The sequence below is a fragment of the Streptomyces vulcanius genome, assembly GCF_042653945.1.
Lineage (GTDB): Bacteria > Actinomycetota > Actinomycetes > Streptomycetales > Streptomycetaceae > Streptomyces > Streptomyces mangrovi.
Genome location: NZ_JBHSFK010000003.1, coordinates 112,694 through 225,515, shown reverse-complemented (window position 1 = coordinate 225,515; position 112,822 = coordinate 112,694). Strand labels below are relative to the sequence as shown.

The 112,822-nt window shown below is 71.4% G+C and carries 103 protein-coding genes and 2 riboswitches (2 of these 105 cut by a window edge); of the genes, 37 read left to right on the top strand and 66 right to left on the bottom strand.

What is annotated here, in order from left to right:
- From ACFPIH_RS05765 to rsmH, 13 genes are all read right to left on the bottom strand, one after another.
- Positions 1-496: the 5' portion of a YggS family pyridoxal phosphate-dependent enzyme gene (locus ACFPIH_RS05765; protein WP_381175362.1), read on the bottom strand. The gene continues 239 nt to the left of window position 1, outside the view; only the first 496 of its 735 coding nucleotides appear in the window; the start codon lies at positions 494-496; its stop codon lies off the left edge, out of view.
- Between the two features lie 6 nt (positions 497-502).
- Complete coding sequence (pgeF, locus tag ACFPIH_RS05760) at positions 503-1,231, bottom strand: peptidoglycan editing factor PgeF (RefSeq protein ID WP_381175364.1); 729 nt, start codon at positions 1,229-1,231, stop codon at positions 503-505.
- Positions 1,228-2,421 carry a cell division protein FtsZ gene (gene ftsZ / locus ACFPIH_RS05755; RefSeq protein ID WP_381175366.1) on the bottom strand — a complete coding sequence of 398 codons (1,194 nt, stop codon included), beginning with the start codon at positions 2,419-2,421 and terminating at the stop codon, positions 1,228-1,230. The genes pgeF and ftsZ overlap by 4 nt, the downstream gene beginning before the upstream one ends.
- Before the next feature lie 277 nt (positions 2,422-2,698).
- The gene (locus ACFPIH_RS05750; RefSeq protein WP_381175368.1) at positions 2,699-3,493 is read right to left on the bottom strand and encodes a cell division protein FtsQ/DivIB; all 795 of its coding nucleotides are present in this window, start codon (positions 3,491-3,493) and stop codon (positions 2,699-2,701) included.
- Positions 3,494-3,529: 36 nt separating this feature from the next.
- Positions 3,530-4,627, bottom strand: coding sequence for an undecaprenyldiphospho-muramoylpentapeptide beta-N-acetylglucosaminyltransferase (gene murG / locus ACFPIH_RS05745; protein WP_381175370.1), 1,098 nt, complete (start codon positions 4,625-4,627; stop codon positions 3,530-3,532).
- 6 nt (positions 4,628-4,633) lie between these two features.
- Positions 4,634-5,995, bottom strand: a complete 1,362-nt coding sequence (ftsW, locus tag ACFPIH_RS05740; protein WP_381175372.1) for a putative lipid II flippase FtsW — start codon at positions 5,993-5,995, stop codon at positions 4,634-4,636.
- Between the two features lie 174 nt (positions 5,996-6,169).
- Positions 6,170-7,600, bottom strand: coding sequence for a UDP-N-acetylmuramoyl-L-alanine--D-glutamate ligase (murD, locus tag ACFPIH_RS05735; RefSeq protein WP_381175374.1), 1,431 nt, complete (start codon positions 7,598-7,600; stop codon positions 6,170-6,172).
- Entirely contained in the window at positions 7,582-8,655 is a 1,074-nt protein-coding gene (gene mraY / locus ACFPIH_RS05730; RefSeq protein ID WP_381175376.1) for a phospho-N-acetylmuramoyl-pentapeptide-transferase, read from the bottom strand. Before mraY ends, murD begins: the two co-directional genes overlap by 19 nt.
- Positions 8,652-10,058, bottom strand: a complete 1,407-nt coding sequence (locus tag ACFPIH_RS05725; protein WP_381175378.1) for a UDP-N-acetylmuramoyl-tripeptide--D-alanyl-D-alanine ligase — start codon at positions 10,056-10,058, stop codon at positions 8,652-8,654. Before ACFPIH_RS05725 ends, mraY begins: the two co-directional genes overlap by 4 nt.
- A 4-nt stretch (positions 10,059-10,062) precedes the next feature.
- A complete protein-coding gene (locus ACFPIH_RS05720; RefSeq protein WP_381175380.1) occupies positions 10,063-11,718 on the bottom strand; it encodes a UDP-N-acetylmuramoyl-L-alanyl-D-glutamate--2,6-diaminopimelate ligase in 1,656 nt (551 codons plus the stop codon).
- 31 nt (positions 11,719-11,749) lie between these two features.
- Positions 11,750-13,711 carry a peptidoglycan D,D-transpeptidase FtsI family protein gene (locus ACFPIH_RS05715; protein WP_381175382.1) on the bottom strand — a complete coding sequence of 654 codons (1,962 nt, stop codon included), beginning with the start codon at positions 13,709-13,711 and terminating at the stop codon, positions 11,750-11,752.
- Between the two features lie 5 nt (positions 13,712-13,716).
- Positions 13,717-14,271, bottom strand: coding sequence for a cell division protein FtsL (ftsL, locus tag ACFPIH_RS05710; protein WP_381175384.1), 555 nt, complete (start codon positions 14,269-14,271; stop codon positions 13,717-13,719).
- Between the two features lie 22 nt (positions 14,272-14,293).
- Positions 14,294-15,250 carry a 16S rRNA (cytosine(1402)-N(4))-methyltransferase RsmH gene (gene rsmH / locus ACFPIH_RS05705; protein ID WP_381175386.1) on the bottom strand — a complete coding sequence of 319 codons (957 nt, stop codon included), beginning with the start codon at positions 15,248-15,250 and terminating at the stop codon, positions 14,294-14,296.
- Positions 15,251-15,485: 235 nt separating this feature from the next.
- On the opposite strand from rsmH, the gene ACFPIH_RS05700 reads away from it, so the two are divergent.
- The 4 genes from ACFPIH_RS05700 to ACFPIH_RS05685 all read left to right on the top strand — a co-directional run bounded on the left by ACFPIH_RS05700 (position 15,486) and on the right by ACFPIH_RS05685 (position 21,287).
- Positions 15,486-16,094: a beta-class carbonic anhydrase gene (locus ACFPIH_RS05700; protein ID WP_381175388.1), complete on the top strand. Its 609-nt coding sequence runs from the start codon at positions 15,486-15,488 to the stop codon at positions 16,092-16,094.
- A 260-nt stretch (positions 16,095-16,354) separates the two neighbouring features.
- On the top strand, positions 16,355-17,392 hold the full coding sequence (locus tag ACFPIH_RS05695) for an AAA family ATPase (RefSeq protein WP_381175390.1): 1,038 nt from the start codon (positions 16,355-16,357) through the stop codon (positions 17,390-17,392).
- The gene (locus tag ACFPIH_RS05690) at positions 17,392-18,774 is read left to right on the top strand and encodes a DUF58 domain-containing protein (RefSeq protein WP_381175392.1); all 1,383 of its coding nucleotides are present in this window, start codon (positions 17,392-17,394) and stop codon (positions 18,772-18,774) included. The genes ACFPIH_RS05695 and ACFPIH_RS05690 overlap by 1 nt, the downstream gene beginning before the upstream one ends.
- Positions 18,771-21,287 (top strand): transglutaminase TgpA family protein, encoded by a 2,517-nt coding sequence (locus tag ACFPIH_RS05685; protein WP_381175394.1) that lies wholly within the window; start codon positions 18,771-18,773, stop codon positions 21,285-21,287. The genes ACFPIH_RS05690 and ACFPIH_RS05685 overlap by 4 nt, the downstream gene beginning before the upstream one ends.
- Positions 21,288-21,392: 105 nt before the next feature.
- Here ACFPIH_RS05685 and ACFPIH_RS05680 read toward each other — a convergent pair whose 3' ends face one another.
- The 3 genes from ACFPIH_RS05680 to ACFPIH_RS05670 form a co-directional block, all read right to left on the bottom strand.
- The gene (locus tag ACFPIH_RS05680; protein ID WP_381175396.1) at positions 21,393-21,785 is read right to left on the bottom strand and encodes a DUF3040 domain-containing protein; all 393 of its coding nucleotides are present in this window, start codon (positions 21,783-21,785) and stop codon (positions 21,393-21,395) included.
- A 276-nt stretch (positions 21,786-22,061) separates the two neighbouring features.
- Positions 22,062-22,889, bottom strand: a complete 828-nt coding sequence (locus tag ACFPIH_RS05675) for a methyltransferase (RefSeq protein WP_381175398.1) — start codon at positions 22,887-22,889, stop codon at positions 22,062-22,064.
- A gap of 170 nt (positions 22,890-23,059) precedes the next feature.
- Positions 23,060-23,629 (bottom strand): SAV_6107 family HEPN domain-containing protein, encoded by a 570-nt coding sequence (locus ACFPIH_RS05670; protein ID WP_381175400.1) that lies wholly within the window; start codon positions 23,627-23,629, stop codon positions 23,060-23,062.
- 298 nt (positions 23,630-23,927) lie between these two features.
- On the opposite strand from ACFPIH_RS05670, the gene ACFPIH_RS05665 reads away from it, so the two are divergent.
- The 3 genes from ACFPIH_RS05665 to ACFPIH_RS05655 all read left to right on the top strand — a co-directional run bounded on the left by ACFPIH_RS05665 (position 23,928) and on the right by ACFPIH_RS05655 (position 27,093).
- The gene (locus ACFPIH_RS05665) at positions 23,928-24,554 is read left to right on the top strand and encodes a TetR/AcrR family transcriptional regulator (RefSeq protein ID WP_381175402.1); all 627 of its coding nucleotides are present in this window, start codon (positions 23,928-23,930) and stop codon (positions 24,552-24,554) included.
- Positions 24,555-24,941: 387 nt separating this feature from the next.
- Positions 24,942-25,556: a DUF4126 domain-containing protein gene (locus ACFPIH_RS05660; RefSeq protein ID WP_381175404.1), complete on the top strand. Its 615-nt coding sequence runs from the start codon at positions 24,942-24,944 to the stop codon at positions 25,554-25,556.
- A 73-nt stretch (positions 25,557-25,629) separates the two neighbouring features.
- Positions 25,630-27,093, top strand: coding sequence for a phytoene desaturase family protein (locus ACFPIH_RS05655; RefSeq protein WP_381175406.1), 1,464 nt, complete (start codon positions 25,630-25,632; stop codon positions 27,091-27,093).
- Between the two features lie 55 nt (positions 27,094-27,148).
- Here ACFPIH_RS05655 and ACFPIH_RS05650 read toward each other — a convergent pair whose 3' ends face one another.
- From ACFPIH_RS05650 to ACFPIH_RS05625, 6 genes are all read right to left on the bottom strand, one after another.
- Positions 27,149-28,138 (bottom strand): SCO2102 family sporulation regulator, encoded by a 990-nt coding sequence (locus ACFPIH_RS05650; RefSeq protein WP_381175409.1) that lies wholly within the window; start codon positions 28,136-28,138, stop codon positions 27,149-27,151.
- Positions 28,139-28,194: 56 nt separating this feature from the next.
- Positions 28,195-29,118 carry a methylenetetrahydrofolate reductase [NAD(P)H] gene (metF, locus tag ACFPIH_RS05645; RefSeq protein WP_381175411.1) on the bottom strand — a complete coding sequence of 308 codons (924 nt, stop codon included), beginning with the start codon at positions 29,116-29,118 and terminating at the stop codon, positions 28,195-28,197.
- A gap of 121 nt (positions 29,119-29,239) precedes the next feature.
- Positions 29,240-29,887, bottom strand: a complete 648-nt coding sequence (gene thiE, locus ACFPIH_RS05640; protein WP_381175413.1) for a thiamine phosphate synthase — start codon at positions 29,885-29,887, stop codon at positions 29,240-29,242.
- Between the two features lie 119 nt (positions 29,888-30,006).
- Positions 30,007-30,372, bottom strand: a complete 366-nt coding sequence (locus ACFPIH_RS05635) for an Rv2175c family DNA-binding protein (protein ID WP_381175415.1) — start codon at positions 30,370-30,372, stop codon at positions 30,007-30,009.
- Between the two features lie 57 nt (positions 30,373-30,429).
- Positions 30,430-31,671 (bottom strand): NAD(P)/FAD-dependent oxidoreductase, encoded by a 1,242-nt coding sequence (locus ACFPIH_RS05630; protein WP_381175417.1) that lies wholly within the window; start codon positions 31,669-31,671, stop codon positions 30,430-30,432.
- A 47-nt stretch (positions 31,672-31,718) separates the two neighbouring features.
- A complete protein-coding gene (locus tag ACFPIH_RS05625) occupies positions 31,719-32,069 on the bottom strand; it encodes an avidin-fold protein (RefSeq protein WP_381175419.1) in 351 nt (116 codons plus the stop codon).
- A gap of 52 nt (positions 32,070-32,121) precedes the next feature.
- Positions 32,122-32,233, top strand: a riboswitch (TPP riboswitch).
- Between ACFPIH_RS05625 and thiO the strand changes: the two genes are divergently transcribed.
- From thiO to ACFPIH_RS05595, 6 genes are all read left to right on the top strand, one after another.
- Positions 32,231-33,397 (top strand): glycine oxidase ThiO, encoded by a 1,167-nt coding sequence (gene thiO, locus ACFPIH_RS05620; RefSeq protein WP_381175421.1) that lies wholly within the window; start codon positions 32,231-32,233, stop codon positions 33,395-33,397. It overlaps the preceding riboswitch by 3 nt.
- A 20-nt stretch (positions 33,398-33,417) precedes the next feature.
- Positions 33,418-33,618: a sulfur carrier protein ThiS gene (gene thiS / locus ACFPIH_RS05615; protein WP_381175573.1), complete on the top strand. Its 201-nt coding sequence runs from the start codon at positions 33,418-33,420 to the stop codon at positions 33,616-33,618.
- Positions 33,619-33,623: 5 nt separating this feature from the next.
- Positions 33,624-34,418 carry a thiazole synthase gene (locus ACFPIH_RS05610; protein WP_381175423.1) on the top strand — a complete coding sequence of 265 codons (795 nt, stop codon included), beginning with the start codon at positions 33,624-33,626 and terminating at the stop codon, positions 34,416-34,418.
- A gap of 213 nt (positions 34,419-34,631) precedes the next feature.
- Entirely contained in the window at positions 34,632-36,566 is a 1,935-nt protein-coding gene (gene pknB, locus ACFPIH_RS05605) for a Stk1 family PASTA domain-containing Ser/Thr kinase (protein ID WP_381175425.1), read from the top strand.
- 34 nt (positions 36,567-36,600) lie between these two features.
- Complete coding sequence (locus tag ACFPIH_RS05600; protein WP_381175427.1) at positions 36,601-37,518, top strand: deoxyribonuclease IV; 918 nt, start codon at positions 36,601-36,603, stop codon at positions 37,516-37,518.
- A gap of 28 nt (positions 37,519-37,546) precedes the next feature.
- Complete coding sequence (locus ACFPIH_RS05595; protein ID WP_381175429.1) at positions 37,547-38,008, top strand: DUF4396 domain-containing protein; 462 nt, start codon at positions 37,547-37,549, stop codon at positions 38,006-38,008.
- Between the two features lie 11 nt (positions 38,009-38,019).
- Here ACFPIH_RS05595 and ACFPIH_RS05590 read toward each other — a convergent pair whose 3' ends face one another.
- Positions 38,020-38,652 carry a sulfite oxidase-like oxidoreductase gene (locus ACFPIH_RS05590; RefSeq protein ID WP_381175431.1) on the bottom strand — a complete coding sequence of 211 codons (633 nt, stop codon included), beginning with the start codon at positions 38,650-38,652 and terminating at the stop codon, positions 38,020-38,022.
- Positions 38,653-38,839: 187 nt separating this feature from the next.
- Here ACFPIH_RS05590 and bfr point away from each other — a divergent pair, with 187 nt between their 5' ends.
- A complete protein-coding gene (bfr, locus tag ACFPIH_RS05585) occupies positions 38,840-39,319 on the top strand; it encodes a bacterioferritin (RefSeq protein ID WP_046590908.1) in 480 nt (159 codons plus the stop codon).
- A 9-nt stretch (positions 39,320-39,328) separates the two neighbouring features.
- Here bfr and ACFPIH_RS05580 read toward each other — a convergent pair whose 3' ends face one another.
- Positions 39,329-39,550: a (2Fe-2S)-binding protein gene (locus ACFPIH_RS05580; RefSeq protein WP_381175434.1), complete on the bottom strand. Its 222-nt coding sequence runs from the start codon at positions 39,548-39,550 to the stop codon at positions 39,329-39,331.
- A 142-nt stretch (positions 39,551-39,692) separates the two neighbouring features.
- Positions 39,693-41,045 carry a class II 3-deoxy-7-phosphoheptulonate synthase gene (locus ACFPIH_RS05575; protein ID WP_381175436.1) on the bottom strand — a complete coding sequence of 451 codons (1,353 nt, stop codon included), beginning with the start codon at positions 41,043-41,045 and terminating at the stop codon, positions 39,693-39,695.
- Positions 41,046-41,141: 96 nt separating this feature from the next.
- Here ACFPIH_RS05575 and ACFPIH_RS05570 point away from each other — a divergent pair, with 96 nt between their 5' ends.
- Together ACFPIH_RS05570 and ACFPIH_RS05565 are read left to right on the top strand one after the other, a co-directional pair.
- A complete protein-coding gene (locus tag ACFPIH_RS05570; protein ID WP_071528813.1) occupies positions 41,142-41,198 on the top strand; it encodes a trp operon leader peptide in 57 nt (18 codons plus the stop codon).
- Positions 41,199-41,310: 112 nt separating this feature from the next.
- Positions 41,311-43,176 carry an anthranilate synthase family protein gene (locus ACFPIH_RS05565; RefSeq protein WP_381175438.1) on the top strand — a complete coding sequence of 622 codons (1,866 nt, stop codon included), beginning with the start codon at positions 41,311-41,313 and terminating at the stop codon, positions 43,174-43,176.
- Here ACFPIH_RS05565 and ACFPIH_RS05560 read toward each other — a convergent pair.
- From ACFPIH_RS05560 to ACFPIH_RS05545, 4 genes are read right to left on the bottom strand one after another with little or no spacing between them, the layout of a single operon-like run.
- Positions 43,173-44,201, bottom strand: coding sequence for a 6-phosphofructokinase (locus ACFPIH_RS05560; protein WP_381175440.1), 1,029 nt, complete (start codon positions 44,199-44,201; stop codon positions 43,173-43,175). The genes ACFPIH_RS05565 and ACFPIH_RS05560 overlap by 4 nt on opposite strands.
- A gap of 53 nt (positions 44,202-44,254) precedes the next feature.
- The gene (locus ACFPIH_RS05555) at positions 44,255-44,917 is read right to left on the bottom strand and encodes a response regulator (protein WP_381175443.1); all 663 of its coding nucleotides are present in this window, start codon (positions 44,915-44,917) and stop codon (positions 44,255-44,257) included.
- Positions 44,914-46,134, bottom strand: a complete 1,221-nt coding sequence (gene macS, locus ACFPIH_RS05550; RefSeq protein ID WP_381175445.1) for a MacS family sensor histidine kinase — start codon at positions 46,132-46,134, stop codon at positions 44,914-44,916. Before macS ends, ACFPIH_RS05555 begins: the two co-directional genes overlap by 4 nt.
- 44 nt (positions 46,135-46,178) lie before the next feature.
- Positions 46,179-46,916, bottom strand: a complete 738-nt coding sequence (locus ACFPIH_RS05545) for a lysophospholipid acyltransferase family protein (RefSeq protein WP_381175447.1) — start codon at positions 46,914-46,916, stop codon at positions 46,179-46,181.
- A 193-nt stretch (positions 46,917-47,109) separates the two neighbouring features.
- Between ACFPIH_RS05545 and ACFPIH_RS05540 the strand changes: the two genes are divergently transcribed.
- The gene (locus tag ACFPIH_RS05540) at positions 47,110-47,889 is read left to right on the top strand and encodes an alpha/beta hydrolase (protein ID WP_381175449.1); all 780 of its coding nucleotides are present in this window, start codon (positions 47,110-47,112) and stop codon (positions 47,887-47,889) included.
- Complete coding sequence (locus ACFPIH_RS05535) at positions 47,882-48,550, top strand: hypothetical protein (protein WP_381175451.1); 669 nt, start codon at positions 47,882-47,884, stop codon at positions 48,548-48,550. The genes ACFPIH_RS05540 and ACFPIH_RS05535 overlap by 8 nt, the downstream gene beginning before the upstream one ends.
- On the opposite strand, the gene ACFPIH_RS05530 is transcribed toward ACFPIH_RS05535, so the two are convergent.
- From ACFPIH_RS05530 to ACFPIH_RS05505, 6 genes are all read right to left on the bottom strand, one after another.
- A complete protein-coding gene (locus ACFPIH_RS05530) occupies positions 48,547-49,302 on the bottom strand; it encodes an endonuclease/exonuclease/phosphatase family protein (RefSeq protein WP_381175453.1) in 756 nt (251 codons plus the stop codon). The two genes, ACFPIH_RS05535 and ACFPIH_RS05530, sit on opposite strands and share 4 nt — an antisense overlap.
- 124 nt (positions 49,303-49,426) lie before the next feature.
- Positions 49,427-50,380: an ROK family glucokinase gene (locus tag ACFPIH_RS05525; protein ID WP_381175455.1), complete on the bottom strand. Its 954-nt coding sequence runs from the start codon at positions 50,378-50,380 to the stop codon at positions 49,427-49,429.
- Between the two features lie 91 nt (positions 50,381-50,471).
- Positions 50,472-51,002, bottom strand: coding sequence for a DUF5304 domain-containing protein (locus ACFPIH_RS05520; RefSeq protein ID WP_381175457.1), 531 nt, complete (start codon positions 51,000-51,002; stop codon positions 50,472-50,474).
- A 78-nt stretch (positions 51,003-51,080) separates the two neighbouring features.
- A complete protein-coding gene (locus ACFPIH_RS05515) occupies positions 51,081-52,244 on the bottom strand; it encodes an ArsA family ATPase (RefSeq protein ID WP_381175459.1) in 1,164 nt (387 codons plus the stop codon).
- A 49-nt stretch (positions 52,245-52,293) separates the two neighbouring features.
- Positions 52,294-52,734 (bottom strand): SRPBCC family protein, encoded by a 441-nt coding sequence (locus tag ACFPIH_RS05510; RefSeq protein ID WP_381175461.1) that lies wholly within the window; start codon positions 52,732-52,734, stop codon positions 52,294-52,296.
- An 80-nt stretch (positions 52,735-52,814) separates the two neighbouring features.
- Entirely contained in the window at positions 52,815-53,570 is a 756-nt protein-coding gene (locus ACFPIH_RS05505; RefSeq protein WP_381175577.1) for a metallophosphoesterase family protein, read from the bottom strand.
- Between the two features lie 294 nt (positions 53,571-53,864).
- On the opposite strand from ACFPIH_RS05505, the gene ACFPIH_RS05500 reads away from it, so the two are divergent.
- Entirely contained in the window at positions 53,865-55,661 is a 1,797-nt protein-coding gene (locus ACFPIH_RS05500) for an AMP-dependent synthetase/ligase (RefSeq protein WP_381175463.1), read from the top strand.
- A 19-nt stretch (positions 55,662-55,680) separates the two neighbouring features.
- Here ACFPIH_RS05500 and ACFPIH_RS05495 read toward each other — a convergent pair whose 3' ends face one another.
- Together ACFPIH_RS05495 and ACFPIH_RS05490 are read right to left on the bottom strand one after the other, a co-directional pair.
- Complete coding sequence (locus ACFPIH_RS05495) at positions 55,681-57,297, bottom strand: GMC oxidoreductase (RefSeq protein WP_465270365.1); 1,617 nt, start codon at positions 57,295-57,297, stop codon at positions 55,681-55,683.
- 90 nt (positions 57,298-57,387) lie between these two features.
- Positions 57,388-58,530 (bottom strand): glycosyltransferase family 4 protein, encoded by a 1,143-nt coding sequence (locus ACFPIH_RS05490; RefSeq protein WP_381175467.1) that lies wholly within the window; start codon positions 58,528-58,530, stop codon positions 57,388-57,390.
- 77 nt (positions 58,531-58,607) lie between these two features.
- On the opposite strand from ACFPIH_RS05490, the gene ACFPIH_RS05485 reads away from it, so the two are divergent.
- Positions 58,608-59,849, top strand: coding sequence for a glycosyltransferase 87 family protein (locus ACFPIH_RS05485; protein ID WP_381175469.1), 1,242 nt, complete (start codon positions 58,608-58,610; stop codon positions 59,847-59,849).
- On the opposite strand, the gene ACFPIH_RS05480 is transcribed toward ACFPIH_RS05485, so the two are convergent.
- From ACFPIH_RS05480 to ACFPIH_RS05460, 5 genes are all read right to left on the bottom strand, one after another.
- On the bottom strand, positions 59,837-61,051 hold the full coding sequence (locus ACFPIH_RS05480) for a hypothetical protein (protein WP_381175471.1): 1,215 nt from the start codon (positions 61,049-61,051) through the stop codon (positions 59,837-59,839). The genes ACFPIH_RS05485 and ACFPIH_RS05480 overlap by 13 nt on opposite strands.
- A 50-nt stretch (positions 61,052-61,101) precedes the next feature.
- Positions 61,102-62,124: a C40 family peptidase gene (locus tag ACFPIH_RS05475; RefSeq protein WP_381175472.1), complete on the bottom strand. Its 1,023-nt coding sequence runs from the start codon at positions 62,122-62,124 to the stop codon at positions 61,102-61,104.
- Between the two features lie 222 nt (positions 62,125-62,346).
- Positions 62,347-63,387, bottom strand: a complete 1,041-nt coding sequence (locus tag ACFPIH_RS05470) for a C40 family peptidase (RefSeq protein WP_381175474.1) — start codon at positions 63,385-63,387, stop codon at positions 62,347-62,349.
- A gap of 224 nt (positions 63,388-63,611) precedes the next feature.
- Positions 63,612-64,955: an NYN domain-containing protein gene (locus ACFPIH_RS05465; protein WP_381175476.1), complete on the bottom strand. Its 1,344-nt coding sequence runs from the start codon at positions 64,953-64,955 to the stop codon at positions 63,612-63,614.
- 37 nt (positions 64,956-64,992) lie between these two features.
- Positions 64,993-65,232, bottom strand: a complete 240-nt coding sequence (locus ACFPIH_RS05460) for a hypothetical protein (protein WP_189702999.1) — start codon at positions 65,230-65,232, stop codon at positions 64,993-64,995.
- A gap of 193 nt (positions 65,233-65,425) precedes the next feature.
- Here ACFPIH_RS05460 and ACFPIH_RS05455 point away from each other — a divergent pair, with 193 nt between their 5' ends.
- Complete coding sequence (locus tag ACFPIH_RS05455; protein WP_381175479.1) at positions 65,426-66,130, top strand: rhomboid family intramembrane serine protease; 705 nt, start codon at positions 65,426-65,428, stop codon at positions 66,128-66,130.
- A complete protein-coding gene (locus ACFPIH_RS05450) occupies positions 66,127-66,408 on the top strand; it encodes an Lrp/AsnC family transcriptional regulator (protein WP_381175481.1) in 282 nt (93 codons plus the stop codon). Before ACFPIH_RS05455 ends, ACFPIH_RS05450 begins: the two co-directional genes overlap by 4 nt.
- On the opposite strand, the gene ACFPIH_RS05445 is transcribed toward ACFPIH_RS05450, so the two are convergent.
- The 7 genes from ACFPIH_RS05445 to ctaE form a co-directional block, all read right to left on the bottom strand.
- A complete protein-coding gene (locus ACFPIH_RS05445) occupies positions 66,405-68,555 on the bottom strand; it encodes a protein kinase domain-containing protein (protein WP_381175483.1) in 2,151 nt (716 codons plus the stop codon). The genes ACFPIH_RS05450 and ACFPIH_RS05445 overlap by 4 nt on opposite strands.
- A 68-nt stretch (positions 68,556-68,623) precedes the next feature.
- Positions 68,624-69,997, bottom strand: coding sequence for an aminotransferase class V-fold PLP-dependent enzyme (locus ACFPIH_RS05440; RefSeq protein ID WP_381175485.1), 1,374 nt, complete (start codon positions 69,995-69,997; stop codon positions 68,624-68,626).
- 127 nt (positions 69,998-70,124) lie between these two features.
- Positions 70,125-70,241: riboswitch (SAM riboswitch) on the bottom strand.
- 74 nt (positions 70,242-70,315) lie between these two features.
- Entirely contained in the window at positions 70,316-71,380 is a 1,065-nt protein-coding gene (trpD, locus tag ACFPIH_RS05435) for an anthranilate phosphoribosyltransferase (RefSeq protein ID WP_381175487.1), read from the bottom strand.
- A gap of 131 nt (positions 71,381-71,511) precedes the next feature.
- Positions 71,512-73,143 carry a cytochrome bc1 complex cytochrome b subunit gene (qcrB, locus tag ACFPIH_RS05430; RefSeq protein ID WP_381175490.1) on the bottom strand — a complete coding sequence of 544 codons (1,632 nt, stop codon included), beginning with the start codon at positions 73,141-73,143 and terminating at the stop codon, positions 71,512-71,514.
- A complete protein-coding gene (qcrA, locus tag ACFPIH_RS05425; protein ID WP_381175492.1) occupies positions 73,140-74,201 on the bottom strand; it encodes a cytochrome bc1 complex Rieske iron-sulfur subunit in 1,062 nt (353 codons plus the stop codon). The genes qcrB and qcrA overlap by 4 nt, the downstream gene beginning before the upstream one ends.
- Positions 74,198-75,010, bottom strand: coding sequence for a cytochrome bc1 complex diheme cytochrome c subunit (gene qcrC / locus ACFPIH_RS05420; RefSeq protein WP_381175494.1), 813 nt, complete (start codon positions 75,008-75,010; stop codon positions 74,198-74,200). The genes qcrA and qcrC overlap by 4 nt, the downstream gene beginning before the upstream one ends.
- Positions 75,011-75,108: 98 nt before the next feature.
- Positions 75,109-75,729 carry an aa3-type cytochrome oxidase subunit III gene (gene ctaE, locus ACFPIH_RS05415; RefSeq protein WP_381175497.1) on the bottom strand — a complete coding sequence of 207 codons (621 nt, stop codon included), beginning with the start codon at positions 75,727-75,729 and terminating at the stop codon, positions 75,109-75,111.
- A gap of 146 nt (positions 75,730-75,875) precedes the next feature.
- Between ctaE and ACFPIH_RS05410 the strand changes: the two genes are divergently transcribed.
- Positions 75,876-76,277: a response regulator gene (locus ACFPIH_RS05410; protein WP_381175499.1), complete on the top strand. Its 402-nt coding sequence runs from the start codon at positions 75,876-75,878 to the stop codon at positions 76,275-76,277.
- Positions 76,278-76,364: 87 nt separating this feature from the next.
- On the opposite strand, the gene ACFPIH_RS05405 is transcribed toward ACFPIH_RS05410, so the two are convergent.
- The 4 genes from ACFPIH_RS05405 to ctaC form a co-directional block, all read right to left on the bottom strand.
- Entirely contained in the window at positions 76,365-77,624 is a 1,260-nt protein-coding gene (locus ACFPIH_RS05405) for a L,D-transpeptidase (RefSeq protein ID WP_381175501.1), read from the bottom strand.
- A gap of 130 nt (positions 77,625-77,754) precedes the next feature.
- A complete protein-coding gene (locus ACFPIH_RS05400) occupies positions 77,755-78,153 on the bottom strand; it encodes a cytochrome c oxidase subunit 4 (protein WP_381175503.1) in 399 nt (132 codons plus the stop codon).
- The gene (gene ctaD / locus ACFPIH_RS05395; protein WP_381175505.1) at positions 78,150-79,886 is read right to left on the bottom strand and encodes an aa3-type cytochrome oxidase subunit I; all 1,737 of its coding nucleotides are present in this window, start codon (positions 79,884-79,886) and stop codon (positions 78,150-78,152) included. The genes ACFPIH_RS05400 and ctaD overlap by 4 nt, the downstream gene beginning before the upstream one ends.
- Positions 79,883-80,842, bottom strand: coding sequence for an aa3-type cytochrome oxidase subunit II (gene ctaC, locus ACFPIH_RS05390; protein WP_381175507.1), 960 nt, complete (start codon positions 80,840-80,842; stop codon positions 79,883-79,885). The genes ctaD and ctaC overlap by 4 nt, the downstream gene beginning before the upstream one ends.
- Before the next feature lie 286 nt (positions 80,843-81,128).
- On the opposite strand from ctaC, the gene ACFPIH_RS05385 reads away from it, so the two are divergent.
- Positions 81,129-82,481, top strand: a complete 1,353-nt coding sequence (locus ACFPIH_RS05385; RefSeq protein ID WP_381175509.1) for a cysteine desulfurase/sulfurtransferase TusA family protein — start codon at positions 81,129-81,131, stop codon at positions 82,479-82,481.
- Here ACFPIH_RS05385 and ACFPIH_RS05380 read toward each other — a convergent pair whose 3' ends face one another.
- Positions 82,482-83,456 carry a carbohydrate kinase family protein gene (locus ACFPIH_RS05380; protein ID WP_381175512.1) on the bottom strand — a complete coding sequence of 325 codons (975 nt, stop codon included), beginning with the start codon at positions 83,454-83,456 and terminating at the stop codon, positions 82,482-82,484.
- 130 nt (positions 83,457-83,586) lie between these two features.
- Here ACFPIH_RS05380 and ACFPIH_RS05375 point away from each other — a divergent pair, with 130 nt between their 5' ends.
- Both ACFPIH_RS05375 and ACFPIH_RS05370 read left to right on the top strand, forming a co-directional pair.
- Complete coding sequence (locus tag ACFPIH_RS05375) at positions 83,587-83,796, top strand: hypothetical protein (RefSeq protein WP_381175514.1); 210 nt, start codon at positions 83,587-83,589, stop codon at positions 83,794-83,796.
- A 179-nt stretch (positions 83,797-83,975) separates the two neighbouring features.
- Positions 83,976-85,751, top strand: coding sequence for a hypothetical protein (locus ACFPIH_RS05370; protein ID WP_381175516.1), 1,776 nt, complete (start codon positions 83,976-83,978; stop codon positions 85,749-85,751).
- A 69-nt stretch (positions 85,752-85,820) separates the two neighbouring features.
- Here ACFPIH_RS05370 and ACFPIH_RS05365 read toward each other — a convergent pair whose 3' ends face one another.
- A complete protein-coding gene (locus ACFPIH_RS05365; protein ID WP_030582488.1) occupies positions 85,821-86,177 on the bottom strand; it encodes an iron-sulfur cluster assembly accessory protein in 357 nt (118 codons plus the stop codon).
- A 254-nt stretch (positions 86,178-86,431) separates the two neighbouring features.
- Here ACFPIH_RS05365 and nadA point away from each other — a divergent pair, with 254 nt between their 5' ends.
- The gene (gene nadA / locus ACFPIH_RS05360; protein ID WP_381175519.1) at positions 86,432-87,616 is read left to right on the top strand and encodes a quinolinate synthase NadA; all 1,185 of its coding nucleotides are present in this window, start codon (positions 86,432-86,434) and stop codon (positions 87,614-87,616) included.
- 10 nt (positions 87,617-87,626) lie between these two features.
- Here the strand turns inward: nadA and ACFPIH_RS05355 are convergent, their stop codons facing one another.
- The 7 genes from ACFPIH_RS05355 to ACFPIH_RS05325 form a co-directional block, all read right to left on the bottom strand.
- Positions 87,627-89,822: a protein kinase domain-containing protein gene (locus ACFPIH_RS05355; RefSeq protein WP_381175521.1), complete on the bottom strand. Its 2,196-nt coding sequence runs from the start codon at positions 89,820-89,822 to the stop codon at positions 87,627-87,629.
- A gap of 82 nt (positions 89,823-89,904) precedes the next feature.
- Positions 89,905-92,115, bottom strand: coding sequence for a protein kinase domain-containing protein (locus ACFPIH_RS05350; protein WP_381175523.1), 2,211 nt, complete (start codon positions 92,113-92,115; stop codon positions 89,905-89,907).
- 108 nt (positions 92,116-92,223) lie between these two features.
- Complete coding sequence (locus ACFPIH_RS05345) at positions 92,224-95,328, bottom strand: efflux RND transporter permease subunit (RefSeq protein ID WP_381175524.1); 3,105 nt, start codon at positions 95,326-95,328, stop codon at positions 92,224-92,226.
- A 170-nt stretch (positions 95,329-95,498) separates the two neighbouring features.
- Entirely contained in the window at positions 95,499-96,182 is a 684-nt protein-coding gene (locus tag ACFPIH_RS05340; protein WP_381175525.1) for a response regulator, read from the bottom strand.
- Positions 96,179-97,408: a sensor histidine kinase gene (locus ACFPIH_RS05335; RefSeq protein ID WP_381175527.1), complete on the bottom strand. Its 1,230-nt coding sequence runs from the start codon at positions 97,406-97,408 to the stop codon at positions 96,179-96,181. Before ACFPIH_RS05335 ends, ACFPIH_RS05340 begins: the two co-directional genes overlap by 4 nt.
- 41 nt (positions 97,409-97,449) lie before the next feature.
- Positions 97,450-97,728: a PspA-associated protein PspAA gene (gene pspAA / locus ACFPIH_RS05330; protein WP_381175529.1), complete on the bottom strand. Its 279-nt coding sequence runs from the start codon at positions 97,726-97,728 to the stop codon at positions 97,450-97,452.
- Positions 97,729-97,749: 21 nt separating this feature from the next.
- Positions 97,750-98,553, bottom strand: coding sequence for a PspA/IM30 family protein (locus tag ACFPIH_RS05325; protein WP_381175531.1), 804 nt, complete (start codon positions 98,551-98,553; stop codon positions 97,750-97,752).
- A 309-nt stretch (positions 98,554-98,862) separates the two neighbouring features.
- Between ACFPIH_RS05325 and ACFPIH_RS05320 the strand changes: the two genes are divergently transcribed.
- Together ACFPIH_RS05320 and ACFPIH_RS05315 are read left to right on the top strand one after the other, a co-directional pair.
- Positions 98,863-99,459, top strand: coding sequence for a DUF3043 domain-containing protein (locus tag ACFPIH_RS05320; protein ID WP_381175533.1), 597 nt, complete (start codon positions 98,863-98,865; stop codon positions 99,457-99,459).
- Between the two features lie 83 nt (positions 99,460-99,542).
- The gene (locus ACFPIH_RS05315) at positions 99,543-100,259 is read left to right on the top strand and encodes a class I SAM-dependent methyltransferase (RefSeq protein ID WP_381175535.1); all 717 of its coding nucleotides are present in this window, start codon (positions 99,543-99,545) and stop codon (positions 100,257-100,259) included.
- Positions 100,260-100,338: 79 nt separating this feature from the next.
- Here ACFPIH_RS05315 and ACFPIH_RS05310 read toward each other — a convergent pair whose 3' ends face one another.
- Positions 100,339-100,551 (bottom strand): hypothetical protein, encoded by a 213-nt coding sequence (locus ACFPIH_RS05310; protein ID WP_381175537.1) that lies wholly within the window; start codon positions 100,549-100,551, stop codon positions 100,339-100,341.
- Positions 100,552-100,664: 113 nt separating this feature from the next.
- Between ACFPIH_RS05310 and ACFPIH_RS05305 the strand changes: the two genes are divergently transcribed.
- The gene (locus ACFPIH_RS05305; RefSeq protein WP_381175539.1) at positions 100,665-101,885 is read left to right on the top strand and encodes a bifunctional adenosylcobinamide kinase/adenosylcobinamide-phosphate guanylyltransferase; all 1,221 of its coding nucleotides are present in this window, start codon (positions 100,665-100,667) and stop codon (positions 101,883-101,885) included.
- Positions 101,886-101,969: 84 nt separating this feature from the next.
- On the opposite strand, the gene ACFPIH_RS05300 is transcribed toward ACFPIH_RS05305, so the two are convergent.
- Positions 101,970-102,875 carry a class I SAM-dependent methyltransferase gene (locus tag ACFPIH_RS05300; protein WP_381175541.1) on the bottom strand — a complete coding sequence of 302 codons (906 nt, stop codon included), beginning with the start codon at positions 102,873-102,875 and terminating at the stop codon, positions 101,970-101,972.
- A gap of 150 nt (positions 102,876-103,025) precedes the next feature.
- On the opposite strand from ACFPIH_RS05300, the gene cobT reads away from it, so the two are divergent.
- From cobT to ACFPIH_RS05285, 3 genes are all read left to right on the top strand, one after another.
- Positions 103,026-104,126, top strand: coding sequence for a nicotinate-nucleotide--dimethylbenzimidazole phosphoribosyltransferase (cobT, locus tag ACFPIH_RS05295; RefSeq protein WP_381175543.1), 1,101 nt, complete (start codon positions 103,026-103,028; stop codon positions 104,124-104,126).
- A gap of 75 nt (positions 104,127-104,201) precedes the next feature.
- Positions 104,202-105,908, top strand: coding sequence for a phosphatidylglycerol lysyltransferase domain-containing protein (locus ACFPIH_RS05290; RefSeq protein WP_381175545.1), 1,707 nt, complete (start codon positions 104,202-104,204; stop codon positions 105,906-105,908).
- Entirely contained in the window at positions 105,905-106,654 is a 750-nt protein-coding gene (locus tag ACFPIH_RS05285; RefSeq protein WP_381175547.1) for a hypothetical protein, read from the top strand. Before ACFPIH_RS05290 ends, ACFPIH_RS05285 begins: the two co-directional genes overlap by 4 nt.
- On the opposite strand, the gene ACFPIH_RS05280 is transcribed toward ACFPIH_RS05285, so the two are convergent.
- Positions 106,540-107,325: a hypothetical protein gene (locus ACFPIH_RS05280; RefSeq protein WP_381175549.1), complete on the bottom strand. Its 786-nt coding sequence runs from the start codon at positions 107,323-107,325 to the stop codon at positions 106,540-106,542. The two genes, ACFPIH_RS05285 and ACFPIH_RS05280, sit on opposite strands and share 115 nt — an antisense overlap.
- A 67-nt stretch (positions 107,326-107,392) precedes the next feature.
- Here ACFPIH_RS05280 and ACFPIH_RS05275 point away from each other — a divergent pair, with 67 nt between their 5' ends.
- Positions 107,393-108,178: an adenosylcobinamide-GDP ribazoletransferase gene (locus ACFPIH_RS05275; protein WP_381175551.1), complete on the top strand. Its 786-nt coding sequence runs from the start codon at positions 107,393-107,395 to the stop codon at positions 108,176-108,178.
- On the opposite strand, the gene ACFPIH_RS05270 is transcribed toward ACFPIH_RS05275, so the two are convergent.
- The gene (locus tag ACFPIH_RS05270) at positions 108,175-108,975 is read right to left on the bottom strand and encodes an endo alpha-1,4 polygalactosaminidase (RefSeq protein WP_381175553.1); all 801 of its coding nucleotides are present in this window, start codon (positions 108,973-108,975) and stop codon (positions 108,175-108,177) included. The genes ACFPIH_RS05275 and ACFPIH_RS05270 overlap by 4 nt on opposite strands.
- A 334-nt stretch (positions 108,976-109,309) precedes the next feature.
- On the opposite strand from ACFPIH_RS05270, the gene ACFPIH_RS05265 reads away from it, so the two are divergent.
- From ACFPIH_RS05265 to sucB, 3 genes are all read left to right on the top strand, one after another.
- Complete coding sequence (locus ACFPIH_RS05265) at positions 109,310-110,848, top strand: leucyl aminopeptidase (RefSeq protein ID WP_381175555.1); 1,539 nt, start codon at positions 109,310-109,312, stop codon at positions 110,846-110,848.
- 280 nt (positions 110,849-111,128) lie between these two features.
- Positions 111,129-112,517, top strand: a complete 1,389-nt coding sequence (lpdA, locus tag ACFPIH_RS05260; protein ID WP_381175557.1) for a dihydrolipoyl dehydrogenase — start codon at positions 111,129-111,131, stop codon at positions 112,515-112,517.
- Between the two features lie 69 nt (positions 112,518-112,586).
- Positions 112,587-112,822, top strand: the beginning of a protein-coding gene (gene sucB / locus ACFPIH_RS05255) for a 2-oxoglutarate dehydrogenase, E2 component, dihydrolipoamide succinyltransferase (RefSeq protein ID WP_385876277.1). 1,528 nt of this gene lie beyond the right edge of the window; 236 of the gene's 1,764 nt are visible here — the first part of the coding sequence; the start codon lies at positions 112,587-112,589; its stop codon lies off the right edge, out of view.

Sequence of the window (112,822 nt, the reverse complement as noted above, 5' to 3'; positions counted from 1 at the left end):
GGGAACCCGCGACCAGGCCGGCCAACTCTCCGATCCCGCCCGGGGCCACACCGCCCCGCTCGCCCCGGGCACCTCCTCCCGCCGAGGGCTCCCCGGCGTCGAGGGCGACCTGGATCAGACAGCCCACCTCGCGGCCGGCCCGCTCCGCCTCCTTCGACAGCGCCGTCACCAGCCGGGCCCGGTCGACGGACTGCACGAAGTCCGCGTAACCGACCACGGATCGGGTCTTGTTCGTCTGCAACTGGCCGACGAAGTGCCAGGAAAGTGGCAGATCCGAGCATGTCGCGGCCTTGGGCGCGGCGTCCTGGTCCTTGTTCTCGGCGACGTGGCGGACGCCGAGTTCCGCCAGGATCCGCACATCGCTCGCCGGATAGGTCTTGGTGACCACGATCAGGGTCACGTCCTCCCGCTCCCGGCCGGCGGCGGCGCACGCGCGGGCGATGCGTTCCTCCACCTTCGCGAGGTTCGCGGCGAGTTCGTCCTTACGGTCCGTCATGCCCGATCAGTCCAGCCAGACATATCCCGCGAGTCGCCCCGTGGAGCGGTCGCGGCGGTACGAGAAGTGGTCGGGCGACTCCCGCGTGCACACCGGCGACTGCTCCCGGTCGCGCACCCCGCGCCGGTCGAGCTGCGCGTGCACGCCGGCGGTCACATCGACCGCGGGAGTGCCCCAACTCGTCTCGGCGTGCGCCGTCGGCTCCACTCCCGCGACGTCGGCCCGCATCTCCTCCGGCACCTCGTAGCACCGGCCGCACACGGCGGGTCCGGTGCGGGCGACGATCCGGGCGGGATCGGCGCCCAGCGACTCCATCGCGTCGACCGCGGCGGGCACGATCCCCTTGACCATGCCGGGCCGTCCGGCATGGGCGGCGGCGACCACTCCGGCGACGGGGTCGGCGAGCAGCACCGGCACACAGTCGGCGGTCAGGACGGCCAGGGCGAGACCGCGGGCGGCGGTCACCAGTCCGTCGACCTCCGGCGTGAGCCGGGTGGTCCAGGGGCCGTCGACCTCGGCCACGTCGTTGCCGTGCACCTGGTTCATCCAGACGACCCGGCCGGGGTCGAGGCCGAGGGACTTGGCGGCCAGTTCGCGGTTGGTCCGTACGGCCTCGGCGTCGTCGCCGACCGCGCCGCCCAGGTTGAGCTCCTCATACGGAGCGGCGCTCACCCCGCCCCACCGGTCGGTGAAGGCGAAGTGCGCGCCGCTCACGCTTTCGCGCCGTCCTATCACTTGAGGAAGTCCGGCACGTCCAGTTCCTCGGCCGCGCTGTCCGAGTAGGTCCGCGACGGCGGCACCGGCGGGGAGACCGGGAGGTCGGCCACCGGCTCGGGCGCCGGCTCCGGCTCCTCCTTCGGCGTGACGCTGCCGAGCGAGCCGAACGAGGGGCGCTCGGGCTGCCGTACCGGAGTGGGCTCGTCGCGGCGGGCGGAGGCCGAGGACGCGCCGAGGACGTTGTCCCGGCGGGCCGGGGGCTGGCCCCCGTCGAAGCCGGCCGCGATGACGGTGACCCGGACCTCGTCGCCGAGCGCGTCGTCGATGACCGCGCCGAAGATGATGTTGGCCTCCGGGTGGGCGGCCTCGCTGACCAGCTGGGCGGCCTCGTTGATCTCGAACAGGCCGAGGTCGGAGCCGCCGGAGATGGAGAGCAGGACGCCCCGGGCGCCGTCGATGGAGGCCTCCAGGAGCGGCGAGGAGATCGCCATCTCGGCGGCGGCCACCGCGCGGTCGTCGCCGCGGGCCGAGCCGATGCCCATGAGCGCCGAACCGGCCTCGGACATGACCGACTTGACGTCGGCGAAGTCGAGGTTGATCAGGCCGGGGGTGGTGATGAGGTCGGTGATCCCCTGGACGCCGGAGAGCAGGACCTGGTCGGCCGACTTGAAGGCGTCGAGGACCGAGACCTGGCGGTCCGAGATGGAGAGCAGCCGGTCGTTGGGGATGACGATGAGGGTGTCGACCTCTTCGCGGAGTTCGGCGATGCCGTCCTCGGCCTGGTTGGCCCGGCGCCGTCCCTCGAAGGTGAACGGGCGGGTGACCACGCCGATGGTGAGGGCGCCGAGATTGCGCGCGATGTTGGCCACGACGGGCGCGCCGCCGGTGCCGGTGCCGCCGCCTTCACCGGCCGTCACGAAGACCATGTCGGCCCCCTTGAGGACCTCCTCGATCTCCTCGCGGTGGTCCTCGGCCGCCTTGCGGCCGACGGCCGGGTTGGCGCCTGCGCCGAGTCCACGGGTCAGTTCGCGGCCGACGTCGAGCTTGACGTCGGCGTCGCTCATCAACAGCGCCTGAGCGTCGGTGTTGATGGCGATGAACTCGACGCCCTTGAGACCGACCTCGATCATCCGGTTGATGGCATTGACACCACCGCCGCCGACACCGATGACTTTGATGACTGCGAGGTAGTTCTGCGGTGCTGCCACGTCGAAGGCCTCTCGCCTCGAGTTACGTGTCGTCGCCTCGCGGGTGACGCGATCCGACGACTGATGCCGAATGGGACGGTCCGTTTCGCCGACCCGAACCCTAACGCTGAAGTTTAGGGTTACCAGTGTGTCTGTTCCTTGGAGTCTTCTGAACAGGACACTAAGTCGACAAGTGGCGCCCGTTCAACGAACACGCCGAACCTCCCGTTTTTCTTTTCACCCTATGTGATCAGCCGTGTCGCTGCCCAACCAGGGTGCTGGCCTGCGCGTATGTGCGTCAACTCCCCGATGACGCAGGGGCGGTGGGGACGCTGACATCGAAGTGCCGTGCGGCTGCGGAGGCTTTCATGAGAGCGATGAGCGTACGGCCCTTCAGGGCGCCGCGTTCGGCACTCCCCCAGGCGATCGTGCGGCCGTCGGCCAGCTCCAGCGAGATGTCGTCATAGGAACGGACCTTGACGCTGCGTGTCTGTTTCGCGACGGCGGCCGGAATGTCCCCGGCCACCCGCACCGCCTCGCGCACCAGCCGGCCCTCGCCGAAACGCCGCAGGCTCGCGGCGCCCGAACCTGACGAAGAGACGGCCATTTCGAGGAAGGGCGCGTTCTTCGGCGCTTCGGAAACCGTGGCGAAACGGACGCCTTCATCGTCCACTTCGATGAACTTCGACCCTTTTCTCACGAGCAGAACGGGTTGCCGCTCGGTCACTTTCAGGCCGATTCCATGGGGCCAGGAACGGACGACGTCCACTTCGTCGATGCGCGGCAGTTTTTCGCGCAGACGCGTCTCGATCACATCGGTGTCCACGGAAATCAACGGCGATCCGACCGGTACGGCGGCGGCGTCGAGCACCTGCTGCGGCGTCAGCACCTGGGTGCCGGACACATTGACGCGTTCGACGCGCGTCCACTGCGAGCCGTACAACACCCAGACACCGCCCACACCGAGGAGGACGGCGAGCAGCACGAGAATGATGATCACACGAAGCCGGCGCGGGCCCAGTCTGCGGACGAGGGGCGGGCCGGACGAGTCCTGCTGGCGTGCACCGCGTTCGGCGGTGACGGATCCGGCCACGCTCCCTGCCCTTTCGCTCACATGGAAATGCGGTCCCTAACGATGCGCACGGCTGGCCGCGATCGCCTCGTACACCATGCCGACGAGCAGGTCGTCGGCGTCCCGGCGGCCGAACTCGCTGGCGGCGCGGGACATCTCGTACAGCCGGTGCGGGTCGGCGAGCACCGGCAGCACGTTCTCCCGGACCCACTCGGGGGTGAGTTCCGCGTCGTCGACGAGCAGTCCGCCGCCGGCCTTGACCACCGGCTGGGCGTTCAGCCGCTGTTCGCCGTTGCCGATGGGCAGCGGGACATAGGCGGCCGGGAGCCCGACGGCGGAGAGTTCGGCGACGGTCATCGCGCCCGCGCGGCAGAGCATCATGTCGGCCGCGGCGTACGCGAGGTCCATCCGGTCCACGTACGGTACCGGGATGTAGGGGGGCATTCCCGGCATCTGCTGGACATGCGGCAGTTCGTTCTTCGGGCCGACCGCGTGCAGGATCTGGATACCGGCCTGCTGGAGCCACGGCGCGACCTGCTGGACCACCTCGTTGAGGCGGCGAGCGCCCTGCGAGCCGCCGGAGACCAGCAGCGTCGGCAGGTTGGGGTCGAGGCCGAACATGTGCCGGGCCTCGGGGCGGGCGGCGGCGCGGTCCAGGGTGGCGATGGAGCGGCGCAGCGGGATGCCGATGTAGCGGGCGTCCCTGAGCTTGCTGTCGGGCGTGGAGACGGCGACCCGGGCGGCGTACCGGGAGCCGATCTTGTTGGCCAGGCCGGGGCGCGCGTTGGCCTCGTGGACGACGATCGGCACGCCGAGGCGCTTGGCGGCGAGATAGCCGGGCAGGGCGACGTAACCGCCGAAGCCGACGACGCAGTCCGCCTTGGTGCGTTCCAGGATCTGCTCGGCGGCCTTGATCGTGCCGCGCAGCCGGCCCGGGACGGTGATCAGCTCGGGGGTGGGCTTGCGCGGCAGCGGTACGGCCGGGATGAGCGCGAGATCGTAGCCCCGCTGCGGAACGAGTTGGGTCTCCAGTCCGCGCTCGGTGCCCAGGGCCGTGATCCCCACGGTGGGGTCCTGCCTGCGCAGGGCATCCGCGAGGGCGAGCGCGGGCTCGATGTGGCCGGCGGTCCCCCCACCAGCGAGTACGACATGCACCGAAATTCACCGCTCTCCGGACGGACGCGCCGCCGAGGCACGCCGTCGCATCGTGTTCCATCTCCGGGGACCCCGGTCGTTCACGGGTCCCCCGGTCCCCCGCTTTCTACCAAAACGGGGGTGCCGCATCGCAAGCATCGCCCGCGCAGCGGGCTCGTCGCGTGCGAAGGCGATCAGCAGCCCGATGGCGAACATGGTCGGCAACAGGGCGGATCCCCCGTAGGAGAACAGCGGGAGGGGGACGCCGGCGATCGGCAGCAGACCGAGCACCGCACCGATGTTGATCACCGCCTGAGCGGTGATCCAGGTGGTCACACCTCCCGCGGCATACCTCACGAAGGGGTCCTCCGTGCGTCCGGCCACGCGGATACCCGCATAGCCTAGAGCCGCGAAGAGGGCGAGGACCGACAGCGTCCCCGCGAGGCCCAGTTCCTCACCGGTGACGGCGAAGATGAAGTCGGTGTGGGCTTCGGGGAGTTGGCCCCATTTCTCCACACTTGCCCCGAGTCCGGAGCCGAAGATCCCGCCCGAGGCGAGGGCGTAGATCCCGTGCACGGCCTGCCAGCAGTCGGCGGCTCCGGACTTGGGTTCGGTCGCGCCGATACAGGCGAGCCGGGCCATGCGGTTGGGGCTGGTCTTGATGAGGATGAAGCCGATGGTGACCGCGATCGACAGCACGCCGACGAACAGCCGGGTGGGCGCCCCGGCCAGCCACAGCAGCCCGAACAGGATCGCGGTGAGGATGATCGCCGTCCCCATGTCGCCGCCGAGCATGATCAGGCCGAGCAGCATGAACGCGACCGGTACGAGCGGCACCAGCATGTGCTTCCACTGCGTGAGCAGCTTCTTGTCCTGTTTGCGCGCGAGCAGGTCGGCGCCCCACAGCACCAGGGCCAGCTTGCCGAACTCGCTGGGCTGGATCTGGAAGGAGCCGCCGAGCGAGATCCAGTTCTGGTTGCCGTTGACCGCCATCCCTATCCCGGGCACCTGCACCAGCACCATCAGGAAGACGGCTCCGGCGAGGATCGGGTAGGCCAGCGCCCGGTGCAGTTTGACCGGGATCCGGGAGGCGACCACCAGCAGCACGGAGCCGATGGAGGCGGCCAGGAACTGCTTGCGGAAGAAGAACGACCCCGGCAGCGACATCTGCAACGCGGTGATCTGCGAGGCCGAGTACACCATCACCAGACCGAGCACGGTGATCAGCAGACTCCCGCCGAGGATCACGTAGTACGCGGTCAGCGGCCGGTCCCAGGCCTTACGGGCGCGCGTGTAGAGCCGCAGGACGGGGTTGTCCCGCGGGGGTCGGGCGGCGGGTCTGCGGACGGCGCGCTGAACGGGCGGGCGTCCCGTACGGCTACTGGACACGTGACTGCAACCCCCCAGGGGCGCGGGGCGATGACATGTGCGGCTCCGCCGCGTGGGCGCGACCGGCCCCCACCGGCCCGCACCCGAGCGACATGGCGTCACACCACCGCCGACAAACACGAGTCACGCGTCCTCCAACAGTCCTGGAGCAACCGCCGCGGCCAAGACCCGCCGTCAGGCGAGTTCGCGCACCGCCTCGGCGAACGCGTCACCGCGCTGGTTGTAGTTGACGAACATGTCCATGGAGGCACAGGCCGGGGCGAGCAACACCGTGTCGCCTGCGACGGCGAGGCGCCGGGCCTCCTGGACAGCCGCGGGCATCGCCCCAGTGTCGGTCCGGTCGAGGTCGACGACGGGTACTTCCGGGGCGTGTCGCGCCAGCGCTTCCCGGATCAGTCCGCGGTCGGCGCCGATCAGGACGACTCCCCGAAGTCGCTTTGCCGACTTGGCGACCAGTTCGTCGAAGGTCGCGCCCTTGGCGAGCCCGCCGGCGATCCACACGATCGACCCGTAGGCCGCCAACGAGGCTTCCGCGGCGTGGGTGTTGGTGGCCTTGGAGTCGTCGATGTACGTCACGCCGTCCACGTCGGCCACGTGCGCGATGCGGTGGGCGTCCGGGGTGAAGGCCCGCAGGCCGTCCCGTACGGCCCTGGGAGGCACCCCGTAGGCCCGGGCGAGGGCCGCCGCGGCAAGGGCGTTGGCGATGTTGTGCGGGGCCGGCGGATCGACGTCCGAGACCTCGGCGAGTTCCTGGGCGTTCTGCTGCCGGTTCTCGACGAAGGCGCGGTCGACCAGGATGCCGTCCACGACGCCGAGTTGGGACGGCCCCGGGGCGCCGAGGGTGAAGCCGATGGCCCGGCAGCCCTCCTCGACGTCCGCCTCGCGCACCAGGTCCTCGGTGGCCTTGTCGGCGACGTTGTAGACGCAGGCGACCCGATTGCCCTCGTAGACACGCCCCTTGTCCCTGGCGTACGCCTCCATGGAGCCGTGCCAGTCGAGGTGGTCGGGGGCGAGGTTCAGCACCACCGCCGAATGCGCCCGCAGGGAGGGCGCCCAGTGCAGCTGGTAGCTCGACAGCTCCACGGCCAGGACGTCGTACGGCTCGTCGCCGAGGACCGCGTCAAGGAGCGAGACGCCGATGTTGCCGACGGCGGCCGTGCGCAGGCCGGCCGCCTCGAGGATGGACGCCAGCATCTGCGTGGTGGTCGTCTTGCCGTTGGTGCCGGTCACGCAGAGCCAGGGAGCCGCGTCGGGGCCGCGCAGGCGCCAGGCCAGTTCGACGTCCCCCCAGACGGGTACCCCGGCCGCGTCGGCCGCCGCGAAGAGCGGCTTGTCCGGCTTCCAGCCCGGTGCGGTGACGATCAGTTCGGTGCCTTCGGGCAGGGTCGCCCCGTCGCCGAGGCGCACGGTGACACCGAGCGCCTCCAGTCCGGCGGCCTGCTCACGCGCGCGTGCGTCGTCGCCGTCGTTGACGACGGTGACCCTCGCGCCGAGCCCGTGCAGCACCTTGGCCGCCGGGACGCCGGAGACGCCGAGTCCGGCGACGGTGACGTGCTTGCCCTCCCAGGAGGGCCCCTGCCAGTCGGTCACTTTTCTGCTGCCCATCCCGCGTAGAAGAGACCCAGTCCGACGATCACACAGATGCCCTGGATGATCCAGAAACGGACCACGATAAGAACTTCGGACCAGCCCTTGAGTTCGAAGTGGTGCTGGAGTGGCGCCATCCGGAACACGCGCTTCCCGGTGAGCCGGAACGAGCCGACCTGGATGACCACCGACATGGTGATGAGGACGAACAGACCGCCCATGATGGCGACCAGCAGCTCCGTGCGGGAGCAGATGGCGAGGCCCGTGAGGACACCGCCGAGCGCGAGGGACCCGGTGTCACCCATGAAGATCTTGGCCGGCGAGGTGTTCCACCACAGGAAGCCGAGACAGGCACCCATCAGCGCGGCGGAGATGACCGCTAGGTCCAGCGGATCGCGCACCTCGTAGCAGGCGTTGGGGTTGGTCAGGGTCTCGCCGTTGGCGCAGGACTCCTGGTACTGCCAGACACCGATGAACGTGTAGGCGCCGAAGACGAGGACCGAGGCACCGGTGGCGAGGCCGTCCAGACCGTCCGTCAGGTTCACGCCGTTCGACATCGCGAGGATCATGAACAGCGCCCAGACGACGAACAGCACCGGGCCGATCGTCCAGCCGAAGTCCGTGATGAACGACAGCTTCGTGGAGGCCGGGGTGTTGCCGCGGGAGTCCGAGAACTGCAGCGAGAGCACCGCGAAGGAGATGCCGACGATCAGCTGGCCGGCCATCTTCGCCTTGGCCCGCAGGCCCAGCGAACGCCGCTTGACGATCTTGATGTAGTCGTCCAGAAAGCCGACCAGGCCCATGCCGCACATCAGGCCCAGCACCAGCAGACCGGTGTAGGTCGGCGGCTTGCCCGTGATCACCTTGGACAGGAAGTACGCGACGACGGTCGCCAGGATGAAGGCGATACCGCCCATCGTGGGCGTACCGCGCTTACTCGCGTGCCCGCGCGGGCCGTCGTCGCGGATGTACTGGCCGTAGCCCTTGCGGGCGAGCAGTTTGATCAGCAACGGGGTGCCGACCAGCGTCAGGAAGAGGCCGATGACGCCCGAGAACAGGATCTGCTTCATCATCGGGCAGCGACCTCACCCTCGGCCCCGGTCGCGAGCAGCGCCTGGGCGACGCTCTCGAGACCGACCGATCGGGACGCCTTCACGAGTACGACGTCCCCCGGGCGCAGCTCGCTGCGCAACAGGTCGATCGCCGCCTGTGCGTCGGACACGTGCACCGACTCCTCACCCCACGAACCCTCGTTATATGCGCCCAGTTGCAGCCAGGCGGCCTCCAGGCCCCCGACCGCGACGAGCTTGCTGACGTTGAGCCGGACGGCGAGCCGTCCGACCGCGTCGTGCTCGGCGAGCGCCTCGTCCCCGAGCTCGGCCATCTTGCCGAGCACCGCCCAGGTCCGCCGCCCCTTGCCCATGGCCGCCAGCGCGCGGAGCGCGGCTCGCATGGACTCGGGGTTCGCGTTGTAGGCGTCGTTGACGATCGTCACGCCGTCCGGGCGCTCGGTGACCTCCATCCGCCAGCGGGAGAGGGAGCCCGCCTCGGAGAGCGCGGTGGCGATCTCGGTGACGGACATGCCCAGCTCATGGGCGACGGCGGCGGCGGCGAGCGCGTTCGACACGTGGTGCTCACCGTACAGGCGCATGGTCACGTCACTGCACCCGGAGGGTGTGTGAAGGCTGAACGAGGGCTGTCCGCTGTCCGTGAGTCGCACGTTCTCGGCCCGTACGTCCGCTTCGCCGGACTCTCCGAAAAGGACCACCTTCGCCTTCGTACGGGAGGCCATGGCCCGGACCAACGGGTCGTCGGCGTTGAGGATCGCCACGCCGTCCCCCGGCAGGCTCTCCACCAGCTCGCCCTTTGCCTGTGCGATCTGTTCACGGCCGCCGAACTCGCCGATGTGGGCGGTGCCGACGTTGAGGACGAGCCCGATTCTCGGGGGCGTCAGTTCGGTGAGGTAGCGGATGTGGCCGATGCCGCGGGCGCCCATCTCCAGCACGAGGAAGCGGGTCTCCTCGGTGGCGGACAGGGCGGTCAGCGGCAGCCCGATCTCGTTGTTGAGCGAGCCGGGCGTGAACACGGTCGGCGCCTTGCGCCGGAGCACCTGGGCGATCAGGTCCTTGGTGCTGGTCTTGCCGGCCGAGCCGGTGAGCGCGACGAGGGTCGTGCCGAGCTTCTGTACGACGTGCCGGGCGAGGGCGCCGAGGGCGGCCTGGACGTCGTCCACGACGATCGCGGGCACGCCGACGGGGCGCGAGGCCAGTACGGCCGCCGCCCCCGCCTCGACGACCGCCCGCGCGTAGTCGTGGCCGTCCACGCGTTCGCCGACGAAGGCGACGAAGAGGCTGCCGGGGCCCGCCTCGCGGGAGTCCCGGACGACCGGTCCGGTGACCTTCGCGGACGGATCCGGTATGTCGTACGTCTGCCCGCCGACGACTGCTGCGATCTCGGCGAGGGAGAGGGCGATCACAAGTTCATCCCTGGGTCTGCTGGATAGCTTCGCGTAGCACCTGGCGGTCGTCGAACGGACGGACCACCCCGGCGATGTCCTGGCCCTGCTCATGGCCCTTGCCCGCGACCAGCACGGTGTCCCCGGCGTGCGCGCGGCCCACGGCGGCGGCGATCGCGGCGGCCCGGTCCTCGAACAGCAGGACCTCGCCGCGCTCGTGGGCCGGCACGGACGCGGCGCCCTCCAGCATGGTCGCGAGGATCGCGAGGGGGTCCTCGGAGCGGGGGTTGTCGGAGGTCAGTACGGCGGTGTCGGCGAGCCGGGCCGCGGCGGCGCCCATCGGCGCCCGCTTGGTGCGGTCCCGGTCGCCGCCGCAGCCGAGCACGAGGTGCAGCCGGCCCTTGGTGACCTTGCGCAGCGCCCTGAGGACCGACTCGACGGCGTCCGTCTTGTGCGCGTAGTCGACGACCGCGAGATAGGGCTGCCCCGCGTCCACGCGCTCCAGCCGGCCCGGCACGCCGGGGACGGCGGCGACGCCGTCGGCGGCGGTCTGCGGGTCCAGGCCTGCGGAGGCGAGGGCGACGATCGCGGCGAGGGTGTTGGCCACGTTGAAGGAACCGGGCAGCGGGGACTTGGCGGCGACGCGCACGCCGTCCGGGCCGAGTACCGCGAACGTGGAGTCCATCGGGCCGATGTGGACGTCCGCCGCGCGCCAGTCGGCGTCCGGGTGGCCCTCGGCGGAGAACGTGACGACCGGGACGCCGGCCTCACGGACGAGCCGGCGGCCGTACTCGTCGTCGAAGTTGACCACGCCGAGTTTGCTGCGCTCCGGAGCGAACATCCGCGCCTTGGCCTGGAAGTAGTCCTCCATGCCGGAGTGGAACTCCATGTGTTCCGGGCTGAGGTTGTTGAAGACGGCGATGTCGAAGACACAGCCGTCGACCCGGCCGAGGACCAGCGCATGGCTGGAAACCTCCATCGCGACCGCCTCGACACCGCGCTCGCGCATGACGGCGAACAGGGCCTGGAGGTCGGTGGCTTCGGGCGTGGTGCGCTCGGACTTCATGCGCTCGTCGCCGATGCGCGTCTCGACGGTGCCGATCAGCCCGGTCGCCCTGACGGTCTTCAGGCCGCCCTCGATCAGGTAGGCGGTGGTGGTCTTGCCCGAGGTGCCGGTGATGCCGATCTGGAGCAGATCGCGGCCCGGGTGGCCGTAGATCGTGGCCGCCAGCTCGCCCATCCGCCCGCGCGGGTCGTCGACGACCAGGACCGGCAGGCCGGTCGCCGCGGCGCGTTCGGCGCCGGTCGGGTCGGTCAGTACGGCGGCCGCGCCGAGCCCCGCGGCCTGGGTGGCGAAGTCGGCGCCGTGCAGCCGGGCGCCGAGGAGGGCGACGTACAGGTCGCCGGGGCGGACGGCGCGCGAGTCGTGGGTGATGCCCTTGATCTCGACGGCGGCGTCCGGAGCGGCGGTACCCAGCCGGCCGGCGAGTTCCGCCAGGGGTGTGGCGGAGACCTGAACCGGTCGCGGCGGTCCCGGATAGGTCACGGAAGCGCCCTTCTGGATGGTTTGGGACTGATCGGCGTGTGGCACGGCGGTGAGCGTACCGGGCACACCCTCCTGCGGGCGAAGCGAGGAGGCGGGCGGCGTCTGGTTCCCGGGATCGGGAGTGATCATGGTCACGGACTGGATTCCTGGGTAGTTCAGGGCTGCGTCAGGGGGTGAAGGCGACCGGGAGGTTCGCGGGCTTCGCCCCGGTCGGCGGTACCTGGAGGGTCTTCAGGGCGAACTCCATGACCTGTTTGAAGATGGGACCGCAGATCTGGCCGCCGAAGTAGCTGCCCTTGGTGGCGTTCTGGATGGCGCAGTAGACGGTGACGCGGGGGTTGTCGGCGGGTGCGAAACCGGCGAACGACGAGGTGTAGCCCTTGTACTTGCCGGTGGCCGGATCCACCCGGTTGGCGGTACCGGTCTTGCCCGCGACGCGGTAGCCGGGGATGCGCGCCTTGGTGCCGGTGCCCTCCTCGTCGTCCACCACGGACTCCAGCATCCGGGCGAGCGTCTTCGCCGTCTTCTGACTGACCACCCTGGTCTTCTCGGGTGCGGGGGCCGGGGTGAACCGTCCGTCGGGGCCCTGGGTGCCGCGCACCAGGCTGGGTTCGACGCGTACGCCGCCGTTGGCGATCGTCGAGTAGACGGAGGCCGCCTGGAGGGCGTTCAGCGACACGCCCTGTCCGAAAGGGATCGTGTACTGCTGCGAGGTCGACCACTTGTCGGGGGCGGCGAGGATGCCCTTCGTCTCGCCGGGGAAGTCGATGCCGGTGTAGCTGCCGAGGCCGAACTTGCGCAGATACGAGTAGAGGACCTTGTTGGCCTCGGGCTGGGTCTTGCCGAGCTGGCCGGTGGCGAGGATCGTGCCGATGTTGCTGGACTTGGCGAGCACGCCGTTGAGCGTGAGGTTCCAGGTCGGGTGGTCGATGTCGTCCTTGAAGAGCCGGTCGCCGCGGTGCAGCCGGTTCGGTACGACGACGTGGGTGAGCGGGGTGGCGACGTTCTCCTCCAGGACGGCCGCCATCGACATGATCTTGGCGGTGGAGCCGGGCTCGTAGGCGTCCTGGACGGCCGCGTTGCCCAGGGCGTTCGGGTCCGCCTTGGTGAGGTCGTTGGGGTCGAAGCCGGGCGAGTTGGCCATGGCGAGGATCTCGCCGGTGCGGGTGTCCTGGACGACGACGTAGCCGCGGTCCGCCTTGGACTCCTTGACCTGCTCGGTGATGGCGTTCTGGGCGGCCCACTGGATGTCCCGGTCGATCGTCAGCTCCACGTCGGAGCCGGGCACGGCGGGGGTCTCGGTGGAGCCCGCGGTGGGCACCTGACGGCCGCCGGACTGGGCGTAGCGGATCTTGCCGTCCTCACCGGTCAGCAGCGTGTTCAGCTCCTGCTCGACGCCACCGCCGCCCTTGCCCTGGGAGTTGACCCAGCCCAGGACGGAGGCGGCGAGGTCGCCGTTGGGGTAGACGCGCTTGCTGCTGGGGACGGAGAAGAGGCCGGCGAGGACGTTGACCGTGGTGCCGTCCGCGCTCCCCTTGGCGGTGAGCGCGGCCTTCAGGTCCTTGATCTGCTTCCAGACCTGGGGGGTCTGCCGGCTCGCGAGCATGGTGTAGCGGGACTTCGGGTCCTTGGGCCGCAGCTTCCTGACGATCGTGGACTGGTCCTGGCCGAGGATCGGCGCGAGGAGCGCGGCGGCCTGCTCGGGCCCGTCGTCGATCTTCAGGGTCGCGCGGTTGAACATCGTGGGGTCGGCGGTGATGTCGTACGCGTCCTCGCTGGTGGCGAGGGCGATGCCGCTGCGGTCGGTGATCTCGCCGCGCTCGGCGGCCAGCACCTGGCCGACGTAACGGTTCTTGTCGGCCTTGGCGGCGTAGGTGCTCGCGTCGACGGCCTGGACCTGGAGGAGACGGACGACGAACGCGGCCATCACCAGGGTCAGCGCGAGGCCGACCATACGCAGCCGGGGGCGGGGGCTGCCGAGCCGGAGAGGAGCCGGGGCCGGGGGGCGCGGAGCGGCCGGACTGCGAGCCGGGCGGGCGCCGGGTCCCGGGCGCCGCCGGGCGGACGCAGGGTGGGCAGGCCGGGCGGGGCCGGGCACGCGCCGGCGGGGCGGTTCCCTGTCGGACACTTCCGTCACCTGCCGGGGGTCGTGGGCGGGGCTGCGGTCGGGGCGGGGGCGGGGCTCGGTGCCGGCGACGCGCCCGGAGGCGTCGGCGTGGGGGACGGCGTCGGCGACGCGATCGTCTGGGAGAGCGTGACCGCCTCGGGCGGCCGTACGACGGCGGCGGCCGGGGCGGACCGCAGGGCCGCGGCCGAGGGGACGCCCTTCACGGTGCCGTCGGGGTCCAGGAAGACGGGGTCGCCGCCGGGGACCATGCCGAGTTCGCGGGCGCGGCGCTGGAGGGCGTCCGGCGCGGAGTAGGAGTCGATGTCCCGCTGGAGCGCCTGTTCCTCGTCGGTGAGGCTCTTGGTGTCCCGCTGGAGGTCGCCCATCCGGAACGAGCCCTCGCTGAGCGCGGAGTTCAGCACGAGCAGCCCGATCAGACCGCCGCCGAGGAGCAGGACGACGAGGAGGACGAAGGGGGTGCGGGCCGCCCGGCGCGGACCCGCCGGGAAGAGCCGTGCGAGCCGGGCGGCCCTGCCCCTCAGCTCGGGCTTCCTGGTCGGTTCGGGTTTCACGCCCCTCATGCCCGCCCCTCGTTCACACGCCTCATTCGACCGCCTCCCTGATGCGCTCGGCTCCGCGCAGCCGCGCCGGGGCGGCGCGCCGGTTCTCGGCGACCTCTTCCTCGGAGGGAAGTTCGGCACCGCGGGTGAGCAGCTTGAGCCGGGGCTGGTAGCGCTCGGGGACCACGGGCAGCCCGGGGGGCGCGGTGTTGGCGGCGCCGGCCGCGAACACCTGCTTCACCAGACGGTCCTCGAGCGAGTGGTACGCCAGGACGGCGATCCGTCCGCCGACGTCGATTCGCTGCACCGCGGCCGGGATCGCCCGCTCCAGGACGGCGAGTTCGCCGTTGACCTCGATGCGCAGCGCCTGGAAGGTGCGCTTGGCCGGGTTGCCGCCGGTGCGCTTGGCGGCCTGTGGGAGCGCGTTCCGGATGAGCTCGACGAGCCGCGCGCTGTTGGTGAACGGCTCATTGTCGCGCTCGCGCACGATCGCCGAGACGATCCGCTTGGCCTGCTTCTCCTCGCCGTAGGCGCGCAGGATCCGCACCAGTTCGCCGGGCGGGTAGGTGTTGAGGACCTCGGCGGCGCCGATGCCGGCCGTCTGGTCCATCCGCATGTCGAGGGGAGCGTCCTGGGCGTAGGCGAAACCCCGGTCGGCCTCGTCGAGTTGCATGGAGGAGACGCCGAGGTCGAACAGGACGCCCCGCACGCGCGGGATGCCGAGCCGGTCGAGTACGTCGGGAAGCTCGTCGTAGACGGCGTGCACGAGGGTGGCCCGCTCGCCGAAGGGGGCGAGGCGCTCACCGGACAGGCGCAGCGCCTCCTTGTCGCGGTCGAGGGCGACGAGGCGGGCCTCGGGGAACCGGGTCAGCAGGGCCTCGCTGTGCCCTCCGAGGCCGAGCGTGCAGTCGACGACGACGGCTCCGGGCCGCTCCAGTGCGGGCGCCAACAGGTCCAGGCATCGCTGGAGCATCACCGGGACATGTCGACTCTGGCTCAAGGGGCCCTCTCAGATCCGGCGGGAGGTACGCACCACCGGTCCCCGCCCTCCGGTGAGGGGAAGGCCTGCCGGCGCGGGTTCGATTCCAGCAGGAAGAACGCTGTCAGCGCCGCCAAAGGAGCAGCCTCCCGCTTCGCGTCACTTTAGTCCACGGTGTCTCGCGGTCAATCAACCGGCCTGCGCGTCGCCCGGCGGGGTGGCTCAGCGGGGTGTCCTACCTCACAAGGCAGCCGTGATGACGCTCTTTTTCCCTTCTCACAGCAGGACCGCAGGCCCTGTGACCAGTACCGTCATGCTTATGACGACTTCCGCATCCGTACCCACCGAGTCCGAAGGCGCCATACCCGGCGGCACGGTGACCGACCGGCTCGTCGACGCGAACGAGCGGTACGCCGCTGCCTTCACCGACCCGGGCATGGACGCCCGGCCCGTCCTGCACGTGGCCGTCGTGGCCTGCATGGACGCCCGTATCGACCTGCACGCGGCGCTGGGCCTGGAGCTCGGCGACTGCCACACGATCCGCAACGCGGGCGGTGTGGTCACCGACGACGTGATCCGCTCGCTCACCATCAGCCAGCGCAAACTGGGTACCCGTAGCGTCGTACTGATCCATCACACGGGCTGCGGTCTGGAGGCGATCACCGAGGACTTCCGGACGGACCTGGAGATGGAGGTCGGCCAGCGTCCGGCCTGGGCGGTGGAGGCGTTCCGGGACGTCGACCAGGACGTTCGCCAGTCGATGCAGCGCGTACGGACCTCGCCGTTCCTGCTGTACACCGACGACGTGCGCGGTTTCGTGTTCGACGTGAAGACGGGTCTGCTGCGCGAGATCGACCCCTCGTAACCCTTCGCAGCCACCGTGGATCACTGTGAATCGCTGTCGATTCGCTGTTGATTTCAAAGGTTTCGAGCACGCAAAAGCCCATAGAACCGACATATCGCGGGCAGTTGTCCACAGGCGAGTGACACGAATCGGTAACGGCAGCAACAATGCGGTTGTGATGCCACGCCGAACATTTCACGGGTGGCGCACGTGATTCGGGGTGGGCCGGTCCGCGATACCGAGCGTCGGCCCGAAAGAATGTACGGGCCGAGGAGGGCCGGGTGACGACCTATGACGAGCGAGCGAGCCTCACGGATCTGACCGCCACTGCGGAGCGTGTCCGCAGTTCGGTGGAGGGAGTGATCGAGGGCAAGCCCGAGGTCGTACGGCTTTCTCTGACAGTGCTGCTCGCCGAGGGACATCTGCTGATCGAGGATGTCCCCGGCGTCGGCAAGACCATGCTGGCGAAGGCACTGGCGCGGTCCATCGACTGCTCGGTGCGCCGTATCCAGTTCACGCCCGATCTGCTGCCCTCGGACATCACCGGGGTGTCCATCTGGGACCAGCAGCGGCGGGACTTCGAGTTCAAGCCGGGCGCGATCTTCTCGCAGATCGTGATCGGCGACGAGATCAACCGCGCCTCGCCGAAGACGCAGTCGGCGCTCCTGGAGTCACTGGAGGAGCGCCAGGTCACCATCGACGGGCAGACCTACGAGCTGCCCACCCCGTTCATGGTGGTGGCCACGCAGAACCCGGTCGAGATGGAGGGCACCTATCCACTGCCGGAGGCCCAGCGCGACCGCTTCATGGCCCGCGTCTCGATCGGCTACCCGAGCGCCGAGGCCGAGCTGCGGATGCTCGACACCCACGGCGAGGTCAGCCCGCTGGACGACCTCCAGCCGGTGGCCCACGCGCACGAGATCGTGAAACTGATCGACGCCGTGCGCGGGGTCCATGTCGCCGAGTCCGTGCGGCGCTACGCGGTCGACCTGGTCTCCGCCACGCGCACCCACCCGGACCTCAGACTCGGTGCCTCCCCGCGCGCCACGCTGCACCTGCTGCGCGCGGCGAAGGCGACCGCCGCCCTGTCCGGCCGCGACTACGCGCTGCCCGACGACGTGCAGAACCTCGCCGTGGCCGTGCTGGCCCACCGCCTGCTGCCCACCGCGCAGGCCCAGCTGAACCGCCGTACGGCGGAGCAGGTCGTCGAGGAGATCCTGCAGCGCACCCCGGTGCCCGCGGGCCCCCAGCAGCACGCCTACGGCGGCCTGGACCACGGCGGCCAGGCATACGGCGGGTCCGCCGCGCGGAGGCTGTGATGACCACCGGGCAGCCGGACGGCGGCCCCGGCACGAGCGGCCGGGGCGGACAGGGCGGCGCGCGCACCGCCCTGTCCGGTCTGACCACCCGCGGCCGCTCCTTCCTGGCCGCCGGCATCGCCGCGGGCGTCTGCGCGTACGTCCTCGGCCAGCCCGACCTGCTCCAGGTCGGGCTGCTCCTTGCCGTGCTGCCGCTGATCTGCGCCGCCGTCGTCTACCGCACCCGCTACCGGGTGGCCGGCAGCCGGCGGCTCTCCCCCGCGCGCGTGCAGGCCGGCAGCGAGGCCCGCGTCCATCTGCGGATGGACAACGTCTCGCGGCTGCCCACCGGCCTGCTGATGCTCCAGGACCGGGTGCCGTACGTCCTCGGCCCGCGCCCCCGCTTCGTCCTCGACCGGGTCGAGGCGGGCGGCCGGCGCGAGGTCTCCTACCGGGTCCGCTCCGACCTGCGGGGCCGCTACCCGCTGGGCCCGCTCCAGCTGCGGCTCAGCGACCCGTTCGGCATGTGCGAACTGACCAGGTCCTTCTCGACGTTCGACACCCTGACGGTGGTCCCGCGTGTGGAGGTGCTGCCGGCGGTCCGGCTGACCGGTGAGGCCCGGGGCTACGGCGACGGACGGCAGCGCTCGGTGGCGCTGGCCGGCGAGGACGACGTGATCCCGCGCGGCTACCGCTACGGCGACGACCTGCGCCGGGTGCACTGGCGCTCCACGGCCCGCTACGGCGAGCTGATGGTGCGCCGCGAGGAGCAGCCGCAGCGCGCCCGCTGCACGGTACTGCTCGACACCCGTGGCGTGGCCTACGCGGGCGCGGGCCCCGACTCGGCCTTCGAGTGGGCGGTCTCCGGCGCCGCGTCGATGCTCGTGCACATGCTGGAGCGGGGCTTCACGGTGCGGCTGCTGACGGACACCGGGGCGGCGGTGCCCGGCGAGGGCGCCGACGGTTACGCCGGGTCCGGCCAGGAGTCGGCCGACGCGGCCGGGCTGATGATGGACACCCTCGCGGTGGTCGACCACTCCGAGGGCGCGGGCCTGTCCCGCGCGTACGACGTGCTGCGCGGCGGCCAGGAGGGGCTGCTGGTGGCCTTCCTCGGGGACGTCGACGAGGAGCAGGCGGCGGTGGCCGCGAAGATGCGCCAGCGCAGCGGGGGCGCGATCGCCTTCCTGCTGGACAGCGACACCTGGGGGCGGGAACCGAACGGCATGGCCGACCCGATGACGACGAGCGGACAGGAGGAGCGGCTGCGGCTGCTGCGCGAGGCGGGCTGGACGGCACTGAGCGTGCCGCGGGGCGCCTCGCTGGAGGAGCTGTGGCGGCAGGCCGACCGGGAGCGGACGGCCTTCGTGACGGCGGGCGGGCGCGGCGGGGAGGTGGGTTCATGAGCGGGCGGGCCCGGCTGACCCTGTGCTCGGCGGCGGCCACCCTGATGACCTCGCTGGCGCTGCTGCCGCTGGTGTCCCCGGCGACCTGGCTGCTCCAGGCGGCGCTCCTGCTGGCGATCCAGTCCGGGGTGGGCGCCGCCGCGCGGCGGGTACCGCTGGCCAGGCCTCTGACGATGGCCGCGCAGGCGCTGGTCACGCTGGTGCTGCTGACTCTGGTCTTCGCCCGGGAGCAGGCCCTGTTCGGGCTGGTCCCGGGGCCGCAGGCCTTCCAGCGCTTCGCCGACCTGCTCCAGGCGGGCACCGACGACGTGGGGCGGTACGCGATCCCGGCCCCGCTCTCCGACGGCATCCGGCTGATGGTGGTCGGCGGGGTGCTGGTGATCGGACTGGCCGTGGACACCCTCGCGGTGACCTTCCGCAACGCCGCCCCGGCGGGTCTGCCGCTGCTCGCGCTGTACTCGGTGGCCGCGGGACTGTCCGAGGGCGACTGGGACTTCATGTGGTTCCTGGTCGCCGCGGCCGGCTATCTGCTGCTGCTCCTCGCCGAGGGGCGGGAGCGGCTGTCCCAGTGGGGCCGGGTCTTCGCGGGCGCGCCACGCGCTCCGGGCGGACCGGCCGGTCCGGTGGCCCCGGTGCGCACCGGCCGCCGGATCGGCTTCGCCGCGCTGAGCATCGCGGTGATCGTGCCGTTCCTCGGGCTGACACCGTCGGTCAGGGGCGGGCTGCTGGACGGCACGGGCGCCGGGGTGGGCACCGGATCCGGCGGCGGGGGCACGATCTCCGCGGTCAACCCTCTGGTGTCGCTGCGCGACAGCCTCAACGTCAACGACGACCGCACGGTCCTGACGCTGAACACCAACGCCACCGACATCACGGACATGTATCTGCGGATCGTGTCCCTGGACGACTTCGACGGCACCACCTGGCGGCCGTCGAAGCGCCATATCGTCGCCCTGCCGGACGAGTTGCCCACGCCCACGGGCCTGAGCTCCGACGTCAAGCGCACGGAGATCACCACGCGGATCTCGGCCGCCAAGGACTACGGCCAGGACTGGCTGCCGATGCCGTACCCGCCGAGCGATGTGCGGATCTCGGGCAACTGGCGGTACGAGCCGGTCGGCATGACCCTGGTCGGCGACCACGGGGAGAACACCGGCGGCAAGACGTACCAGGTGAAGAGCCTCGACGTGGAGCCGACGGCGGAGCAGCTCGCCGACGCGCCCGCGGCGCCCGGCTCGATCATGAACGACTACACCGAGGTGCCGGACTCGCTGCCGAAGGTGGTGGCGCGGCAGGCCCGCGAGATCACCGCGGGCGCGACGAACGACTACGAGCGTGCGGTCGCGCTCCAGGACTACTTCGCGGTGACCGGCGGCTTCGAGTACGACACCGACGTCGAGGTCGGCACGGGACCGGACGCGATAGCCCGCTTCCTGCGGGACAAGCAGGGCTTCTGCGTCCACTTCTCGTTCGCGATGGCGGCGATGGCCCGCACGCTGGGCATCCCGGCCCGGGTGGCGGTGGGCTTCGCGCCCGGTTCCCCGCAGGCCGACGGCTCGGTGGCGGTCACGCTGAAGGACGCGCACGCCTGGCCCGAGCTGTACTTCGAGGGCGTGGGCTGGACCCGCTTCGAGCCGACGCCGACCCGTGGCACGACGCCCACGTACACGCTGCCGGACGTCCCGGGCGCGGCCACTCCCGACTCTCCGGAGGCCTCCCAGTCGGCGGACGCGGAGTCCTCGGCGGCGCCGTCGACGAGCGCAAGCTGCTCGTCGCAGGACAAGAAGCTCGAGGGCTGCGGAGCCGCGCTGCCGCTGGACCCGGCGGAGTCCGGCGGCCAGGGCACCCCGTGGTACCGGATCGTGGGCTGGGTGCTGTTGGGGGCGGCGGTGCTCGCGCTGCCGCTGGGGCCGATGCTGTGGCGGCTGCGACGGCGGTCGGTGCGGATGGCGTCGGCCCAGCACTCCGCACTGGCGGGTGCGCCGCCCGGCCCGCGCCCCGGTGGCACCACGGAGGGTCTGACGGAGCACGACGCCGCTCGCGCGGTGCTGCTGGACGTGCCGTCGCAGGAGGTCGGCGAGGCCGCCGTGGCACATGTGCTGGCGGTGTGGCGCGAGCTGGTCGACACGGCCTGGGACTTCGGCATCGAGCCGGACGACGCGCTGACCCCCCGGCGGGCGGCGGCGCGGATCGTCCTGATCGGGGAGCTGGACGAGACGGCGGGCCGGTCGGTGCACCGGGTGGCGGGCGCGGTGGAGCAGGTGCTGTTCGCTCCGCAGCCTCGGGCCGAGGCCGGCCTGGCCGAGGACGCGCGTGTGCTGCGCTCGGCACTGTGGGCGAGGGCGGGCTGGCCCGCGCGGATACGGGCGGTCGTGGCGCCGCGCTCGGCCATGCGCGCGGTCTGGGAGCTCTCCGAGCGCTGGACGGCCGTCAAGGCGTCCTGGGCGGCCCGCACGGCCCGGCTGACGGCACGGCTGCCCCGGCTGCCCCGGCCCGGCCGACAGAGCGGCTGAGGCCCTCACGGGCAGCCTCAGGGAAGACGGCGAGGGCATACGCGAGGGGGTGACCACCCGGTGGGTGGTCACCCCCTCGCGTATGCCCTCGCCGTCATGTCCGGCTCAGTGGCCGCCCTGCTCGTCGCGGCGGCGCTGCCAGCGCTGTTCGATCCTGTCCATCACCGAGCGCTTCTGCCGGGCCGGGCCGCGTGCCTGCGGGGCGCCCGCGGACTGTTCGCCCGGCTTGGGTGCCTTGCGCCAGCCGGTCACCGCGAGCACCGCGCAGCCCAGCATGACGAGGAAACCCACGACACTGAGCCAGACCTGCTTGGCGACCATTCCTGCCATGAGGAGCGCGATACCTACGAGGAAGCCTGCGACCGCCTGGTAGACCCGACGCCGGGTGTACGTACGCAGCCCGCTTCCCTCGAGCGCCGACGCGAACTTGGGATCTTCGGCGTACAGCGCTCGCTCCATTTGCTCGAGCATGCGCTGCTCGTGCTCCGAGAGCGGCACGGAGTCCTCCTCATCGTGCAGTCGCCGGGGCGACTCGGGGGGTCCCTTCAGGATAGGCAGGGAATCGCCCCCGTGAAACCCGCCCCTCTAGGCCAATTGGCCAACCGGAGCCCGTCATGGACGTCCCGGTCCGCTGAGGCTTCCATTCCCCATCGGCCGGCCCGTCATGCCGGGCGATCTCCCTCGATCATACGGCGGACAGCGCCCGAACGGGGGGCCTGTGGCGTACTCCATGTGCCGTCGAGCCCCTGATCAGCGGTGCGCCCCGGGAGCCGCTCAGGCCCCGCCGGTCACCGTTGACTCACCCAGCACATGAAGCTGGGTGGCCACGGAGTGGAACGCGGGGAGTTCGGCCGCCGCCTCCTCCAGCTTCAGCAGGGCCTCCAGGGCGCCGGGCTCGGTGTCCACGAGGACGCCCGGGACGAGGTCGGCGAAGACCCGTACGCCGTGCACGGCGCCGATCGTGAGGCCCGCGCCCTCGACGAGCGCGGTGAGCTGTTCGGCGGTGAAGCGGCGCGGTACCGGGTCGCCGTCGCCCCAGCGGCCGTCGGGGTCGGCGAGGGCCTGCCGGGCCTCGTTGAAGTGGCCGGCGAGGGCGCGCGCGAGGACGGCCCCGCCGAGCCCGGCGGCGAGGAGGCTGAGGACACCCTCCGGGCGCAGGGCGGCCACGGCGTTGCGGACGCCCTCGGCGGGGTCGTCGACGTACTCCAGGACGCCGTGGCACAGGACGGCGTCGTAGCCACCGCGCTCGACCACGTCGAAGAGGCCGTGGGCGTCGCCCTGGACGCCCCGGACCCGGTCGGCGACGCCGGCCTCGGCGGCGCGGCGCCCCAGCGCGAACAGCGCGTCGGGGCTGGGGTCGACGACGGTGACGCGGTGCCCGAGGCGGGCCACCGGCACCGCGAAGTTGCCGCTGCCGCCGCCGGTGTCGAGGACGTCAAGCGCCTCCCGTCCGGTGGCCTTGACCCGGCGTTCGAGGGCGTCCTTGAGGACCTCCCAGACCACGGCGGTACGGAGGGAGGCGCGGGGGCGGGAGGGGTCGGAGCGCAGCGACGTGGTGTGCGGGCGATGGGGGGAGACGGGCGGGCGCATCGATTCCGACACGGCAGTTGACTCCTCGGCGCGGCACCGCCTCTTGCGCGGCGGGGCGAACGGGCTGCCTCCCCGGGTCCCGTCCCGGGTGCGGGCGGTCGGAGGGAAGGCTTCAGGCGTCTTCCACCCTATTGCCTCCGGCCTGCCACCAGGTCACCGCGGTGACCTGGTGGCAGGGTGCGTCAGCCGGCGTCCGGCATCGCGGACCGGGCGCCTGAGCCGTCCCCGTCCTGCGGGCCGTGCGCGTCCTGGCGGGGCTGCGGGAGGACCGGCTGGAGGACCAGCATGCGCTCGACGATGCGCAGGAACATCGCCACGTCGCGTATCAGGTCGTCGGCGTCCCGGCGGCTCGCCGCGCCCTCGATGCCCGCCTCCGCGCGGGCGCGGCGCCGGGCCCCGGAGGCGAACAGCGCGCTCCACTCGGTGAGTTCGGGCGTGATCTCGGGGAGCACCTCCCAGGCGCTGCGGATGCGCGCCCGGCGCCGCGGCGAGGGGTCGGGCCGGCCCCGCGCGGCGAGTACGGCGGCGGCGGTGCGCAGGGCCGCGAGATGGGCCGTGGCGTAGCGCTCGTTGGGGGTGTCGAGGACGGCCGCCTCCTCCAGGCCCGCGCGGGCCTGGGCGAGCAGGTCGAGGGCGGCGGGCGGGGCGGTGGTGCGGCGCAGTACGGGGTGGACGTCGCTCGCCGGGCCGGTCAGTGAGGGGGCAGGGCCGGGGGCGCGGCGCCGGTGGGCGGCTGCGTGGTAGGTGGCCATGACGAACCTCCTGTCGTCTGGGTGACGGCACGCCCTGTCAGGTGGTGCCGTATGTGCCCATCGTGAGGTATGCCACTGACAATCCGTTCTGACCTGGTCTTTTGCTTCGATCGCAGGTTCGGCCGAGGGACCGTCCGGCTCCGGCCGGATGAGGGTCACCGAGGGCACGGCGACCGTGGGCACGGCCCGGCTGCCGAAACAGCTCGCGGCGGTTCGGCGGCTCCGTACAGCTGCACCCGGAGCTCGGCCTGTGAAGATCCGGCGTACGGGAGGTCGGGTTCCTGTGAGAATCAGGACCATGGAAAGCAGCACCACCTCGGGCGGCCGCACCCGACGCGAAACCACCCGGCAGAAGCTCTACGAGGCGGCCGTCACGCTCATCGCCGAGCAGGGCTTCTCCGCCACCACGGTCGACGAGATCGCCGAGCGGGCCGGCGTCGCGAAGGGCACGGTCTACTACAACTTCGCGAGCAAGTCGGTCCTCTTCGAGGAGCTGCTGAGACACGGCGTGGGCCTGCTCACCGCCTCGCTGCGGGAGGCCGCCGAGCACACCGCGCGGGAGGGCGGCAGCAAGGTCGACGCCCTGGACGCGATGGTCCGCGCGGGGCTCGTCTTCATCGAGCGCCACCCGTCCTTCACCCAGCTCTACGTCGCCGAGCTGTGGCGCACCAACCGGGCCTGGCAGTCCACGCTCATGGTGGTCCGGCAGCAGGCGGTGGCCGTCGTCGAGGGCGTACTGCGCGAGGGCGTCGACAACGGCGAGTTCAGCGACGAGATCGACGTCCAGCTGACCGCCGCCGCACTGGTCGGCATGGTCCTGGTGGCCGCCCTGGACTGGCGGGCGTTCCAGCCCGAGCGCTCCCTGGACGACGTCCACGCGGCGCTGTCACGGCTGCTGCAAGGGCGGGTGAGCGGTCGCCCGTAGCCGGCGCCGGACAGGAAAGCGCCGGTCCGCCGTGGCCGCGTCCCCCGCGGGCCACCACGAACCGGCGCTTCCTCCCCCGATTCCCCCGTTCCCCCAATTCCCCCCGGTTTCCCGCGGTTTCCCCGTGCGGTCGTTCCCCCGGGTCCCCCCGTGCCTCGCTCCCGCCGAACCGGCCGGCCGACGGAAGGAGCGGATCGAGGGCCGCTCCGTTCCGGCGCCCCGTGTCGCCGGTGCCGGAGCAGCGCCCCTTTCCGTGTCTCCACTCTCCCGTTCACGCAGGCCCGCCCCCATCCGCCCGCGTACTCATCTCCCCGCATAGGTACGCGTACTCACGCCTGCGTGCTCAACCCCAGGACTCCGCGCAGCCGACTGGTTACGATCGCGTCCGTGTCCGTACTCCCTCTGGTCTTCACGAGCGGCTGGGCCAGCGGCGTCAACGCCTACGCGGTGGTGCTGCTGCTCGGCCTGTTCGGCGCGAGCGGCCTGAGCGACGACGTGCCCGAGACCTTGCAGCGGCCCGAGGTGCTGATCGTCGCGGGCGCGCTGTTCCTGTGCGAGGCGGTCGCCGACAAGATCCCGTACGTCGACTCGGCGTGGGACTCGGTGCACACGGTGATCAGGCCGCTCGCCGGGGCCTGGGTCGGGGCGCTGCTGGCCGGGCAGAGCGGTTCCCTCAACGATGTCGCGGCGGGGCTGCTGGGCGGTTCGACGGCGCTGGCCAGCCATGCCGTCAAGGCGGGGACGCGGATGGCGGTCAACACCTCGCCGGAGCCGTTCAGCAACGTGATCGTGAGCCTGGCCGAGGATCTCGGCGTGGGCGGCATCGTGACGTTCGCAATGTTCCACCCGGGTGCGGCGGCCGTGATCGCCGCCGTGCTGCTGGTGGCCGGTCTGGTGGTGCTGTTCTTCCTCGTCTCGCGGATCCGGAGGTTCCTGCGCCGCCGGGCGCAGCGGCGGGAGGAGCGGCGACTGGCCCGGCACCCCGGGGCCCCGCCGCTCTGACGGCCGTCGGAGGCCGGGCGCTGCCACCGGCCGCGTGCGGTGACTGTCAGTGGCGGCCGATAAAGTCGCGGGCATGGCACGGATTGCGGTGATCGGCGCCGGGATGGGCGCGCTGGCGTGCGCTGCCCGGCTGGCCGTCGCGGGCCACCGGGTGGCGGTGTACGAGCGTACGGAGACGTACGGCGGTGCGGTGCGCCGCTTCGAGCGGGCGGGGTTCGGTTTCGACACCGGCCCGGGGCTGCTGACGCTGCCCGCGGTCTGGCGCGATCTGTTCGTCAAGACCGGCAAGGAACCCCTGGAGTCCCGCGTCGAGCTGGTCCAGGTCGACCCGTCAGCGCGGCACGTGTTCGGGGACTCCACCGAGGTGTCCCTGCCGAACGCCTCGCGCGCGGGCGTCGTTTCGGCGCTGGACGAGTCGCTGGGCTCGGGCACCGGGCAGCGCTGGGGCGACTTCCTGGTCCGCGCCAGGGAGGCCTGGGACCGCACCCGCCGCCCGCTCCTGGAGGAGCCCCTGTGGCCGGACTGGCGGGTGCTGGCGGAGCGTGAGCCCTACCCGGCGGTCCCGCACAAGCGCCTGCTGCGCACCCGTCGGGCCGGCACCCTCGCCGAGGTCGCCGCCTGGGAGCTGCGCGACCCCCGGCTCGCCGCGCTCCTGGAGGGACACGCGCTCGCGTACGGCCTGGATCCCCGCCTCGCCCCGGCGAGTGCGGCCGTGCTGCCGTACATGGAGCACGCCTTCGGCACGTGGTACGTGCGCGGGGGGATGCGGGAGCTGGCCCGGGCGGTGTACGAGCGGTGTCTGGCCCGCCGGGTGGAGTTCGTCTTCGGCGCCGAGGTCGTCCGGGTCCTGGAGAAGGACGGCGGGGCGGCGGGGGTGGAGCTGGCCGGAGGCGAGGTCGTCGAGGCGGACTTCGTGGTCGCGCCCGGCACACTGGCCGCCCGCGGGGAGGGCGAGCCCGCGCCCCAGGGGGGCCTGCCCAGCCGGCTGACGGTGCTGCTCGCCCTGCGCGGCGGGCGCCCGCCGGGCACCGCGCACCGGACGGTGGTGCACACCCGGGACCGCGAGGGCGAGCTGGAGAGCCTCTTCGGTACGGCGCCGGGGGTGCCGGAGCGGCCGACGGTCACGGTGCTGCGGCCGGACGACCCGGCCCTGGTACCGGACGGCGACCACGAGGCGGTCACGCTCAGCGCGGTGGTCCCGGCCGGAGCCGAGATACGCGAGGAGCACGTGGAGGCGTTGCTCTCCATGACCGAGCGGGCCGTTCCCGGGCTGCGGGACCGCGTGCTGTGGCGCGAGGTGCGCACCCCCGCCGATGTCGCGGCGGAGACCGGCGCGGCGGGCGGGGCCGTACCGGCGCCGGCGCTGGCCGGGGCCGGGGGGCGGCTGCTGCACCCGGGGAACTCCACGGGGCTGCGGGGCCTGTTCACCGCCGGGGGCTGGTCGCACCCGGGCGGCGGACTCCCCCACGCGGGCATGTCGGGCGCCCTGGTGGCCGGACTGATCGTGGAGGGACCGGAGTTCCGCGGCTCTCAGTGAGCAGTGGGCAGTGGGCCATGAGCCGCAAACCGCCTGTACGAACAGATACCGCGCGTCAGAAGCGGTACTGGTCGTCGTAGCCGTTGCCCTGCTGCCCCTGCTGGCCGTCGCCCTGGTAGGGGTACTGCTGGTCGGGCGGCAGATCGCCGCCGAGCGGGTCGTCGGTGTTGCGCTGCTGCGGCACCCACACACCGCCGGCCGGGGTCTCGCCGTAGCCGCCGGTGCCGTACTGGTCCTGGCCGTAACCCTGTTGCCCGTACTGCTGCTGGCCGTAGCCGGCGTCGTAGGAGCCGCCGCCGTAGGTCTGGGTGCCGATGTACGGGTCGGAGTAGGCGGCGTACTGCTGCTCGCCGGTGGTGTCGTAGCCGTACTGCTGCTGGTTGTACCCGGCGTAGCCGTCGTACCCGTAGCCCTGGTCGGCGCCGCCCTGGGCGGTCGTCGCGTACTGGTCCTGGGGCTGGCCGGTGGCCGCCGCGTACGCGGTGTCGCTGTATATGCCGTAGGAGCTGGTGTCGTCGGGCATGGGCTGCGGCTCGTAGACGGCCGTGCTCTCGGCGGCGCCGGGCTGGGCGGAGCGGGCCGCGGGGGTGAACACGTCGTCGCGGTCCAAGTCGTCGTCGCCGTAGGAGCCGCGCTCGGCGAAGGGATCCTTCTGCTGGCCGTACCCGTCGAAGGCGGCGTCGGCGTAACCGGCGGTGACCGAGGCATCCGGGCCGTCGGCCTCGGGATCGGGGTTCTCGTCGTCGCCCTTGCCGCGGCGGCGCTTGGCCAGGGGGCCGTCACCCTCGTCCATCCGGCGGACGGCCCAGCCCTCGGCGAAGCCGCGCCGGAACGACAGCGTGACGTAGGTCTGGCCGACGGCGAAGGCGATCGCGCCCAGGCCGATGACGACGACCGACGCAATCAGGACACCGACCACGACGCCGAGGAAGCCGACGAACGCGAGCACCCGCCAGCGCAGCCGCGCCTTGTACTGCAGCAGCACCTCGCCGAGCAACCACAGCGCGACGATGCCGAACGCGATGTAGAGGACCGTCCAGCCCATGTACGCCCCTCTCCCAGTGGCCGCTACGCAGTGTGTCGTATGTGGGTGCGACCGGTCTAGGCCTGCGGAGGATGGTGCAGGCCCAGATTCTCGTAGATTTCCAGCGTCGCCGTGGAGTTGTTGAGCGTGATGAAGTGCAGTCCGGGGACTCCCTCGGACAGCAGCCGGGCGCAGAACTCCGTGGCGAACTCGATCCCCATCGAGCGTACAGCGGCCGGATCGTCCTTCGCTGTGAGGATCCGCTCTTTCAGGGCGGCCGGAAAGTGCGCGTTGCTGAGCTTCGGCAGCCTCTCCAGCATCTTCACACTCGTCACCGGAAGGATCTCGGGGATGACCGGGGTCTCGCAGCCGGCCGCGACCACGCGGTCGCGCAGGCGCAGGTAGGACTCGGGCTGGAAGAACATCTGTGTGATGGCGTAGTCGGCGCCGGCCCGGCACTTGTCGACGAAGTGGGTGACGTCCCGGTCCCAGTCCTCGGAGCGCGGGTGCATCTCGGGGAAGGCGGCGACGCCGACGCAGAAGTCGCCCGACTCCTTGATGAGCCGGACGAGTTCGGCGGCGTAGGTGAGGCCCTGCGGATGCGGGACCCACTCGCCCATCGGGTCGCCGGGCGGGTCGCCGCGCACGGCGAGCATGTTGCGGATCCCGGCGTCGGCGTACTGGCCGATGATGTTGCGCAGTTCGGCGAGGGAGTGGTCGACGGCGGTGAGGTGCGCGACCGGGGTGAGGGTGGTGTCGACGACGATCTGCTGGGTCTCACGGACCGTGGTGGCCCGGGTCGATCCGCCGGCCCCGTATGTGACGGAGACGAAGTCGGGGGCGACCGCCTCGACCCTGCGGAGCGCGTTCCACAGACTCCGCTCGCCCTTCGGCGTCTTCGGCGCGTAGAACTCGAACGAGTACGTCGTCTTGCCGGTCGCCAGGATGTCACGCACGGTGCGTGCGCGGTCCGTCCTGGTGGATGCGGTTCCGAGGGCCATACCCGCAGGTTAGTCAGGCTGGTGCGGTCACCCAACCGGAAGTCGGATATTTGCCCGAATTGTCGGCCTGTTGTCCACCCTTCGGACGCGTGTCGCGGCCGAAAACCGGTTGAAAGCCGGGCTACTGCTGACGCAGCCGCTTGGCGAACTCGGCCGCCGCGGCGCCGGGGTCGTCCGCCTCGGTGATCGCGCGGACGACCACGACCCGGCGGGCACCCGCGTCCAGTACGTCGTCGAGGTTGGCGAGGTCGATTCCGCCGATGGCGAACCAGGGCCGGTCGGTGCCCAGGGCCGCGGTGTGGCGGACCAGGCCGAGGCCGGGGGCGTGACGGCCGGGCTTGGTGGGGGTGGGCCAGCATGGGCCGGTGCAGAAGTAGTCCACGCCCTCCTGGACGGCGGCGGCCTCCGCCTCCGCCTCGGCGTGTGTGGAACGGCCTGTCAGTATCTCGTCGCCGAGGATCGCGCGGGCCGCCGGGACCGGCAGGTCGCCCTGGCCGAGGTGGAGGACGTCGGCGCGGGCGGCGTGGGCGACGTCCGCCCGGTCGTTGACCGCGAGCAGCCGGCCGTGCCGGGCGCAGGCGTCGGCGAACACCTCCAGGTGCTCGAGTTCCTCGGCGGCCTCCATGCCCTTGTCCCGCAGCTGGACGATGTCGACGCCGGCCGCGAGGACCGCGTCCAGGAACTCCGGAAGGTCGCCCTGACGGGTGCGGGCGTCGGTGCAGAGGTAGAGGCGGGCGCGGGCGAGACGGGCGCGCGCGGTTTCGGGCATACGTGTCCCCCCGGGGCGGTGGCGTACGGGGACCGCGGGCCCCCGTACGCCTGGTGTGCGGCGAACGTACTACTACTGATCAGAACGCACTGATGCTGATCAGAACGTACAGATACTGATCAGACGGCGAGCGCCTGGGCGCGGCGCTTCACCTCCGTACCGCGGTTCTCGCTGAGCGCCTGCGCGGGGGTGCCGGGCAGGGTGGGGTCGGGGGTGAAGAGCCACTCGATCATCTCTTCGTCCGTGAAGCCGTCGTCCCGCAGCAGCGTGAGGGTCCCGGACAGGCCCTTGACCACCTTGTCCACGTCGATGAAGGCGGCGGGGACGTGCAGCGCGCGGTTCTCCCCACGGCGTACGGCGATGAGCTGGCCCTCCTTGACCAGCTGCCGCACGCGCGTCACCTCCACGTCGAGCATCTCCGCGATGTCGGGGAGGGTGAGCCACTCGGGGACGAGGGCATCGATCTTTGCGTCAATCTCGGTCACATCACCAAGACTGCCATCCCGGACTGACAGTGGGTAGCCGAGCCTCCTCCTGGAGGGCTAGCGGGTCGCCGCCTTCAGGGGCCGGGCCGGGTCGGAGAGCAGGTCGGGTCGCATCGAGGCACCGGCGTCGATGAGGCGTCGTCCCTGGGCCAGATCGCGGGGTCGGCCGACCGCGAGGAGCGCGACGAGCCGGTCCTCGCGCAGCCAGCAGACCGTCCAGGCGGGCCCCGCCGGGTCGCCGCGCCACAGCAGGGTGTCGTCGCCGGTGTGGTGGCCGGCGTACTGGACGAAGCGGCCGAACTGCTCGGACCAGAAGTACGGCACCGGGTCGTAGACCGCCGGGGGCTCGTCGGTGGCGGAGCCGATGATGTTCGCGGCGACCGTGCGCGGCCCCTGGAGGGCGTTGTCCCAGTGGTGGACGAGAAGCCGCTCGCCGTACCGCCCGGACGGGAAGGACGCGCAGTCGCCGACGGCGTACACGTCCGGCACGGAGGTGCGCAGCCGGTCGTCGGCCAGCACCTCGCGGTGCGCGCCGAGTTCGACGCCGGAGCCGGTCAGCCAGGCGGTGGCGGGGCGGGCGCCGATCCCGACGACCACGGAGTCGGCGGGCAGCCGGGTGCCGTCGTCGAGAACGACCGCGCCCGGCTCGACACGCGCCACGCGCGCGTGGGTGCGCAGAACGGCACCGCTGTCGGCGTACCAGGAGGCCATCGGGGCGGCGACCTCGGCCGGCAGGACGCCGGCGAGCGGCCGGTCGGCGGCCTCGACGACGGTGACGGCGCAGCCGGCCTCGCGCGCGGCGGTGGCGAACTCCGCGCCGATCCAGCCGGCGCCGACGACCACGATGTCGTGCTGCCGGACGAGCACGGGCCGCAGCCGTTCGGCGTCGTCCAGGGTGCGCAGCAGATGGACGCCGGGCACACCCTCGGCGCCGGGCAGCCGGATCGGTTCGGCGCCGGTGGCGAGGACCAGGACGTCGTACGGGACGGGCCCGGCCTCGGTGTCCAGGGTCCGGTCGGCGGGGCGCAGACCGAGCACCTCGCGGCCGAGCACCAGCTCGATGCCGAGGCTCTCGAAGTCGACGTCGAAGGCGGAGCCCTCGGCCTTGCCGAGCAGGACGGCCTTGGAGAGCGGGGGCCGGTCGTAGGGCTGGTGGGGTTCGGCCCCGATCAGTGTGACCGCGCCGTCGAAGCCCTGTTCGCGCAGGGCGACCGCGGTCTGCACGCCGGCCATCCCCGCGCCGACGACGACCACGCGCCGCCCCGCCGGACTGCCTTCTTCGCTCGTCAGCTCGCTCACCTGATCACCATAGACTGAATCAACAACGTCAACTGACGGATAGTCAATCAGTCGTCGTGCTCCGTGACCTGCTCCACAACGCTCATACCGCTGCCGTGCCGGGACTCCCACTCCCAGGTCTCCTCGAGGCGCAGTCGCCCGTCGGGCAGTTCGACGACCGTGGACGCGCAGTGGCCGCAGGACGTGGTCCCGTCGTGCCCGAGCTGGACGTACCTGAAGTCGAGCCGGTCCCCCTCCCGGGTACCCACCAGATGCCCGCGTACGACGTCGCCGCCCGCGTAGTCCGCCCAGATGACGCCGTCCCGCTCGTGGTAGGCGAAGCGGGTGCGGGTGCCGACCTGGCCCGGCGCCTGGTCGGCGACAGGGGCGAGGACGAGGCCTTCGAGCGGACGGACCATGGACGGAGGCTCCCTTACTGCGGCGTGCGGGGTGGGACTAGGGTGGCCGACGTAGAGCACTCGCGGGAGCCCGGACGCACCGGGCTGAGAGGGAGGCTGGCGGCCTCCGACCGTACGAACCTGATCCGGGTCATGCCGGCGAAGGGAGGGGCTGGACGCCCATGTCGCGTACACACACCTCGGACGTCCTCGTCGTGGGGGGCGGGATCATCGGGCTCGTCACGGCGTGGCGGGCCGCGCAGCGCGGGTTCGCCACGGCGGTGGTGGACCCGGAGCCGGGCGGCGGGGCCGCGCGCGTGGCGGCCGGGATGCTGGCCGCCGTCACCGAACTGCACTACGGCGAGCAGACCCTGCTGGGCCTGAACCTGGCCTCGGCCAGGCGCTACCCGGACTTCGTGGCCGAGCTGACGGAGGCGGCCGGGCACGGCCTCGGCTACCGCCGGTGCGGCACGCTCGCGGTGGCGCTGGACGCCGACGACCGCGCCCACCTGCGGGAACTGCACACGCTCCAGGCGCAGTCGGGGCTGGCCTCGGAGTGGCTGTCGGGGCGCGAGTGCCGGCGCCTGGAGCCGATGCTCGCGCCGGGGGTGCGGGGCGGGCTGCGGGTGGACGGCGACCACCAGATCGACCCTCGGCGGCTGGCCGACGCGCTGGTCGTCGCCTGCGAGCGGGCGGGTGTGGTCTTCCACCGGGCATGGGCGGAGCGGCTGTCCGTCGTCGGCGGGCGGGCCGCGGGGGTCGTGACGCGGGACGGTACGGCGCTGGGGGCGGGGCAGGTGGTACTCGCGGGCGGCAGCCTCAGCGGACGCCTCGCGGGGGTCCCGGAGGACGTACTGCCGCCCGTGCGGCCGGTGAAGGGGCAGGTGCTGCGGCTGACCGTGCCGCCCCGGAACGCGCCGTTCCTGAGCCGGACCGTGCGGGCCGTGGTACGCGGCAGCCAGGTGTATCTGGTGCCGCGCGAGAACGGCGAGCTGGTCGTGGGGGCCACGAGCGAGGAGCTGGGCTTCGACACGACGGTGACGGCGGGGGGCGTGTACGAGCTGCTGCGCGACGCGCACGAACTGGTGCCGGGGATCACGGAGCTGCCCCTGACGGAGACGCGCGCGGGGTTGCGGCCCGGGTCGCCCGACAACGCGCCGCTGCTCGGTCCCACCGAGCTGGACGGGCTGCTGCTGGCGACCGGGCACTACCGCAACGGGGTGCTGCTGACACCGGTCACCGGTGACGCGCTGGCGCACGCCCTCGCCACGGGTGAACTCCCCGACGAGGCCCGTCCCTTCACGCCCCGGCGTTTCGGCGCCGCCGTTCTCACGGAGCAGCGCGCATGAACGTCCCGGTGAACATCTCGGTGAACATCTCGGTGAACGGTGAGTCCCGTGCGGTCGCCCCCGGTACGGCGCTCGACAGCGTCGTACGGTCGTTGACGCCGGCCCCCTCCGGGGTGGCCGCCGCGCTCAACGAAACCGTCGTCCCGCGCGCGGAGTGGGCCGGTACGGCGCTCTCCGAGGGCGACCGGGTGGAAGTCCTCACCGCCGTGCAGGGAGGCTGAGCGCCATGGCCGACGATCTTCTGTCTCTCGGCGGTACGTCGTTCTCGTCCCGGCTGATCATGGGGACGGGGGGTGCGCCCAGCCTGGAGGTGCTGGAGCGGGCGCTCGTCGCGTCCGGGACGGAGCTGACGACGGTCGCGATGCGGCGGGTGGACCCGGGGGTACGGGGCTCCGTGCTGTCCGTGCTCGAACGGCTCGGGATCCGGGTGCTGCCGAACACCGCGGGGTGTTTCACGGCCGGGGAGGCGGTGCTGACGGCCCGGCTGGCGCGGGAGGCGCTGGGGACGTCCCTGGTGAAGCTGGAGGTCATCGCCGACGAGCGGACGTTGCTGCCGGATCCGGTGGAGTTGCTGGAGGCGGCGGAGACGCTGGTGGACGACGGGTTCACGGTGCTGCCGTACACGAACGACGATCCGGTGCTGGCACGGAAGCTGGAGGACGTGGGGTGCGCCGCGGTGATGCCGCTGGGCTCTCCGATCGGGTCCGGGCTGGGGATCCGCAACCCCCACAACTTTCAGCTGATCGTCGAGCACGCGGGTGTGCCGGTGATTCTGGACGCGGGGGCCGGTACGGCGTCCGATGCGGCGTTCGCGATGGAGTTGGGGTGTGCGGGGGTGATGCTGGCGTCGGCGGTGACGCGCTCTCGTGACCCCGAGCTGATGGCGTCCGCCATGCGGGCGGGTGTCGAGGCGGGAAGGTCGGCCCGGCTGGCCGGCCGCATCCCCCGGCGCTACTTCGCGGAGGCGTCGTCCCCCACGACCGGTCTTGCGACACTGGACCCCGAACGCCCGGCTTTCTAGCGCATTTTCCCCACCCACGCACCACCTGTTTCCAGTCGGCCGGGGAGGTGGACGTCGCCCGTGGGGCCCCAGCCCCGTCGGCGGCCGGCCCGCCGTCGTACGCGATCGGTGCCGCCCCCCGCCGTGCGTGTGCCGCGTTACAGGTGCGCTGCAGTTCTGCTGCTCGGGGGTGGAGGCGGTGGGGTTGTCGGTGGCGGCTCGTAGACTCGCTGCGTGGACACGACCCTTCAGGACCCTCTGGTCGGGCAGGTGCTCGACAGGCGGTATCGCGTCGATGCGCGGATCGCGGTCGGCGGGATGGCCACGGTCTACCGGGCCGTGGACACCCGCCTCGACCGTGTGCTCGCGCTCAAGGTGATGCATCCGGCGCTCGCGGCCGACGGAGCGTTCGTCGAGCGGTTCATCAGGGAAGCCAAGTCCGTCGCCCGGCTCGCGCACCCCAATGTCGTACAGGTGTTCGACCAGGGTGCCGACAGCTCGTATGTGTATCTCGCGATGGAGTACATCGCGGGCTGCACGCTGCGGGACGTGCTGCGGGAGCGCGGCGCGCTGGCGCCGAGGGCCGCGCTGGACATCCTGGAGCCCGTGCTGGCCGCGCTCGGTGCCGCGCACCGGGCCGGGTTCGTGCACCGGGACATGAAGCCCGAGAACGTGTTGATAGGGGATGACGGGCGGGTCAAGGTCGCCGACTTCGGGCTGGTGCGGTCCGTGGACACCGTCACCAGTACCACCGGGGCGGTGCTCGGGACCGTCGCGTATCTCGCGCCCGAGCAGATCGAGACTCCCGCTGCCGCCGACCCCCGGGTCGACGTGTACGCGTGCGGTGTCGTGCTCTACGAGATGCTCACCGGGGAGAAGCCGCACGACGGCGACTCCCCCGCGATCGTGCTCTACAAGCATCTCCACGAGGACGTTCCCGCGCCCTCCGCCGTCGTACCGGGGCTGGCGTTCGAGCTGGACGAGGTCGTCGCGTCGGCCACCGCCCGCACTCCGGCGGTCCGGCCCTACGATGCCGTCGCGCTGCTCGGTCACGTGCGGGAGACGCGGGCCGCGCTGCGCGAGGAGCAGCTGGACGCGGTGCCGCCGCAGGCCCTCGCCGCGGAGCACCCCCACGCCGAGGACCGGACGAGTGTCATTCCGCGGTCGCTGACCGTACCCCGCCCGCTGCCGGTCAACGAGCCGGTCGACGGGGAGGGGTCCTTCAACCACACCGCGCGGTTCCAGAGCGCGCCTCCGCTGCCGCCCCGGCGGCGTTCCGCGCGGCCCCGGCGTGGGCTGCTCGCGCTGGTCGGTGCCGTCCTGCTGGTGTTCGGGCTCGGGGCCGGCGTCTGGTACATCAACTCCGGTCAGTTCACCAAGGTGCCGGCCGTGCTGACGCAGCAGCAGGCCAAGGCCGAGCAGCGGCTGGAGGCGGCCGGGCTGGAGGTCGGCGAGGTCGAGCACGCCTACAGCGACACCGTGCGGCGCGGCACGGTCATCAGTACGGACCCGGAGCCGGGCGCGAAGATCCGCAAGCACGACTCCGTCACGCTCACCGTCTCGGACGGACCGGAGACGGTGAAGGTGCCGGACGCGACCGGCTCGCGGCTCGACAAGGCCAGGGAGTTGCTGAAGGGCGACGGGCTGGAGCCGGGGATGGTGACGCGGGAGTTCAGCGACGACGTCCCCGACGGATTCGTGATCAGCACCGAACCCGCGGCCGGCACCGAGCGGCGCGCGGGTTCCGCGGTCGCGATCGTCGTCAGCAAGGGCAGCCCGGTGGACGTCCCGGACGTCACGGGCGAGGATCTGGCCGACGCCAAGGCCGACCTGGAGGAGGCCGGGCTGAAGGTGGAGGTCTCCGCCGAGCAGGTCAACTCCGAGTTCGACAAGGGCCAGGTCGCGGCACAGACCCCGGAGGCGGACAGCCAGGCCGCCGACGGCGACACGGTGACGCTGACGCTGTCCAAGGGCCCCGAGCTGATCGAGGTCCCGGACGTCACCGGCGACAGCGTCGACGACGCGAAGACCGCGCTGGAGGGGGCCGGCTTCAAGGTCGAGGAGGACCGCGGACTGCTCGGGCTGTTCGGCGACACCGTGAAGAAGCAGTCGGTGAAGGGCGGCAAGACGGCCCCCAAGGGGTCGACGATCACCATCACCATCCGGTGACCGGGCGGGGTTGCGGGCATGACACCCTGAACCGGTGAGCAAACAGCCCTTCCCCTCCCGCAACCCCGTCGGCGGGCATGTCCCGGTGGCCGGCGGGCTGCACTCCGTCGGGCTGTCGTACGCCGAGGACCTGAAGGCCGAGACGGTCCAGGTGTTCGTCGCCAACCCGCGCGGCTGGGCCACCCCGGCCGGCAACCCGGCGCAGGACGAGGCGTTCCGCGAGGTGTGCGCGGCCCGGTCGATCCCGGCGTACGTGCACGCGCCGTACCTGATCAACTTCGGCTCGCGCACCGAGGCGACGGTGGAGAGGTCGGTGGAGTCGCTGCGCCACTCGCTGCGCCGGGGGCGGGCGATCGGCGCGCTGGGCGTGGTCGTGCACACCGGAAGCGCGACGGGCGGGCGGGAGCGGTCCGTGGCGCTCAAGCAGGTACGGGAGCGGCTGCTGCCGCTGCTGGACGAGCTGACCCACGACGACGATCCGTTCCTGCTGCTCGAGTCGACGGCCGGGCAGGGGTCCTCCCTGTGCTCCCGGACCTGGGACTTCGGGCCGTACTTCGAGGCGCTCGACGCGCATCCGAAGCTCGGCGTCTGCCTCGACACCTGCCATGTCTTCGCCGCAGGACACGACCTGACCGGCCCGTCCGGCATGCACCAGACGCTCGACCTGCTGGTGGACACCGTCGGCGAGGGCCGGCTGCGGCTGATCCACGCCAACGACTCCAAGGACGTGGTCGGCGCCCACAAGGACCGCCACGAGAACATCGGCGCCGGTCACATCGGCGAGGACCCGTTCCGCGCGCTGATGACCCACCCGGCGACGGAGGGCGTACCGCTGATCATCGAGACGCCCGGCGGCAAGGAGGGGCACGCGGCGGACGTGGAGAAGCTGAAGAAACTCCGGGACGACGAAGCGACGACTGAAGCGACAACTGAAGCGACGACCGAAGCATAGTAATACCCCTGGGGGGTATGCCAGACCCATGGAGCAGCACGAGCGGCACACATCGCACGGATGGGCCCCCGCGGTCCAGGCCACCCTCCACTGCCTCACCGGCTGCGCCATCGGCGAGGTGCTCGGGATGGTCATCGGCACGGCGCTCGGCTGGGACAACCTGCCGACCACCGTTCTGGCGATCGTCCTGGCGTTCTTCTTCGGCTACTCGCTCACCCTGCGCGGGGTCCTGAAGGCCGGCCTCGGCTTCCGGGCCGCACTGCGGGTGGCGCTGGCCGCGGACACGCTGTCGATCGCGGTGATGGAGCTGATCGACAACGGGGTGATCGCGCTGTGGCCGGACGCGATGGACGCGGAGCTGGCCGACGTCCTGTTCTGGGCCTCGCTGGCGATCTCGCTGGTCATCGCCTTCGTCGTCACAGTGCCGGTCAACAAGTGGATGATCGGCCGCGGCAAGGGACACGCCGTGGTGCACCAGTACCACCACTGACCGTCACCCGGTCACAGCTCCGGGCCGTCACCCGGCCGCTCCTGGTAGGAGTAGCGCTGTTCCTTCCAGGGGTCGCCGACGTTGTGGTAGCCGCGCTCCTCCCAGAAGCCGCGACGGTCGGCGGTCATGTACTCGACGCCGCGGACCCACTTGGGCCCCTTCCAGGCGTAGAGGTGCGGGACGACCAGGCGGAGCGGGAAGCCGTGCTCGGCGGTGAGCAGTTCGCCGTCCTTGTGGGTGGCGAAGATCGCGCGCTCGGAGGCGAAGTCGGCGAGGCGCAGATTGGAGCTGAAGCCGTACTCGGCCCACACCATCACATGGGTGACGTCGGCTGCGGGCGGCGCGATCTCCAGGAGGGTCCGGGCGGGGACTCCGCCCCACTCCGCGCCGAGCATGCTGAACTTCGTCACACAGTGCAGATCGGCCACGACGGTGGTGTACGGCAGGGCCGTGAACTCCTCGTGGCTCCAGGAGTGCTTGGCACCGTCGGCGGTGGCGCCGAAGACGCCGAACTCCCAGCGTTCGGGCCGGAACTTGGGGACAGGGCCGTAGTGTGTGACGGGCCAGCCCCGTTGCAGTCGCTGCCCCGGTGGAAGCTCGGACGCCGCTGCTTCTCCCATTTCCCGCTCGACCGGCTGACCCATGACTCCATCCTGACAGACCCCGGGCGGTGCACATGACCAGGCATGTCCGGAATCGGGCAACTAATACTAAGCATGGACTAACTTACTAAGTACGCACTTACTGGACGATCTTCGGTGCCGGTGAAATCATGCGGCGGAAACCTCCCCCCGAACCTCCCCGACCCCCCAGGTGGAAGGAGCCTCTGCGATGCAGGGCGACCCCGAGGTCATCGAGTTCCTCAACGAGCAGCTCACCGGCGAGCTCACCGCGATCAACCAGTACTTCCTGCACGCCAAGATGCAGGAGAACTTCGGCTGGACGAAGCTCGCGAAGTACACGCGCCACGAGTCCTTCGACGAGATGAAGCACGCGGAGGTGCTCACCGACCGCATCCTGTTCCTGGAAGGGCTGCCCAACTACCAGCGGCTCTTCCATGTGCGCGTGGGCCAGACCGTCAAGGAGATGTTCGAGGCGGACCGCCAGGTCGAGGTCGAGGCGATCGACCGCCTGCGGCGGGGCATCAAGGTGATGCGCGAGAAGGGCGACATCACCTCCGCGAACATCTTCGAGTCGATCCTCGAGGACGAGGAGCACCACATCGACTACCTCGACACCCAGCTGGAGCTGGTGGAGAAGCTCGGTGAGGCCCTCTACATCGCGCAGCTGATCGAGCAGCCCGAGAGCTGAGTCAGGCCGTCAGGCCGCTTCTTCCAGGTCGGAGAGAGCCGGCTGGACCTCGGTCAGGTCGCGGCGCTGACAGGCGCCCCGGCCGAGGATCGCCTGGATGCGACGGACGCACGAACCGCAGTCCGTGCCGGCCTTGCAGGCGGAGGCGATCTGGCGGGGCGTGCAGGCGCCGTTCTCCGCGTGCTGCTGGACCTGCGCCTCGGTCACACCGAAGCAGCTGCAGACGTACACGCGGACTCACCTCCTGCCGAGATCAATAAGGCTAACCTAACCTTACCCGGCGCTCAGAGACCGCAAAAGTGGAACGGGGCGCGGATCGTATGTGATCCGCGCCCCAGAGCCATTACCCGAAATTACTGACGGTCATCGATGGTTACTGGTCGCGGTACATCTCCGCGACGAGGAAGGCCAGGTCCAGGGACTGGCTGCGGTTGAGACGGGGGTCGCAGGCCGTCTCGTAGCGCTGGTGGAGGTCGTCGACGAAGATCTCGTCGCCGCCGCCCACGCACTCGGTGACATCGTCACCGGTGAGCTCGACGTGGATGCCGCCCGGGTGGGTGCCGAGGCCCTTGTGGACCTCGAAGAAGCCCTTGACCTCGTCGAGCACGTCGTCGAAGCGGCGCGTCTTGTGGCCGGAGGCCGCCTCGAAGGTGTTGCCGTGCATCGGGTCGGTCACCCAGGCCACGGTCGCACCCGACGCGGAGACCTTCTCCACCAGCTCCGGCAGCTTGTCGCGGACCTTGTCGGCGCCCATGCGGACGATGAAGGTCAGCCGGCCGGGCTCACGGTCCGGGTCGAGGCGCTCGATGTAGCGCAGCGCCTCCTCGGCCGTCGTCGACGGGCCGAGCTTGATGCCGATCGGGTTGCTGATCCGCGAGGCGAACTCGATGTGCGCGCCGTCCAGCTGACGGGTGCGCTCACCGATCCACACCATGTGCCCGGAGACGTCGTACAGCTTCCCGGTGCGCGAATCGACCCTGGTCAGCGCCGACTCGTAGTCCAGCAGCAGCCCCTCGTGCGAGGAGAAGAACTCGACCGTCTTGAACTCCTCCGGGTCGGTCCCGCAGGCCCGCATGAAGTTCAGCGCGTTGTCGATCTCCCGCGCCAGCTGCTCGTAGCGCTGACCCGACGGGGAGGACCGCACGAAGTCCTGGTTCCAGGCATGGACCTGACGCAGGTCCGCGTAGCCGCCGGTGGTGAAGGCGCGCACCAGGTTCAGCGTGGACGCGGAGGCGTGGTACATCCGCTTCAGTCGCTCGGGGTCCGGGATCCGGGCGGCCTCGGTGAAGTCGAAGCCGTTGACGGAGTCGCCGCGGTAGGTCGGCAGCGTCACGCCGTCACGGGTCTCGGTCGGCTTCGAACGCGGCTTGGAGTACTGGCCGGCGATCCGCCCGACCTTCACCACAGGCACCGACGCCGCGTACGTCAGCACGGCGCCCATCTGGAGCAGCGTCTTCAGCTTGTTGCGGATGTGGTCGGCCGACACCGCGTCGAAGGCCTCGGCGCAGTCTCCGCCCTGGAGAAGGAACGCCTCTCCCTTGGCGACGGCCGCCATCCGGGCGCGCAGCTGGTCGCACTCGCCCGCGAAGACGAGCGGCGGATACGACTCCAGCTCCGCAACGACTGCGCGCAGAGCCTCGGGGTCGGGGTACTCGGGCTGCTGCGCCGCGGGCAGATCTCGCCAGGTGTTGCCGGCGCTCGGGCCGGTCTTAGCGTTCACGGTCACCCCCCCAACATTACGGGGTCGTGTCGCGTCGTTTTCCCCCGGTTCGACAGGTGAGACACGCCCCCGCTCAGGTGGGCATGGGGTAGGGTGCCTGCCATGTTCGCGCACTCGACCCAGAACTGGTGGTGGACCGCTCATCCGGCGGCCCACTGACTGCGCGTACGCAAGACTTCGCGAAGGCCGCCCGAGGGGCGGCCTTCGGCGTTTCCGGGGTCCGTTCCTCACTCGCATCGACGACATCGATGACATCGACGACAGAGGAACCATGGACCTGACACAGCTGGTGCACGACGAACGCCCCTTCGCCCTGCTGCGCCGCCGCACCCCGGGCCACGACGAGAACACCGTGGAGGTGTTCCTCGGCCCGGTCACCTCCTACGACCGGCTCGCCGACCTCCCCGACGAGGGCCTCGCGCTCGTCCCGTTCCGGCAGATCCGCGAGCGCGGCTTCGACGTCCGTGACGACGGCACCCCGCTGGCGGTCCTGAGGCCCGAGGAGATCCACACACTGACGCTGGAAGCGGCCCTCGCCCAGCTCCCCACCCATGAGGTCCGCGTCCGGGCCGGCGGCTTCGACGTCGGGGACGAGGAGTACGGCGAGATCGTCGGGCGGGTGCTGCGGGACGAGATCGGGCGGGGCGAGGGCGCGAACTTCGTGATCCGGCGGACGTACGAGGGTGAGATCGCCGGATTCGGCAGGGCCGACGCGCTCGCGCTGTTCCGGCGGCTCCTCGAGGGCGAGCGGGGCGCGTACTGGACGTTCGTCGTGCACACCGGGGAGCGGACGCTGGTCGGCGCCAGTCCGGAGGTGCACGTCCGGATGTCCGGCGGCACGGTCGTCATGAACCCGATCAGCGGCACGTACCGCTATCCGGCCGAGGGGCCGACACCCGAGCAGCTGCTGGGGTTCCTCGCGGACGGCAAGGAGATCGAGGAGCTGTCGATGGTCGTCGACGAGGAGCTCAAGATGATGTGCACGGTCGGCGACATGGGCGGGGTGGTGATCGGGCCGCGGCTGAAGGAGATGGCCCACCTCGCGCACACCGAGTACGAGCTGCGGGGCAAGTCCTCGCTGGACGTGCGCGAGGTGCTCAGGGAGACCATGTTCGCGGCGACCGTCACGGGCTCGCCGGTGCAGAACGCCTGCCGGGTCATCGAGCGGTACGAGCCCGGGGGCCGTGGCTACTACGCGGGCGCGCTTGCCCTGCTGGGCCGGGACTCGGGCGGGGCGCAGACCCTGGACTCCCCCATCCTCATCCGGACCGCCGACATCTCCTCCCAAGGTCACCTGCGGGTGCCGGTCGGCGCCACGCTCGTCCGGGGCTCGGACCCGGCGGGCGAGGTCGCGGAGACACACGCGAAGGCGGCGGGGGTGCTGGCCGCTCTGGGAGTACGTCCGTCCCGGCCGCGCGCGGAGGCGGTACGGCCGCGGCTCGCCGACGATCCGCGGGTGCGGGCCGCGCTGGACGGCCGGCGGGCCTCGCTCGCGCCGTTCTGGCTGCGGATGCAGGAGCGGACCGAGGAGCTCGCCGGGCACGCGCTGGTCGTGGACGGCGAGGACACCTTCACGGCGATGCTCGCGCATGTGCTGCGGTCCGGCGGTCTCGACGTCACCGTCCGGCGCTACGACGAGCCCGGGCTGCGGGACGCCGTGCTCGCACACGAGGGACCGGTGGTGCTGGGCCCCGGCCCCGGTGACCCGTCCGACCTCACCGACCCGAAGATGCGGTTCCTGCGGGACCTCACCGCCCGGGTGCTGCGCGAGCACCGGCACGGGGTCCTCGGCGTCTGCCTCGGGCACGAGCTGGTCGCGGCCGAGCTGGGGCTGGACATCGTACGGAAGGAGGTGCCGTACCAGGGGGCGCAGACGGCCGTGGACCTGTTCGGGCGGGCGGAGACGGTCGGGTTCTACAACAGCTTCGTGGCGCGCTGCGACGACGAGACCGCGGCCGAGCTGTCCGCGCACGGCATCGAGGTGAGCCGGGCCGCGAACGGTGAGGTGCACGCGGTACGCGCGCCCGGGTTCGCCGGGGTGCAGTTCCATCCGGAGTCGGTGCTGACGCTGAACGGGGCGGTGATCGTGCGGGAGCTGATGGGGGCGCTGCGGCCGGTGGGCCGGGAAGGGGCCTAGCCGAAGAAGACGCCGACCTCCGCGTACAGCTCCGGGTTCACGGTCTTCAGGCGGGCCGTGGCCTGCGCGAGCGGTACGCGGACGATGTCCGTGCCGCGCAGGGCGACCATCGTGCCGAAGTCGCCCTCGTGGACGGCGTCGACGGCGTGCAGGCCGAACCGGGTGGCGAGCCAGCGGTCGAAGGCGCTGGGGGTGCCGCCGCGCTGGACGTGCCCGAGGACGGTGGTGCGGGCCTCGTTGCCGGTGCGCCGTTCGATCTCCTTGCTGAGCCACTCGCCTACGCCGGACAGCCGGACGTGTCCGAAGGAGTCCAGCGAGCCGTCCTTGAGGACCAGGTCGCCGTCCTTGGGCATCGCGCCCTCGGCGACGACCACGATCGGCGCGTAGGAGGCGCGGAAGCGGGAGTTCACCCAGGCGCAGACCTGGTCGACGTCGAAGCGCTGTTCCGGGATGAGGATGACGTTGGCGCCGCCGGCCAGGCCGGAGTGCAGGGCGATCCAGCCTGCGTGGCGGCCCATCACCTCGACGACAAGGACGCGCATATGGGACTCGGCGGTGGTGTGCAGCCGGTCGATGGCCTCGGTGGCGATGTTGACAGCGGTGTCGAAGCCGAAGGTGTAGTCGGTGGCGGAGAGGTCGTTGTCGATCGTCTTGGGGACGCCGACGCAGCGGACGGCGTGGTCGGCACAGAGCCGGGCGGCGACGCCGAGGGTGTCCTCGCCACCGATCGTGATCAGCGCCTCGATCCGCTGCTCGGCCAGGGTCTGCCTGATGCGGGCGACGCCGTCCTCCTCCTTCAGCGGGTTGGTCCGCGAGGAGCCGAGGATGGTGCCGCCCCGGGGCAGGATGCCGCGCACGGCCGGGATGTCGAGGCGGACCGACCGCCCGTCGAGGAGACCCCGCCAGCCGTCCCGGAAGCCGGTGAACTCATGGCCGTACTCCTGGACGCCCTTGCGGACGACGGCCCTGATTACGGCGTTGAGACCCGGGCAGTCCCCGCCCCCGGTCAGTACTCCGACGCGCATGGAAGTGTCCCTTCACTGCGGTTGGCTGACGCAGTGTCAGTGTCGCGCGCGCCTCACTCGTCGTCGAGGCCCCGCTCGATCGCGTACCGGACGAGTTCCACCCTGTTGTGCAACTGGAGCTTGCCGAGGGTGTTCTGGACGTGGTTCTGGACCGTGCGGTGGGAGATGACGAGGCGTTCGGCGATCTGCTTGTAGCTCAGACCCTTGGCGACCAGCCGCAGCACCTCGGTCTCGCGGTCGGTCAGGCGCGGCGTGGCCGGCTCGTCGGTGCCGGACGCGGGGCCCGGGTCGGAGGCGAGGCGCCGGTACTCGCCGAGGACCAGTCCGGCGAGGCCCGGGGTGAACACCGGGTCGCCTACGGCGGTACGGCGCACCGCGTCTAGGAGTTCCTCGGTGGACGCCGACTTCAGCAGATAGCCGGTCGCGCCGGACTTCACCGCCTCCAGCACGTCGGCGTGCTCGCCGCTCGCGGACAGCACCAGGACGCGCAGCGCCGGGTTGTCGGCGACGACCTCCTTGCACACCTGCACCCCGGGCTTGGCCGGCAGGTTGAGGTCCAGGACCAGCACGTCGGGCATGGTGGCCCTGGCCCGCCGCACGGCCTGTTCGCCGTCGCTCGCCGTGGCCACCACGTCGTAGCCGGACTCGGCGAGGTCCCGGGCGACCGCGTCCCGCCACATCGGATGGTCGTCGACCACCATGACCTTGATGCTCATCGACTGCTGTCCTTCCCCGGTGCGGCCTTCGGCACGGTCAACTCCACTTCGGTGCCCTGTCCGGGCGTCGAGATCAGCTCGGCGCGTCCGCCGAGGTCGCGCAGCCGGCCGCGGATCGACTGGGCGACCCCGAGCCGCCCCTCGCCCTCGGCCTGCACGAGCCGCCCGTCCGGGATGCCGGGCCCGTCGTCCCGTACGGTGACGATGACCGCGTCGGGCTCGTCCTCGACCAGGATCCAGGCGCGGGCGTCGTCCCCGGCGTGCCTGTGCACGTTGTCCAGCGCGGCGCCGACGGCGGCGGCCAGCTCCCGTGCGGCGGGCGGGGGCAGCAGCACCGGCGCGCCGGGCTCGGCGAGGGCGACCCGGGCGGCGGCGTACGGGGCGAGCAGGGCACGCAGGTCGGCGGGGGCGTCGCGCTCGCCGGTGTCCTCGTCCACCACGCGTACGACGGCCCCCTCGGCCTCGTCCTCCGACACCCGGGAGACCGGGACCAGGCCGCCGGAGACCAGGGTGCGCAGCGCGATCTCCTGCTCGCCGGCCATCCGGCCCAGCTCGGCCGCCTCGCCGCCGATGACCACGCCGCGCCGCTGCACCATGGCCAGCACCTGGAGCACACCGTCGTGGATGTCCCGGGCGAGCCGCTCACGTTCCCTGGTCGCGGCCTCGATCTCCAGGGCGCGGGCGAGGGTGCGCTCGGAGGCGCGGGCGACCTGGACGACGTATCCGATGGCGATGGAGGCGACCCAGACGAGGATCACGTTGTGGACGGTGTCGCGGGCCGGGTGGCCGCGCTCGATCAGGTTGGCGGCGGCGACCGGCGTGGAGGCGAAGGCGGCCCAGCGCCAGCCGCCCTTGATGGCGAAGGCGAGGACCGATCCTGCCGTCCATATCGACGGCAGGGTGGGTCCGCCGCGGTCGATGTGCTGCTGGGTGACGACCAGCGGGGTCAGGACGATGCCGGTGAGCGCGACCGCGAGGTCGACGGTGAGGAAGCGCTTGGTGCAGGCGGCCGCGTTCTGCACCCGGGGCAGGGTGGCCAGGGTCCACACGAACAGGACCACGTAGTAGGCGATGGCGATGCCGGGGCGGTCGTAGTCGTCGTAGGCGGAGGCGAACAGGCCGACCGCGTACAGCATCGTCAGGACCCGGTAGGCGGTGAGCGCGCGCCACAGCGGCAGCTCGACCGACATCCGCATGACTCTCTCGCGCCTGGCCATCCCTACCGTCCCCCCGCCCGTCCGCCCGCCCCCCGGCGCGCCGTCTACTGCTCTTTTTCGTTCTTCGTCTGTTCCTTCGCGGCCTTCGCGGCCTTCGCCGCCTCCGCGATCTGCCGCTTGGCCGCGGCCGCGTAGATGTCGACGTACTCCTGGCCGGAGAGCTTCATGATCTCGTACATGACCTCGTCGGTCAGCGCGCGCAGGACGAAGCGGTCGTGGTCCATGCCCTGGTAGCGGGCGAACTCCAGCGGTCTGCCGATGCGGATGCCGGGCCGCATCACCTTCGGGAGGACCTTCCCGGGCGGCTGGATCTTCTCCGTGTCGATCATGGCGACCGGGATGACGGGCGCGCCGGTGGCGAGCGCCACGCGCGCGAGGCCGCCAGGTTTGCCGCGGTAGAGGCGGCCGTCGGGCGAGCGGGTGCCCTCCGGGTAGATCCCGAACAGCTCGCCGCGCTCCAGGACCTCTATCCCGCTCCTGATCGCGGCCTCGCCGGCGCCGCGCGCGCCGGAGCGGTCCACCGGGAGCTGGCCGACGCCCTTGAAGAAGGCCGCCGTCAGCCGGCCCTTCAGGCCGGGCGTGGTGAAGTACTCGGCCTTCGCGATGAAGGTGACCTTGCGGTCCAGGACCGCGGGCAGGAAGAACGAGTCCGAGAAGGACAGGTGGTTGCTCGCCAGGATCGCGGGGCCCTCGGCGGGGATGTGCTCCAGGCCCTCCACCCACGGCCTGAAGGTGACCTTGAGCGGTCCCCCGACAGCAACCTTCATCGCGCCGTACAACAACCGAGTGCCTCCTGTATGTGTGCCTCAGACCTTAACCCGCTGTGGCGGCAAAGGCTCCGACGGCCCTGGTCGGTGTCAGTGGGGTCGCGTACCGTGAACCACACGTCGTGAACCACACGTATCTCCCTTGCAGATCCCTTTGCCGATCCTTGTAGACGATCCCTGTAGAACAGACGAAGACAGGAGACCGAAGGTGCCGGTCCTTCCTGGAGCCGAGCCGTACCGCCGCGAGGGCGGGGAGGTCGGAGTCCTCCTCTGCCACGGCTTCACCGGTTCCCCGCAGTCGCTTCGCCCCTGGGCCCGGTATCTGTCCGGGCGGGGCCTGACCGTCTCCCTGCCGCTGCTGCCCGGGCACGGCACACGCTGGGAGGACATGGCCCTCACCGGCTGGCCCGACTGGTACGCGGAGGTGGACCGCGAGCTGCGCGCCCTGCGCGAGAGGTGCGCGACGGTGTTCGTGGCCGGGCTGTCCATGGGCGGCGCGCTGGCGCTGCGGCTGGCCGCGAAGCACGGCGCGGATGTCGAGGGCGTGATCGTCGTCAACCCCGCGAACAAGGTGCACGGCCTGGCCGCGTACGCACTTCCGGTGGCCCGTCATCTCGTGCGGTCCACGAAGGGGATCACGAGCGACATCGCCAAGGAGGGCGTCGAGGAGATCGGGTACGACCGGGTGCCGCTGCACTCGGCGCACTCCCTGCGGAACTTCTTCCGGCAGGTCGACGGCGAACTGCCCCAGGTCACCCAGCCGCTGCTGCTTCTGCACAGCGAGCAGGACCATGTCGTGCCGCCGGCCGACTCGGCCCGGATCCTGGGCCGGGTGTCCTCGGCGGACGTGACCGAGATCCTGCTGGAACAGAGCTACCACGTGGCAACGTTGGACCACGATGCGGACCGGATCTTCGAGGAGAGCTACGCGTTCATCGCCCGGATCGCGCCCAGTGTCGGCAAGGAAGGGACGGCCGTAGGTGGCTGAGCACGACTCCGACCGCGAGGACCGGGAGAACCGGGAGGAGCGGGACGGCCCGGAGGGCCTGGAGGGCCTCGGCGCCCGTCGGGACCAGGAGCCGGAGGAGCAGAGTGTGCCCTTCGACGAGGAGGCCGCGTGGGCGGCGATCGTCGCGGGCTACGGCGAGGAGCCGGCGGACCCGCCGGGGGCCAAGCCGTTCAAGTCGATCGAGGATCTGGCGCTGCTGGAGCCCGAGGCCAACGACGCCGTGGGCTCGGCCGAGCCGGCTGAGTCCGTGAAGGAGGGCGACGACTCGCGCGACGAGGAGGAGCCGAAACCGGCCAAGCCTCTGGGTGGCTCCATCTCCTTCGCGCCGGGGGTCGGCCCGCGCGACTACTCGGCGCCGGAGCCCGCCGAGGAGGACTTCGACGAGGACGACGAGGGCCACTTCGTCCCGCCGGAGCCGCCGCCGCTGCCCGCCGCCGACACCACGGCCAAGTTCGCCTGGCTCGGGGTGATCGGCGGGCCGATCCTGCTTCTGCTGGCGGTGCTGCTCGGCTGGGACATGACGTGGTGGCTGACGACGGTCTGCGTCGGCGGCTTCCTCGGCGGCTTCGCCACGCTGGTGATACGGATGCGGCCGGACGACGAGGACGACGAGAACCCCGGGCGGGGAGCAGTGGTCTAGGAGACCGGTGAAGCGGGGATTCTGAGGGCGGCCAGGACGGGCAGATGGTCCGTGGCCGTTCTCAGGTCGTTCTCGGTGATGCCCGGGAGGCCGTGGGGCACTCCGCAGCCCAGGACCTCCACGCCCTTCGTCGCGAAGACGCCGTCGATCCGGCGGTTCGGAGCGGTGGCGGGGAAGGTGTGCTCGGCGGCCCAGGGCGCGGTCGTGCGGCAGTCCTGGAGGGTGGCGGCGAGGCGGGTGAAGGCGGGGCCGTCGGGGCGCTCGTTGATGTCTCCGCCCGCGACGGCGTGCTCCACGCCCATTCCGGCGAGGCGGTCGAGGAGCATCCCGCTCTGTTCGAGGCGCTCGCTCCTGTCCAGGCTGAGGTGACAGCTGAGCACGCCGAGCCGGGCGCCCCCGAAGCGGACGACGGCCGTCGCGAAGCCTCGCCGGTGGTGGCCGGGGGTGAGGGGCAGGAGGACGTCCTCGGTGCGCTCGACGGTGGCCCGTAGCGTGCAGAGGATCGCGGGGCCGGCCGCGGTGGCGCCGCCGGTGAGGATCACCTGGCCGGTGGCTGCGGCGAGGCGGGCGAGCTTCTTGCGCCAGCGGAAGAAGAGGGGGGATTCCTGGAGGAGGACCAGGTCGGGGGCGCAGGCAGTGATGACGCGGGCGAGGGCGGTGGTGTCGTCTCGCATGGAGCGGATGTTGTAGGTGAGGACGCGGATGACGGCTGAACCGTCGGGCTCTGTGGCGGAGTTGGGGATGAACGCCATGTGATCAATTTACGCCTATTGGGGAGGGGCGCGAGGTTTGTACGCGGCTGACCGTCCGTCGTGGTTGGTCGCGCAGTTCCCCGCGCCCCTGGGTGGGCACAGTGCGCTGCCCTGAAAGCGAATGTCACATGATCGGGTCGGGTTCTCTCGCCAGGTCCGCCGCGCCCACCAGGCCCGCCTCGTTGCCCAGTTGGGCGGCGATGACGTCGGCGACCGGGCGCCAGTTGCCGCCCACCAGCCAGCGCTTGTAGGACTTGCGGATGGGGTCGAGGACCAGGTCGCCCTCGTCGGAGAGACCGCCGCCGACGATGAAGGCGGACGGGTCGAAGAGGGAGGCGAGGTCGGCGAGGCCCGCGCCGGCCCAGCGGGCGAGTTCGCGGTAGGAGTCGACGGCGACCGGGTCGCCCTGGCGGGCGGCCATGGAGATGTGCTTGCCCTCGATGCCGTCGGGGCTGCCGTCGCCGAGGGCGAGGAGCACCTCGGCCCGCTCGGGAGTGGCGTTGGCGCGCTGCTTGGCGTAGCGGACCAGGGCGCGGCCGGAGGCGTACTGCTCCCAGCAGCCCTGCGAGCCGCAGCCGCACAGCAGGCCGTCCGGGACCATGCGGATGTGGCCGAACTCGGCGGCGACGCCGAAGTGGCCGCGGCGCAGCTTGTTGCCGATGATGATGCCGCCGCCGAGGCCGGTGCCGAGCGTGATGCAGATGACGTTGCGGTGGCCCTTGCCGGCGCCGAACCTGTACTCGCCCCAGGCCGCGGCGTTGGCGTCGTTCTCCACGACGACGGGGAGGCCCACGCGGGCCTCGACCTTCTCCTTCAGCGGTTCCTGGCGCCAGTCGATGTTGGGCGCGAAGTAGACCGTGGAACGCTGCCGGTTGACGTATCCGGCCGCCCCGATGCCCACGCCGACGATCTCGTGGCCCGCGCGGGCGCCGTCCACCGCCGAGGCGATGGCGTCCACGATGGCCTCGGGCGTGGTGGGGGTCGGCACCTTGAAGGTCGAGAGGATGTTGCCTTCCTCGTCGACCACGCCGGCCGCGATCTTCGTGCCGCCGATGTCGACGCCGATGGTGAGTCCCATGAATCCCTCAGTTCCGGTCGAGCCCCGCTACGGCCAACGGTACCCGAGGCCCTGCCGTGGAATTCCCGTACTTCGCCCGGTGGGCGGGCGCTCAGTCGAGGTCGATCCGCTGGCCCGGGCCCGTGCCCTCGTCTCCCGGGTCGCCCGCCTCGCGGGGGTCGTGCGGGGGCTTCTCGCCGGTCGTCCAGCGCTGTTCCTGGTGCTGGACGGCGGAGCGGTAGGCGGCGAGGAGTTCGCCGCCGGCCGCCGCGAGGTGGTCGAAGACGTCGGGGTTGCGCTCGATGACCGGCTCGACGGCGGCCTTGGCCTGCTGGACGACCTGCCGGACCATCTGCTGGGCGGCGGTTCCGGCGACCGCGCCGAGCAGCGGGGACTGGATGCCGGTGAGCTTGTCGGCGACGGCGTCGACCAGTCTGCGCAGCTCCTCGGCGGCCGAGCCCTCGGGCCGGCCCGGTGCGGAGCGGCGGCGGGCCTTCTCGCGGGCGAGATCCTCGGCGCAGGCGGTGGCCCAGGCGTCGGCGTCGGTCGCGCGGGGCGCCTCGTCGGCGGTACGGGATCCGACGGGCTCGGAGGCGGCGGCCTCTGCCCCGGTGGCGTCGGGAGTGGGACGCTCTTCGCTCATGGCGGACTCCTGGTGGCTCCGGACGGACGCCTTGTTACGGCTCGTCCTTATGACGGTACCCGAACGGGGGTATACCGTTCACCGGCTCTGCGGCCAGAGTCCGGGATCCGGCGCGAACCGGATCCGCAGTTCGCCCTCGCGCAGCGCGGCGCCCTCGACGGTGCAGCGGCGCAGGGCGGAGGGCAGCGGCACGATCCGGCGGAAGGGTCCGGCGGTGAGGACGAGTTCGTCGCCGCGGCGGACGAGGTCCAGCTCGTCCCGTATGGCGCCGGGCAGCGGGAGGCTCCACACGAGCACGCCGTCCTCGGCGATGCGGTCGGTGACGGGCCACCCGACCGGGGAGGTTCCCGGGTTGACGTGGGGGACGTGCAGGGCGGCCAGGTCGTCGGCGCCGCGCGGGTCGTGTCCCAGGTGGGCGACGGCGCGGACCGCGCCCCACTCCTGGAGGGCCTTGTGCTGCTGGGTGACGAGCCGGCCGAGCGGGCCGTCGTCGGCCGCCGTCTCGGGCAGTACCCGGTTGGCGACGAGCGACTCGACGGGCAGCGCGCGCAGGGCGAGGCCGAGGCGGGCGTCCCGGACGGCGTCGGCGCCGGCCGGTCCCGGTTCGGCGACCAGCCGTACGGCGGTGTTCCGGTCGGCGAGGACCGCCTCCACTGCGGCGAGTTCCGTGTCCCAGCGGGCGGTGGTCTCGTACAGCCACTCGGCGGGCATGGGCACCCCGGCCAGCCGGCCGAGGACGGGGCGCAGGGCGCGGGCGGCCTGGCGTTCCGGGGGGAGGAGGCGGCGCAGGTAGCGGCGGAGTTCCTCGGGGAGCGCGAGCAGGGCCAGGGCCTGCGGGGTGGGCGGGAGGTCGACGACGAGGAGGTCGTGCGCCTCGGCGAGGGCGGCGTCCCGCAGGGCGCGCAGCAGGGTGAGTTCCTCGGCGCCGGGGAGGGGGGTGACCTCCTCGGGGTCGAGGCGGGAGGCCCCGAGCAGGTCGAGGACGGTGGTGGCGCGCTCCTGGAAACCGGTGAGGTCATCGCGGAATCCGGCGGTGGCGTCGGGGCGCCAGGCGGTGAGGCCGGGCGCGACCCGCACGGGCTTGGGCCCGGTCGGTACGCCGAGGGCGGCGCCGAGGCTGTCGGTGCGGTCGGCGCCGAGGACGAGGGTCCTTGTCCCGTCGCTCGCCGCCGCCAGCGCGGTGGCCGCGGCGATCGTCGTACGACCGCTGCCGCCGGGGCCGGTGATCATGATGGTGCGCATGAGGGTGAACCGTACCGTCGGCCGACGCTGCGGCCGTCCTGAGACCAGGCTAGCTGCCGGACTCCACCCGCTTCTTCAGGCCTGCCAGCGCCCGGTCGATGATGACCTTCTCCGCCTTGCGCTTGATCATGCCCAGCATGGGGATCTTGACGTCCACCGTCAGCTGGTAGGTGACCTCGGTCGCGCCCGCGCCGGCCGGCTTGAGGAGGTAGGAGCCGTCGAGCTGGCGCAGCATCTGGGACTTGACCAGGGTCCAGGAGACCTCGTGCTCGCCGGCCCAGGTGTAGCCGAGGACCTGGTCGTCCTTGATCGCGCCGGCGTCCATGACCAGGCGGACCTGCTCGGCGCGGCCCTGGTCGTCCTTCTTGAGGACCTCCGCCTGCTTCACCTCGCCGGTCCAGTCGGGGTAGCGGGCGAAGTCCGCGATGACGGCCATGACCTCGGCCGGTGCCGCCTCGATCGTGATGCTCGAGCTGGTGTGTTCCGCCATCGCCGTGGCTCCTCCGGATACGGGCCGGTAAAGGTACGTGGGTGCAGCGTGAAGGCTACCGCGCGCTCACCCTGCGGACTTCACCACTCCAGCGCCCACGGTCTGCCGCTGCCGGCGAAGTGCCCCACGTTCACGCACTCGGTCGCGCCGATCCGCATCCGCGGGGCCAGCGGCTGGTGGACGTGCCCGAACAGCGAGTAGCGGGGCTTCGTGCGGCGGATCGCGTCCAGCAGCGCCCGGCTGCCGCGTTCGAAGCGGCGCGCGACCGTGTCGTAGACGAGTTCCGGCACCTCGGGCGGGATGTGGGTGCACAGCACGTCGACCTCGCCGACGGCCTCGATCTTCGCGGCGTACTCCTCGTCGCTGATCTCGAACGGGGTGCGCATGGGGGTCTTCAGGCCGCCGCCGACGAAGCCGAAGACCCGGCCGCCGATCTCGACGCGCTCGCCGTCGAGGACGGTGGTGCCCTCGCCGGCGTACTCGCGCCAGAGCTGCGGCAGGTCGACGTTGCCGTAGGTGGCGTATGTCGGGGTGGGGAAGGCGGCGAACATCTCGGCGTACTGCTTGCGCACCGCCTGTTCGATGAGCGTGGCGCGGTCGCCGCCGACGCCACCCCAGAGGCGGGCACCGAGTTCGCGGGCCTCCTCGAAGCGGCGGGCGGTGCGCAGTTCGACGAGCCGGTCGGCGTTCTCCTCGCCGAAGAGGTCGGGGAAGATCCCGCGGGAGTGGTCGGCGTAGTCCAGGAACAGGACGAGGTCGCCCAGGCAGATCAGCGCGTCGGCGCCTTCTCCGGCGCGGGCCAGGTCGCGGGCGTTGCCGTGCACGTCACTCACCACGTGTACACGGGTCCTGTGGTTGCCGGCGGGTGTGGATGCCATGGCGATCAAGGGTAGGCGTGTGCGGCAAAGGTGAACAGTACCGACGGAAATAGCGGTTACTGGCCAGTCAGTAAAGGGGTGGACTACCGTACGCGAGGAACATGAATCTGTGTACCAATCTGTGTGACGCAGCGAACATCTCGTCGGACCCCCCTGTCGAAGAGGCCATACCGGCGGGTAACGTCCGGGCAGTCCAGTCGTGCTCAGGTTTTCAACGACCGTGGCGCCGGCGCCCTATGAGGAGCAGCAGTCTTGCGCGAGTTCAGCCTTCCGGCTTTGTACGAGGTCCCAGCGGACGGCAACCTGACCGACATCGTCCGCAGAAACGCCGCGCAGCATCCCGACGTCGCCGTCATCGCCCGTAAGGCGGGCGGCGGATGGCAGGACGTGACGGCCAAGTCCTTCCTGACCGAGGTGGAGGCCGCCGCCAAGGGCCTCATCGCCTCCGGGGTCCAGCCGGGCGACCGGGTCGGCCTGATGTCGCGCACCCGCTACGAGTGGACGCTGCTCGACTTCGCGATCTGGAGCGCGGGCGCGGTGACCGTGCCGGTGTACGAGACCAGTTCGCCGGAGCAGGTGCAGTGGATCCTCTCCGACTCGGGCGCGACGGCCGTGATCGTGGAGCTGGACGGCCACGCCGCCGCCGTCGAGTCGGTGCGGGACACGCTGCCCACACTGAAGCACGTCTGGCAGATCGACGCCGGCGGTGTCGAGGAGCTGGGGCGGCTCGGCAAGGACGTCTCCGACGGGACCGTCGAGGAGCGCGGCTCGCTCGCCAAGGCAGACGACCCGGCGACCATCGTCTACACCTCGGGCACGACCGGCCGGCCCAAGGGCTGTGTGCTGACCCACCGCAGCTTCTTCGCCGAGTGCGGGAACGTGGTGGAACGGCTGCGTCCGCTCTTCCGCACCGGTGAGTGCAGCGTGCTGCTGTTCCTGCCGCTCGCGCACGTCTTCGGCCGGCTGGTGCAGATCGCCCCGATGATGGCGCCGATCAAGCTGGGCATGGTCCCGGACATCAAGAACCTCACCGACGAGCTGGCCTCCTTCCGCCCGACGCTGATCCTGGGCGTGCCGCGGGTCTTCGAGAAGGTGTACAACTCGGCGCGGGCCAAGGCGCAGGCGGACGGCAAGGGCGCGATCTTCGACAAGGCGGCGGACACCGCGATCGCGTACAGCAAGGCGCTGGAGCTGCCGTCGGGCCCGCCGCTCGGTCTGAAGATCAAGCACAAGGTGTTCGACCGGCTGGTCTACAGCAAGCTGCGCGCGGTGCTGGGCGGCAAGGGCGAGTACGCGATCTCCGGCGGTGCCCCGCTGGGCGAGCGGCTCGGCCACTTCTTCCGGGGCATCGGCTTCACCGTCCTGGAGGGCTACGGCCTGACGGAGTCCTGTGCGGCGACCGCGTTCAACCCGTGGGACCGGCAGAAGATCGGCACGGTCGGGCAGCCGCTGCCGGGCTCGGTGGTGCGGATCGCGGACGACGGCGAGGTGCTGCTGCACGGCGAGCACCTGTTCAAGGAGTACTGGAACAACCCGGGTGCGACGGCCGAGGCCCTGGCCGACGGCTGGTTCCACACCGGTGACATCGGCACCCTCGACGAGGACGGCTATCTGCGGATCACCGGCCGCAAGAAGGAGATCATCGTCACGGCGGGCGGCAAGAACGTCGCCCCGGCGGTGATCGAGGACCGGATCCGGGCCCACGCTCTGGTCGCGGAGTGCATGGTGGTGGGCGACGGGCGGCCGTTCGTGGGCGCGCTGGTCACCATCGACGAGGAGTTCCTGGGCCGTTGGGCCGCCGAGCACGGCAAGCCCGCGGGTTCCACCGCGGCGTCGCTGCGGGATGACGCGGACCTGCAGGCCGCGATCCAGTCGGCGATCGACGACGGCAACGCCGCGGTGTCGAAGGCGGAATCGGTGCGGAAGTTCCGCATTCTCCCCTCCCAGTTCACGGAGGACTCGGGCCATCTCACTCCGTCGCTGAAGCTCAAGCGCAACGTCGTCGCGAAGGACTACGCGGCGGAGATCGAGGCGATCTACGCGAAGTAGCCACCTTTCTGACGGAGTCTCATGGCGCGGTGTCCTCGGCGAGGACCCGCGCCATCGTGCGTTCGGCGAGCGCGGTGATGGTGACGAACGGGTTCACCCCGATGTTGCCGGGCACCAGCGAGCCGTCGGTGACGTACAGCTTCGAATAGCCCTTCACCCGGCCGTAGTTGTCGGTGGCCTTCCCCAGCACACAGCCGCCGAGCGGGTGGTAGGTGAAGTCGTCGGCGAAGGTCCTGCTGGGGGTGCCGAAGAGGTCGGACCGGTAGACCGTCGTGTTCGCGGAGTTGATGCGGTCGAAGAGTTTCTTCGCCATGCCGGAGGAGACCGAGCTCTGTGCGGCGCTCCAGTTGAGGTTCAGCGCGCCGTTGGCCCACGAGAACGCGGCGCGCTGCGGGTTCTTGGTGATGGCCAGATAGAGGCTTACCCAGTGTTCGAGGCCGGTCGGCAGCGGGGCGATCTCCGCGAAGACGGGGTTGTCGGTGTTGGCCCAGTCGTCGATGCCCATGACCGGCATGGTCGACTGGTTGGCGCCCACGGTGTCCCACAGGTGGTTGGCCCGGCCGAGCATCACGTTCCCGTTGGGTCCCCAGCCGGCCCCCACGCTCGCGTCCAGCGCCGGGAGCGTGCCCGTCTGCCGGGCCCGCACCAGGAGTTCGCTCGTCCCCAGGCTGCCGCCGCCGAGGAACAGGTAGGTGCAGCCGTACTGCTTGGTCTCGACGACCGCGCCGGTGGCGTCGATGCGGTCGGCGGTCAGCAGCCAGCTGCCGTCGCTCGCCCGGCTGATCCCGCGGACCTTCTCCATGGTGTGGATGGTGACGTTCCCGGTGCCGAGCGCTGCGGCCAGATAACTCTTGTCCAGGCTCTTCTTGCCGTAGTTGTTGCCGTAGATGACCTCCTGTCCGAGGGCGGACTTGACGGCGGTGCCGGCGGCCTCGCGCTGCATGTAACCGAAGTCGTAGACGCTGGGCACGAAGGTGGTCTTCAGACCGGTGTTGGCCGCGTGCTTCCGGGAGACCCGGCTGAACTGGTACCACTCGGTCGACTCGAACCAGGCGGGGTCGATCGTGTTGACGCCGAGCATGGCGCGGGCGCGCGGGAAGTACGTGCTGTACATCTCCGCGGTGTCGACGGTGGGGAACTGCTCGGCGAAGTAGGACTGCAGCGGGGTGACCGCCATCGAGCCGTTGACCAGGGAGCCGCCCCCGACCCCGCGGCCCACGAAGACGGACATGTTGGCGAAGTGCACCCGGTCCAGGACGCCGGGGTAGGGGTTGATGTCCTTGTTGACGACGTCCAGCCACAGGAAGCTGGCCAGCGGCGCCTCGGTGCGGGTCTTGAACCACATGGAGCGCTGGTCGGGGTTGGCGGTGTTGCAGAAGACCTTGCCGTCGGCGCCGGCGGTGTTCCACAGCCGGCCCATCTCGATGACGAGGGTGCGGATGCCGGCCTGGCCGAGGCGGAGGGCGGCGACCGCTGCGCCGTAGCCGGAGCCGACGACGATCGCGGGGGCGGACTCGACCGCGACGGGCTCGTCCGCGTGGGCGGACTGCAGGCCCACCCGGGAGAAACCGAGAGTGGCCGCCGTCTGGAGGGCGGCCATACCAAGTATGTGACGTCTCGTCAGCTGACGCTGCATCAGTTTGGCTGTCATATGCGCAGCATCAGCGCATTGCCGTCGTCCGGGAAGAGGAAAGAGGGAAAAGTCTGGAGCAATGTTCTCGAACGCCTAGAGCAACGTTCTCAACTTCTCCGCGAGGAGATCCCAGCGCCACCTCTCCTCCACCCACCGCCGGCCCCGCTCCCCCATCCGGTGGCGCAGCTCGGCGTCCCCGAGCAGCACGACGATCCGCTCGGCGACATCGGCGGGGGCGCCGCCGCGGACGACCCAGCCCGTCTCCCCGTCGAGCACGGCGTCCGGCGCCCCGCCCGAGTCCCCGGCGACCACGGGCAGCCCGGTCGCCGACGCCTCCAGGTAGACGATCCCGAGCCCCTCCACGTCCAGCCCGCCGCGCCGGGTCCGGCAGGGCATCGCGAAGACGTCCCCGGCTCCGTAGTGCGCGGGCAGCTCGCCCCAGGGCACCGCCCCCGTGAAGCGCACCGAGCCCGCGACCCCGGTCTCCCGCGCCAGCCGGCGCAGATCCGCCCCGTAGGGCCCGCCCCCGACGATCAGCAGCACCGCCTCCGGCTCGGCGGCCAGAATCCGGGGCATGGCCCGGATCAGCGTGTCCTGGCCCTTGCGCGGCACCAGCCGCGAGACGCACACCACCACCGGCCGGCCGGTCAGCCCGAGCCGGGCCCGCACCTCGTCCCCGCCCGAACCGGGATGGAAGGTCTTCTCGTCGACCCCGGGCGGCAGCTGCACCATCCGCCCCGCCGCCGCAGGGCTGAGCGCCGGCGCGATCCGCGAACGCGTGTACTCCCCCAGATAGGTGATCGTGTCGGTGGTCTCCCCGATCCGGCCGAGCAGCTGCCGGGACGCGGGCAGCTGCGCCCATCCGGCCTCGTGCCCGTGGGTCGTCGCCACCAGCCGCTCGGCGCCGGCCTTCCGCAGCGCGGGTGCCATCAGCCCGAGCGGGGCCGCCGCCCCGAACCACACCGAGGCGCACCCGTGCTCCCGCAGCAGCCCCACGGCCCGCCGGGTCGCCCCGGGCGTCGGCAGCAGCATGGTCGTGCGGTCCCGTACGACGGTGAAGGGCTGCTCGGCGTCGAAGGCGGCGGTGGCCGCCACGCCCTCGCGGGACCGCTTCCAGGTGGACGCGTACACGACGAGCCGGTCGGGATCGAGCCGCAGCGCCATGTTGTGCAGGAACGCCTGGATCCCACCGGGCCGAGGCGGAAAGTCGTTGGTCACGATCAGGGTCTTGTGCATCACGGCCGACCCTATCCAAACGCGGTTCACAGGCACGCGGGACCGCGCCTCACAGCCCGCAGGGGGAACATGGGCCCATGGAGACGAAGACCGCGGCGGCCGCTCAGCCGCCGCTGACCTCGCTGCTGACGGCCTGGGGCGTGACCCGGCTCGTGCTGCTGCTGTTCGTCTTCAAGGTGCTCGTCTTCCCCGGCCCGGACGTCACGACCGACGTGTCGTCCATCTACCAGGGCTGGTACGAGGTGCTGCGCACCGGAACGTTCCCGCAGGCCGACGTCACCTGGCAGTACCCGCCCGCCGCCGCCCTCGCGATCCTCTCCCCCGGCCTGCTGCCGTTCCTCGACTACGCGTCCGCGTTCTTCGTCCTGGCCTTCCTCGCCGACCTGGCCACCCTGGTCCTGCTGCTGAACGCGGCCGGGCGCCCGGGCCGCTCGGTGCGTGGCGCCTGGGTCTGGGTGGTCGGCGTCCCGCTCCTGGGCCCCACGGTCTACGCCCGCTACGACGTGATGGTCACGGCGGTCGCGGTGGCCGCCCTCGTCGCGGGCGCCCGCCACCCCCGCCTGATGGGCGCGCTGACCGGCCTGGCCGCTCTGCTGAAGGTATGGCCGGCGCTGCTCCTGGCGGGCGCGGTACGCCGCCGGGCCTGGGCCACGGCCGCGCTGACGGTCGCCGCCCTGTCCGCCCTCTTCGCGCTCACGATGCCCGGCGCGTTCGCCTTCCTCACCTTCCAGCGCGACCGGGGCACCGAGGTGGAGTCGCTCGGCTCCCTCGTCTTCCACCTCGCCCGGCACTTCGGCTGGCAGGGCCAGGTGCTGCTGAACTACGGCTCGGTGGAGTTCCTCGGCCCCGGCGTGGACATGGTGAGCGACGTGGCCCTGTTCCTCACCGCGCTCGCGTTCGGCTGGCTGCTGCTGTGGCGCCTGATGGCCCGCCGGTTCGCCCCGCACACGCTCGCCGACGCGGCCCTCACGGCGGTGCTGCTCTTCACGGTCACCAGCCGGGTGATCAGCCCCCAGTACCTGGTCTGGCTGATCGGCGTGGCGGCGGTCTGCCTGTGCTTCCGCGCGACGCCCATGACCCTCCCCAGCGCCCTCGTCCTCGCGGCCTGCCTCCTGACCGTCCTGGAGTTCCCGGTCCACTTCCGCGACGTGGTCGACAGCACCCCGCTCGGCATCACCCTCCTGTTCCTGCGCAACGGCCTCCTGGTCACCGCCGCCGTCCTGGCCGCCGTACGCCTGTGGCGCTCGACGGTCCCGCCGGCCCCCGTGTCTCCCCTCCCCGACCGGGCGGTACGGGCGACGGCGGGTCAGCCGAGCTGAGTCCGCAGGTAGGCCTGCCAGTCGGCGGTGAAGGCCGCCAGGGACGTGCCCAGGACGCTCCCCAGGGCCCCCTCCACCGCGCCCGCCCGCTGCGGGTGCTCCCCGACCGCCCGGTAGAAGGCGCGGAGCTTCGCCTCGCCCCGGTGTTCGGCGATCAGCCGGCAGGCCAGCCAGCCGCCCTCGTACGCGCGGGCCAGCCGGTCCGGGTCGCCGGAGAAGCCGAAGTCGTCGTCGGCCGGCAGGGCCGAGGGGACGTCGCCGGTGCTGAGCGTCTGCCGGAGTTCGGGGGCGACCTGCCGCGGGGTGCGTCCGGCGGCGCGGTAGCCGACCCAGTCGGCGTACCCCTCGGACAGCCACAGCGGGGTGGCCGCGTCGGTGTGGGCGCGGGTGGCGACATGGGTGGTCTCGTGGGTGAGGACGACCTGCCGGCCGACCGCGCCCAGCTCGGCGTACGCCTCGGGGTTGATGATCACCCGGTCGGCGGGGGCCCGGGCGCCGCCGCCTGTCTCGCCCGTCGTGACCGCGGCGATGCCCCGGTAGGCGGACGCGGGCGAGCCGAGCAGCCCCGCCATGCCGTCCAGCGACTTCGGTACGAGGACGACGACGTGCCCCGCCCAGTCGGTGCCCCAGGCCGCCGTGACCGCCGGGACGGCGGTGTCGGCGAGGGCCGCGAAGGAGCGCAGCCGGGCGGCCGGCTGTCCGACGCCCAGGACGAGGCTGTGAGCGCCCCGTACGGCGGTCACCACGCCCTGGTCCCAGAGCTGCTCGCCGGCCGTCCCCGCGGGCCTCTCCGAGGCCACGGACCAGCGCCCTGCCGTGTCCTGGGCCAGACCCAGGGTGCGGGCGGCGGTCACGGGGGCCTTGTCGTAGCCCTCCACGCGGTAGCTCAGCTCGGCGTCGGCGGTCACGGAGTCCCCGTCGCGGCCGACGCCGGTCACCTCGTACGACCAGGCGGCGAGCGGTACGGCCGCCGGCCCGGCGTATCCGGTACGGGTCCCGGTCGCCGCGTAGGCGCGGGGGTCGTGGTCGAGGACGGCGGCGGCCCGCCGGTCGAGGAGCCGCTGCACGTCGGCCCGCGAGGGGCTGTCGGTCGCGGGGGCCCCGCCGCAGGAGACCAGCCCGGCCAGGCCGGCCAGGAGCAGGCAGAGGCAGAGACGGAGCCCGAGGGTTCCGGATCCGCGTACCCGTCCGCGATCAGCCATTCTCCCGATCGTACGGCGGCCACCCGGGGCGGGCCTCGGTCAGGGCCCGGTCAGGGCCTCGTCACCGAGGACACCGGCATCATGCCCACCGGGTCGTAGCGCACCGGCGCTCCCGGGTAGGGGGCGTGGATGACCTGGCCGTTGCCGACGTACATGCCGACATGGCTGGCGTCGGAGCGGTAGGTGACGATGTCGCCCGGCTGGGCCTGCGAGAGCGGGACCTGTCGGCCGGCGTGGGCCTGGGCCTGCGAGGTGCGCGGCAGGGCGACCCCGGCCTGCGCGTACGACCACTGCATCAGGCCCGAACAGTCGAACCCGGTGGGGCCGTTGGCGCCCCAGACATAGGGCTTGCCGAGCGCGGAGCGGACCGCGGCGAGGGCGGCCGCGGCGCGGCCGGAGGCGGGGGCGGCGCCGGTGAGGCCGGGCAGTTCGGCGCGGGCGGAGCGGGAGGCCCGGTCGTAGGCGGCGCGCTCGGCGGTCGGCAGGGCGTTGAGCAGCTGGCGGGCCCTGGCGAGCTTGCGCTCGACGGTCCGCTTGTGGCCGGCGACGGCCCTGCGGCTCTTCTCCAGTTCGGCGAGCTTGGCGGCGGCCTCGGTCCGCTCCTGGCCCAGTTCGCGCATCACGCCCTGCAACTCCCTGAGTTCACCGGCCTGGTGGGCGGTGATCCGGTCGAGGGCGGAGGCCTTGTCGAGGTAGTCGTCAGGGTCGTCGGAGAACAGCAGCTCCAGGGAGGGGTCGAGGCCGCCGGAGCGGTACTGGGCGCCGGCCAGCGAACCGAGTTCCTCGCGCAGCTCGTTGATGCGGGCCTGCTGCCGGGCGATCCGGTCCTGCGCGCCGCCGACCTCGCGGCGCAGCGTGCCGACGCGTTCGCCGGCCTTGTTGAAGGCCTCGGTGGCCTGCTCGGCCTCGTCGTAGAGGCGGTCCACCTCGGCCCGGGTGTCGTCGTGCGGCGCCGCCGCGGCGGGTACGGCGGACAGGGCGCCGAGTGCGACGGCCGCTGCGGACAGCGCGCACAGGGCGCGGCCGGCGCCCCGGTCGGACCCGGACGGTGCAAGTCGGCGATGGGACCCCACGGGAAGCCGCGCTCCTTCCACTGGCTGACGAAACGCGGCAGACAGTAGCCCCGTGTCCGGGGGGTGACCAAAGACCTCTTTGCGGCACGCAGAGTGACGCCCCGCCGCTGACGCAGGTCACCGGCGGGGCGCGGGGTCACTTCGAGTTGCTGCAATTCGCCCGTTCGGGCGGTGTCGTGTCCTGATCTTGAGGACGCCGGACGGGTCTGACGCGTCGGACCGTCAGACGCGGACGCCGAACATGAACGGGCCGCCGATCGTGCTCATCGACTCGTAGCGGACGACGGTGCCGGTGCGCGGGGCGTGCAGGATCTGGCCGTTGCCCGCGTAGAGGCCGACGTGGTGCAGGTCGTTGAAGAAGAAGACGAGGTCGCCGACCTGGAGCTGGCTCGCGGAGTAGATCTTCGTGCCGATGGTGGCCTGCGACTCCGAGGTGCGCGGTATGCCGACGCCGGCCTGCCCGTAGGCCCAGGAGGTGAGGCCCGAGCAGTCGAAGGAGGACGGGCCCGTGGCGCCGTAGACGTACGGCACGCCGATCTTGGACTGGGCGGCGGAGAAGGCCGCGGCGGCGCGGCCGGAGGCGGAGCCGGTGTTGCCGAGGTCGACGCGCTCGGTGGAGGACCGGTTGGCGCGGTCCTGCTCGTCGGCGATCTCCTGCTTCTCCTTGGCGGTCAGCGTGTTGTACGTCTCCCGCGCCTCGGAGAGCTTCGTCTGGACGGCCTTCTTCTGCTTGGCCAGTTCGGTGCGGGTGGCGGCGAGGTCCTTGAGCTTGTCGGAGGCCTCGGCGCGCTCCTGCGCGAGTTCGCGCTGCTTGTCCTGGATCTTCTTCAGCGCCTCGACCTGCTGGGCGCTGAGCTGGTCGGCCGTGGAGGCCTTGTCCAGGTAGTCGTCCGGGTTCGACGACAGGAAGAGCTGGAGGGAGGAGTCGATGCTGCCGGTGCGGTACTGCGCGGCGGCCGCCAGGCCCATGGAGTCGCGCAGCTCGTTGAGCTCCGCCTGGCCCCGGGCCACGTTGTCCTGGATGGTGGAGATCTCCTTCTGGAGCTTCTCCTGCTTCTCCTCGGCCCCGTTGAGCTTCTCGGTGGCCTGCTCGGTCTCTTCGTAGAGCTTGTCGACCTTGGCCTTGACCTCGTCCTTGGTGAGCTTCTCGCTCGGCGCCGCGTTGGCGGCCTGGGAGCTCAGCACGACGGCAGCGGCGGCTGCGGTGGTCAGCACGGTCACGCGTGTGCGACTCGGCTGCTTCGGTCGACGATGGGACGCCACGGAGACGGGCTCCTTCTTTTGAGTGATCACCCGTGTGGAGGTTCGAGCACCAGACCTTAGTGACCTCGCCGTGATCAGTTCAAATCCCCAGCCGAAAAAATCCGGTTACGCAACGCAGTATTTGCATTCAACTCACATGCGGTGATGCTCGATTGACGCTACGTTGCGTGACGATTCACGCTAATTCGGGCATTAAACCTGCAACTTCGACATCGGGGAATGCTTCAGGACAGGCGCTTCAGAAGTACCGCGGAAGCGACAGGCCGGGCGCCCGCCTTCGCGATGCCGTCGGCGACCTCGCGGTCCGTCGAGGCGACGATCACCGGCCGGCCCGGCGGCTCCGCGCGCACCAGCTGGCGGATCAGCTCGTCGGCCGTGACACCCGGCTTGGAGAACAGCACCCGCACCCCGCGCGGCGGCGCCAGCAGCACCGGAGCGACGAGTTCGGCCCCGTCGAAGACACAGGTGACCTCGGCGCCGGTCTGCGCGGCGAGCGCGGAGAGCTGGCCGAGGAGGCGCAGCCGCTGTTTCTCCAGCGGCATCTGCGGATAGCCGGTCTTGGTGACGTTGTAGCCGTCTACCACGAGATGCGCCTGAGGTAGCGCGAGCAACTGGTCGAGAATGGCCGGATCATGCTCCGACAGGGCGCGTGCGGCGATGTCCTTGGGGGTCATGCGCCCCGGTTCGACCGCGTCGACGGTCTCCGCCGGCCGCACCGACACCGGGGGCAGCGCCAGTTCGCGCCGCAGCCCCTGCGCCGCGTCGAGTACGGTGTCCAGGAGCAGCCGCACCCGCATGTCCTCGACGCTGCGCCCCTCGCGCGCCGCACGCCGGGCGGCTTCCAGGGCGGCCTCGGTCTCCGTGAGCCGCCCCTTCAGCCGCCGCGACTCGCTCTCGGCGGCCGACACCTGGGCCTGCCCCTCGGCGCGTACGGTCTCGATCTCGGTCTGCACCTTGCGCAGCGCGGCCTCCCCGCGCTTGACGTCGTTGAGCGCCGAGCGCAGTTTGCGGTGCAGCGACTCCGCTTCCTTCTTCACGGTGTCCAGCTCGGCGCGCAGCCGCTCCCCGTCGGCGCGGGTCTGCTCACGCGCTCGGTCGAGCTCCTGACGCAGCCGCTCCAGCTCCGCCCGGCTCTCCTCGTCGGCCCGCTCGGCGTCCGCCCGCTGGGCCTCCTCGCCGGCCGCCGTCACCAGCTTGACCCAGCCGGTGGGGCGCAGCACATAGGCCGCGGCCGCCACGTCGAGCGGATCCGCGGCCGGGGTCGGCGAGCCGGAGTCCAGGGCGCCGGACAGCTCCGGCTGGACCTCTCTGAACTTCTCGGCGATGCGCTGCCGGAACAGCGGATCGGTCTCCAGCGCGGCCGCCATCGCGGTGCCCGCGAACTTCGCCCTGCGGTTCGGGGCGAACCGGGCGTACTGCCGCAGCTGCGCGGGCAGCTCAGCGACGGTCAGCCCGCCGAAGCCGTCCGAGACGATCTGTACGACCCGGCGGCGCACACCGTCGGGCAGCGGACGGTCGAGCATCTCAGCGGCGCCGTCGCCCGGCCCCCCGCCTGCGCTCTCCACCATCCGTCACACCCCAATACCTGTGCGGGCCCCGCTCCCGTCAGGAGCCGGCGCCCGGCCGATCGACGAGTTCCACCTGATCCACGGCGTTGCACCAGCGGCACCGCACCGACTCGATGGTCTCACTGACCACCTCGCGCTCCTCCACCTTGGGCTCACCGGCCAGGTCGAGGTGGACGTACTCGACGACCTTCGACGAGCGCGTCACGTCGAACCGGGTGAGGTTGCCGCAGAGGGCGCAGCGCCACCGGGTGGTGGCGGTCGGCAGGGGAACCGTCATCGTGGCTGTCCGCCTCTTTCTCTCGTTTTGGCGTGGTTCTTGCTGTTCTCGCGTTTCCAGCGCCCGTGACGCCCCGGACTACCCGCAGCGTGTGGCTCGTAACCCTACGGCCTGGCGCGTACTCGCCGCCCATCCGTTCACGGCGGCGAGGCGCCCCGCCCTCCTCTGTCCTGTTACGTCATGCTCTGTACCCATGACCGGCAAAAGACCCTCGGCGCCCGTGACGTACGGGCTGATCGTCCTGTGCTGCCTGGTCTTCGTGATCGGTCCGGCCTCGGGCCTCAATCCGTCGTACGGCACCGGCGCCGAGCTGCTCGCCGCGCAGCGGGCCTACTTCCGCCACTGGGGTGTCGTGCCCGCCGAGCTCTTCGCGGGGTCGGCACGGGCCGCCCTGACCCCGGCCACGGCTCTCTTCGTCCACGGCAGCTGGGTGCACCTGCTGGGCAACATGCTCTTCCTCTACGTGTTCGGGGCGATGACCGAGGACCGGATGGGCCGGATCCGGTTCACGCTCTTCTACCTCGGCTGCGGCTACCTCGCCCTGCTGGGGTACGCCGCCGCCCACGCCGGCTCCCCGCAGTCCCTGGTGGGCGCCTCCGGGGCGATCTCCGCGATCCTCGGTGCGTTCCTGTACCTGTTTCCCCGGGCGCGCGTGACCAGTCTCCTGCCGTTCCTGCTCTTCCTGCCGCTGCGGTTCCCGGCGTGGGTCGTCCTCCCGTTCTGGGCGGCCCTCCAGTGGGTCGCGCTGCGGCAGGCCGCGCAGGGGCCCGGGGTGGCGTACCTGGCCCACCTGCTGGGCTTCGGCCTCGGCCTCTGCTGCGCGTGGGCCGGTTTTCGTCCTGCGACTAGAGTGAGGGCCGCCCCAGCTCCGGCCCCCGAGGGAGAGAACCAGCCGTGATCACCGCGATCGTCCTGATCAAGACCAGCGTGGACCGGATCCCCGAGATCGCGGAGCGGATCGCCGCGCTGGACAGTGTCAGTGAGGTCTTCTCCGTCACGGGCACCTACGACCTGATCGCCATGGTGCGGGTGAAGCAGCACGAGGACCTCGCGGAGGTCATCCCGGGCAGCATCAGCAAGATCCCGGGCGTCGAGGGCACGGACACCCACGTCGCGTTCCGCACCTACTCCCAGCACGATCTCGAGGCGGCCTTCGCGATCGGCCTCGACAGCTAGGACTTCTTCAGGGCGAGGGCGGTGATGCCGTCGGCGGTGGCGACGTAGATGCGGTTCCCGTGGACGACCGGGCTCTGGGTGCCGATGGCCGCTCCGCCCTCGGCGCGCTGCTGCCAGGTCTGCCTGCCCCGGCGGTTCACGCCGTAGAGCATCGAGCCCTTGCGCAGGTAGACGGTGCCGCCCGAGACCGTGGGATCGCTGTACTGGATGCCCTCGCCCGCGAGCTGGAGGGTCCAGGCCGTCGATCCGTCGGCGGGGCGCAGGGCCACGAGCTGGTAGTCGCTCGCGGTGACGGCGAGGCCGCCGAAGGCCACCCAGGTGAGGTAGCGGCCACCGCCCAGCTGGTTGTCGGACTTCTGCCACCGCCGCGCGCCGGTCAGCCCGAGGCCGTGCAGCGTCTGCTCGCCGCCGGAGCCGACCACCAGCGCGTCCGCGACCCGCGTGGGCCGCCCGGTGTCGGGGCCCGCCTGCGCGGTCCACAGCCGCTTCCCGTTCGCCGCGTCCAGGGCCCGTACCTCGTCCCCGAAGGTGCCGACGTACACCACGCCGTCCGCGACCATGGGCTCGCTGGTGGGCGCCGCCCCGGTGGACGTGCTCCACCGCACGCTGCCGTCGGGGGCGTACGCCCGCACCCCGCCCGCGTTCGAGCTCTCGCCGTACGACACCAGGACCAGCCGGCCCGAGGCCACCGGGAACTGGCTGTTGGCCGCGGCGAGCGGCTTGGTCCAGCGCACCTTCCCGGCATGGCTGAGCGCGCAGAGTTTCGAGGCGCCCTCCTGCCCGTCGAACAGCAGACAGTAGACGCCGTCGGCGGTGGCGAGCGGGGGCATGACCTCCCCGCCCAGCCCGGTCTGCCAGACGTTCAGTCCGTCCAGACCCACGGCGTGCAGCGAGCCGTCCGTACCGCCCACGTACAGACGCTTCCCGTCGGGCGACAGCGCGGCGCAGGGCCCGCGCTTCCCGCCCAGCCCCTGGACCTTGTACTGCCAGCCCACTCGGGGCGTTCCCGACGCCGCGGAGGGGGTGGGGCCGGCCGTGACCCGGACCGTGCCGTCCGAGGAGTCCAGCAGCAGCCATCCGCCGAGGCCCCCGGCCGCCACGACCCCCGCGCCGCCGCCCAGGAGGCCCAGCAGCCGCCGCCGCGAGGGCGGCCGTGGCGAGGTCTCCACGACCGTCGGTAAGTCGGCCGCCGTCATGGGCGCCACGTACTCGACCCGGCTCTCCCGCTCCCGTGAGCCCTGTTCCGGCATCCAGCGCTCGTCGCCGTCCGGGGCCCCGGGCGCCGCCGGGGCGTCGGTGGCGTACCAGCCGGCCCGCAGGCCCTCCCGCAGGGAGCGCGCGGTGTGGCCCGCGGCCGCGACCACGTCCGCGGGCGTCGGCCGTGCGCCGGGGTCGTCCCGCAGACACGACTCCACCAGCGGCAGATCCCGCTCCGGTACGGCGGACAGATCGACGTCCCCGGTCAGGATCCGCAGCAGGACGACCGAGTCCTGTCCCTCGCCGAACGGTTCCCGTCCGCCGGCCGCGTACGCGAGGACCGCGCCCAGCGAGAAGACGTCACAGGCCGGCCCCACATGGGCGCCGTTGCGGATCTGCTCCGACGAGACATAGCCGACCGACCCGACGACCACCCCGGTCCGGGTCAGCGCCGTCCCCTCCAGGGCCCGGACGATCCCGAAGTCGATGACCCGGGGGCCGTCCGCCGCCAGCAGGATGTTCGAGGGCTTGAGGTCCCGGTGCACCAGCCCCTTGGCGTGGATCGCGGCCAGTGCCTCGCCGAGCGCCGCCGCGAGGAGCCGTACCGCGTCCCCCGGCAGGGGCCCGCCGTCGAGGACCGCGTCCCGCAGGTTCGGCCCCTCCACGAACTCGGTGGCCATCCACGGCCGTACGGCGCCGGTGTCGGCGTCCACGACCCTGGCGGTGTAGGTCCCCGCCCCGCCGACGCTCTGCGCGGCCCGCACCTCGTGTCTGAAGCGCGCGCGGAAGGTACGGTCCTCCGCGTGTTCGGACCGCACCACCTTCACGGCGAGCCGCAGCCCGCCGCGCGCCTCGGCGAGATACACCTCGCCCATGCCGCCGGACCCGAGCCTGCCCAGGACCGTGTAGGGACCGATGGTCCGAGGATCCGTCTCGTGCAGCTCCCGCACTCCGTGCTCCCCCTGCCCTCCGTACAGCTGCCGAGGGGAGCGTATCGGCAGAGGTAGACGTCAGTCCGTCAGACGGCCGGTACGCATCGGCCGTCCTCCGTGCGATACGTCCACTTCGCACCGTCGGTGACCAGTTCGCGCACCGCGGTCACGAAGCGGTCGACGTGCTCGTCGGGGGTGCCGGCGCCGAAGCTGACCCGGATGGCGTTGAGGGACTTCTCTCCCGGCGCCGCCTCGGGGGCCCCGCAGTCGCCCTGGGACTCGGGGGCGGTGCCGAGGAGGGTGCGGACCAGGGGGTGGGCGCAGAAGAGGCCGTCGCGGACGCCGATGCCGTACTCGGCGGAGAGGGCCGCGGCGAAGTGGGAGCTGTTCCAGCCGTCGACGACGAAGGAGATCACGCCGACGCGCGGGGCGTCGTCGCCGAAGAGGGAGAGGATCCGCACCTCCGGGACCTCGGCCAGGCCCGCCCGCACCTTCTCGATCAGGTACCGCTCCCGGGCGACCAGCGTGTCGAAGCCGGCCTCCGTGAGGGCCTTGCAGGCCGACGCGATGGAGTAGACGCCGATGACGTTCGGGGAGCCGGCCTCGTGGCGGGCGGCGCTCTCGTGCCACTCCACGGCCACTCCCCCGTCCTCGCGCCGGGTGACCCGGCGGCTGGCCCCGCCGCCCGCGAGGTAGGGCTCGGCGGCCTGCAGCCAGTCGGCGCGGCCGGCCAGGACTCCGGAGCCGAAGGGGGCGTACAGCTTGTGGCCGGAGAAGGCGACCCAGTCGACGTCCAGGTCACGGACGCTCACCGGGTGGTGGGGGGCCAGCTGGGCGGCGTCCAGGACGATCCGGGCGCCGTGCGCGTGCGCTGCCGCCGCGAGCTCGCGTACGGGCCACAGCTCGCCGGTGACGTTCGAGGCGCCGGTGACGCAGACCAGGGCCGGTCCGTGCGGGTCGCGGGCGGCGAGGGCCTGCTCCAGGGTCGCCACGGCCTGCGCCGGGGTGCGCGGGGCGTCGAGGTAGGTGACCCGGGCGTCCGTCCAGGGGAGCAGGGAGGCGTGGTGCTCGGTCTCGAAGACGAAGACCTGGCAGCCGGCGGGGAGGGCGGCGGCCAGGAGGTTCAGGGAGTCCGTGGTGGAGCGGGTGAAGACCAGTTGGTCGTCCGCGCGGCAGTCGAGGAACTCGGCGACGGTCTTGCGGGCGTTCTCGAAGAGGTCCGTGGAGAGCTGCGAGAGGTAGCCGGCGCCCCGGTGGACGCTGCCGTAGTACGGCGCGTAGGCCGCGACGTCGTCCCAGACCCGCTGGAGGGCGGGGGCGCTGGCCGCGTAGTCGAGCGCCGCGTAGGTCACCTCACCGCCGGTGACCAGCGGCACGGTGACATCCCGGCCGAGAACGGGCAGAGGCGCACAAATGTCCTGGGCGGAGGCAGCGTTGGAGACAGCGGTGGAGACGGACATGACAAAGCTCCCGTGAGAGGAAAGGCAGCAAGGAGAAAAGGGATGTGCGGAGGCGGGGCTCTACGCCCTATCGCATTCGCTTGCTCACGGAAGACTCCCTCGAGACCAGGACCCCTGGCGTGCGAGGGGTCCGCGCTTGCCGTAGACCTCACTGCCTACGGCCTGGTCTTCACCCGGGGCACCCCGCCACGGACGGAGGGTTGCCGGACAGTCGGCCGGGGCCTCATGACTGTCACTCATGACCTGGTACAGGAACGTACGTGAAGTGATCGCGGTCCCGCAACCCGTGTCCGGATCGCGGGACCGCACCGGCGACGGTTACGCGTTGCTGGCGGCGACCCAGCGGTCCAGGGCCCGCTTGGCGGCGCCCGAGTCGATCGACTCCGCCGCCCGGTCCATGCCGGCGCGGATCTGCTCCGCGAGGGTCCCGGAGCCCGGCTCCAGGGCCACCAGGGCCGCCGCCGAGTTCAGCAGGACGGCGTCCCGGACCGGGCCCGTCTCGCCGTCCAGGAGTCGACGGGCGACCTCGGCGTTGAACGACGGGTCCCCGCCCCGCAGGGCCTCCACCGGGACCAGTTCGAGGCCGACGTCACGCGGGTCGAAGGTCTCCTCGGTGACCTTGCCGTCGCGTACGACCCACACCCGGGAGGTGGCGGTGGTGGTCAGCTCGTCGAGGCCGTCGTCACCCCGGAAGACCAGCGAGGAGTTGCCGCGCTCGGCGAAGACGCCCGCGACGACCGGCGCCATGCGCGGGTCCGCGACCCCGACCGCCTGGGCCCGCACCCGGGCGGGGTTGGTCAGCGGGCCGAGGATGTTGAACACCGTGCGGATGCCCAGCTGGCCGCGGGCGGCACCCGCGTGGCGCAGCGCCGGGTGGAACTTCACCGCGAAGCAGAAGGTGATCCCGGCCTCCTGGGCCACCTCGGCCACCCGTGCCGGGGTCAGCTCCAGGTTGACCCCGAGCTTCTCCAGGACGTCCGAGGCGCCGGAGGCGGAGGACGCGGCCCGGTTGCCGTGCTTGACGACCGTGGCGCCCGCGCCGGCGACGACGATCGCCGACATGGTGGAGATGTTGACGGTCTTGGCGCCGTCGCCGCCGGTGCCGACGATGTCCACCGTCCGGCCGGGCACCTCGATCACGTTGGCGTGCTCGTACATGGTCCGCACGAGTCCGTTGATCTCCTCGACGGTCTCGCCCTTGGCCCGCAGGGCCACCACGAACCCGGCGATCTGAGCGTCCGTCGCCTCGCCGCGCATGATCCGGTCCATCGCCCACCCCGTGGCCTCGGCGCTCTGGTCGCGGCCGTACAGCAGGGCGTTCAGCACGTCGGGCCAGGAACGGCCCGCCGCGGTGTCGCCTCCAGCGGGGGTCACAGCGCTCATAGCCGCTCCTGGGTGTCGTACCTCGAAAAGGACAGGATGCCCCCACCCTATCCAGCCAGGGGACACGGCGAAGGGCCCCGTCCGAACAGCGGACGGGGCCCTTCGTGCGGGGCGTGGCGACGCCTCAGCGATCAGTGGTGGCCGTGGCCGCTCGTGATCTCCTTGTACTCCTCCACGGTCGGCTTCGGGATCTGCTGGTCCTCGCCGAAGTACGCGTCGCTGACCTTGGCGCGCAGCTTCTCGGAACGCTTGATCTTGCGCTCGACGCCGTTCTCGTCGACCGCCGGACCGATCGCGGCCGGCTCGTACTGCTCGTGAGCCGTGAGGGTGTGCAGCTGCTCCTGGCTGAGCGGCTCGTGGATCTCGATGAACTCACCGTGCGGCAGGCGCTTGATGGTGCCGGTCTCCCGGCCGTGCAGCACCTTGTCCCGGTCGCGGCGCTGGAGGCCGAGACAGATCCGCTTGGTGATGACGTACGCGATGACCGGTCCGACGAAGAAGAAGATCCGGACGAACCAGGTGATCGAGTTGATCGACAGATGGAAGTGCGTGGCCCACAGGTCGTTGCCGCCGCCCACCAGGGTGATCATGTACATCGTGACCCAGGCGACTCCCAACGCGGTGCGCGTGGGGGCGTTGCGCGGACGGTCCAGGATGTGGTGCTCGCGCTTGTCGCCCGTGACCCACGACTCGATGAAGGGGTAGAGGGCGAACGCGGCGAGGACGACACCGAAGAGGACCAGCGGGATGAACACACCGAGGACCAGGGTGTGGCCCCAGATGTTGACCTCCCAGCCCGGCATGAAACGGATCAGACCCTCGGCGAAGCCCATGTACCAGTCGGGCTGGGCGCCGGTGGACACCTGGTCCGGACGGTAGGGGCCCATGGCCCAGATCGGGTTGATCTGCGCGATGCCGGCGATGACCGCGATGACACCGAAGACCAGGAAGAAGAAGCCTCCGGCCTTGGCCATGTAGACCGGCAGCAGCGGCATGCCGACGACGTTCTTGTTGGTCTTGCCGGGGCCCGCGAACTGCGTGTGCTTGTGGTAGAAGACCAGGATCAGGTGGCCGACCACGAGACCGAGCATGATGCCCGGCAGCAGCAGGATGTGGATCGAGTAGAACCGCGCCACGAAGTCGTGGCCCGGGAACTCCCCGCCGAACAGGAACATCGAGATGTACGTGCCGACGATCGGCATCGACAGGATGGCGCCCTGGGTGAAGCGGACGCCGGTGCCGGAGAGCAGGTCGTCCGGGAGCGAGTAACCGGTGAAGCCGGTGAACATGCCCAGGACGAACAGCAGGAAGCCGAACAGCCAGTTGATCTCACGCGGCTTGCGGAACGCGCCCGTGAAGAACACGCGCATCATGTGCACGAACATGCCGGCGAGGAAGATCAGCGCCGCCCAGTGGTGGATCTGCCGGATGAGCAGACCGCCGCGCACGTCGAAGGAGATGTGCAGGGTCGAGCTGAACGCCTCGGACATCAGCTGTCCCTGGAGCGGGATGTAGCTGCCGTGGTACTCCACCTCGTTCATCGACGGGTGGAAGAACAGCGTCAGGTACACACCCGTCAGGATGATGATGATGAAGCTGTAGAGGCAGACCTCGCCCAACATGAACGACCAGTGGTCGGGGAAGATCTTGCGCATGTTGGCCTTGGCGAGGGAGTAGATCCCCAGCCGGCCGTCGGCCCAGTCGGCGACGCGCTCGCCGGCGGGCGCTTTGCCGCGCCGCTCGTTGTTCTCGTTGGTGCTCATCCGCGCTCCCAGAAAGCAGGACCGACGGGCTCTTCGAAGTCGCCGAGCGCCTCGAGGTAGCCCTCGTCGTTCACGCCGATACGCAGCTGCGGCAGGGCGTGACCGGCGGGGCCGAAGATCACTCGGGCACCGTCGGAGAGGTCGAAGGTGGACTGGTGGCAGGGGCACAGCACGTGGTGCGTCTGCTGCTCGTACAGGGAGATCGGGCAACCGACGTGGGTGCAGATCTTCGAGTACGCCACGATGCCCTCGTGCGACCACTCGAGCTCGCGCTTGTCCTTGATGTTGTCGGGCTGGAGCCGGACGATCATCAGGGCGGCCTTGGCGATCTCGTTCTGGAACTCCTCGTCGTGCTCCTCCAGGCCCTCGGGCTTGGCGAAGGTGAGCGAACCGACGGCGACGTCCGAGGCGCGCAGCGGCTCGTTCGTGTTCATGTTGACGAGGAGCTTGCCCTTGGCCCACAGCGTGTGGCGCAGCTTGTCCTCGGGCAGCGGGCCGAGGTCGCGCAGCAGTACGACGCCGGAGAGCGGCACCAGGGTGAGCGCGCCGAACATCGTGTTGCGGATCAGCTTGCGCCGACCCATCGCCGACTCCTTGGCGCCCTGCTTGAAGTCCGCGTGGACCTTGGCACGGACCTCGGGTTCGGCCGCGATCGGGTGCCGGTCGTCGGCGACCTCGACGTCCGACATCAGGGTGCGGGCCCAGTGGACCGCGCCGGCGCCGATGGTGAACAGCGCCGTGCCCAGGGTCAGACCCAGCGCGAAGTTCAGCGCGCTGAGGTGACCGATCGGGAACACGAAGACCGACTTGTCGGCGGGGATCGCCACATAGGAGGCGATGAAGCCGACAGTGGCGAGCATCGACAGGGTGAACAGGAAGGCGACCGCGCGCTCGGACCGCTTGGCGGCCCGCTCGTCGATGTCCTGGACACGGTGCTCGTGGGGCGGCAGCCCGGGGTCCGCGAACGGGTTCCGCTCGTCCGCGACCCCTACGGCGCTGCCGTGCGCGTGGCCCTGCTCAGCGGGCAGGTTCTCTTCGGGAATGTCTTGGCTACTCATGACTTCTTGGCCTTTGCGGTCCGAGCGGCGACCCAGACGGCGACCGCGATCAGCGCGCCGAGACCGAAGATCCAGGAGAACAGGCCCTCACTGACCGGCCCGAGGCCGCCCAGCTCCAGACCACCGGGGTTGTTCGTCTCACTGCCGTTGACCGCGTGCAGGTACGCGATGATGTCCTTCTTGTTCTGCTCCGACAGGGTGGTGTCGGGGAAGGAGGGCATGTTCTGCGGGCCGGTCTGCATGGCCTCGTAGATGTGCTTGGGGTCCACGTCCTCGAGGGTCGGAGCGAACTTGCCCTTGGTGAGGGCGCCGCCCTTGCCGGTGAAGTTGTGGCACTGGGCGCAGTTGGTGCGGAACAGCTCACCGCCCTTGGCGATGTCCGCGCCCTCCGGGCCGTACTGGGCCTCGGTCGGGACGTTCGGGCCGGCGCCGAGGGAGGCGACGTACGCGGCGAGCTGGTCGATCTGGGCCTGGGTGTAGATGTTCTTCTTCTTCACCACCTGGGGGCCCTCGGAGGTGGCCGCCGGCATACGCCCGGAGCCGACCTGGAAGTCGACGGCCGCGGCGCCCACGCCGACCAGACTCGGACCGTCGGAGCTGCCCTGACCGCCGGTGCCGTGGCAGCTGGCGCAGCCTACGGCGAAGAGCTTCTTGCCCTCGTCGATGGCCAGGGACTGGGCGGTTTCATCTGCCTGTGCCTTGCCCGCGGGCGCGAACACGGCGTACAGCCCCCCCGTGCACGCCAGCGCGAGGAGTAGGACGACGAGCGCCGCCAGCGGATGGCGTCGTCGTGCGGAGAGCTTTTTCACGGATTACCCCGGTGTCAGGATCTTCTGCGTCGATGCTTCGTCGATGCTTCGGCGGTGCTAGTTCGGTTGCGCTTCTGGGGCGCGTGGAGCGGGCCCAGCTACTTGATCATGTAGATCGTGGCGAAGAGACCGATCCAGACGACGTCGACGAAGTGCCAGTAGTAGGACACGACGATCGCCGCGGTCGCCTGCTCGTGGGTGAACCTCTTCGCCGCGTAGGTGCGGCCGAGGACGAACAGGAAGGCGATGAGGCCGCCCGTCACGTGCATGCCGTGGAAGCCGGTGGTCAGGTAGAAGACCGAGCCGTACGGGTCCGAGGAGAGCGAGAGCCCGTCCTTCTTCACCAGCTCGGTGTACTCGAAGATCTGACCGCCGATGAAGATCGCACCCATGATGAAGGTGATGATGAACCAGCCCCGGAGCTTCTTCACGTCACCCCGCTCGGCGGCGAACACGCCGAGCTGGCAGGTGAGGGAGGAGAGCACCAGGATCGTGGTGTTGGTGGCCGAGAACGGGAAGTTCAGGGACTCGGCCATCTCCTTCCAGTGATCGGGACCCGTCACCGATCGCAGGGTGAAGTACATCGCGAAGAGGGCCGCGAAGAACATCAGCTCGGAGCTCAGCCAGATGATGGTTCCGACGCTGGTGAGGTTCGGCCGATTGACCGACGGGTGCGCGTGCCCGGTATCTACTGTCGTTGCTGTCGCCACGACCGACATTATGTCGGTCGCTTATCCCGCCCTCACTCCCGGGGGTGCCGTTCGGGGTGTCTATGCCATCCGTACCGGTGTTGACGTGGTGTTGAACGGAGTAACATCCGGCTCACAGGGCCTGTCCGTACGACGCTGACGTCTTCGGAGGAACAATGCAGCCGACCGCCACGGTGCTGGTCTACAGCGACGACTCCAACACCCGCTCGCAGGTGCGGTTGGCCTCCGGCCGACGGCCCGCTCCCGATGTTCCGCCTGTCGAGTTCATCGAGTGCGCCACTGCCGCGGCGGTGCTCACGGAGCTGGACCGGGGCGGGATCGACGTGTGTGTGTTCGACGGGGAGTCCACGCCCATGGGGGGCATGGGGTTGTGCCGGCAGGTCAAGGACGAGGTGTTCCGGTGTCCGCCGGTGCTGGTTCTCATCGGGCGGCCGCAGGATGCGTGGCTGGCCACGTGGTCTCGGGCCGAGGCGGCGGTGACCTTGCCGGTCGAGCCTGTGGAGTTCGCCGGCGCGCTGGCTTCCCTGTTGCGGCAGAAGAACCTTCAGAGCGCCTAGCGGGGTGGGGCGTGGGGGTCTCAGCGCGAGTGCGGGCCGTCGTGGGCTTGTCGCGCGGTTCCCCGCGCCCCTAGAAGACAAAGAACGTCACGCCGGCCTCGGCTGGAGGGTTGACGTGTCCTCCTGGATCTTCTGCTTGCCGGTGGTCAGGGCGCTGCCCTGCTTCCACTTGGGCCAGTCGAGGTTCCAGTCGCCGAAGCCGTTGCCGAAGGGTTCCATCGTGTGGCCGGCGCTGTTGACGACCTGGACGACGTCGCCGGGGCGGAACGTGTCGAAGAACCACTCGGCGTTGGACGTGCTCATGCCGGTGCAGCCGTGGCTGACGTTCGCGGAGCCCTGGGAGCCCACGGACCAGGGGGCGGCGTGGACGTACTCGCCGCTCCAGGTGACCCGGGTGGCGTAGTAGACGTCGAGGTCGTAGGACTCGGCCGATCCTTCGGCGATGCCCACCGTGGTGCCGCGCATGCGTACGAGGTACTCCTTGCCCAGGACCACCTTGACGCCGTTGCGGGTGTCGAAGCCGGGCTTGCCGGTGGTGACGGGGATGGTGTTGATCACCGCGTCGTTCTTGTAGACCGTCATGGAGTGGGTCGCGGCGTTCGTGACGGCGATGACGCGGTCGCCGATGGACAGTCTGAGGTCCTTGGACTTCGCGCCCCAGAGACGGTCGCCGATCTTTATGCCGTCCAGGTTGCTGTGGGCGCGGACGGTGGCCTGGGCGGGCCAGTAGTCCTTGGGGCGGTAGTGGAGTTCCTTGTCGTCCACCCAGTGCCAGGCGCCCGCCACGAAGGGCGTGGAGTCGACCTTCAGGGACCGTTCGACGACGGCCCGCTGGACGGGGTCCTTGACGGGCTCGCTGAGCTTGGCGGTGACGGGCTGGCCGACGCCGTACTTGCCCGCGTCGGGGCCGAACTCGACCGTCAGCCGCTTCGGGGCGGTGGGCTTGCCGGTGTGGAAGGTGAGGACCCGGCGGCCGGGGGCGCCGCTGTCGTCCTCGGTGCTCACGCGGACCGTGTAGTGGGCGTCTGCGGCCAGTGGCTCGGTGCTGTGCCAGCGGCTGCCGTCGGCGGAGAGTTCGCCGGCCACGTAGCGGCCCGAGGCGTCCACGGCGGTGACGTCCGTGATGGGCTCGTCGGAGTCCTCCGCGACGACCTCCAGGGGCTTGTCGGGGTCGGCCTTCTTGCCGTCGCCCGTGGGGCCGTTGAAGGAGATCTGGTCGCTCGCGTCGTAGGGGCGCTCGGCGAGGGGGTTGCCGTCGGAGCCGCAGGCGGTGACAGCGCCCGCGCCGACGGTGATCACCAGCAGGGTGCAGCTGACGACAGTGCGAGGGCGTGGTGTGGGGCTCATGGCTTCACGCTAGGGAGCCGCGTCAACCACGGCGCGCTGGGCGCCTCGGATGGAGGACAGGGATTACGGCAAACGAAGGAACCCGGACCCTCCGTGCGGAGTGTCCGGGTTCCCCGGTGTGCCGTGTGTGCTACTGGGTGCGGTTCTCACCGTGGTAGTACTCGAAGACCCAGCCCCACAGGCCGATCAGGATCAGCGGCACCGAGAAGTACAGCAGCCACCAGCCGACCGCGACGCCCAGGAAGGCCAGGGCACCTCCGGTGGCGAGGGAGAGCGGCTGCCAGCTGTGCGGGCTGAAGAACCCGATCTCGCCGGCGTCGTCGGCGACGTCGGCCTCCTTGTTGTCCTGGGCACCCGCGTCGACCCGCCGGGCGGTGAAGCCCAGGTAGAAGCCGATCATGATGCACAGGCCGAAGGCCAGGAAGAGGGCCGTGGTACCGGCCGGCTCCTTCGACCACACGCCATAGACGACCGCCATGGCGAGGACGAAGACGCTCAGCCACATGAACATCTTGCCCTGGATCTTCACTTGCCGGCCTCCTTGCTGCCCGCGATGGCGCTGGCACCGTGGCCGCTGTGCTCAAGCTGCTCGAGCGCGGCGATCTCGGGGTGGTGCAGGTCGAACGCCGGCGATTCGCTGCGGATCCGCGGCAGGGTGAGGAAGTTGTGCCGCGGCGGCGGGCAGGAGGTCGCCCATTCGAGCGAACGGCCGTAGCCCCACGGGTCGTCGACCTCCACCGGCTTGCCGTACTTGGCCGTCTTCCACACGTTGTAGAAGAACGGCAGGATCGACAGACCGAGGACGAACGAGCTGATCGTCGAGATCGTGTTCAGGGCGGTGAAGCCGTCCGCCGCCAGGTAGTCGGCGTAACGACGCGGCATGCCCTCGGCACCGAGCCAGTGCTGGACCAGGAACGTGCCGTGGAAGCCGATGAACAGCGTCCAGAAGGTGATCTTGCCGAGGCGCTCGTCGAGCATCTTGCCGGTCATCTTCGGCCACCAGTAGTGGAAGCCGGCGAACATCGCGAAGACGACCGTGCCGAAGACCACGTAGTGGAAGTGCGCCACCACGAAGTACGAGTCGGAGACGTGGAAGTCCATCGGCGGCGAGGCCAGGATGACGCCGGTCAGACCACCGAAGGTGAAGGTGATGAGGAAGCCCGTCGCCCACAGCATCGGGGTCTCGAAACTCAGTGACCCCTTCCACATCGTGCCGATCCAGTTGAAGAACTTCACACCGGTCGGGACGGCGATGAGGAACGTCATGAAGGAGAAGAACGGCAGGAGCACACCGCCCGTGACGTACATGTGGTGCGCCCACACCGTCACGGAGAGGCCGGCGATGGCGATCGTCGCGGCGATCAGGCCCATGTAGCCGAACATCGGCTTGCGGGAGAAGACCGGGATGATCTCACTGATGATGCCGAAGAACGGCAGGGCGATGATGTACACCTCTGGGTGGCCGAAGAACCAGAAGAGGTGTTGCCACAGCAAGGCCCCGCCGTTTGCCGCGTCGAAGACGTGTGCCCCGAATTTTCGGTCCGCCTCCAGGGCGAACAGGGCCGCCGCGAGGACGGGGAAGGCGAGCAGGACCAGGACGGCGGTCAGCAGCACGTTCCACACGAAGATCGGCATGCGGAACATGGTCATGCCCGGCGCGCGCATGCAGATGATGGTGGTGATGAAGTTGACCGCGCCGAGGATGGTGCCGAAGCCGGAGAAGGCCAGACCCATGATCCACAGGTCGGCGCCGATACCCGGGGAGCGGACCGCGTCCGACAGCGGGCTGTAGGCGAACCAGCCGAAGTCGGCCGCGCCCGACGGGGTGAGGAAGCCGCCGACGGCGATCGTCGAGCCGAACAGGTACAGCCAGTAGGCGAACATGTTCAGGCGGGGGAAGGCGACGTCCGGGGCACCGATCTGGAGCGGCATGATCCAGTTGGTGAAGCCGGCGAACAGCGGCGTCGCGAACATCAGCAGCATGATCGTGCCGTGCATCGTGAACGCCTGGTTGAACTGCTCGTTCGACATGATCTGCAGACCCGGACGGGCCAGCTCGGCGCGCATGAAGAGCGCCATCACGCCGCCGATGCAGAAGAACGCGAACGACGTGACCAGGTACAAGGTACCGATGGTCTTGTGGTCGGTGGTGGTCAGCCACTTGATCACGACATTGCCGGGCTGCTTGCGCCGGACCGGCAGCTCATTCTCGTAGGGAGCTTCAGCTGCCGCGGCACCCTGGGGTTCGTTGAGGATGCTCACAGGTTGTTCGTCTCCCGGTTCTTCTCATGGGCGGTCTGCTCGATGCCCGCGGGAACGTAACCGGTCTGCCCCTTCTTGGCGAGGTCCTTGAGGTGCTGCTCGTACCGCTCGGGGGAGACGACCTTCACGTTGAACAGCATCCGGGAATGGTCGACGCCGCAGAGCTCGGCGCACTTGCCCAGGAAGGTGCCCTCCTTGTTGGGGGTCACCTGGAAGGAGTTGGTGTGCCCCGGGATGACGTCCATCTTCATCAGGAACGGCACCACCCAGAAGGAGTGGATGACGTCACGCGAGGTGAGGACGAAACGGACCGTCTTGCCCTCGGGGAGCCAGAGGGTCGGACCCGGGTTGTTGGTCTGCGGGTTCCGCTCGTTGGGGACACCGCAGGTGTACACGCCGCCGGCGTCGGCCGGGAAGTCCTTCTTGAACCGGTCCGGGATCGCGGCCAGGTTCTCATCGGTCTTCGCGTCGCCGGTGGAACCGTCGACGCTCTCGATGTAGTTGAAGCACCAGCTCCACTGGAAGCCGACCACGTTGACCGTGACGTCCGGCTTCTTGTCGAGGCTCAGGAGCTTCGTCTCGTCACGGGCGGTGAAGTAGAACAGCACCGAGACGATGATGATCGGAACAACCGTGTACAGCGCCTCGATGGGCATGTTGTACCGGGTCTGTGGAGGAACTTCGACCTTCGTGCGACTGCGCCGGTGGAAGAAAGCACTCCACAGGATCAGGCCCCACACCAGCACGCCGGTGGCCAGCGCGGCTGCCCAGGAGCCCTGCCACAGGGAGAGGATCCGCGGAGCCTCTTCCGTGGTCGGGGTGGGCATGCCAAGGCGGGGGAAGTCCTTGTATGTGCAACCGGTGGCGGTCGCCAGGACCAGGCCCGCGGTCATTGCCTGCAGCAGCTTCCGCCGCATCGGGCGCCGCGGCGAGCGGTCGGAGCCGTTGGGACTCACGTAGCGCCTTCCCGAGAGTCTCGCCCGCGCGGGTCGGCTGCGGCCTGGCCTTCTCGCTGGTCGGTCGCCGCCCTGCGTCGGGCAGGGGTTTGGATGTTTATGCGGACCAAACCCTAGCCGACGCCCTCCGGGGGGTTGCGGGGAGGGTGGCATACGCGCGCGCGGTCACCCGAAAGCGCCCAGTAGCTCGGGGGGTGCGGTTTGTGTGGCGAGTTCAGGTGCGTTGCGGCTTGTCGCGCGGTTCCCCGCGCCCCGTCGAAAGGCAGCCGCGTTTTAACGTTGCTGTGTGTCCTACTTTGATGCCGCCTCAGCCGCTCCCCTGCACCCCGTCGCCCGTCAGGCGTTGTCGGCAGCCCTAGACGACGGGTGGGCGGATCCCGGACGGTTGTATCGGGAAGGGCGGCGGGCTCGGATGCTGTTGGACGCGGCGCGGGAAGCCGCTGCCGAGGCCGTCGGGTGCCGGGCGGACGAGCTGGTCTTCACGTCTTCCGGCGCGCGGGCCGTTCAGACAGGCATCGCAGGGGTGTTGGCGGCGCGTCGGCGGGTCGGACGTCACCTGATCGTGTCCGCTGTCGAACATTCCTCTGTGCTCCGTTCGGCCGAGGTCCACGAGGGCGACGGCGGGACGGTGACACGGGTGGGTGTCGACCGGACGGGGGCGGTGGACGCCCAGGCGTATGCGGGGGCCCTGCGGCCGGACACCGCGCTCGCGGTGCTGCAGTCGGCGAATCACGAGGTGGGGACCGTGCAGCCGGTGGTGGAGGTGGCCGAGGTGTGCCGGGGGGCGGGGGTGCCGTTGCTGGTGGATGCGGCGCAGTCGGTGGGGTGGGGGCCGGTGGAAGGGGGCTGGTCCGTGTTGACGGGGAGTGCGCGCAAGTGGGGCGGGCCGACGGGGGTCGGGCTGCTCGTGGTGCGCAAGGGGGTGCGGTTCGCGGCGCGGGAGAAGGAGGAGTTCGGCGGTCTGCCGGCGATCGTGGCCGCCGCCGCGTCCCTGCGGGCCGTGCGGGCCGAGGCGGACCGGGAGGCCGTACGGCTGCGGGAACTGACGGAGCGGATCCGGGTACGGGTGCCCGCACTGGTGCCGGACGTGGAGGTGGTGGGGGATCCGGTACGGCGGCTGCCGGGGATCGTCACCTTCTCCTGTCTGTACGTCGACGGGGAGGCGCTGCTCCACGGGCTGGACCAGGAGGGGTTCTCGGTGTCGTCCGGGTCGTCCTGCACCAGCGACACGCTGACGCCGAGCCATGTGCTCAAGGCGATGGGAGTGCTCAGCGAGGGGAACGTACGGGTGTCGTTGCCGCTGGGGGCCACCGAGGAGGACGTGGAACGGTTTCTGGCCGTTCTGCCGGGGGTGGTGGCCGGGGTGCGCGAGAAGCTGGGGGCACCCGTCGCCCCTGTGACCCTCGTGCGGGACGACGTCCTCGTGGTCGACGCCCTCGGCAGGCGGTGCCCGATTCCCGTCATCGAGCTGGCCAAGGTCATCGGGGACGTGCCGGTGGGCGGCACGGTACGGGTGCTGTCCGACGACGAGGCGGCCCGGCTCGACATTCCCGCGTGGTGCGAGATGCGGGGGCAGGAGTACGTCGGTGAGGAGCCGGCGGACCACGGCTCGGCCTATGTGGTCCGCCGGGTCTCCTGACTAGTTCAGGTGCTTCTTGACCTCGGCGGCGGCCTCGTCGCCGTACGCCTTGGTGAACCGGTCCATGAAGTGGGCGCGGCGCAGCTGGTACTCCTGGGTGCCGACCGTCTCGATGACCAGGGTGGCGAGCATGCAGCCGACCTGGGCGGCGCGCTCCAGGGAGACGCCCCAGACCAGACCGGAGAGGAACCCGGCGCGGAAGGCGTCGCCGACGCCGGTGGGGTCGGCCTTGCGCTCCTCGTCCGGGCAGCCGACCTCGATCGGGTCCTCGCCGACCCGCTCGATCCGGACACCGCGCGCGCCGAGGGTGGTGACGCGATGGCCGACCCTGGCCAGGATCTCGGCGTCCGACCAGCCGGTCTTCGACTCGATCAGGCCCTTCTCGTACTCGTTCGAGAAGAGGTACGCCGCGCCCTCCAGCAGTATCCGGATCTCGTCGCCCGGCATCCGGGCGATCTGCTGGGAGAAGTCGGCGGCGAACGGGATCGAGCGGGAGCGGCACTCCTCCGTGTGGCGGAGCATGCCCTCCGGGTCGTCGGCGCCGATCAGCACCAGGTCGAGGCCGTCGACGCGGTCCGCGACCGTCTTCAGTTCGATGAGGCGGGCCTCGCTCATCGCGCCGGTGTAGAAGGAGCCGATCTGGTTGTGGTCGGCGTCCGTGGTGCACACGAAGCGGGCGGTGTGCAGGGTCTCGGAGATGCGGACCGACTCGGTGTCGACGCCGTGCCGCTCCAGCCAGGACCGGTACTCGTCGAAGTCGAAGCCCGCGGCACCCACCAGGATCGGCCTGGTGCCGAGCTGTCCCATGCCGAAGGCGATGTTCGCGCCCACCCCGCCCCGGCGGACGTCCAGGTTGTCGACCAGGAAGGAGAGCGAGACCGTGTGGAGCTGGTCCGCGACGAGCTGGTCCGCGAAGCGGCCGGGGAACGTCATGAGGTGGTCGGTTGCGATGGAGCCGGTGACTGCGATGCGCACGGCGTGGACTCTCCTGAGGGGAGGGGGATTGACAGTTCACGCTACCGGGTCGGCCGCCGCCACTGAAGCCGACAAAACTACCCGATAGTAGATCTTTCTTCGCGAGGTCGAGCGTGCCTACGGTTCGACCATGATGAACCTTGAGTTCCGCTCCCCCGCTCCGGCCGACGGCGAAGGCGACCTCGCGTCGCTGCGCGGTGACTGCGCGCTGATGGCTCCGCACTGGGCGGCCCCGGAGAAGATCGCTTCCCACCCGGTCTCCCCGTCACTCATCCACGGCGTCACCGTCCCGGCACGCTCGGCCCGGCTGCTGGAGGCCATGCCGGACTACGGCAACTAGGACCGGCTTCGGGCCGGTCACATAGCCGGTCGCGTGGCCGGTCGCGTGGCCGGTCGCGTGGCCGGTCGGGCAACCGGTCGCGTAACAGGGGAACCGTGCGCTCCCCCGCTGCGTCCCATCGCCGTCCCCCGTAAAGGGGATGTGAGGTACGACAGCAGGGCAGCCGAAGGAGCGATGCGGTGAAGACCGAGCGACCCGAGAACGACGACGCCGCGCACGAGCCGGAGGAATCGGGTTCCGAGCAGGCGGCGCCGGAGAAGGCGGTGCCGGAAGACGCCGTGGCGCGGGAGGCGACGGCTGCGGCCGAGGAAGCGGAAGAGGCGGCAGAGGCGGCAGAGGCGGGTGACGCTGCGGCCGAGGCGGCCGAGACCGACGCCGAGGACGCCCGTGCCGTGCCCGCCGCCGAAGAACCCGCCGCCCCCGAAGAGCCCGTCGCGACGGAAGAGCCCGTCGCACCGGAAGAGCCCGTCGTGGGTGCCTCCGCCGCCGGTGCGGAGCCCCCCGCCGGGGCCGGGGGCGCCGAGGAAGGGCACCCCGCCGGTCGGCGGCGGCGTTCGCCCGTGCTCGTCGCCTCCGTCGCGGCCGCCGTGCTGCTGGTGGGCGGCGGTGGGGCGTATCTCAGCGCGCAGGCGACCAGTGGGTCGGGGTCCGGGTCGGGGGCCGGGGTGCCCTCCGACGGCGGCGGTACGCCCGACCCGCTCGCCCTGGACGACATCGGCACCGGGGACGGCGGCAACGGCATCGCGCCCGGTGAGCCCGACCCGAACGGTGTGACGTACAAGGCCGCCGGCACGCTTCCCGACGGCCCGGACTCCGCGCCCGTGTACTGGGCGAAGGGCGAGGTCACCAAGGACGAGGTGGCCGGGCTCGCGAAGGCGCTCGGGGTCGAAGGCACACCGGCGCTCGACGGCCGGATCTGGAAGGTCGGCTCGGGGAACGACGGCTCGGGGCCGGTGCTGCGCGTCAACGGTACGGCGCCGGGCATGTGGACGTTCTCCCGGTACGCGCCCGGCTCCGACGACTGCTCGGGCGGCCTCACCAAGTGCACGAAGGACCCCGCGTCCCCGGCCGGCGACCCGGTGAGCGAGGCGGCCGCGAAGCAGGCGGCGGCGCCGGTCCTGAAGGCCGTCGGGCAGGACGACGCCAAGGTGGACGCGAGCCAGGTCATGGGATCCCAGCGGGTGGTGAACGCCGACCCCGAGTTCGCCGGGATGCCCACCTACAGCTGGACGACCGGGATCAGCGTGGGCGCCGACGGCGTGGTCATCGGCGGGAACGGGCAGCTGAAGGCGCCGGCCGAGGGACAGTCGTACCCCCTGCTGAGCGCTCAGGAGGCGCTGGACGCGCTGAACGCGGCGCCCGGGACCGACGACCACCGGATGGGCATCGGCGGCTGTGCCAGCCCGGTGCCGCTGAAGGACCGGCTGGAGAGCCCGTGCGGGTCGTCGTCCACGGGGGCCACCGAGCGGGAGACCGTGACGGTCGAGGACGCGGTGCTCGGGCTCGCCCCGCACACCTCGGGCGGCCGGCAGGTGCTCGTGCCGACCTGGCTGTTCGACGTGAAGGGGACGGAGGCCGCGGACACCTACCGGGTGACGCAGACGGCCGTCGAACCGGCGTATCTGACCTCCGCCACGACGCCGACGCCCGCGCCGACCGCCACCGCCGCCCCCCGGGACGTGAAGGTGGACGACTACACGGCCGAGGGCAATGAGCTGGTCGTGAGCTTCACGGGCGGGGTGTGCGGCGACTACAAGGCGACGGCGGAGGAGACCTCGGACCAGGTGACGGTGACCGTGACCGAGACGCCCTGGCCGGACAAGGTCTGCATCATGATCGCCAAGGAGTACCACCAGACGGTGCGGCTGGACGAGCCGCTGGGCGACCGCAAGGTCGTCGGGTCGGACGGCAAGTCGGTCCCGATGGCGAAGCCGGGCGCACGGCTGCCGCAGTAGCCGGCCGCCCGGAGATGCAAGAAGGCTGCGGTCCCCGTCGGACGGGGACCGCAGCCTTCCTGGTGCGGTTCAGCTGAAGGAGTCGCCGCAGGCGCAGGAGCCCGTCGCGTTCGGGTTGTCGATCGTGAAGCCCTGCTTCTCGATCGTGTCGACGAAGTCGATGGAGGCGCCGCCCAGGTACGGGGCGCTCATCCGGTCGGTGACGACCTTGACCCCGCCGAAGTCCTTGACGACGTCGCCGTCGAGCGAGCGCTCGTCGAAGAAGAGCTGGTAGCGCAGGCCGGAGCAGCCGCCGGGCTGGACGGCGACCCGCAGGGCCAGGTCATCACGGCCTTCCTGGTCGAGCAGGGCCTTGACCTTCGCCGCGGCGGCGTCGGACAGGATGATGCCGTCGGTGACGGTGCTGGTCTCGTCCGATACGGACATCTACATCTCTCCCGGGTTGTACGGAGACTGCTTGCCGACGGTTGCAACCGTCGGGGACGCGGATTCATTCCGGACCCAGCCCTTGTCTTTTCGTTCCCTTCTCATGCTCGCACACGCGGTTGCTACCGGAAAATGCCTCTCCGGTGGCTCGCCGGGATTCATGTCACATCGACGTTATGACCGTCGTCAAAGTGACATGAAGCGAGCTATGATAGATAACGTCAGATCGACGAAAAGTAGAAAGGGTGCGTGACGTGACCACCGCCCAGACCACGGAGCTCGACGTTCAGCCGACTCCGCTCGCCCTGCTGCTGCTCGGCCGTGAGGCCGACCCGAGGAGCGAGCGGGGCGTCGAGTGTCCCGGCGACCTGCCCTCGCCCTCCGACCCGGACCTGGTCGAGCGCGCCCGCGCGGCCAAGGAGAAGCTCGGTGACAAGGTCTTCGTACTCGGCCACCACTACCAGCGCGACGAGGTCATCCAGTTCGCCGATGTCACGGGCGACTCCTTCAAGCTGGCCCGGGACGCGGCGGCCCGCCCGGAAGCCGAGTACATCGTCTTCTGCGGTGTGCACTTCATGGCCGAGTCCGCCGACATCCTGACCTCGGCCGACCAGAAGGTCGTCCTGCCGGACCTCGCCGCCGGCTGCTCGATGGCCGACATGGCGACGGCCGAGCAGGTCGCCGAGTGCTGGGACGTGCTGACCGAGGCCGGTATAGCCGAGCGGGTCGTGCCCGTCTCGTACATGAACTCGTCCGCGGACATCAAGGCGTTCACGGGCAGGCACGGCGGCACGATCTGCACGTCGTCGAATGCCCAGCGGGCCCTGGAGTGGGCCTTCGAGCACGGTGACAAGGTGCTGTTCCTGCCCGACCAGCACCTCGGGCGCAACACGGCCGTACGCGACATGGGCATGTCCCTCGACGACTGTGTGCTCTACAACCCGCACAAGCCGAACGGCGGGCTGACGGCGCAGCAGCTGCGGGACGCGAAGATGATCCTGTGGCGGGGCCACTGCTCGGTGCACGGCCGCTTCTCGCTGGACTCGGTGAACGACGTCCGCGAGCGCATCCCGGGCGTGAACGTGCTGGTGCACCCCGAGTGCCGGCACGAGGTCGTGGAGGCAGCGGACCACGTCGGCTCCACGGAGTACATCATCAAGGCGCTGGAGGCGGCTCCGGCGGGCTCCAAGTGGGCCATCGGCACCGAGCTGAACCTGGTCCGGCGGCTGGCGAACCGTTTCGCTCCCGAGGGCAAGGAGATCGTCTTCCTCGACCGCACGGTCTGCTTCTGCTCGACCATGAACCGTATCGACCTCCCCCACCTGGTCTGGGCCCTGGAGTCGCTGGCCGAGGGCAAGCTGGTCAACCGCATCGAGGTCGACGACGAGACCGAGGCGTTCGCGAAGCTGGCGCTGGAGCGGATGCTGGCGCTGCCGTAGCGTTCCTCGCTCACCCCGACGACACCGTCTCGGCGTCGGGGTGAGCCGGGTCGAGGGAGAAGACCGTGCTGTTGGAGGTCGCCACCACCAGGGCGCCCCGGTTGAGCAGCACGGTGGCCGGCTCGACGCTGATCAGCCCGTCGGAGCGCGGGGCGGACTCCCACAGCAGGGTGCCCTTCGCCGCGTCCAGGGCCGCCACCCGTCCGCTGCCGGTGGCCACGAAAACGGTGCGGCCCTCGCCGTCCGCCGTCAGCCCGCCGGGGCGCTCCAGGGTCGTCCGGCGCTGCCACAGCCGCTTGCCGGTCAGCGGCGAGGTGGCGGTCACCAGTCCGCCGGAAGCGACGAAGTAGAGCGTTCCGTGCGCCAGGGTCGCCGTCCCGCCGTACTTCTGCGCGGACAGGTCCGTCACCTTCTGGTCCCCGGTGCCGGGGTCGAGCCGCACGATCCGCGTGTACGTCACCTCGCCACTGACCTCGATGGCGTCCAGGTCCGCGTCCAGGAAGACCAGCTGCCCGTCGAGCGTGCCGGCGAACGTGGCGTACGACGTCCGTGACCCCAGGCGCCGTACCGTCCCGTCCGCCGGGTCGACGACGAGGAACTCACCGGCGGGATCGGCGCTCTCGTCGTCGCTGACGCACTGCCCGTACGGCCGGCCCTCGATGTCGCGGAACATGCAGTAGCCGGCGGGCAGGGACGCCGTCCAGCGCACCTTGCCGTCCCTGGGCGACCGGGCCGTCAGGGTGCGGTTCTCGCTGTCCGGCAGCAGGACCAGTCCGGCGGAGAGGACCGGCTCGGCCTCCTCGGCGCCCGTCGTGCGGGTCCACAGTTTTCTGCCGGTCGCGCTGTCCAGTGCGGCGATCCGGATCTTCCCCGCGTCGCCGGAGGAGTCGACGGTGACACCACGCACGACCACCACACCGTCGTGGACGCCGAGGATCCAGGACATGTACTGGTCGCCCCGGTCCCCGGCGGGCAGGGTGTCCGCCCGCCAGACGGTCTTGCCGGTCCGGCCGTCGAGGCGCACCGGGTCGACCCCGGCGCCTCCGCAGTAGACGGCGCCCGAGTCCACCGCGCAGGCCGGCAGGCCGAAGTCCGCCGCGTCGGCGAAGTCCAGGGGATTCGCGGTGGTCGCGCGCACCGTCGTCTCCCAGGGCTTCCAGCCTGCGGGGAGGGTCCCCCAGCGGGAGGACGCCGAGGGGCTCGGCGAACCGCCCGCCTCCGCGCTGCCCCGGCCCTTCAGCGGGCCGAACAGGAGGTAGCCGGTGAGCGCGACGGCCATCACGCCGGCCATGCCGGCCAGCACGGGGAGTCCGCGCAGGCGGGGGCCGGGGTCCGCCGGGGCGGGCGGCTGCGGGACCGTTTCCGGCCCTTGCGGCCCTTGCGGCCCTTCCGGTTCCGGTTCGGGCAGGGCCGTGGCGAGGTCCTGGGCCAGTTCGTCGAGGCCGGGGCGGTCGGCGGGCTCCTTGGCCAGACAGCGGGCCAGGACCGGGCGCAGCGGGTCGGCGACCGCGGCCAGGTCCGGCTCCTCGTTCATGACGCGGTACGCCGTCAGATAGGGGCTGTCCGCGTCGAAGGGGCCGCGTCCGGTCGCGGCGAAGACCAGCAGCGCGCCCAGGGAGAAGACGTCCGAGGCGGGGCCGACCGTGCGGGCGTCCTGGAACTGCTCGGGGGACATGAAGGGCGGGGTGCCGATGGCGTGCCCGGTCTCGGTCAGCGTCTGGTTCTCGGCCGCGCGGGAGATGCCGAAGTCGATGACCCGGGGGCCGTCCTCGGCGGTCAGGACGTTCGCCGGTTTCAGGTCGCGGTGGACGACCCCGGCCCGGTGGATGTCCCGCAGGGCCTCCACCAACCCCAGTGCCAGTCGGCGCAGTTGGCCGCCCGTCAGGGGTCCGTCGGCGCGGATCCGGTCGGCGAGGGAGGGTCCGGGTACGTACTGGGTGGCCATCCAGGGCCGTACGGCGTCCGGGTCGGCGTCGACGACCGGGGCGGTGAACGCGCCGCTCACCTTGCGGACGGCCTCGATCTCCTGACGGAAGCGGGTGCGGAAGACGGCGTCCTCGGCGTACTGGGCGTGCACCACCTTGACGGCGACCTCGCGCCCCGAGCGGGAGCGGGCCCGGTAGACGACGCCCATGCCGCCGGCTCCCAGACGGCCGACGATCCGGTACCCGCCGAGCGACCTCGGATCGTCCTTGTTCAGCGCCACCGCCCCAACCCCCTTTGTTCGCAGAGCAGTTCGAGTGCTCAGCATAGGAAGAACCCTGGGCGGAAAGGGTGTCGGTCCGGGCTCAGCCCGATACCGGTGTCCGGTCGGGGTGGGCCGGGTCGAGGGTGAAGACCGTGCCGTCGGGAGTGGCCACCACCAGCGCGCCCTCGTCGAGGAGCACGTCGGGCAGGTTCCCGCTGCCCAGGATCTCGGCGCGCGCGGACGACTCCCACAGCAGGGTGCCCTTCGCCGCGTCCAGGGCCGCCACCCGTCCGCTCCCGGTGGCCAGGTACACCGTGCGCCCGCTGTCGTCCACGGTGACGTCGCCCGGTGACTCCAGGGTGGTGCGGCTCTCCCAGACACGGTTGCCGGTGCGGGGCGAGACGGCGGTCACCTGGCCGCTGGAGGTGGAGAACCAGAGCGTGCCGTGCTCCAGCACCACGAGTCCCCGGTACGTCCCGCCCAGCTTGGTCACCTCGCGCCTGCCGCTCTCGGGGTCGACGCGCACGATACGGGTGTACGCCAGGTCGCCGCTGTTCGAGATCACGTCGACGTCGGACTCCACGAAGACCAGCATCCCGTCGGCGGTGCCCGTGAAGCCGGCGCTGGCCGCGGGTGAGTCCAGGCGGCGCACGGACCCGTCGTCGGGGTCGATGACGAGGAATTGCGTCGCGTCGGAGTCCTCCTTCTCGGTGACGCACTCGACGTACGGGCGGTCCCCCACGGAGAGCAGCGAGCAGAGATACCCGGCGGGCAGGGGGATCTTCCAGCGTTCCGCGCCGTCGCGCGCCGAGCGGGCGGTCACCGACCGGCCGTCGCCCTCCTGGAGCAGGACCAGTCCGGCGGCGTAGACCGATCCATAGCTGTCGTTGCTCACTGTGCGGGACCAGATCCTGGTGCCGCTGTCACTGTCGAGGGCGACGACGTACTGCTCCTGCGTCTGGCCGGACTCCTCGCTGATGAGCATCTGCACGAGGACCACGCCCTCGTGCACGCCGAGGACCGAGGAGACGTACCGGTCGACCGGGGTGTCGGCGGGCGCGAGGTCGGTACGCCACAGGGTGCGGCCGGTGGCGCCGTCGATACGTTCCGGAAGGAGTGCGCTGCCGCCGCAGTAGACGGCGCCCCGGTCCGTGGTGCAGAACGGCGACCGGTCGAACTCCGCGTCCGGGGCCTTCCGTTCACCGCGCTCGGCGTCCTCGGCCACGGTCGTCTGCCAGGGCTTCCAGCCGGCCGGGAGGCTCCCCCAGCGGGAGGCGGCGGACCCCGTGGGGCTCGCCTGCGCGGTGCCGTCGGTGTCCGGCGGGCCGAGCACGAGGTAGCCGGTGAGGGCCACGGCCATGACGCCGGCCGCGCCGGCCAGCACCGGCAGCCGGCGCCACCGGGGGCGGCGGCCGGTGGACGGGGCGGTGCCGGCGAAGGCCGGGTCCCCGGCGCGTGGGTGGGGCAGGCGCAGCGACACCGTGTCGTCGTCGCCGGGCGACGGCTCCGGCAGGACCTCGGCGAACTCCTCGGCCAGCGCGTCGAGTCCGGGCCGGTCGGCGGCCTCCTTGGCCAGACAGCGGCCCACGACCGAGCGCAGCGGCTCGGGCACCGCGTCCAGCACCGGTTCCTCGTTCATGACGCGGTACGCCGTCACATAGGGGCTGTCCGCGTCGAAGGGGCCGCGTCCGGTCACGGCGAACGCCAGCAGCGCGCCGAGGGAGAAGACGTCCGAGGCCGGTCCCGCGGAACGGGCGTCCGTGAGCTGCTCGGGGGACATGAACGGCGGGGTGCCGATCATGTGGCCGGGCTCGGTGAGGGTCTGGTTGTCGGTCGCGCGGGAGATGCCGAAGTCGATGACGCGGGGGCCGTCCTCGGCCATGAGGACGTTGCCGGGCTTGAGGTCGCGGTGGACGACCCCGGCCCGGTGGATGTCCTGGAGGGCCTCCACCAGCCCGAGGGCGAGGTGGCGCAGCTCCACGCCGCGCAGCGGGCCGTCGGCGCGGATCCGGGCGGCCAGTGAGAGGCCGGGCACGTACTGGGTGGCCATCCAGGGCCGCGGGGCCTCCGCGTCGGTGTCCACCACCGGGGCGGTGAAGGCGCCGCTCACCTTGCGGACGGCCTCGATCTCCTGGCGGAAGCGGGCACGGAAGACGCCGTCCTCGGCGTACTGGGCGTGCACGACCTTCAGCGCGACCTCCCGGCCCGAGCGGGAGCGGGCGCGGTAGACCACGCCCATACCGCCGGCCCCGAGCCGGTCCACGATCCGGTACCCGCCGAGCGTCTTCGGGTCGTCCTTGTGCAGAGGCACCGCTCCGGTTCCCTTCCCCGGCAGAGCAGTTCGGTGGCTCAGCATAGGGAACCGGGCCCGGAGAAGAGCGTCGGCGCGGGGGACGGGGGTCCCCCGCGCCGACGGAACTCAGACGCCTGCCGGTTCGGGCGTCTTCTCGGGCTCCGGGGCCTGCCGCTTCGCGGCCTTTTTCTTGGCCCTGCGCTCCTTGCGGAGTTCGAGCGTCGCGTACAGCGTCGGCACGAGGAGCAGGGTGAGCAGGGTCGAGGTGATCAGACCGCCGATCACGACCACCGCCAGCGGCTGGGCGATGAAGCCGCCCTGGCCGGTGACGCCCAGGGCCATCGGGAGCAGGGCGAAGATGGTCGCCAGGGCGGTCATGAGGATGGGACGCAGCCGGTGCCGGCCGCCTTCCACCACGGCCTCGACGACGCCGTACCCCTGCTTCCGGTACTGGTTGATGAGGTCGATCAGGACGATCGCGTTGGTCACCACGATGCCGATGAGCATCAGCATGCCGATCATCGCCGGGACGCCCATCGGGGTGCCGGTGGCGATCAGCAGGCCGATCGCGCCGGTCGCCGCGAACGGGATGGAGACCAGCAGGATCAGCGGCTGGGCCAGCGAGCGGAAGGTCGCGACCAGCAGCATGAAGACGATCGCGATGGCCGCGAGCATCGCCAGGGCGAGGTTCTTGAACGCGCTGTCCTGGTCGGAGGAGACACCGCCGATCTCGGCCGTGGCGCCCGCCGGGAGCTTCAGCGCGTCGATCTTCGACTGGAGCTGGGTGCTCACCGCGCCCGTGTTGTCGCCGGTCGGGCGGGCGGTGATCGTGGCCGCGCGCTGACCGTCGATGCGGGTCATCGCCACCGGTGCGTCGACCACCTGGACGGTGGCGATGTCGCCGAGCTTCACCGCGCCGAGGCTGAGCGCCTTGAGCTGGGCGAGGGTCTCGGCCGGCTGCGCGGACCTGATGACGACATCGCGCTCGGTGTCGTCCAGGACCGCCTTCGCCGCCGTCGTACCGGATACGGCCTGGGTGACGGCCGCGCCGAGCGTCTGGTCGTCGAACCCGGCCGCCGCGGCCCTGGAGTTGGCCTTGACCGAGATGCGGGGCACGCTCTGCGAGAGGTCGCTGGTGACGTCGGTGACGTCGTCGAGCCCGGCGACGGTCCTGCGGACCTCCTCGGACGCCGTGCGCAGCACGCCCGCGTCGGCCGCCTTCACGACGACGCTCAGGTCCTGGCTGCCGAAGCCGTCACCGGCGGAGACGGTGGTGGTGCCGATGCCGTCGAGCTTCTTCAGCCCGTCCTCGACCCGGTCCTGGACGTCGTCGTAGGACGCCGAGTCCTTCAGCATCACCTGGTAGGAGGCCTGGTTGGTGCCGGTGCCGCCGCCGAAGGCCGCCAGGAAGCCGGAGGAGCCGACGGTGACCTGGTAGTCCTTCACGCCCTCGGTGCCGGCCAGCAGCTGCTCGACCTTCTTCGCCTGGGCGTCGGTGGCGGCCAGGCTGGTGCCGGGCTCGAGTTCCTGCTTGACCGTCAGGACCTGCTGCTCGCCCTGGTCGAAGAAGTTGGTCTTCAGCAGCGGGGCCATGCCGAAGGTGCCGAGCAGCACGACGACCGCGATGGCCACGCTGGTCAGCCGGCGCCGGGTGGCGAACCGCAGAACGGGGACGTAGACGCGCTGGAGGCGGCTCTTCGCCTCCTTCTCCTCGGCCGCGCGACGTGCCTCCTCGGCGTCCTCGGGGGTGTCCTTCGGGGCGCGCAGGAACCAGTACGACAGCACGGGGACGACTGTCAGCGAGACCAGCAGGGACGCCAGCAGGGCGGCCGTGACGGTGAGGCTGAACGCGCCGAACAGGGCACCCACCATGCCGCCGACCAGGCCGATCGGCAGGAAGACGGCGACCGTGGTGAGGGTGGAGGAGGTGACCGCGCCGGCCACCTCGCGCACGGCGGTGATGATCGCGCTCTGGCGCTCCTCGCCGTAGCCGAGGTGACGCTTGATGTTCTCCAGGACGACGATCGAGTCGTCGACGACCCGGCCGATCGCGATGGTCAGCGCGCCGAGCGTGAGCATGTTGAGGGAGAGGTCCCGCGTCCACAGCACGATCAGGGCGAGGACGACCGACAGCGGGATGGAGACCGCCGTGACCAGCGTCGAGCGGACCGACGCCAGGAAGACCAGGATGACCAGGACGGCGAAGAGCAGACCGAGCGCGCCCTCCGTGGTGAGGCCCTCGATGGCCTTGGACACGGCCGGGCCCTGGTCGCTGACGACGGTGACCGTCGCGTCGGAGCCGAGGTCCTGGCGCAGCCCTGGCAGCTTGTCGTCGACCGCGTTCGAGATGGCGACCGCGCTGCCGTCGTGGTCCATGGTGACGGACACGGCGAGGCTGGGCTTGCCGTCGGTACGGGTGATGGAGTCGGCCGGGGCCTCCTCCTGCCGCACGGTCGCCACGTCGGCGAGGCGCACCGGCTTCTTGCCGCCGACGCCCGGGATCCGCAGGTCCGCGATCTGCTGTACGGAGGTGTAGCCGCCGCCGACCTGGACCGTGCGGTTGCTGCCCGCCTCGTCGAAGGAGCCGCCCGGGACGGTCACACCGCCCGCCTGGAGGGCCTGGGCGAGGGTCTGGGTGTTCAGACCGGCCGCGGCGAGCTTCGCGTCGTCCGGGGTGACGGAGACCTGGAGGTCGCGGACGCCCGTGACGGTGACCTGACCGACGCCGTCGATGCCCCGCAGGGCCGGCACGACGGTCTTGTCGAGCTGGTCGGCGAGGGCCTGCTGGTCCTTGCCGGAGGTGACCGCGAGCACCACGGTCGGGATGTCGTCCGTGGAACCGGCGACGACCTGCGGGTCCACGGCGTCCGGGAGCTGGACCCGGGCCCGGTTGACGGCCTGCTGGACGTCGGCGACGAGCTGCTTGGTGTCGTTGCCGTAGTCGAAGGACGCGGTGATGAGGGCGTTGCCCTCACTCGCGGTGGAGGTGACGCCGGTGATGCCGTCGACGCCCTCGAGGTTGTCCTCGATCGGCTCGATCACCTGCTTCTCGACGACGTCCGGGGAGGCACCCTGGTAGGGGGCGAGCACGGACACCATCGGAAGTTCGATGGTGGGCAGCAGCTGCTGTTTGAGCTGCGGGATGGCGATCGCGCCGAAGACCAGCGCGACGATGGACATCAGGCCTATCAGGGCCCGTTGCGCGAGGCTGAACCTGGACAGCCAGGACATGGGTTACGGGTCTCTCTTCCATGGGCGGCAGAATCGCTCGGCAGACGTGAGCGGCAGGAGTGTGCGGAAGCGTCCCCATCACCCTGTGGCACACGGGGACGGCAATCCGTAGCCCCCAGGTCCAATTCCTTACGCGGCTCCTACTCCGGCCGCAGTACGGCCGGGTGGAGTCAGTCCACCCTTGGGCGTACCAGCCCGGACTCGTACGCGATCACCACGAGCTGGGCCCGGTCGCGGGCGCCCAGCTTGGCCATGGCCCGGTTGACGTGCGTCTTCACGGTCAGCGGGCTGACCTCCAGACGCTCGGCGATCTCGTCGTTGGAGTGCCCTCCGGCGACCTGCACGAGGACCTCGCGCTCACGGACGGTCAGCGCGTCGAGCCGCTGCGCCCGGTCCGGGTCCCGCTCGTCGTCCAGCACGTCGCCCTGGGCGAGGAAGCGGGCGATCAGGCCCTTGGTGGCGGCCGGGGAGAGCAGGGCCTCCCCGCCGGCGGCTATCCGGATCGCGTTCAGCAGCTCCTCCGGCTCGCTGCCCTTGCCGAGGAACCCGGAGGCGCCCGCGCGCAGCGACTGCACCACGTAGTCGTCGACCTCGAACGTGGTCAGGATGACCACCCGGACCTGGGCGAGGGCCGGGTCGGCGCTGATCAGCCGGGTCGCGGCGAGGCCGTCGGTGCCGGGCATCCGGATGTCCATCAGGACGACGTCGGCGCGCTCGCTTCTCGCCAGCTCGACCGCCGCCGCGCCGTCGGACGCCTCGCCGACCACCTCCATGTCGGGCTCGGAGTCGACCAGCACCCGGAACGCGCTGCGCAGCAGCGCCTGGTCGTCGGCGAGCAGGACGCGGATGGTCATACGGGGTCCTCCGCGGTGGCGGTGCGGGTACGGGTCTTGACGGGCAGGATCGCATGGACGCGGAAGCCGCCGCCGTAGCGGGGACCGGTGGTGAGGGTGCCGCGCAGGGCGGTGACCCGCTCCCGCATGCCGAGCAGACCGTGGCCGCCGCCGTCCTCCCGCGGCTCTTCGCCTTCCTGGTGCCCGTTGTCGAGGACGGTTATCTCGACGTTGGGTCCCACGCGTACGACGCTGACCTCGGCCTTGGCGTCCGGTCCGGCGTGTTTCTGCACGTTGGTGAGGGCCTCCTGGATGATCCGGTAGGCGGCCAGGTCGACCCCTGCGGGCAGCTTGGTGTCGTGGTCCGTGCGGGCGACCTCGACATGGAGGCCGGCGCTGCGGAAGGTGCCGGCGAGGTCGTCGAGACGGTCCAGGCCGGGGGCCGGTTCGGTGGGGGCCTCGGGGTCGTCGGAGTGGCGGAGGAGTCCGACGGTGGCGCGCAGTTCGTTGAGGGCGGAGCGGCTGGCCTCGCGGACGTGGGCGAGGGCCTCCTTGGCCTGGTCGGGGCGTTTGTCCATGACATGCGCGGCGACCCCGGCCTGCACGTTCACCAGGGCGATGTGGTGGGCGACCACGTCGTGCAGGTCGCGGGCGATGCGCAGCCGCTCCTCGGCGACCCGGCGGCGGGCCTCCTCCTCCCGGGTGCGCTCGGCCCGCTCGGCGCGCTCCCGGATGGCCTGGACGACGGCCCGGCGGCTGCGTACGGCGTCCCCGGCGGTGGCGCCGATACCGGTCCAGGCGAGGATGCCGAGGTTTTCCTGCGCGTACCAGGGCAGCGGTCCGGCGAGCATCGCGGCGCCGGTGACGACCGTCATGGTGATGAGACCGGCCCGCCAGGTGGTGGCGCGGTCGGTGGTGGCGGCGACGGTGAAGAGGGCGACGACGACGGACATCGCGACGGGGGCACGGGGGTCGCCGGTGACGGACTCGACGACGGAGAGGGTGCCGGTGACGACCAGGACCCTCATGGGGGCGCTGCGGCGGAAGATCAGCGCGATGGCGCCGAGGGTCATGAGGAACAGGCTGAAGGGGTACGGGGTGCGCAGGCTCCAGCTGACGCCGTGCTCGCCGTGGGGGTCGACGAAGGAGCCGGCGAGCATGCACAGCAGTACGCCTGCCGCGAGGGTGGCGTCCGCTGCGAGGGGGTGGGCGTGGAGTTGGCGTTGGGCTTGGGCGAGGGGGGTCACCGGGGGGCCATTTTCTCGTACCTCGCTTTTCTGGCCGCCGCTCAGCCGGGGATCAGCCCGTCGTCGCTCAGCATCTCCCGGACCTCCTCCAGACTCGCGTCCGGGGAGGGCAGGATCAGTTCCGACGGCTCCAGGGAGTCGTCGGGCAGGGGCTCGCCGAGACGGCGGACCTCGTCGAGGAGGGCGGCCAGGGTGCGGCGGAAGCCTGCCTCGTCGCCGCCCTCCAGCTCCTCGAGGAGTTCGTCGTCCAGCTTGTTCAGTTCGGCGAGGTGGCCGTCACCCAGCCTCACCTGCCCCTCCCCCATGATCCGTACGATCATGTCGCCTCCCTCGGCGTGGGCCTACTGCTTGTCGAAGCGCGGGGTGTCCTTCGGCTGCTGCTGGGACTGCGACTGCGACTGGCTCGTGCCACCCTCGATGGCCTGCTGGTCGGAGGACGTGCCTCCCGCCAGCTCGGCCTTCATGCGCTGCAGCTCCAGCTCTACATCCGTACCACCGGAGAGCCGGTCCAGCTCGGCCTGGAGGTCGTCCTTCGCCATGCCGGTCGGGTCGTCCAGGGCGCCGGAGGCGAGAAGCTCGTCGAGGGCGCCGGCCCGGGCCTGGAGCTGGGCGGTCTTGTCCTCGGCGCGCTGGATGGCCAGGCCGACGTCGCCCATCTCCTCGGAGATGCCGGAGAAGGCCTCGCCGATGCGGGTCTGCGCCTGGGCGGCGGTGTAGGTGGCCTTGATGGTCTCCTTCTTCGTACGGAAGGCGTCCACCTTGGCCTGGAGGCGCTGGGCCGCGAGGGTGAGCTTCTCCTCCTCGCCCTGGAGCGTCGCGTGCTGCGTCTCGAGGTCGGTGACCTGCTGCTGGAGGGCGGCCCGGCGGGAGAGCGCCTCGCGGGCGAGGTCCTCACGGCCGAGTGCGAGCGCCTTGCGGCCCTGGTCCTCCAGCTTGCCGGACTGCGACTGCAACTGGTTGAGCTGGAGTTCCAGGCGCTTGCGCGAGGTGGCCACGTCGGCGACACCGCGGCGGACCTTCTGGAGGAGTTCCAGCTGCTTCTGGTACGAGTAATCGAGGGTCTCGCGCGGGTCCTCGGCCCGGTCAAGGGCCTTGTTCGCCTTCGCGCGGAAGATCATCCCCATACGCTTCATGACACCGCTCATGGGCTTCGCGCGCCCCCTTCTGACGTCCAGCTCCAGCTCTGCGACAGAACCCACAGTACGGGCCCTGCTTCTATTGACGCACTGTTCGGGGACGGATGCGCTCATCCCCGAGGACGACTGACCGAGTCCTTGCTCCGGCGTAAGGAGTAGGTGACCTTCAGGGGTGAGCCGTAGATCACGCGACGTCCCTCCATACCGGCGTTTACCCCCATCCGTCCCGGTCCGTCTTTCACTACAGACGACTGGTGTTGCCGGATCGTTCCCCGCCGGGCTGGGGTCCATGCCCAGAAGCGCTTACCCTTGGGTTTTGTGTTCCGTAGCCGTGCCAAGGAAGAGAAGGCCCTCGCCGACAAGGCCGTGGTGACCGACTCCAAGCAGACCCGCGACCCGCAGGCCCCCAAGGGCAGGCCCACGCCCAAGCGCAGTGAGGCCCAGTCCCAGCGCCGCAGCGTCGCCGCCACCCCGTCGACGCGCAAGGAGGCGTCCAAGCGTCAGCGCGACGAGCGCCGCACCCAGCTGGAGCGTCAGCGCCAGGCGCTGGCGACCGGCGACGAGCGGTACCTGCCGGCCCGCGACAAGGGCCCGGTCCGCAAGTTCGCGCGCGACTTCATCGACTCGCGGTTCAACGTGGCGGAGTTCTTCCTGCCGATGGCCGTGGTCATCCTCGTGCTCAGCATGGTGCGGGTGGGCTCGCTGCAGACCATCGCGCTGCTGCTGTGGCTGGTCGTGATCGTGCTGATCGTGCTCGACTCGATCCTCACCGGCTTCCGGATGCGCAAGCAGCTCGCGGCGCGCTTCCCGGACCAGAACCGCCGGGGCGCGGTCGCGTACGCCCTGATGCGCTCCCTCCAGATGCGTCGGCTTCGGCTGCCCAAGCCGCAGGTCAAGCGCGGAGAGCGGCCCTGAGCACGACACCTTTCTCCGGGGGAGCCGCGCGGTCCTGGCTGAACAGGCTGGGTGGACTGCGGGATGTCGTACGGCAGGAGCTGGTGGCCCGGCAGCTCGACGAGCAGATAGCGGGCCGGTACCCGATCGGACAGCGCCTGCGGGTGCTCGACGTCGGCATGGGGCAGGGCACGCAGGCGCTGCGGCTGGCCCGCCTCGGCCATCAGGTGACCGGTCTGGAGCAGGACCCGACGATGCTCGCGGCGGCCCGGGAGGCCCTGTCCGGGGAGCCGGAGGGCATCCGGGAGCGGGTGCGGATCATCGCGGGCGACGGCCGGGACACCGGTGTGCACTTCCTGCCCGGCAGCTTCGACGTGGTGCTCTGTCACGGCGTCCTGATGTACGTCGAGGAGCCGGACGCGCTGCTGGCGGGCCTCGCGCGGATGCTGGCCCAGGGCGGCCTGCTGTCGCTGCTGGTGCGCAACGGCGACGCGCTGGCCGCGCGGCCGGGCCTGAGCGGCGACTGGGCGGGGGCGCTGGCCGCGTTCGACACCACCGCGTACACCAACCGGCTGGGCCTGGCCGTACGGGCGGACCGGCTGACCGTGCTGACGGACACGCTGGCCGGGATCGGGGCGCCGCTGCAGACCTGGTACGGGGTGCGGGTGTTCACCGACACGGCTCCCGACGACGCCGGGCTGCCGGAGGATCCCGCCACGGCGGAGGGGCTGCTGGCGGCCGAGGAGCGCGCGGGGCGGACGGATCCGTACCGGAGCGTGGCGGCGCTGCTTCATCTCTGCGGGGTTCGCGGAGCGCCGTAGCAACGAGTGGGAATCGCTCGTACGAGTGACGTGGGGGTCGCCGTGGTTGACGGCGACCCCCGTTTTTACGGCTGCGCGGCTACGACTCGTTCGCGTGCAGGCTCATGGGGCCGTAGATCTCGGTGGAGTCCTCGAAGAGCCGCACCTGCTCGGCGCCGCCCTCGAGGAGTGCCTTCCACTCCTCCCCGATCCAGGATTCGGCGTCTCCCTGGGTGGTGAACTCCTCGGGTTCCACCGCGGGCTGGACCTCCGTCCCGTCGGCCTTCTCGAACCGCCACGTCCATGCCGCCATGTACGCCTCCCTGATGTGAACACGTGCAGAGCAGGAGCCGGATCTTGGTCCGGCTCCTGCCCGCAGCCTAGTCGGATGCGCAAGACCAGGTCAGACAGGCGAAAATCAGCTTTGTGGAAGTGACTCTGCTCGGTACCGGTGCCCCCGCGGGACTGCCCCGCCCCGACTGCCCCTGCGCGGTGTGCGCGACCTCGCTCGGCGCGGCGGCGCGCGCGGCGACCGCGGTGCTCGTCGACTCGACGCTGCTGCTCGACCTGACGCCGGGCGCGGCCTTCGCCGCGGCACGCGCCGGGCACTCGCTGGGCGGGGTGCGGCAGGCGCTGCTGTCGCATCCGCACGACGGGCCGCCGGTGGAGGTGCCGGCCGGCCTGCCGCAGCCCGGGCGGGTGCCGGACGGGCGCGAGCTGGCGCTGCTGACGGGGCATCGGGTGCGGGCGGTGGCGATGGACGCGCCGGGTACGGGGTACGCGGTGACCGGCCCCGACGGGCGGCGGCTGCTGTATCTGCCGCCTGGGGGTGCGCCGGCCGGTCTCGAGGAGGGGGGCGAGGGCGGTGCCGAACCGTACGACATGGTTCTCGCGGATGTCGTGGGGCGGCCGGACGCGCTGGCGAAGCTGCGGGCGGTGGGGGCGGTGGGGGCGGCCACGGATGTCGTCGCGGTGCATGTGGATCATGACGTGCCGGCGGGCCCGGAGCTGACGCGGCGGCTCGCGACGGCGGGGGCGCGGGCGGTGCCGGACGGGTCGACTCTGGGGGTGGGGGTGTACGAAGACGTGTCGGCCGTGCCGGACGTACCGCGGCGGACGCTGGTGCTGGGCGGGGCGCGGTCGGGGAAGTCGGTGGAGGCGGAGCGGCGGCTGGAGTCGTTCCCCGACGTGCTGTACGTCGCCACCGGGGGGTCGCGCGGCGGGGACACCGAGTGGGCCTCGCGGGTGGCCGCGCACCGTGAGCGGCGGCCGGGGTCCTGGCGGACCACGGAGACCTGCGATCTGGTGCCGTTGCTCGGGGAGGCCGGGCCGCCGCTGCTGATCGACTGTCTGTCGCTCTGGCTGACGGACGCGATGGACTCCGTCGGGGCGTGGGACGACGCGGTGTGGGCGGACGGGGGTGAGCGGGCGTTGCGGGCGCGGGTCGGGGAGTTGGTGGCGGCGGTGCGGGGGGCTCGGCGGACGGTGGTGCTGGTGTCCAACGAGGTGGGGTCGGGGATTGTGCCGGCGACGGCGTCGGGGCGGCGGTATCGGGACGAGTTGGGGAAGGTGAACGCGGGGGTTGCGGGTGAGTGCGAGTCGGTTGTGCTGGTGGTGGCGGGGCAGTGTGTGGTGTTGCGGGGGTGAACGGGGTGGCGGCTGGGCGGGGGTGGGGGTGCTTGCCCGCGCCGGCGGGGCGCCGCTGCGCCCACCCGGGCCGCCTGCCCGCAGCTATGTGCGTTGTTTGCGGGCGATCAGGCGGTAGGCGTTGGAGAAACGGGTGCGGCTCAGGGCCGGGGACAGGAGGTGGTCCAGGGCTGTGGCGAACATGATCGCGGGGGGCGCCGCTCGGCGCAGGGGGGTTCTGTTCAGGTAGAGGGTGGCGGCCGTGGAGAGGTCACGGGGGGTGTGGGGGGTTCTGCGGTCCGTCGCGACGATTTCGCAGCCCCTGGCCACCAGTTCCGCGCGCAGGTTCGGCAGCGGGATCAGGTGGAGGTGGCGGGGCTGGTCGTGGGGGTGCCACCACTTGCCCAGGACCGTTGCGAACGCGCTCGTGGGGTCCGGGAGTTCGAGGAGGAGGTGGCCGCCGGGGCGCAGGGCGGTGAGGGCCGCCGTGAGTTCCGCTCGCGGGTCCCGGGTGTGTTCCAGGTGGTGGAGCATGCTGACCACGTCGTAGCGGGCGCGGAGGCGGGGAAGCAGGTTCGGGAGATGGCCCACGTGGGCCTCGTCCAGTCGGCCCGCCGCTCGGGCCCGTTCCACGCGTGGGGTGGGGTCGACGCCGTCGAACGCCGTGTAGGTGAACAGTTCCCGCGCCGCGCGGGGGAAGGCCGCGTCTCCCGTACCGACGTCCAGCCAGCTCTCCGGTTCCGGGAAGGGGAGCATCGTGCGGGCGGTGGCGAGCAGGCGTCTGCGGCTGAAGGGGACGGCGCCCTGGACGTCGTACAGGTCAAGGCCCTCGGGGGTCAGGCGCGGGTTCTGGAAGGCGTGGGCGCAGTCCCGGCATTCGTCGACCACGAAGGTGCCCGGCCTGCGGTGGCGGAGGTCCGGGGACCGCAGCCGGGTGCGCAGCCGCTTCGAGCCGCACCAGGGGCAGTCGTCGCGGCGCGGGTCGTGGATGGGCCTGGGCCGGGAGGACATGTGCGGCTCCGGAAGGGCAGAGGGCGGGCCTGCGTCATTTCGTGGCAAAACGGAACGTATGGGATGCCAATCCTTGAAGCAAAGACGTGGTGGCCGAGCGGTGCCCATGTGGCGGGGAGCCGTTCGGCCGGTGCCGGTACTGTTCGGCGAATGAGCTCGCTTAATCTCGACGACTTCACCGATCTGATCGAGCGCCCCGACGGCGGAGTCCGCCGTGACGCGGAGGCCCGCCGGGAACGTCAGATCGTGCCGCCCGGTTCGCTGGGGCGCCTGGACGACCTGGGTGAGTGGCTGGCCGCGGCGCAGGGTTCGGTGCCCGTGCGGCCGGTCGTACGGCCGCGGGTGGTGCTGTTCGCCGGCGACCACGGCGTCGCGGAGCTCGGCGTGTCGGCCCGGCCGGCGGGCAGCGCGGCGGACCTGGTGCGGGAGATCCTGGACGGCGGCCGTCCGGTCTCGGTGCTCGCCCGGCGCCTCGATGTGCCCGTACGGGTCGTGGACATGGCGCTGGACTGCGCGCCGGACACGTTCCCGGAGGACGTCGTACGGCACCGGGTGCGGCGCGGCAGCGGTCGTATCGACTTCGAGGACGCACTGACGCCGGAGGAGGCGGAGGCGGCCTTCCTGGCGGGGGTCGCGGTCGCCGACGAGGAGGCCGACTCCGGTACGGATCTGGTGGTGCTGGGCGATGTGAGCGTCGGCGGGACGACGGCGGCCGGGGTGCTGGTCGCGGCGCTGTGCGGGACCGACGCCTCGGTGGTGACCGGGCGGGGCGGCGAGGCCATCGACGACCTGGCCTGGATGCGCAAGTGTGCCGCCATCCGGGACGCGCTGCGGCGGGCCCGGCCGGTGCTCGGGGAGCAGTTGCAGCTGCTGGCGGCCGTGGGCGGGGCCGACCTGGCCGCGATGACGGGCTTTCTGCTCCAGTGCGCCGTACGGAAGTTGCCGGTCGTGCTCGACGGTGTGGTCGCGGCGGCCTGTGCGCTCGTGGGGCAGCGGATCGCGTTCCGGGCGCCGGACTGGTGGCTGGCGTCGCACCGGAGCGGGGAGCCGGGGCAGGCGAAGGCGCTGGACCGGATGGCCCTGGAGCCGCTGCTCGACCAGGGTGTGAAGGTCGGGGAGGGCGCGGGGGCGCTGCTGGCACTGCCGTTGGTGCAGGCCGCGGCGGCGCTGGCCGCCGAGCTTCCCGAGAAGCCGGAGGCGACGGCCGAGGAGCCGGAGAAGGACCCGGAGGACGTCTCCGACATCACTTAGAACATTTCCCCGCCAAGGGGACAGACGGCACCAAAAGAGCGGTTTGGGTGAAGTGCGCCCATATCATCACCGCTCATGGGACATGCCCGGGTCGCCGCCGCCGTCGCCGTCTGGTACCTGCGTGCCGTCGCGTTCGTCAACTTCCTCAGTGCGGTGTGGGTTTCGCTGGGGCAGGACATGCGGCGGCACAACCAGGAGAACCTCTTCACGCCCTATCTGCTGACGGCCGGTTTCGCCTCCGGGGTGTTCACCGCGTTCCTGGCCGTCACCATGCGGCGGCGCAAGCGGGCCGCGTGGATCCTCAACCTGGGGCTGAGCGGGGCCTTTCTGGGGCTGCTCGCCCTCGCGCTCGCGGTCCTTCCGGAGATCCGGCGGTACCCGCAGAACTGGGTCTCGCTCGCCCTCACCGCCGTCTTCGTCGCCGCGCTGCTCGCCGGGCGCCGGGAGTTCTACGCCAAGGGCGACCGGGCCAATCCACGGCTCGCCGCGGCCGTCGGCGCCGGCGGGCTGCTCGGCGCCTCGCTGCTGGCCGCGCTGCTGGTGACGGTCACCAACCGGGCCGCCGCCCCCGCCGCGTTCTGGGAGCGCTGGCGGTACGGCACGCTCCGGCTGGTCTCCGTCGCCGCCGACGAGTACCGCGTCCCCGGGATCGCGCCGCCCACCTGGGTGGACGTCGCCGTCAACGTGCTGAGCACCGCCCTCGTCCTCGCCGTCCTGTACGCGGCCTTCCGCTCCCGGCGGGCCGTCGACCCGCTGACCGGGGACGACGAGAAGCGGCTGCGGGAGCTGCTGGAGCGGCACGGCGGGCGGGACTCCCTCGGGTACTTCGCGCTGCGCCGGGAGAAGAGCGTGTGCTGGTCGCCGACCGGGAAGGCGGCCGTCGCCTACCGGGTGGTCGGCGGGGTGTCGCTGGCCTCCGGGGATCCGCTCGGGGACCCGGAGGCCTGGCCGGGGGCGATCGTGCCGTGGCTCGCCGAGGCGCGGGCGCACGGCTGGCTGCCTGCGGTGATGGGCGCGAGCGAGGAGGCCGGGACCGTGTACGCGCGGCACGGCCTGGACGCCCTGGAGCTGGGCGACGAGGCGATCGTCGAGGTCGCCGAGTTCACCCTGGAGGGGCGGGCCATGCGGACCGTGCGCCAGGCGTACAACCGGGTCCGCCGGGCCGGGTACACGGTGCGGGTACGGCGGCACGAGGACATCCGCGCCGCCGAGATGGCGGATCTGCTGCGCCGCGCCGACGACTGGCGGGACGGGGCCACCGAGCGCGGGTTCAGCATGGCGCTGGGGCGGCTCGGGGACCCCGAGGACGGGCGCTGTGTGCTGCTGGAGTGCCACGACGCGCACGGTGAACTGCGCGCGCTGCTCTCCTTCGTGCCGTGGGGGCCGCACGGGCTCTCCCTCGACCTGATGCGACGCGACCGGGACTCCGACAACGGCCTGATCGAGTTCATGGTCATCGAACTGCTGCGGCGCGCCCGGGAGATCCGGATCACCCAGGTCTCGCTCAACTTCGCCATGTTCCGCTCGGTCTTCGAACGGGGGGCACGTCTCGGCGCCGGGCCGGTGCTGCGGCTGTGGCGGTCGCTGCTCAGCTTCTTCTCCCGCTGGTGGCAGATCGAGTCGCTGTACCGCGCCAACGCCAAGTACCGGCCCATCTGGGAGCCCAGGTTCCTGCTGTTCGAGAAGACCGCGGACCTGCCCCGCATCGGACTGGCGTCGGCACGGGCGGAGGGGTTCCTGGAGATCCGCGAGATCCGCGGAATCCGCGGGAGCCGCCGGTGAAGCGCCTCGCCCGCCGGGCCGGTGCCGAATGGGGGCCGCTGTACTCGACCGTGCGCGACGCCCTGGCGCTGCGGCGGTGGCGGGCGGTTCCGATGACGCTGGGGGCGGTGGGCCTGACGGCGGTCGCGCAGGTCGTGCAGAACCGGTCCTGGGGGTACCGGCCGGTCCAGGACCTGGGCGCGGTACGGGCGGCCGACCCCCTGTGGCTCGCCCTCCCGCGCACCCCGCTGTCCCTGTTCGTGCCCGCCCTGGACCTGCCGGTGTGGGGTGCGCTCGCGCAGGTCCTGCTCGTGTTCGGGATCGCGGAGATCTGCCTGGGCCGGTGGCGCACCCTGGTGATCTCGTACGCCGCGACCCTCGCCGGCACGCTCTACGCGCGCGTGGGCATCGACCACGGCTGGCTGCCCGCCTCCGACGCCCTGGTGGTCGACACCGGCCCGTCGGCGGCGGTGGTGGGCCTGGCGGTGGTCGTGGGGTGGCGGTACCGGGCGTACGCGACGGCGGGGGCGGTGATCGTCGCCATGGTCGTGGAGGTTGTGCTGAAGAACAACCTGGCGGGCAAGGAGCACCTGGCGGCGATCGCGGCGGTGGGGGCGCTGTGCGGGGCGGCGGAAGTGCGTCGCCGGCGGCTTCAGCGGCGGTCCGCGGCTTCGCTCTCGGCCTTGGCTTCGGCGAGTTCGTCGGTCGTCATGCCGCCCAGCCAGTCCCCCAGCACCCGCCGGGGCCGCGCCCAGCGCCGGTCGTGACGGTAGGCCCGCAGGATCGCCTTCGCGCGGGCCTTCGGCCGGCGGCGGTAGAGGCGGCGGGCCCAGGGCGAGGCCGGTCTGGCCACCCGTACCAGGCCGACCAGTCCCAGGAACGGGATGAACACGCTGAAGACGGCCATCTTGGCCTTGCCCTTGAACAGCACGGCCAGCGAGGAGAGCATGTTCACCACGACGGTCGAGGCGACGGCCCCCCGGTCCTGGAGTTCCTCGTCGCTCATGTCGTTGACGCCGAACGGCGCGGCGCCCACCAGCAGCAGTCCGACGAGAGCGGCGGTCAGCACGACGGCTTCCACGCTCTTGCGTCCCGCTTCCGTCCAGTACACGTCGTCGAGGTGCAGGATCAGCGCGAACTCGTCCAGGACCAGGCCCGTACCGATCCCGAAGACGATCGCGAAGGCGCCCGAGCCGAACCCGTGCCGCCCGCTGGCCACCGCGCCGAAGCCGCCCGCCACGGTCAGCACGACCCCCGGCACCACATGGTGGATGTGCACCCCGCCGGCGGAGCTGATGTTGCCGAAGGGGCCCTTGCCGGCCCGGATGAGCCGGGTGATGACCCGGGTGATCAGGAAGGTGAGCACGAACGCGGTCAGGGCGAGGAGCAGCGGGATCTTGCCCGGTTCCACGATGTTGCGCTGCCACCAGTCGCCCATGTCACCAGTCTCCCGGGGAGCGGGGCGGGCTGCCTCGCGAGCAGGGCGTCCGGGCTACCCTGCCGACGTGTCCCCGCCTGCCCGCCTCCACGGCCTCCGCTTCGCCTTCGGCACCCTGACCGTGCTCCCCGTCGGGGTGAGCCGGTGGGACCGGGAGGCCGCGCGGGGCGGCATGCTGGGCGCCCCGGTGGTCGGGCTGGTCGTCGGGGGCTGTGCGGCCGGCCTCGGGCTGCTGCTGCTGGTTCTCGGCGCGGGCCCGCTGCTCGCCGCCGTCGGCTCCGTCGCCGTACCGGCCGTCCTCACCCGCGGTCTGCACCTCGACGGGCTGGCCGACACCGCGGACGGGCTCGGCAGCGGCAAGCCCGCCGAGGACGCGCTGCGGATCATGAAGCAGTCGGACATCGGGCCGTTCGGGGTGATCACCCTGGTGTTCGCGCTGCTCGCCCAGGCGGCCGCGCTGGCGTCGCTCTACGACGGCTCCTGGGCACGCGGTGCCCTCGCCGCGGTCGTCTCGGCGGTCGCCGCCCGGCTGGCGCTGACCCTGGCGGCCCGCGCCGGAGTGCCGGCCGCCCGTCCGGAGGGGCTGGGGGCCGCGGTCGCGGGCGTGGTGCCGGTGGGGGGCGCGGTGGCCGTGACGGCCGCGTTCACCGTCGGCCTGGCGGCCTGGGGCGGGCTGTCCGGGCCCTACGACGCCGTCCGCACCGCACTCGCGGTCCTCGCCGCGCTGGCCGCCGCCGAACTGCTCCTACGGCACTGTCGGCGGCGCTTCGGCGGGGTCACCGGGGATGTGTTCGGCGGGCTGGCGGAGACGGCGGCGACGACCGCGCTGGTGGCGCTGACCCTGGGGCACTAGCAAGCCCTGCGCCAGGCTCCCAGTTCGTACTTCTTCAGCAGGGAACTCAGCTTCAGACGGCGGGACTCGGCGCAGAAGTCGCCGGTGGGCAGCTCGTACTCGACGTGGAAGACGGCCTTGTCCGCCTCGATGAACGGGGTCAGGTCCGCGCATTCGTCGTACTGGGCGCACTGTTCGTTGACCGCGAAGTCGAAGTCGTCGACGAGGGCGGGGATCTGGTCGAGGTCGTTCTTCAGGCCGACGGACAGGCCCCGGTCGTGGGCTAGGCGGGCGATCAGACGGTTGTAGCGGAGCTGGTCGGCGGCCTTGAGCGGGAAGCCAGTGGTGTTCTTGTAGCCGTCCATGTTGTCGGGCTCGACGGCGTCGAAGCCCTTGTCGCGGCACATGTCGATCCGGGCGGCCATCAGGGGTTCGAGGACGTCGGTCGCGCGGATGTCGAGCCAGCGCTCGCCCTCCCAGCCGTTGCCCTTGCCGATCACCGACCCGGGGAAGTCGCCGGCGTCCGGACGCCAGTCCTCGAAGGCGCCGGTGGAGAGGTAGCAGATCACCTTGCGGCCGTCGCGGTGCAGGGCGGTGACGGTCTTCTCGGACTGGTCGAAACCGTCGATGTCGTACACCGGGACGTCCACGGAGGTGTCGAGGCGACCGCTGAGCTGCCACTGCCAGCCGATGCCGGGGCGCGGTCGCCAGCGGTCCGCCCCCTCCCCCTCCGACCCGGACCTGTCGTCGGGGGCCGTGCCGCAGCCCGCGAGCAGCAGGAGCAGGGACACGGCGGTGAGCAGGGTGCGCGTGTTCATCGGTACACCGTAGGCCTGCTCGCCGAACCGGCCCCGGGCGGTGCCTCTTTGGGCAGCGCCGCGCCCCGGAATCCGACGGGTGTGACCCAGTTCATGGAGTGCGAGGATCCAGAAGTGGCTACGACGCCACCGACAGGTGAACTCGCGTGCATGAGCGAATGCGCAGGCACGCGTACGCTCGTTGCGGGGCTCGTCACACCGGTTCGCCGCGCCGATGTGACCTACCCCTGGTGAGACCGCACCCACGGCCCCGATCCGGGGCCGGCTTCCGGGCCCGGTCGACCCACCCTTTCCGGCCACTGCAACTCCACATCGGAAGCGAGATTTCACCACCGTGACTGCTCTCACTCTCAGCACCGCCGCGGCGCCCGGCCTGCGGGCCGACGCGATCGTGATCGGTGTCGCCAGGGGCCCTGCATCAAGGTCCGGGGACCTCGTCCTCGCCCCTGGCGCCGAAGCCGTCGACCAGGCCTACGACGGCCGGCTCGCCGGTGTTCTGGAAACCCTCGGTGCCTCCGGCGCCGAGGGCGAGGTGACGAAGCTGCCCGCCCCGGCCGGCTTCAAGGCACCGCTCGTGCTCGCGGTGGGCCTGGGCGCGGCGCCCGAGGACGGCGCCTCCCCCGACGCCGAGGCGCTGCGCAGGGCGGCCGGCGTGGCCGCCCGTGCCCTCACCGGCTCCAAGAAGGCCGCCTTCGCCCTGCCCCTGACGGACGCCGGCGACGTCGGCGCGGTCGCCGAGGGCGTGGTCCTTGGCGCGTACTCCTTCGACACCTACAAGGAGAGCCCCAAGGACTCCAAGGCGAAGAACGGCAAGGCGCCGCTCGCCGAGGCCGCCCTGCTCGGCGGGAAGCCGCGCGACGCCGCCCACAAGGCCGCGCTCGCCCGCGCCACCGCCGTCGGCGAGGAGCTCAACCGCGCCCGTGACCTGATCAACATGCCGCCGAACGACCTCAACCCCGAGGCGTTCGCCGCCCTGGCGCAGACCGCGGCCAAGGAGCACGGCATCAAGGTGCAGGTCCTCGACGAGAAGGCCCTCGCCAAGGACGGCTACGGCGGCATCCTGGGCGTCGGCGGCGGCTCCGCCTCGGCCCCGCGCCTGGTGAAGCTGTCGTACACCCCCGCGAACGCGAGCAAGCACCTCGCCTTCGTCGGCAAGGGCATCACCTACGACTCGGGCGGCATCTCGCTGAAGCCGGCCGGGCACAACGAGACGATGAAGTGCGACATGAGCGGCGCGGCGGCGGTCTTCGCCGCCGTGGTCGCCGCCGCGCGGCTGGGCCTGGAGGTCAATGTCACCGGCTGGCTGGCGCTCGCCGAGAACATGCCGTCGGGCACCGCCACCCGCCCCGGTGACGTGCTGCGCATGTACAGCGGCAAGACGGTGGAGGTGCTCAACACCGACGCCGAGGGCCGGCTGGTCCTCGCGGACGCGCTGTGGGCCGCGTCCCAGGAGAAGCCGGACGCGATCGTCGACGTGGCCACCCTCACCGGCGCGATGATGCTGGCGCTGGGCGCCCGCACCTTCGGGATCATGGCCAACGACGACGCGTTCCGCTCCGCGGTGCACGAGGCCGCCGAGGAGGTCGGTGAGCCGGCCTGGCCGATGCCGCTGCCGGAGCACCTGCGCAAGGGGATGGACTCCCCCACCGCCGACATCGCGAACATGGGTGAGCGGATGGGCGGCGGGCTGGTGGCCGGGCTGTTCCTGCGGGAGTTCGTGGGCGAGGGGATCACCTGGGCGCACCTGGACATCGCCGGGCCGGCGTTCAACGAGGGGGGTCCCTTCGGTTACACGCCCAAGGGCGGTACGGGGACGGCTGTGCGGACGCTGGTCCGTCTTGCCGAGCTGACCGCGGCGGGTGAACTGGGCTAGTGCCCTTGGTGCGGGGACTGTGCGCCTGATCACTCGGGTCCGTCCGTTTTGTGGCGGGTGCGGGCCGGGTGTGGTCGGTCGCGCAGTTCCCCGCGCCCCCAGGCAGGCATACGTGGGGCGTCTCACACAGCATCCCCGTGTCTCGTTGGCCTTCGACAAGTGCGAGGATGGGCTCGGCAGGACAGGGCCCCCACCACAGGGCCGAGACTTCAGCGGCCGGACACCAGCCGCCGACCGGTCACTGGAGACCGGCGTGGCGCACATGCATGGAGGACGTGACGTGGCGAACGACGCCAGCACCGTTTTCGACCTAGTGATCCTCGGCGGTGGTAGCGGTGGTTACGCTGCGGCCCTGCGCGGGGCGCAGCTGGGCCTGGACGTCGCCCTGATCGAGAAGGACAAGGTCGGCGGTACCTGCCTGCACCGGGGGTGCATCCCCACCAAGGCCCTGCTGCACGCGGGCGAGATCGCCGACCAGGCCCGCGAGAGCGAGCAGTTCGGCGTCAAGGCCACCTTCGAGGGCATCGACATCGCGGGGGTCCACAAGTACAAGGACGGTGTGATCTCCGGCCTGTACAAGGGCCTGCAGGGGCTTGTCGCCTCCCGCAAGGTGACGTACATCGAGGGTGAGGGGCGGCTGTCGTCCGCGACCTCCGTCGATGTCAACGGCCAGCGGATCCAGGGACGTCACATCCTGCTGGCGACCGGCTCCGTGCCGAAGTCGCTGCCGGGCCTGGAGATCGACGGCAACCGGATCATCTCCTCCGACCACGCCCTCGTCCTGGACCGCGTGCCGAAGTCGGCGATCGTCCTCGGCGGCGGTGTCATCGGCGTGGAGTTCGCCTCCGCGTGGAAGTCCTTCGGCACGGACATCACGATCGTCGAGGGCCTGAAGCATCTCGCCCCGCTCGAGGACGAGAACTCCTCCAAGCTTCTTGAGCGCGCGTTCCGCAAGCGCGGCATCAAGTTCAACCTGGGCACCTTCTTCTCGAAGGCCGAGTACACCGCCGACGGCGTCAAGGTCACCCTGGCCGACGGCAAGGAGTTCGAGGCCGAACTGCTGCTCGTCGCGGTGGGCCGCGGGCCCGTCTCCGCCGGTCTCGGCTACGAGGAGCAGGGCGTCGCGATGGACCGCGGCTATGTCCTGGTCGACGAGTACATGCGGACGAACGTCCCCACCATCTCCGCAGTCGGCGACCTCGTCCCGACCCTCCAGCTCGCGCACGTCGGCTTCGCCGAGGGCATCCTGGTGGCGGAGCGTCTGGCCGGTCTGAAGACCGTCCCGATCGACTACGACGGTGTCCCGCGGGTCACGTACTGCCACCCGGAGGTCGCCTCCGTGGGCATCACCGAGGCCAAGGCCAAGGAGATCTACGGCGCGGACAAGGTCGTCGCTCTGAAGTACAACCTTGCGGGCAACGGCAAGAGCAAGATCCTGAACACCTCGGGCGAGATCAAGCTCGTCCAGGTCAAGGACGGTGCCGTGGTCGGCGTCCACATGGTCGGCGACCGCATGGGCGAGCAGGTCGGCGAGGCCCAGCTGATCTACAACTGGGAAGCGCTGCCGGCCGAGGTCGCCCAGCTCATCCACGCCCACCCGACGCAGAGCGAGGCGCTCGGCGAGGCCCACCTGGCCCTTGCGGGCAAGCCGCTGCACTCGCACGACTGACCCCTCGGTCGACGAAGCGACTCCGCGATGAGCAGAGTCTTCCGCAACTCGTAAGGAGCAACCGAAACCATGGCGGTTTCCGTAACCCTTCCGGCGCTCGGCGAGAGCGTCACCGAGGGCACTGTCACCCGCTGGCTGAAGGCCGAGGGTGAGCGCGTAGAGGCCGACGAGCCGCTGCTCGAGGTGTCGACCGACAAGGTCGACACCGAGATCCCCTCCCCCGCAGCCGGCATCCTGGCCTCCATCAAGGTCGCCGAGGACGAGACGGTCGAGGTCGGCGCCGAGCTGGCCGTCATCGACGACGG

Bases quoted from the DNA above. Each gene is read 5' to 3' on its own strand.
- murD (WP_381175374.1), bottom strand. From the start codon at position 7,600: ATGGGCAGCAGAAAAGTGACCGACTGGCAGGGGCCCTCCTGGGAGGGC.
- mraY (WP_381175376.1), bottom strand. From the start codon at position 8,655: ATGATGAAGCAGATCCTGTTCTCGGGCGTCATCGGCCTCTTCCTGACG.
- ftsL (WP_381175384.1), bottom strand. From the start codon at position 14,271: ATGAGGGGCGTGAAACCCGAACCGACCAGGAAGCCCGAGCTGAGGGGC.
- ACFPIH_RS05700 (WP_381175388.1), top strand. From the start codon at position 15,486: ATGACGCTCTTTTTCCCTTCTCACAGCAGGACCGCAGGCCCTGTGACC.
- ACFPIH_RS05690 (WP_381175392.1), top strand. From the start codon at position 17,392: ATGACCACCGGGCAGCCGGACGGCGGCCCCGGCACGAGCGGCCGGGGC.
- ACFPIH_RS05685 (WP_381175394.1), top strand. From the start codon at position 18,771: ATGAGCGGGCGGGCCCGGCTGACCCTGTGCTCGGCGGCGGCCACCCTG.
- ACFPIH_RS05670 (WP_381175400.1), bottom strand. From the start codon at position 23,629: ATGGCCACCTACCACGCAGCCGCCCACCGGCGCCGCGCCCCCGGCCCT.
- ACFPIH_RS05665 (WP_381175402.1), top strand. From the start codon at position 23,928: ATGGAAAGCAGCACCACCTCGGGCGGCCGCACCCGACGCGAAACCACC.
- ACFPIH_RS05655 (WP_381175406.1), top strand. From the start codon at position 25,630: ATGGCACGGATTGCGGTGATCGGCGCCGGGATGGGCGCGCTGGCGTGC.
- ACFPIH_RS05650 (WP_381175409.1), bottom strand. From the start codon at position 28,138: ATGGGCTGGACGGTCCTCTACATCGCGTTCGGCATCGTCGCGCTGTGG.
- metF (WP_381175411.1), bottom strand. From the start codon at position 29,118: ATGGCCCTCGGAACCGCATCCACCAGGACGGACCGCGCACGCACCGTG.
- thiE (WP_381175413.1), bottom strand. From the start codon at position 29,887: ATGCCCGAAACCGCGCGCGCCCGTCTCGCCCGCGCCCGCCTCTACCTC.
- ACFPIH_RS05625 (WP_381175419.1), bottom strand. From the start codon at position 32,069: ATGGTCCGTCCGCTCGAAGGCCTCGTCCTCGCCCCTGTCGCCGACCAG.
- thiO (WP_381175421.1), top strand. From the start codon at position 32,231: ATGTCGCGTACACACACCTCGGACGTCCTCGTCGTGGGGGGCGGGATC.
- ACFPIH_RS05610 (WP_381175423.1), top strand. From the start codon at position 33,624: ATGGCCGACGATCTTCTGTCTCTCGGCGGTACGTCGTTCTCGTCCCGG.
- ACFPIH_RS05595 (WP_381175429.1), top strand. From the start codon at position 37,547: ATGGAGCAGCACGAGCGGCACACATCGCACGGATGGGCCCCCGCGGTC.
- ACFPIH_RS05590 (WP_381175431.1), bottom strand. From the start codon at position 38,652: ATGGGTCAGCCGGTCGAGCGGGAAATGGGAGAAGCAGCGGCGTCCGAG.
- bfr (WP_046590908.1), top strand. From the start codon at position 38,840: ATGCAGGGCGACCCCGAGGTCATCGAGTTCCTCAACGAGCAGCTCACC.
- ACFPIH_RS05565 (WP_381175438.1), top strand. From the start codon at position 41,311: ATGGACCTGACACAGCTGGTGCACGACGAACGCCCCTTCGCCCTGCTG.
- ACFPIH_RS05560 (WP_381175440.1), bottom strand. From the start codon at position 44,201: ATGCGCGTCGGAGTACTGACCGGGGGCGGGGACTGCCCGGGTCTCAAC.
- ACFPIH_RS05555 (WP_381175443.1), bottom strand. From the start codon at position 44,917: ATGAGCATCAAGGTCATGGTGGTCGACGACCATCCGATGTGGCGGGAC.
- macS (WP_381175445.1), bottom strand. From the start codon at position 46,134: ATGGCCAGGCGCGAGAGAGTCATGCGGATGTCGGTCGAGCTGCCGCTG.
- ACFPIH_RS05530 (WP_381175453.1), bottom strand. From the start codon at position 49,302: ATGGCGTTCATCCCCAACTCCGCCACAGAGCCCGACGGTTCAGCCGTC.
- ACFPIH_RS05525 (WP_381175455.1), bottom strand. From the start codon at position 50,380: ATGGGACTCACCATCGGCGTCGACATCGGCGGCACGAAGATCGCGGCC.
- ACFPIH_RS05520 (WP_381175457.1), bottom strand. From the start codon at position 51,002: ATGAGCGAAGAGCGTCCCACTCCCGACGCCACCGGGGCAGAGGCCGCC.
- ACFPIH_RS05515 (WP_381175459.1), bottom strand. From the start codon at position 52,244: ATGCGCACCATCATGATCACCGGCCCCGGCGGCAGCGGTCGTACGACG.
- ACFPIH_RS05510 (WP_381175461.1), bottom strand. From the start codon at position 52,734: ATGGCGGAACACACCAGCTCGAGCATCACGATCGAGGCGGCACCGGCC.
- ACFPIH_RS05495 (WP_465270365.1), bottom strand. From the start codon at position 57,297: ATGCAGCGTCAGCTGACGAGACGTCACATACTTGGTATGGCCGCCCTC.
- ACFPIH_RS05490 (WP_381175467.1), bottom strand. From the start codon at position 58,530: ATGCACAAGACCCTGATCGTGACCAACGACTTTCCGCCTCGGCCCGGT.
- ACFPIH_RS05485 (WP_381175469.1), top strand. From the start codon at position 58,608: ATGGAGACGAAGACCGCGGCGGCCGCTCAGCCGCCGCTGACCTCGCTG.
- ACFPIH_RS05480 (WP_381175471.1), bottom strand. From the start codon at position 61,051: ATGGCTGATCGCGGACGGGTACGCGGATCCGGAACCCTCGGGCTCCGT.
- ACFPIH_RS05465 (WP_381175476.1), bottom strand. From the start codon at position 64,955: ATGGTGGAGAGCGCAGGCGGGGGGCCGGGCGACGGCGCCGCTGAGATG.
- ACFPIH_RS05460 (WP_189702999.1), bottom strand. From the start codon at position 65,232: ATGACGGTTCCCCTGCCGACCGCCACCACCCGGTGGCGCTGCGCCCTC.
- ACFPIH_RS05455 (WP_381175479.1), top strand. From the start codon at position 65,426: ATGACCGGCAAAAGACCCTCGGCGCCCGTGACGTACGGGCTGATCGTC.
- ACFPIH_RS05440 (WP_381175485.1), bottom strand. From the start codon at position 69,997: ATGTCCGTCTCCACCGCTGTCTCCAACGCTGCCTCCGCCCAGGACATT.
- trpD (WP_381175487.1), bottom strand. From the start codon at position 71,380: ATGAGCGCTGTGACCCCCGCTGGAGGCGACACCGCGGCGGGCCGTTCC.
- qcrB (WP_381175490.1), bottom strand. From the start codon at position 73,143: ATGAGCACCAACGAGAACAACGAGCGGCGCGGCAAAGCGCCCGCCGGC.
- qcrA (WP_381175492.1), bottom strand. From the start codon at position 74,201: ATGAGTAGCCAAGACATTCCCGAAGAGAACCTGCCCGCTGAGCAGGGC.
- ctaE (WP_381175497.1), bottom strand. From the start codon at position 75,729: ATGTCGGTCGTGGCGACAGCAACGACAGTAGATACCGGGCACGCGCAC.
- ACFPIH_RS05410 (WP_381175499.1), top strand. From the start codon at position 75,876: ATGCAGCCGACCGCCACGGTGCTGGTCTACAGCGACGACTCCAACACC.
- ACFPIH_RS05405 (WP_381175501.1), bottom strand. From the start codon at position 77,624: ATGAGCCCCACACCACGCCCTCGCACTGTCGTCAGCTGCACCCTGCTG.
- ACFPIH_RS05375 (WP_381175514.1), top strand. From the start codon at position 83,587: ATGATGAACCTTGAGTTCCGCTCCCCCGCTCCGGCCGACGGCGAAGGC.
- ACFPIH_RS05365 (WP_030582488.1), bottom strand. From the start codon at position 86,177: ATGTCCGTATCGGACGAGACCAGCACCGTCACCGACGGCATCATCCTG.
- ACFPIH_RS05345 (WP_381175524.1), bottom strand. From the start codon at position 95,328: ATGTCCTGGCTGTCCAGGTTCAGCCTCGCGCAACGGGCCCTGATAGGC.
- ACFPIH_RS05340 (WP_381175525.1), bottom strand. From the start codon at position 96,182: ATGACCATCCGCGTCCTGCTCGCCGACGACCAGGCGCTGCTGCGCAGC.
- pspAA (WP_381175529.1), bottom strand. From the start codon at position 97,728: ATGATCGTACGGATCATGGGGGAGGGGCAGGTGAGGCTGGGTGACGGC.
- ACFPIH_RS05325 (WP_381175531.1), bottom strand. From the start codon at position 98,553: ATGAGCGGTGTCATGAAGCGTATGGGGATGATCTTCCGCGCGAAGGCG.
- ACFPIH_RS05310 (WP_381175537.1), bottom strand. From the start codon at position 100,551: ATGGCGGCATGGACGTGGCGGTTCGAGAAGGCCGACGGGACGGAGGTC.
- ACFPIH_RS05300 (WP_381175541.1), bottom strand. From the start codon at position 102,875: ATGTCCTCCCGGCCCAGGCCCATCCACGACCCGCGCCGCGACGACTGC.
- cobT (WP_381175543.1), top strand. From the start codon at position 103,026: ATGAGCTCGCTTAATCTCGACGACTTCACCGATCTGATCGAGCGCCCC.
- ACFPIH_RS05290 (WP_381175545.1), top strand. From the start codon at position 104,202: ATGGGACATGCCCGGGTCGCCGCCGCCGTCGCCGTCTGGTACCTGCGT.
- ACFPIH_RS05280 (WP_381175549.1), bottom strand. From the start codon at position 107,325: ATGGGCGACTGGTGGCAGCGCAACATCGTGGAACCGGGCAAGATCCCG.
- ACFPIH_RS05270 (WP_381175553.1), bottom strand. From the start codon at position 108,975: ATGAACACGCGCACCCTGCTCACCGCCGTGTCCCTGCTCCTGCTGCTC.